At 55.6% G+C, this 115,343-nt stretch carries 100 protein-coding genes, 4 tRNA genes and 1 pseudogene (1 of these 105 only partly in view); 63 read left to right on the top strand and 42 right to left on the bottom strand.

What is annotated here, in order from left to right:
* The 6 genes from KFZ77_RS16990 to KFZ77_RS16965 all read left to right on the top strand — a co-directional run.
* On the top strand, positions 1–1,056 hold the 3' portion of the coding sequence (locus KFZ77_RS16990; RefSeq protein ID WP_264384873.1) for a BglG family transcription antiterminator. 855 nt of this gene lie to the left of the window's left edge; 1,056 of the gene's 1,911 nt are visible here — the last part of the coding sequence; its start codon lies beyond the left edge, outside the window; it ends in the stop codon at positions 1,054–1,056.
* 268 nt (positions 1,057–1,324) lie between these two features.
* Positions 1,325–2,161 (top strand): xanthosine phosphorylase, encoded by an 837-nt coding sequence (xapA, locus tag KFZ77_RS16985; RefSeq protein ID WP_264384872.1) that lies wholly within the window; start codon positions 1,325–1,327, stop codon positions 2,159–2,161.
* A gap of 48 nt (positions 2,162–2,209) precedes the next feature.
* Positions 2,210–3,415, top strand: a complete 1,206-nt coding sequence (gene tsgA / locus KFZ77_RS16980; RefSeq protein ID WP_264384871.1) for an MFS transporter TsgA — start codon at positions 2,210–2,212, stop codon at positions 3,413–3,415.
* Positions 3,416–3,417: 2 nt separating this feature from the next.
* Entirely contained in the window at positions 3,418–4,383 is a 966-nt protein-coding gene (locus KFZ77_RS16975) for a LysR family transcriptional regulator (protein WP_406678791.1), read from the top strand.
* A 211-nt stretch (positions 4,384–4,594) separates the two neighbouring features.
* Entirely contained in the window at positions 4,595–5,026 is a 432-nt protein-coding gene (locus tag KFZ77_RS16970) for a nucleoside deaminase (protein WP_264384870.1), read from the top strand.
* A 188-nt stretch (positions 5,027–5,214) separates the two neighbouring features.
* Positions 5,215–5,883, top strand: a complete 669-nt coding sequence (locus tag KFZ77_RS16965; RefSeq protein WP_264384869.1) for a hypothetical protein — start codon at positions 5,215–5,217, stop codon at positions 5,881–5,883.
* 47 nt (positions 5,884–5,930) lie between these two features.
* Here KFZ77_RS16965 and nrdG read toward each other — a convergent pair whose 3' ends face one another.
* The 3 genes from nrdG to KFZ77_RS16950 all read right to left on the bottom strand — a co-directional run bounded on the left by nrdG (position 5,931) and on the right by KFZ77_RS16950 (position 10,159).
* Entirely contained in the window at positions 5,931–6,395 is a 465-nt protein-coding gene (nrdG, locus tag KFZ77_RS16960) for an anaerobic ribonucleoside-triphosphate reductase-activating protein (RefSeq protein WP_264384868.1), read from the bottom strand.
* A gap of 452 nt (positions 6,396–6,847) precedes the next feature.
* Positions 6,848–8,980, bottom strand: a complete 2,133-nt coding sequence (gene nrdD, locus KFZ77_RS16955) for an anaerobic ribonucleoside-triphosphate reductase (protein ID WP_264384867.1) — start codon at positions 8,978–8,980, stop codon at positions 6,848–6,850.
* Between the two features lie 297 nt (positions 8,981–9,277).
* Positions 9,278–10,159: a LysR family transcriptional regulator gene (locus KFZ77_RS16950; protein ID WP_264384866.1), complete on the bottom strand. Its 882-nt coding sequence runs from the start codon at positions 10,157–10,159 to the stop codon at positions 9,278–9,280.
* A gap of 102 nt (positions 10,160–10,261) precedes the next feature.
* On the opposite strand from KFZ77_RS16950, the gene KFZ77_RS16945 reads away from it, so the two are divergent.
* Entirely contained in the window at positions 10,262–10,795 is a 534-nt protein-coding gene (locus tag KFZ77_RS16945) for an NAD(P)H-dependent oxidoreductase (RefSeq protein WP_264384865.1), read from the top strand.
* Positions 10,796–10,819: 24 nt separating this feature from the next.
* Here KFZ77_RS16945 and treC read toward each other — a convergent pair whose 3' ends face one another.
* Both treC and treR read right to left on the bottom strand, forming a co-directional pair.
* Positions 10,820–12,475, bottom strand: a complete 1,656-nt coding sequence (gene treC / locus KFZ77_RS16940; protein WP_264384864.1) for an alpha,alpha-phosphotrehalase — start codon at positions 12,473–12,475, stop codon at positions 10,820–10,822.
* Positions 12,476–12,749: 274 nt separating this feature from the next.
* Positions 12,750–13,697, bottom strand: a complete 948-nt coding sequence (gene treR, locus KFZ77_RS16935) for a trehalose operon repressor TreR (RefSeq protein WP_264384863.1) — start codon at positions 13,695–13,697, stop codon at positions 12,750–12,752.
* A gap of 374 nt (positions 13,698–14,071) precedes the next feature.
* On the opposite strand from treR, the gene mgtA reads away from it, so the two are divergent.
* Both mgtA and KFZ77_RS16925 read left to right on the top strand, forming a co-directional pair.
* A complete protein-coding gene (mgtA, locus tag KFZ77_RS16930) occupies positions 14,072–16,783 on the top strand; it encodes a magnesium-translocating P-type ATPase (RefSeq protein ID WP_406678790.1) in 2,712 nt (903 codons plus the stop codon).
* Between the two features lie 113 nt (positions 16,784–16,896).
* Positions 16,897–19,293, top strand: a complete 2,397-nt coding sequence (locus KFZ77_RS16925) for a beta-N-acetylhexosaminidase (protein WP_264384862.1) — start codon at positions 16,897–16,899, stop codon at positions 19,291–19,293.
* A gap of 88 nt (positions 19,294–19,381) precedes the next feature.
* On the opposite strand, the gene ridA is transcribed toward KFZ77_RS16925, so the two are convergent.
* From ridA to pyrB, 3 genes are all read right to left on the bottom strand, one after another.
* Entirely contained in the window at positions 19,382–19,768 is a 387-nt protein-coding gene (gene ridA, locus KFZ77_RS16920; RefSeq protein ID WP_031521695.1) for a 2-iminobutanoate/2-iminopropanoate deaminase, read from the bottom strand.
* A gap of 108 nt (positions 19,769–19,876) precedes the next feature.
* Positions 19,877–20,341, bottom strand: coding sequence for an aspartate carbamoyltransferase regulatory subunit (gene pyrI / locus KFZ77_RS16915; RefSeq protein ID WP_031521697.1), 465 nt, complete (start codon positions 20,339–20,341; stop codon positions 19,877–19,879).
* 13 nt (positions 20,342–20,354) lie between these two features.
* Entirely contained in the window at positions 20,355–21,290 is a 936-nt protein-coding gene (gene pyrB / locus KFZ77_RS16910; protein ID WP_031521699.1) for an aspartate carbamoyltransferase, read from the bottom strand.
* 409 nt (positions 21,291–21,699) lie between these two features.
* Between pyrB and KFZ77_RS16905 the strand changes: the two genes are divergently transcribed.
* On the top strand, positions 21,700–22,152 hold the full coding sequence (locus tag KFZ77_RS16905) for a YhcH/YjgK/YiaL family protein (RefSeq protein ID WP_264384861.1): 453 nt from the start codon (positions 21,700–21,702) through the stop codon (positions 22,150–22,152).
* A 173-nt stretch (positions 22,153–22,325) separates the two neighbouring features.
* Here the strand turns inward: KFZ77_RS16905 and argF are convergent, their stop codons facing one another.
* Entirely contained in the window at positions 22,326–23,327 is a 1,002-nt protein-coding gene (gene argF, locus KFZ77_RS16900; protein ID WP_031519472.1) for an ornithine carbamoyltransferase, read from the bottom strand.
* Positions 23,297–23,392: a putative translational regulatory protein ArgL gene (gene argL, locus KFZ77_RS19790; protein ID WP_406678789.1), complete on the bottom strand. Its 96-nt coding sequence runs from the start codon at positions 23,390–23,392 to the stop codon at positions 23,297–23,299. The genes argF and argL overlap by 31 nt, the downstream gene beginning before the upstream one ends.
* A 96-nt stretch (positions 23,393–23,488) precedes the next feature.
* Between argL and rraB the strand changes: the two genes are divergently transcribed.
* The 3 genes from rraB to KFZ77_RS16885 all read left to right on the top strand — a co-directional run bounded on the left by rraB (position 23,489) and on the right by KFZ77_RS16885 (position 25,645).
* A complete protein-coding gene (rraB, locus tag KFZ77_RS16895) occupies positions 23,489–23,917 on the top strand; it encodes a ribonuclease E inhibitor RraB (protein ID WP_031519474.1) in 429 nt (142 codons plus the stop codon).
* Between the two features lie 45 nt (positions 23,918–23,962).
* The gene (gene miaE, locus KFZ77_RS16890; protein ID WP_264384860.1) at positions 23,963–24,721 is read left to right on the top strand and encodes a tRNA isopentenyl-2-thiomethyl-A-37 hydroxylase MiaE; all 759 of its coding nucleotides are present in this window, start codon (positions 23,963–23,965) and stop codon (positions 24,719–24,721) included.
* A gap of 93 nt (positions 24,722–24,814) precedes the next feature.
* Positions 24,815–25,645 (top strand): hypothetical protein, encoded by an 831-nt coding sequence (locus KFZ77_RS16885; RefSeq protein WP_031519478.1) that lies wholly within the window; start codon positions 24,815–24,817, stop codon positions 25,643–25,645.
* Between the two features lie 14 nt (positions 25,646–25,659).
* On the opposite strand, the gene KFZ77_RS16880 is transcribed toward KFZ77_RS16885, so the two are convergent.
* Entirely contained in the window at positions 25,660–26,169 is a 510-nt protein-coding gene (locus KFZ77_RS16880; protein ID WP_031519480.1) for a GNAT family N-acetyltransferase, read from the bottom strand.
* A gap of 205 nt (positions 26,170–26,374) precedes the next feature.
* On the opposite strand from KFZ77_RS16880, the gene KFZ77_RS16875 reads away from it, so the two are divergent.
* Complete coding sequence (locus KFZ77_RS16875) at positions 26,375–27,559, top strand: YjgN family protein (RefSeq protein WP_264384859.1); 1,185 nt, start codon at positions 26,375–26,377, stop codon at positions 27,557–27,559.
* Positions 27,546–28,580: a M48 family metallopeptidase gene (locus tag KFZ77_RS16870; protein ID WP_264384858.1), complete on the top strand. Its 1,035-nt coding sequence runs from the start codon at positions 27,546–27,548 to the stop codon at positions 28,578–28,580. Before KFZ77_RS16875 ends, KFZ77_RS16870 begins: the two co-directional genes overlap by 14 nt.
* Positions 28,581–28,665: 85 nt before the next feature.
* Here the strand turns inward: KFZ77_RS16870 and KFZ77_RS16865 are convergent, their stop codons facing one another.
* The 3 genes from KFZ77_RS16865 to pepA all read right to left on the bottom strand — a co-directional run bounded on the left by KFZ77_RS16865 (position 28,666) and on the right by pepA (position 33,597).
* Entirely contained in the window at positions 28,666–31,521 is a 2,856-nt protein-coding gene (locus KFZ77_RS16865; protein ID WP_031519485.1) for a valine--tRNA ligase, read from the bottom strand.
* Positions 31,522–31,526: 5 nt separating this feature from the next.
* On the bottom strand, positions 31,527–31,985 hold the full coding sequence (locus KFZ77_RS16860; RefSeq protein ID WP_031519487.1) for a DNA polymerase III subunit chi: 459 nt from the start codon (positions 31,983–31,985) through the stop codon (positions 31,527–31,529).
* Between the two features lie 100 nt (positions 31,986–32,085).
* Positions 32,086–33,597, bottom strand: coding sequence for a leucyl aminopeptidase (gene pepA / locus KFZ77_RS16855; protein WP_031519489.1), 1,512 nt, complete (start codon positions 33,595–33,597; stop codon positions 32,086–32,088).
* A gap of 268 nt (positions 33,598–33,865) precedes the next feature.
* Here pepA and lptF point away from each other — a divergent pair, with 268 nt between their 5' ends.
* From lptF to KFZ77_RS16840, 3 genes are all read left to right on the top strand, one after another.
* Entirely contained in the window at positions 33,866–34,966 is a 1,101-nt protein-coding gene (lptF, locus tag KFZ77_RS16850) for an LPS export ABC transporter permease LptF (RefSeq protein WP_264384857.1), read from the top strand.
* On the top strand, positions 34,966–36,048 hold the full coding sequence (gene lptG / locus KFZ77_RS16845) for an LPS export ABC transporter permease LptG (RefSeq protein WP_031519492.1): 1,083 nt from the start codon (positions 34,966–34,968) through the stop codon (positions 36,046–36,048). The genes lptF and lptG overlap by 1 nt, the downstream gene beginning before the upstream one ends.
* A gap of 660 nt (positions 36,049–36,708) precedes the next feature.
* Complete coding sequence (locus KFZ77_RS16840; RefSeq protein WP_264384856.1) at positions 36,709–38,346, top strand: dihydroxyacetone kinase subunit DhaK; 1,638 nt, start codon at positions 36,709–36,711, stop codon at positions 38,344–38,346.
* Between the two features lie 76 nt (positions 38,347–38,422).
* Here the strand turns inward: KFZ77_RS16840 and ahr are convergent, their stop codons facing one another.
* A complete protein-coding gene (gene ahr, locus KFZ77_RS16835) occupies positions 38,423–39,442 on the bottom strand; it encodes an NADPH-dependent aldehyde reductase Ahr (RefSeq protein WP_264384855.1) in 1,020 nt (339 codons plus the stop codon).
* Positions 39,443–39,671: 229 nt separating this feature from the next.
* Here ahr and KFZ77_RS16830 point away from each other — a divergent pair.
* From KFZ77_RS16830 to KFZ77_RS16800, 7 genes are all read left to right on the top strand, one after another.
* Positions 39,672–39,756, top strand: a tRNA-Leu gene (locus KFZ77_RS16830).
* 197 nt (positions 39,757–39,953) lie between these two features.
* Positions 39,954–41,213: a tyrosine-type recombinase/integrase gene (locus KFZ77_RS16825; protein WP_264384854.1), complete on the top strand. Its 1,260-nt coding sequence runs from the start codon at positions 39,954–39,956 to the stop codon at positions 41,211–41,213.
* A 248-nt stretch (positions 41,214–41,461) separates the two neighbouring features.
* On the top strand, positions 41,462–41,689 hold the full coding sequence (locus tag KFZ77_RS16820) for a helix-turn-helix domain-containing protein (RefSeq protein WP_264384853.1): 228 nt from the start codon (positions 41,462–41,464) through the stop codon (positions 41,687–41,689).
* On the top strand, positions 41,689–43,188 hold the full coding sequence (locus tag KFZ77_RS16815; RefSeq protein WP_264384852.1) for a type I restriction-modification system subunit M: 1,500 nt from the start codon (positions 41,689–41,691) through the stop codon (positions 43,186–43,188). The genes KFZ77_RS16820 and KFZ77_RS16815 overlap by 1 nt, the downstream gene beginning before the upstream one ends.
* Positions 43,189–43,193: 5 nt before the next feature.
* Positions 43,194–44,684: a type I restriction-modification system subunit M gene (locus KFZ77_RS16810; RefSeq protein ID WP_264384851.1), complete on the top strand. Its 1,491-nt coding sequence runs from the start codon at positions 43,194–43,196 to the stop codon at positions 44,682–44,684.
* Positions 44,685–45,839 carry a restriction endonuclease subunit S gene (locus KFZ77_RS16805; protein ID WP_264384850.1) on the top strand — a complete coding sequence of 385 codons (1,155 nt, stop codon included), beginning with the start codon at positions 44,685–44,687 and terminating at the stop codon, positions 45,837–45,839.
* A 12-nt stretch (positions 45,840–45,851) separates the two neighbouring features.
* The gene (locus KFZ77_RS16800; protein WP_264384849.1) at positions 45,852–48,914 is read left to right on the top strand and encodes a type I restriction endonuclease subunit R; all 3,063 of its coding nucleotides are present in this window, start codon (positions 45,852–45,854) and stop codon (positions 48,912–48,914) included.
* 289 nt (positions 48,915–49,203) lie between these two features.
* Here KFZ77_RS16800 and KFZ77_RS16795 read toward each other — a convergent pair whose 3' ends face one another.
* The 3 genes from KFZ77_RS16795 to dgt form a co-directional block, all read right to left on the bottom strand.
* Positions 49,204–49,872, bottom strand: coding sequence for a primase 1D-like protein (locus tag KFZ77_RS16795; protein ID WP_050489808.1), 669 nt, complete (start codon positions 49,870–49,872; stop codon positions 49,204–49,206).
* A 1-nt stretch (position 49,873) separates the two neighbouring features.
* Positions 49,874–49,963 carry a hypothetical protein gene (locus KFZ77_RS16790; RefSeq protein ID WP_264386210.1) on the bottom strand — a complete coding sequence of 30 codons (90 nt, stop codon included), beginning with the start codon at positions 49,961–49,963 and terminating at the stop codon, positions 49,874–49,876.
* Positions 49,964–50,076: 113 nt separating this feature from the next.
* Positions 50,077–51,384: a dGTP triphosphohydrolase gene (gene dgt / locus KFZ77_RS16785; RefSeq protein WP_264384848.1), complete on the bottom strand. Its 1,308-nt coding sequence runs from the start codon at positions 51,382–51,384 to the stop codon at positions 50,077–50,079.
* A 544-nt stretch (positions 51,385–51,928) separates the two neighbouring features.
* Here dgt and KFZ77_RS16780 point away from each other — a divergent pair.
* Entirely contained in the window at positions 51,929–55,444 is a 3,516-nt protein-coding gene (locus tag KFZ77_RS16780; protein WP_264384847.1) for an AAA domain-containing protein, read from the top strand.
* A gap of 881 nt (positions 55,445–56,325) precedes the next feature.
* Here the strand turns inward: KFZ77_RS16780 and KFZ77_RS16775 are convergent.
* Positions 56,326–57,204 carry a phosphorothioated DNA-binding restriction endonuclease gene (locus KFZ77_RS16775; protein ID WP_264384846.1) on the bottom strand — a complete coding sequence of 293 codons (879 nt, stop codon included), beginning with the start codon at positions 57,202–57,204 and terminating at the stop codon, positions 56,326–56,328.
* A 300-nt stretch (positions 57,205–57,504) separates the two neighbouring features.
* On the opposite strand from KFZ77_RS16775, the gene KFZ77_RS16770 reads away from it, so the two are divergent.
* On the top strand, positions 57,505–58,233 hold the full coding sequence (locus KFZ77_RS16770) for a hypothetical protein (RefSeq protein WP_264384845.1): 729 nt from the start codon (positions 57,505–57,507) through the stop codon (positions 58,231–58,233).
* Between the two features lie 38 nt (positions 58,234–58,271).
* Here the strand turns inward: KFZ77_RS16770 and KFZ77_RS16765 are convergent, their stop codons facing one another.
* Complete coding sequence (locus tag KFZ77_RS16765; protein ID WP_264384844.1) at positions 58,272–58,946, bottom strand: YecA/YgfB family protein; 675 nt, start codon at positions 58,944–58,946, stop codon at positions 58,272–58,274.
* Between the two features lie 255 nt (positions 58,947–59,201).
* On the opposite strand from KFZ77_RS16765, the gene KFZ77_RS16760 reads away from it, so the two are divergent.
* The 7 genes from KFZ77_RS16760 to KFZ77_RS16730 all read left to right on the top strand — a co-directional run bounded on the left by KFZ77_RS16760 (position 59,202) and on the right by KFZ77_RS16730 (position 64,711).
* A complete protein-coding gene (locus KFZ77_RS16760; protein WP_264384843.1) occupies positions 59,202–60,773 on the top strand; it encodes a hypothetical protein in 1,572 nt (523 codons plus the stop codon).
* 332 nt (positions 60,774–61,105) lie between these two features.
* Positions 61,106–62,284, top strand: coding sequence for a PAAR domain-containing protein (locus KFZ77_RS16755; protein ID WP_264384842.1), 1,179 nt, complete (start codon positions 61,106–61,108; stop codon positions 62,282–62,284).
* Positions 62,271–62,846 (top strand): hypothetical protein, encoded by a 576-nt coding sequence (locus KFZ77_RS16750; RefSeq protein ID WP_264384841.1) that lies wholly within the window; start codon positions 62,271–62,273, stop codon positions 62,844–62,846. Before KFZ77_RS16755 ends, KFZ77_RS16750 begins: the two co-directional genes overlap by 14 nt.
* 11 nt (positions 62,847–62,857) lie before the next feature.
* On the top strand, positions 62,858–63,127 hold the full coding sequence (locus tag KFZ77_RS16745) for a hypothetical protein (RefSeq protein WP_264384840.1): 270 nt from the start codon (positions 62,858–62,860) through the stop codon (positions 63,125–63,127).
* A 31-nt stretch (positions 63,128–63,158) separates the two neighbouring features.
* Complete coding sequence (locus KFZ77_RS16740; RefSeq protein ID WP_264384839.1) at positions 63,159–63,413, top strand: hypothetical protein; 255 nt, start codon at positions 63,159–63,161, stop codon at positions 63,411–63,413.
* Positions 63,414–63,625: 212 nt separating this feature from the next.
* Positions 63,626–64,123 (top strand): DUF943 family protein, encoded by a 498-nt coding sequence (locus tag KFZ77_RS16735; RefSeq protein ID WP_406678787.1) that lies wholly within the window; start codon positions 63,626–63,628, stop codon positions 64,121–64,123.
* A gap of 99 nt (positions 64,124–64,222) precedes the next feature.
* Positions 64,223–64,711 (top strand): DUF943 family protein, encoded by a 489-nt coding sequence (locus KFZ77_RS16730; RefSeq protein WP_264384838.1) that lies wholly within the window; start codon positions 64,223–64,225, stop codon positions 64,709–64,711.
* Between the two features lie 116 nt (positions 64,712–64,827).
* Here KFZ77_RS16730 and KFZ77_RS16725 read toward each other — a convergent pair whose 3' ends face one another.
* Together KFZ77_RS16725 and KFZ77_RS16720 are read right to left on the bottom strand one after the other, a co-directional pair.
* A complete protein-coding gene (locus KFZ77_RS16725; protein ID WP_264384837.1) occupies positions 64,828–66,105 on the bottom strand; it encodes a DUF445 domain-containing protein in 1,278 nt (425 codons plus the stop codon).
* A 108-nt stretch (positions 66,106–66,213) separates the two neighbouring features.
* Complete coding sequence (locus KFZ77_RS16720) at positions 66,214–66,705, bottom strand: hypothetical protein (protein WP_264384836.1); 492 nt, start codon at positions 66,703–66,705, stop codon at positions 66,214–66,216.
* 295 nt (positions 66,706–67,000) lie between these two features.
* Between KFZ77_RS16720 and KFZ77_RS16715 the strand changes: the two genes are divergently transcribed.
* From KFZ77_RS16715 to tsr, 4 genes are all read left to right on the top strand, one after another.
* Positions 67,001–67,468, top strand: coding sequence for a MarR family winged helix-turn-helix transcriptional regulator (locus tag KFZ77_RS16715; protein WP_264384835.1), 468 nt, complete (start codon positions 67,001–67,003; stop codon positions 67,466–67,468).
* Between the two features lie 4 nt (positions 67,469–67,472).
* Positions 67,473–68,540, top strand: coding sequence for an HlyD family secretion protein (locus KFZ77_RS16710; protein ID WP_264384834.1), 1,068 nt, complete (start codon positions 67,473–67,475; stop codon positions 68,538–68,540).
* Positions 68,530–69,618 carry a DUF2955 domain-containing protein gene (locus KFZ77_RS16705; RefSeq protein ID WP_264384833.1) on the top strand — a complete coding sequence of 363 codons (1,089 nt, stop codon included), beginning with the start codon at positions 68,530–68,532 and terminating at the stop codon, positions 69,616–69,618. Before KFZ77_RS16710 ends, KFZ77_RS16705 begins: the two co-directional genes overlap by 11 nt.
* Positions 69,619–70,025: 407 nt before the next feature.
* Positions 70,026–71,690 carry a methyl-accepting chemotaxis protein gene (tsr, locus tag KFZ77_RS16700; RefSeq protein WP_264384832.1) on the top strand — a complete coding sequence of 555 codons (1,665 nt, stop codon included), beginning with the start codon at positions 70,026–70,028 and terminating at the stop codon, positions 71,688–71,690.
* A gap of 224 nt (positions 71,691–71,914) precedes the next feature.
* Here the strand turns inward: tsr and KFZ77_RS16695 are convergent, their stop codons facing one another.
* From KFZ77_RS16695 to KFZ77_RS16655, 9 genes are all read right to left on the bottom strand, one after another.
* Positions 71,915–73,456 (bottom strand): HrpF/NolX family T3SS translocon protein, encoded by a 1,542-nt coding sequence (locus KFZ77_RS16695; RefSeq protein WP_264384831.1) that lies wholly within the window; start codon positions 73,454–73,456, stop codon positions 71,915–71,917.
* A gap of 90 nt (positions 73,457–73,546) precedes the next feature.
* Positions 73,547–75,838, bottom strand: a complete 2,292-nt coding sequence (gene opgB, locus KFZ77_RS16690) for a phosphatidylglycerol--membrane-oligosaccharide glycerophosphotransferase (protein ID WP_264384830.1) — start codon at positions 75,836–75,838, stop codon at positions 73,547–73,549.
* A 600-nt stretch (positions 75,839–76,438) separates the two neighbouring features.
* Entirely contained in the window at positions 76,439–76,921 is a 483-nt protein-coding gene (locus KFZ77_RS16685; RefSeq protein ID WP_051640460.1) for a DUF2501 domain-containing protein, read from the bottom strand.
* A gap of 8 nt (positions 76,922–76,929) precedes the next feature.
* Positions 76,930–77,661 (bottom strand): DNA replication protein DnaC, encoded by a 732-nt coding sequence (gene dnaC / locus KFZ77_RS16680; protein WP_031519541.1) that lies wholly within the window; start codon positions 77,659–77,661, stop codon positions 76,930–76,932.
* 2 nt (positions 77,662–77,663) lie between these two features.
* Positions 77,664–78,203 (bottom strand): primosomal protein DnaT, encoded by a 540-nt coding sequence (gene dnaT / locus KFZ77_RS16675; RefSeq protein WP_031519543.1) that lies wholly within the window; start codon positions 78,201–78,203, stop codon positions 77,664–77,666.
* A gap of 147 nt (positions 78,204–78,350) precedes the next feature.
* Positions 78,351–78,779 carry an organic hydroperoxide resistance protein gene (locus tag KFZ77_RS16670; RefSeq protein WP_031519545.1) on the bottom strand — a complete coding sequence of 143 codons (429 nt, stop codon included), beginning with the start codon at positions 78,777–78,779 and terminating at the stop codon, positions 78,351–78,353.
* An 84-nt stretch (positions 78,780–78,863) separates the two neighbouring features.
* On the bottom strand, positions 78,864–79,319 hold the full coding sequence (locus KFZ77_RS16665) for a MarR family winged helix-turn-helix transcriptional regulator (protein ID WP_031519547.1): 456 nt from the start codon (positions 79,317–79,319) through the stop codon (positions 78,864–78,866).
* Between the two features lie 51 nt (positions 79,320–79,370).
* Positions 79,371–79,844, bottom strand: a complete 474-nt coding sequence (locus tag KFZ77_RS16660) for a threonine/serine exporter (protein WP_031519548.1) — start codon at positions 79,842–79,844, stop codon at positions 79,371–79,373.
* On the bottom strand, positions 79,835–80,608 hold the full coding sequence (locus tag KFZ77_RS16655; RefSeq protein ID WP_031519549.1) for a threonine/serine exporter family protein: 774 nt from the start codon (positions 80,606–80,608) through the stop codon (positions 79,835–79,837). The genes KFZ77_RS16660 and KFZ77_RS16655 overlap by 10 nt, the downstream gene beginning before the upstream one ends.
* Positions 80,609–80,947: 339 nt before the next feature.
* Between KFZ77_RS16655 and KFZ77_RS16650 the strand changes: the two genes are divergently transcribed.
* Complete coding sequence (locus tag KFZ77_RS16650) at positions 80,948–81,643, top strand: helix-turn-helix transcriptional regulator (RefSeq protein ID WP_264384829.1); 696 nt, start codon at positions 80,948–80,950, stop codon at positions 81,641–81,643.
* A 58-nt stretch (positions 81,644–81,701) separates the two neighbouring features.
* Here KFZ77_RS16650 and KFZ77_RS16645 read toward each other — a convergent pair whose 3' ends face one another.
* Positions 81,702–82,160, bottom strand: a complete 459-nt coding sequence (locus KFZ77_RS16645; protein ID WP_264384828.1) for a YbaK/EbsC family protein — start codon at positions 82,158–82,160, stop codon at positions 81,702–81,704.
* A 200-nt stretch (positions 82,161–82,360) separates the two neighbouring features.
* On the opposite strand from KFZ77_RS16645, the gene KFZ77_RS16640 reads away from it, so the two are divergent.
* Together KFZ77_RS16640 and KFZ77_RS16635 are read left to right on the top strand one after the other, a co-directional pair.
* Positions 82,361–82,660 carry a hypothetical protein gene (locus tag KFZ77_RS16640; protein WP_264384827.1) on the top strand — a complete coding sequence of 100 codons (300 nt, stop codon included), beginning with the start codon at positions 82,361–82,363 and terminating at the stop codon, positions 82,658–82,660.
* A 13-nt stretch (positions 82,661–82,673) separates the two neighbouring features.
* Positions 82,674–84,017, top strand: coding sequence for a PTS sugar transporter subunit IIC (locus tag KFZ77_RS16635; protein WP_264384826.1), 1,344 nt, complete (start codon positions 82,674–82,676; stop codon positions 84,015–84,017).
* A gap of 63 nt (positions 84,018–84,080) precedes the next feature.
* On the opposite strand, the gene fhuF is transcribed toward KFZ77_RS16635, so the two are convergent.
* Positions 84,081–84,869 carry a siderophore-iron reductase FhuF gene (fhuF, locus tag KFZ77_RS16630; RefSeq protein ID WP_031519554.1) on the bottom strand — a complete coding sequence of 263 codons (789 nt, stop codon included), beginning with the start codon at positions 84,867–84,869 and terminating at the stop codon, positions 84,081–84,083.
* Between the two features lie 108 nt (positions 84,870–84,977).
* Positions 84,978–86,042 carry a GGDEF domain-containing protein gene (locus KFZ77_RS16625; protein WP_264384825.1) on the bottom strand — a complete coding sequence of 355 codons (1,065 nt, stop codon included), beginning with the start codon at positions 86,040–86,042 and terminating at the stop codon, positions 84,978–84,980.
* 212 nt (positions 86,043–86,254) lie between these two features.
* On the opposite strand from KFZ77_RS16625, the gene KFZ77_RS16620 reads away from it, so the two are divergent.
* Positions 86,255–86,527: a DUF1435 domain-containing protein gene (locus KFZ77_RS16620; RefSeq protein ID WP_264384824.1), complete on the top strand. Its 273-nt coding sequence runs from the start codon at positions 86,255–86,257 to the stop codon at positions 86,525–86,527.
* 96 nt (positions 86,528–86,623) lie between these two features.
* Here the strand turns inward: KFZ77_RS16620 and KFZ77_RS16615 are convergent.
* The 4 genes from KFZ77_RS16615 to rsmC form a co-directional block, all read right to left on the bottom strand.
* Positions 86,624–86,710, bottom strand: a tRNA-Leu gene (locus KFZ77_RS16615).
* Positions 86,711–86,739: 29 nt separating this feature from the next.
* A tRNA-Leu gene (locus KFZ77_RS16610) sits at positions 86,740–86,826 on the bottom strand.
* Between the two features lie 28 nt (positions 86,827–86,854).
* Positions 86,855–86,941 (bottom strand) — tRNA-Leu (locus KFZ77_RS16605).
* A gap of 128 nt (positions 86,942–87,069) precedes the next feature.
* Complete coding sequence (rsmC, locus tag KFZ77_RS16600; RefSeq protein WP_264384823.1) at positions 87,070–88,098, bottom strand: 16S rRNA (guanine(1207)-N(2))-methyltransferase RsmC; 1,029 nt, start codon at positions 88,096–88,098, stop codon at positions 87,070–87,072.
* A 154-nt stretch (positions 88,099–88,252) separates the two neighbouring features.
* On the opposite strand from rsmC, the gene KFZ77_RS16595 reads away from it, so the two are divergent.
* The 17 genes and pseudogenes from KFZ77_RS16595 to yjjJ all read left to right on the top strand — a co-directional run bounded on the left by KFZ77_RS16595 (position 88,253) and on the right by yjjJ (position 105,864).
* Positions 88,253–88,672, top strand: a complete 420-nt coding sequence (locus KFZ77_RS16595; protein WP_264384822.1) for a DNA polymerase III subunit psi — start codon at positions 88,253–88,255, stop codon at positions 88,670–88,672.
* Positions 88,641–89,084, top strand: a complete 444-nt coding sequence (rimI, locus tag KFZ77_RS16590) for a ribosomal protein S18-alanine N-acetyltransferase (protein ID WP_031519564.1) — start codon at positions 88,641–88,643, stop codon at positions 89,082–89,084. Before KFZ77_RS16595 ends, rimI begins: the two co-directional genes overlap by 32 nt.
* A 21-nt stretch (positions 89,085–89,105) precedes the next feature.
* A complete protein-coding gene (yjjG, locus tag KFZ77_RS16585) occupies positions 89,106–89,783 on the top strand; it encodes a pyrimidine 5'-nucleotidase (protein WP_264384821.1) in 678 nt (225 codons plus the stop codon).
* Between the two features lie 93 nt (positions 89,784–89,876).
* On the top strand, positions 89,877–91,466 hold the full coding sequence (gene prfC, locus KFZ77_RS16580) for a peptide chain release factor 3 (protein WP_031519567.1): 1,590 nt from the start codon (positions 89,877–89,879) through the stop codon (positions 91,464–91,466).
* A 374-nt stretch (positions 91,467–91,840) separates the two neighbouring features.
* On the top strand, positions 91,841–92,482 hold the full coding sequence (gene osmY / locus KFZ77_RS16575; RefSeq protein ID WP_319640958.1) for a molecular chaperone OsmY: 642 nt from the start codon (positions 91,841–91,843) through the stop codon (positions 92,480–92,482).
* Positions 92,483–92,611: 129 nt separating this feature from the next.
* Positions 92,612–92,773, top strand: coding sequence for a DUF1328 domain-containing protein (locus tag KFZ77_RS16570; RefSeq protein ID WP_072001955.1), 162 nt, complete (start codon positions 92,612–92,614; stop codon positions 92,771–92,773).
* A 151-nt stretch (positions 92,774–92,924) separates the two neighbouring features.
* Entirely contained in the window at positions 92,925–94,010 is a 1,086-nt protein-coding gene (locus KFZ77_RS16565) for a patatin-like phospholipase family protein (protein WP_264384820.1), read from the top strand.
* Entirely contained in the window at positions 94,007–94,792 is a 786-nt protein-coding gene (locus KFZ77_RS16560; protein ID WP_264384819.1) for a TatD family hydrolase, read from the top strand. Before KFZ77_RS16565 ends, KFZ77_RS16560 begins: the two co-directional genes overlap by 4 nt.
* 402 nt (positions 94,793–95,194) lie before the next feature.
* Positions 95,195–95,974, top strand: a complete 780-nt coding sequence (gene deoC, locus KFZ77_RS16555; RefSeq protein WP_031519574.1) for a deoxyribose-phosphate aldolase — start codon at positions 95,195–95,197, stop codon at positions 95,972–95,974.
* A 54-nt stretch (positions 95,975–96,028) separates the two neighbouring features.
* Positions 96,029–97,351, top strand: a complete 1,323-nt coding sequence (gene deoA / locus KFZ77_RS16550) for a thymidine phosphorylase (RefSeq protein WP_264384818.1) — start codon at positions 96,029–96,031, stop codon at positions 97,349–97,351.
* 120 nt (positions 97,352–97,471) lie between these two features.
* Entirely contained in the window at positions 97,472–98,695 is a 1,224-nt protein-coding gene (deoB, locus tag KFZ77_RS16545; protein ID WP_264384817.1) for a phosphopentomutase, read from the top strand.
* Between the two features lie 70 nt (positions 98,696–98,765).
* Positions 98,766–99,485, top strand: a complete 720-nt coding sequence (gene deoD, locus KFZ77_RS16540) for a purine-nucleoside phosphorylase (protein ID WP_264384816.1) — start codon at positions 98,766–98,768, stop codon at positions 99,483–99,485.
* Between the two features lie 237 nt (positions 99,486–99,722).
* Positions 99,723–102,100: pseudogene (locus tag KFZ77_RS16535) on the top strand (DMSO/selenate family reductase complex A subunit).
* The gene (locus KFZ77_RS16530) at positions 102,087–102,716 is read left to right on the top strand and encodes a DMSO/selenate family reductase complex B subunit (RefSeq protein ID WP_264384815.1); all 630 of its coding nucleotides are present in this window, start codon (positions 102,087–102,089) and stop codon (positions 102,714–102,716) included. The pseudogene KFZ77_RS16535 and the gene KFZ77_RS16530 overlap by 14 nt, the downstream one beginning before the upstream one ends.
* Positions 102,709–103,542 (top strand): dimethyl sulfoxide reductase anchor subunit family protein, encoded by an 834-nt coding sequence (locus KFZ77_RS16525; RefSeq protein ID WP_264384814.1) that lies wholly within the window; start codon positions 102,709–102,711, stop codon positions 103,540–103,542. Before KFZ77_RS16530 ends, KFZ77_RS16525 begins: the two co-directional genes overlap by 8 nt.
* Positions 103,542–104,408, top strand: coding sequence for a 4Fe-4S binding protein (locus KFZ77_RS16520; protein ID WP_264384813.1), 867 nt, complete (start codon positions 103,542–103,544; stop codon positions 104,406–104,408). Before KFZ77_RS16525 ends, KFZ77_RS16520 begins: the two co-directional genes overlap by 1 nt.
* 127 nt (positions 104,409–104,535) lie before the next feature.
* Positions 104,536–105,864, top strand: a complete 1,329-nt coding sequence (gene yjjJ, locus KFZ77_RS16515) for a type II toxin-antitoxin system HipA family toxin YjjJ (RefSeq protein ID WP_264384812.1) — start codon at positions 104,536–104,538, stop codon at positions 105,862–105,864.
* 12 nt (positions 105,865–105,876) lie between these two features.
* On the opposite strand, the gene lplA is transcribed toward yjjJ, so the two are convergent.
* Together lplA and KFZ77_RS16505 are read right to left on the bottom strand one after the other, a co-directional pair.
* Positions 105,877–106,893, bottom strand: coding sequence for a lipoate--protein ligase LplA (lplA, locus tag KFZ77_RS16510; protein ID WP_264384811.1), 1,017 nt, complete (start codon positions 106,891–106,893; stop codon positions 105,877–105,879).
* Positions 106,894–106,951: 58 nt separating this feature from the next.
* Entirely contained in the window at positions 106,952–107,602 is a 651-nt protein-coding gene (locus tag KFZ77_RS16505; protein ID WP_031519593.1) for a YtjB family periplasmic protein, read from the bottom strand.
* A 147-nt stretch (positions 107,603–107,749) separates the two neighbouring features.
* Between KFZ77_RS16505 and serB the strand changes: the two genes are divergently transcribed.
* The 3 genes from serB to nadR all read left to right on the top strand — a co-directional run bounded on the left by serB (position 107,750) and on the right by nadR (position 111,431).
* Positions 107,750–108,721 (top strand): phosphoserine phosphatase, encoded by a 972-nt coding sequence (gene serB, locus KFZ77_RS16500; RefSeq protein ID WP_264384810.1) that lies wholly within the window; start codon positions 107,750–107,752, stop codon positions 108,719–108,721.
* 11 nt (positions 108,722–108,732) lie between these two features.
* Positions 108,733–110,115, top strand: coding sequence for a DNA repair protein RadA (radA, locus tag KFZ77_RS16495; RefSeq protein WP_264384809.1), 1,383 nt, complete (start codon positions 108,733–108,735; stop codon positions 110,113–110,115).
* A gap of 83 nt (positions 110,116–110,198) precedes the next feature.
* Positions 110,199–111,431: a multifunctional transcriptional regulator/nicotinamide-nucleotide adenylyltransferase/ribosylnicotinamide kinase NadR gene (gene nadR, locus KFZ77_RS16490; RefSeq protein ID WP_031519599.1), complete on the top strand. Its 1,233-nt coding sequence runs from the start codon at positions 110,199–110,201 to the stop codon at positions 111,429–111,431.
* A 140-nt stretch (positions 111,432–111,571) separates the two neighbouring features.
* On the opposite strand, the gene KFZ77_RS16485 is transcribed toward nadR, so the two are convergent.
* Entirely contained in the window at positions 111,572–112,573 is a 1,002-nt protein-coding gene (locus KFZ77_RS16485; protein WP_264384808.1) for a zinc-binding alcohol dehydrogenase family protein, read from the bottom strand.
* A gap of 119 nt (positions 112,574–112,692) precedes the next feature.
* Between KFZ77_RS16485 and KFZ77_RS16480 the strand changes: the two genes are divergently transcribed.
* Positions 112,693–113,589, top strand: coding sequence for a LysR family transcriptional regulator (locus tag KFZ77_RS16480; RefSeq protein ID WP_031519605.1), 897 nt, complete (start codon positions 112,693–112,695; stop codon positions 113,587–113,589).
* 38 nt (positions 113,590–113,627) lie between these two features.
* Here KFZ77_RS16480 and ettA read toward each other — a convergent pair whose 3' ends face one another.
* Positions 113,628–115,295, bottom strand: a complete 1,668-nt coding sequence (gene ettA, locus KFZ77_RS16475) for an energy-dependent translational throttle protein EttA (protein ID WP_031519608.1) — start codon at positions 115,293–115,295, stop codon at positions 113,628–113,630.
* Positions 115,296–115,343 lie beyond the last annotated feature (48 nt).

Genomic DNA, 115,343 nt, shown 5'->3' with positions numbered 1-115,343 from the left:
AGCACCATCAGCGCCGACGATGCCGGTGCGCTGGTGAACTACATTCTGCGCTACATCAATACCCACTTTAATTACAATCTGCTGACCGACGCACAGCTCCATGCCGACCTGCTGACCCACATCAAAACCATGATCACCCGGGTGCGCTACCAGATTTCGCTGCCCAATCCGCTGCTGAGCAACATCAAGCAGCACTACCCGCTGGCGTGGGATATGACGCTGGCGGCAGTATCCAGCTGGGGGAAATACACGCCGTACGCCATCAATGAAAACGAAGTCGGTTTTCTGGTGCTGCATATCGGCGTTGGGCTGGAGCGGCACTACAACATTGGCTATCAGCGCCAGCCGCAGGTGCTGCTGGTGTGCGACACCGGCAACTCCACGGTGCGCATGATTCAGGCAATGTTGCTGCGCAAGTACCCGCAGCTTGAGGTTACGCGCATTATCTCCCTGCGCGACTATGAGCAGCTCGCCAGCGTAGAGGAAGATTTTGTCATCTCTACGGCGCGCATCAGTGATAAAAACAAGCCGGTGGTGGTGATGTCGCCGTTCCCCACCGACTACCAGCTGGAGCAGATTGGTAAGCTGGTGCTGGTGGACCGCACCCGGCCCTGGATGCTGGAGAAGTATTTCGACGCCGGGCATTTCTGCATCATCGACGAGCCGATGGATCAGCAGGCGCTGTTCCGCAGGTTGTGCGGAGCTTTAGAGCAGGAAGGCTTTGTTGATAGCGAATTCCTCGCCTCGGTGGTGGAGCGTGAAGCCATCGTCAGCACCATGCTCGGCGACAGCATCGCCCTGCCACACTCGCTGGGCCTGCTGGCCAACAAAACCGCGGTCTACACGGTACTGGCCCCGGAGGGCATTCCCTGGGGCGACGAAACCGCGCACGTCATTTTCCTGCTGGCGATCAGCAAGAGCGAATACGAAGAGGCGATGGCGATCTACGATCTGTTCGTCACCTTCCTGCGCGAGCGCGCCATGCCGCGCCTGAAAGCGTGCCGCAGCTTCGACGAGTTTAAAACCGTGGCGGTGGAGTGCGTCAGCCGGTTTTAAACCGGTACCAGGGCTTATGGTAACTAGTTGATCTTACGATGTTATGTGTTGGTTTGTGGCGTGAAGCGCATCACAAACCCGCCGGATCAATGGGTGCCGTTTTTGACGCGCGTTTTCATGCCTGTTTATTAACCGGCTGATTTTAAGTCATTAAAAATCCCGGTTGCCTGATTAATTCGATAATCGTATCGATCCCCCTGTTTAATGAATTGGTTTCGCCCGCCGCGGCTTCGCAGAATGGTGCAACATTCACTGTTCGGGAGTCGTTATGTCGTTATCACTCAGCAACAATTATCCCTTCTATGCCGCCGACCTGCTGCGCGCCGCGAAGCCAGGCTTCCAGCCGCGCATGGCGTTAATTCTGGGATCGGGCCTCGGGGCGCTCGCCGGGCAGATGGAGAACGTCACCACCCTCGCGTATGAAAAATTGCCGGGTTTCCCGGTCAGCACCGTGCAGGGCCATGCCGGGGAAGTGGTAATGGGTACCCTGCACGGCGTGGATATTATCTGCATGAAGGGCCGCGGGCATTTTTATGAAGGGCAGGGCATGGGCATTATGACCCACGCGGTGCGCACCTTCAGGCTGCTTGGCTGCGACTTCCTGCTTTGCACCAACGCTGCCGGCTCCCTCAATCCGGCCATCCCGGCCGGTAGCCTGGTGGCGCTGACCGACCATATCAATACCATGCCGACCTCACCGCTGGAAGGGCCGAACGACGATCGTTTTGGGCCACGCTTCTTCAGCCTCGCTAACGCTTACGATGCAGAGCTGCGCGCCCGGCTGCACCTGTCCGCGCAGGCGCTTACGCTGCCGCTGCACGACGGGGTCTTTGTCTCCTACACCGGGCCTAATTTCGAAACCCCGGCTGAAATTCGCATGATGCAACGAATGGGCGGCGATGTGGTGGGGATGTCGGTGGTGCCTGAGGTTATCGCCGCTCGCCACTGCGGCCTGAAAGTGCTGGCGGTCTCCGCCATCACCAATATGGCCGAAGGGCTGAGCGACGTGGCGCTGTCGCATGAGCAAACGCTGAAATGCGCCGCGCTGGTCACCGACGATTTTATGCGCCTCATCGGCCATTTCATTAAAACCTACTCTCGCTAATCCGCTACCGGAGCGGGCATGGACAGGCCTGCTCTCAGGAGTTATGACATGACACAACAGCCTTTTTCACGCGGCAACCTGAATGCCATTTCTTATCTGAGCTATTACTTCGTCGGGGCGCTGGTTTCTACCCTCGGCATCGTGCTCTGGCCGTTATGCCAGGCGTTTAATAAAGATCCGAGTTTTATCGGCCAGGTCTTTACCCTGATGAATCTCGGCATGTTCGTGCCGATCATGCTGGGTGGGTTGCTGATGAAAAAATGGGGCCTCAAGATGCCGCTGGTTATCGCGGCTGCGGCCACGGTGGTGATCAGCGCCGTGCTTTTTATCACGCCGACCCTGACCATGTTCAGTATTGCGGTAGCGGGCATTGGTGCCTGCGGCGGGGTCTTTATGACCCTCGGCAGCTATCTGGTGGTGCGCATTAATCCGGATGAAAAGCGCCGCTCCGCCAGCCTCATCTTCACCGACTTCTTCTTCAGTCTGGCGGGTGCCACGCTCTCCTTTTTACTGGCGTGGCTGTTTAAGCTGGGCGCAACCTGGATGGCGATGTACGGCATCATGGGGGCGCTGGGCGCGTTGATGCTGGCGTTAAGCCTGCGCTGCCGTTTTCCCACTACCGAGGATGAGAGCGCACCGTCCACGCCGCAAGCCACCGCGGATGAAGGGTGGGGCGCTGCGGTGTATCTGCTCTGCTTCGCGCTGTTCGCCTTTTTACTGGCAGAACCGATCTTCACGATGTGGACGCCGGGCTATCTGCAGTCGCGTTTCACGCTGCCAGCCGAGGAAGCCGCGCTTTTTACCACGGTCTACTGGGTGACGAAGGCCATTGGCCTGTTCGTGAATCAGTTCACCGTAAAATGGATGCAGCTGCGCACCTTCCTGCTGATCTGTACCGTTGCCGGGCTGCTGGCTATCGCCATCATTGCCAACAGCACGAATACTACGCTGATACTGATCGCCTGCGGCGTGTTTGGCTTCTTCAATTCCGGGCTATTTTCCGGGCTGATGAGCTACGGCTCGCTGCAGATAAGCCAGAGTTCGCCAACCTTGCTGTCTGCGCTGCTGACCTGCGGTACGGTAGGCACGCTGGTGTTTGCCAGCGTCTCATCGCTGGTTAATCAGCAGTTCGGAATACAGGCGGCGGTGAATACTTCCACCGTAGCCTATGGCGTCCTGCTGATAACGCTGATCGCCGCGGTGCTATGCAGCCGGGCAGAGCGGCTACACCGAAACGGGGCAATGGACATTTGACGATGTCTGAGCCGGAAGTGCATGATGACAATCCCTTTTTTCAACACGTCATCGCCATGCCCGAACTGAGTGCTAATAGTCGAATCAGCCTGCGGATGCTGCGCTATTTCCAGGTGCTGGCGGAAGAGCTGCATTTTGGACATGCCGCCGGGCGGCTGAATATTTCTCAGCCACCGCTGAGCATGCAGATAAAAGAGCTGGAAGAGATTATGGGCTGTGCGCTTTTCGAGCGAACCAGCCGTAAGGTTGTGCTTTCGGCCACGGGCATCGCGCTGAAAGCCGAGGTGGACCGGTTGCTCAGCGCCACCGAGCAGTCACTGAACTATGTGCGACAGACCGGGCGTCACGCCCATCAGCGCATCCAGATTGGCATCATCGGCAGCGCGCTGTGGGGGGCGCTGCTGCCGCGGCTGAGTGCGTTTAAGCAGGATTATCCTGACGTAGTGTGGCAGCTTCATGAGCTGTCGCAGTTACAGCAAATCGATGCGTTAAAATCGCGCACCATCGACGTTGGTATTCAGCGCAACCTCACGGCACATACGGAAAGAGGCATTCATTGTCAGCTTATTTCCCATGAGTCGCTGCAGGTCGCCGTGCCGGAACAGAGCGCGCTCAGCCAGCGCAAGCGCGTGACCCTGAAGTCCCTCGCGCATCAGCCGTTCATCTCGCTCTCCTTCAGTCACAGTGATTTTGCCTCTCAGCTCTACGATTACTGTGTCAGCGCGGGCTTTTATCCGCATATCACCCATCAGGTACGTGAACCGCAGACCGCGCTGGCGCTGGTCAGTGCCGGCATGGGTATCGCGTTGCTGCCTGAAAGCTGCGCGTTAATTCAGTGGCCAGGCGTGACCTTTATTTCCCTGCGGGAAGCTATCCCGGCCGATCTCTATGCGCTCTGGTATGGAGAAAAACAGCCTGAAATTGTTAACCATTTTATTAATACGCTGGTTACTTCTGCGCTCTGTTAAATATCCGGAAAGCGTTCCGGAAAGATATTAATAAATATCCAGTCTGCCTCAGGAAAAGTAACCAGGTATTATTTGACCGGAAACTGTGCGTGCGCAGTCAGAATAAGAGAGGGCAGCGGATAAATACTATTCCGGTGCGCATATCGCGCCAGGGAATATTTATCCGCAATCACTTTTGATCTGACACTCATTCACATTAAGGGCAATGAAAATGGAAATTCGCCACTGTTCTCCGCGGGGCGCGACGTTATTATCGCAGACGTATGAATCGCTGGAAGACGCCGTAAACGAGGCTGCAAATCAGGCGGTTCGTGCTTACTGTCAGGGCACGTTCAGCGTCGGCGGCGTTATGCTCGACAAAAGCGGTAATGTGTTAAATGCACTGCATAATAACGTGGTGGAAGACGGGATGACATTCGATCCGACCGCCCATGGCGAGCGGCAGCTTATCGACTGGTATTATGATCAAATCTCTTCTGGCGCACTATTGCCGCCGCCGGAAGAAATTACTATCGTGACCTCGCTCGACCCGTGCTGTATGTGTTCCGGCTCGATCCTCAGCAGCGGTTTTAATGTCGTGTCTGCCGCCTTCGATACCTTTTCCGGCATTGATTACACACCCTTGCCGATTTCCCCTCATTAGATCCTGCGTTACGCCCGGTAGCCCAGGCTACTTTCAGTTATCCAGAAGTGGGCGGCGACTCCTGTTTTGCGCGTCCTGCGACCTCGGCACCGCTACCTGCTTTTTTTAGCCAGACGGTGATTAATCAGAACACCCAGGCGCTGTGTTTATCCCTGTTTGAAGCCACGCTGTCCGGGGTTCAGGATACGGTGAATAACGATCTTCCGCCGGAGCTGTTGATCGATCCGGCGACGCTGGCACCTGACGATCCGCTGGTTATTGCGCTCAGAGATATCTATCCCCAGGCGCTCACCTATAAAGCGCCGTCACTGGGGACGCCGGACGCAGGTCTGGCGCCTTATCTGCTTGAAGCGGCAGCCATCGATGCTGAACGGGGCGGTAAGGGCAGCTCGGTAGCCTTTCTCGATTACTTCGGCAACCTGATGCTGTGCCTGCCCGGCAATCAGGTCCACTCCCCGGTGCAGACGCCGTTTATGCTGACTACCCGAAGCTGGGCGCAGCTGCGTCATCAGCTTTATCAGCAGGAAGGGGATCGCGTATTGCAGTATTTTGGTCATCCCAAATATGGCACGTTCGTGCTGACGCTGGGGCAGGATACCTCAGCATCCAGCCTTATTGATTTAGGAGCTTATGGGTCCACAATGGAAGAGGCGTTACCGGCAGAAAATCCGTGGTCACTGCAGTATGTCGTGCCCTCGATCCCGCAAAGCGCGTTGACGGCGTATTGCCAGGCGCTGCCGCCGCTTTACAGCCAGTCGATTGGCGTTATGCCACGGCAGGTCAGCGATCGGGCGCTGATTGATGCTGTGACGGCAGGTTTACCGCTGACAACGCGACGCGCACCGGTGGAGGCATAGCGTCTCAGGTGCCCGCCTGAAGGCGGATACGCCTGTCCGCCTTCACATTAGCGCAGCCGGTGCACGACCTGGTTGCTGCTGCCGCGCCAGATCAGAGCCGGGTCTTTCAGATCCTGCACAAATTTTCCGTCCACCAGCACGTTGATAAGCTCAACCACCTCACGCTGGGCACTGTTGAGCTCATCCAGCGTATAGCCCGTCCAGACCCAGATATCTTTCCCGCGGCATTCGGCGTGAACGCGCTGCACCAGTTTAAGGATCGACGGCACGTTTTGCGGATGCAGCGGATCGCCGCCGGACAGCGACAGTCCCTGACGCTTGATACGCGTATCGTTGAGATCGGCGATGATGCGATCTTCCATTTCCGCAGTGAACGGTAGCCCGGAGTTGAGCCGCCAGGTGCTTTTGTTGTAGCAGCCTGGGCATTCGTGGATGCACCCTGCGACAAACAGGGTGCAGCGGGTGCCGGGGCCGTTGACGATGTCTACAGGATAGTACTGGTGATAATTCATTTTTTCCTCGTCGCAGTTGGCGCCGTAGCGGCGTTGGCTGCGCTCACTCACCCGGGTCACTTACTGATGTAAGCTCCCCGGGATTCACTCGCTTGCCGCCTTGCTACAACCCCAACTGCTTAGAGGAACCTCGTCGATGTTGGCGCCGTAGCGGCGTTGGCTGCATTTGCTCACCCGGGTCACTTACTTATGTAAGCTCCCCGGGATTCGCGCATTTGCCGCCTTGTCCTGGCGTCAATTGCTTTGCGAAAAGCAGCGCAGCTTTCCAGGGAAAGGTTACCCTCCCTGTAATTTTGCATCCCTGTACGCCGCGCTTTTGTAGGGTGGGTAAGCGCAGCGCACCCACCGTTTATGCGCAGGCTTACTCGCCCTGTAATTTTGCATCCCTGCACACCGCGCTTTTGTAGGGTGGGTAAGCGCAGCGCACCCACCGCGTAACTGAACAAAACGGGTCAACCAATCTGCCCGTTTCCGAGATGCTTAACCCTGCGCTTCACCTCTTCCTGCTTGCCGGCGTTAAAAGGGCGCGCGTCCGGGCTACCGAGATAGCCACAAACGCGGCGGGTGACCGATACGCGTGAGGCGTCGTGATTGCCGCATTTCGGGCAGGTAAAGCCTTTGCTGGTGCACTCGAACTCACCGGTGAAACCGCACTCGTAGCACTCGTCGATAGGCGTGTTGGTGCCGTAATAGGGCACGTGCTGATAGCTGTAATCCCACACGTCTTCCAGCGCCTTCAGGTTGTGCTGAATATTCGGATACTCGCCGTAACAGATGAACCCGCCGCTCGCCAGCGGCGGATAGGGCGCTTCGAAATCAATCTTGTCGTACGGGTTAACCTTTTTCTCTACGTCAAGGTGGAAGCTGTTGGTGTAGTAGCCCTTATCGGTGACGCCCTGTACCACGCCGAACTCGGCGGTGTCGAGGCGGCAGAAGCGGTCGCACAGGTTCTCACTCGGCGTGCTGTAGAGGCTGAACCCGTAGCCGGTCTCATCCTTCCACTGCTCCACCGCCTGACGCAGGCGTTCCACGATAGCCAGTGCTTTGGCGCGCAGCGCCTCGCTGTCATAGACATGCTTGCCATACAGCGCGTTGATGGTTTCATGCACGCCGATATAACCCAGCGAAATGGACGCGCGGCCGTCTTTGAAAATCTGCGAAACGTCGTCATCCGCATTTAACCGCACGCCGCACGCCCCTTCCATGTAGAGAATGGGTGCCACCCGGGCTTTAACGCCCTCCAGCCGGGCGATGCGGGTCATCAGTGCTTTACGCGCCAGCGCCAGGCGGTTATCCAGCAGTGCCCAGAACGCGGCCTCGTCGCCTTTTGCTTCCAGCGCGATACGCGGCAGGTTAAGGCTGATAACCCCGAGGTTGTTGCGTCCGTCGTGGATCTGCTCGCCGTTCTCTTCATACACCCCGAGGAAGCTGCGGCAGCCCATCGGCGTTTTGAACGAGCCGGTGACCTTCACGACCTGGTCATAGTTGAGAATGTCCGGGTACATGCGCTTGCTGGCGCACTCCAGCGCCAGCTGCTTGATGTCGTAGTTGGCATCGCCCGGCTTGTGATTCAGCCCGTCGCGGATGGCGAACACCAGCTTCGGGAATACGGCGGTTTTACGGTTTTTCCCCAGACCGGCGATGCGGTTACGCAGAATCGACTGCTGGATCAGGCGCGACTCCCAACGGGTGCCGAGGCCAAAGCCGAAGGTCACGAACGGCGTCTGGCCGTTGGCGGTATGCAGCGTATTGACTTCGTACTCCAGCGACTGGAACGCGTCGTAGCACTCTTTTTCCGTGCGGGCGTGGGCGTAGCCGTCCACGTCCGGGATATTCCATTCATGGGCAATCTGACGGTGCTTCTCAAAGCTCTCGGTGACAAACGGGGCCAGCACTTCGTCGATGCGGTTAATGGTGGTGCCGCCGTAAATATGGCTCGCGACCTGGGCGATGATCTGCGCGGTGACCGCGGTGGCGGTGGAGATAGACTTCGGCGGCTCGATCTCGGCATTGCCCATCTTGAAGCCGCGCGTCAGCATGCCTTTGAGATCGATGAGCATGCAGTTGAACATCGGGAAGAAGGGCGAGTAGTCGAGATCGTGATAGTGGATCTCGCCGCGTTCGTGGGCGAGCACCACATCGCGGGGCAAAAGGTGCTGGCGCGCATAGTGTTTGGCGACAATCCCGGCCAGCAGATCGCGCTGAGTTGGGATCACTTTGCTGTCTTTATTGGCGTTTTCGTTCAGGAGCGCCGGGTTGGTTTGCTCCACCAGGCCGCGGATCTCTTTGTTAAGGCGGCCCTGTTTCTCGCGGGCGATATCGCGGTCGTGGCGATACTCAATATAGGCGCGCGCCAGCTGCTTGTAATTGCCCGCCATCAGCTGATTCTCCACCGCCGTCTGGATCTCATGAATGTCCACTTCACGACGATGCTGCATCTGACTGCTGACGATTTCCGCGACGGTGGCGCAATAGTCTACGTCATCGACTCCCGCTGCCTGCGCTGCACGAAGAATCGCTTCGTGAATGCGCGCTGAATTGAAAGGTACTTTACACCCGTCTCGTTTCACTACATGCGGTGTCATGATCACTCCATATTAAGCACAGGTTATCCACAGAAACTCCGTCGCGCGGCATGAGGGCTATCTTCCGAATAAATCCTCAGTAACGGCGAAGCCGGCCCGTTTTATCCACAGCCTTGTGTCGATTTCAACAAAGCCTGACTGGTGAAAGGGTAGCCTGAAATAACAAGATATTGGGCCGCGGTGGATTTTAATGTCTATATATAGTGATTTGCATCAAACAAGTTTGCGGTTTTATTGATGCAGGACAAAGCAAAGCGGCGAGCGCGCTCAGCATCTGCGCTGACGGATGCGAAATATTTACGCCATGAATTTTTCGATTAAAAAATCGACGAATGCCCGCACCCGTGGGGCCAGGCGGTGGTTGGGGTACTTCACCCACAGCGGCTGCGGCACGGGCCAGTAGGGCTCCATGAGCGGCACCAGGCGGCCTGCTGCGATGGGCGGCGCCAGATACCAGTCAGCGAGCGAGACGATGCCCATATCCGCCAGCGCCGCGTCGACCAGCACGTCGGGAAACGTGCTGATAAGAAACGCGTGCTGCTCTTCCATCGCCAGTTCGTCAGTAAGCCAGCTTTGCAGCTTGCCGTTGCCGGGGTTGCGGTGAACGAGGCAGCGGTGATGCAGCAGCTCCTGCAGGTGCTGCGGCGTGCCGAAGCGCGCCAGATAAGCGGGCGACGCGGCGAGCATCATGCGCATCGGGCGGATCTCGCGCGTCACTACCCGGCTGTCCTGTACGGTGCGCTGGCCGACCGCCACGTCTATCCGCTCGCCAATGAGGTTGACGCGGCGCGGGTCCATCGCCAGATCCAGCCGTACCTGCGGGTATCGCGCCTGAAACGCGGGCAAGGCTGGCATCAGCAGATAGCGACCAAAACCGGGGATAACGCTGGCGCGCACCAGCCCTTGCGGCTCGTCGGCGGGTTTTTCCAGCGCCTGATTTAACGCGTGCCACAGCGGCGCCACCTGGTCACGCAGCGCCGCTCCTTCTTCCGTCAGGACTACAAAATGGGTGTTGCGCTGGAACAGCACGCGGCCAAGCCGCGCTTCCAGCTGGCGCACGCTTTTGCTCACGGCGGCAGGCGTCACGCCCAGCAGGCGCGCGGCGGCGGAAAAACTCTGGCTCTGCGCCGCGGCCAGAAAAGCCGGTAGCAGGCGATGCACGTCGGAAGTCAGCGTCATGGTTGATACCTTTGGTTGAAACAGATATGCCCGGAACCGCGCTACAGGTTAATCCTGCGTCGTGCCAACATTACCTCAACAATACCGTTGAGGAGAGAAAAAATGAAAAAAGTACTGGTGCTGGCCGGGCACCGTTACCCGGATGAATCACGTGTTAACCACGCCGCCATCGAGGCGCTGAAGGCGCTGCCACAGGTGACCGTGCATGAGCTGATGCGCGAATACCCGGATTTCCGGATCGACGTGAAGCGCGAGCAGGCGCTGCTGCTGGCTCATGACGCGGTGGTAATGCTGTTTCCATTCTGGTGGTACAGCGCGCCCGCGATTTTAAAAGAGTGGCAGGATCACGTGCTGGAGCACGGTTTCGCGTATGGCAGCGGCGGTGAACGCCTGCATGGCAAACCGTTTATGCTGATGGTGTCGACCGGCGGCAACGCTCAGGCGTATTCGCCTCAGGGCTACAACCGGTATCCGATAGAGGAGTTCTGGCTGCCGTTCCACGCGATGGCCAATATGACCGGCATGGTCTGGCAGACGCCCGCGCTGATTCAGGGCACGCATGTGCTGAGCGATGCCGATCTCGACGCGGGCGTGGCGCAGTGGCTGAGCCGCGTGAACGCGCTGGTCAGTAAATGATGCCCGGCGGGTGCCGGGTAACATTTACTGTTGCAGCCAAATCACGGCTTCAAAGGGGCGCAGGTTGAGTTCTGCGGGGGCAGGGGAGGCGTCCGGGTAGTTGCTCATCAGCACCTGCCAGTCACCGCTGAGGGCGTCCGGCATCCACTGCTGGCTGTCCCGGCTCAGGTTGGCGGCCACCAACAGCGTCTGGTCCTGCCACTCGCGACGGTAGCACCAGAGGTGCGGATGGTCGGGCAGCAGATCCTGATAGTTGCCCTGGGTGAAGACAGGCTGGGCTTTGCGCAGGCGGATCAGCGTCTGATAGGCGTGAAACACCGAGTCGGGGTCGCTCATCGCCGCCTCGGCATTAATGGACTGATAGTTATCGCACAGGCCGATCCACGGCGTGCCGGTGGTAAACCCGGCGTTAGCGCCTGCCGACCACTGCATCGGCGTGCGGCCGTTGTCCCGTGACTTATGGGCGAGGATCGCCAGCAGCTCTTCCGCCTGGCGGCCATGCCCACGCAGTTCAGCGAACATGTTGTGGCTCTCCACGTCGCGGTAATCGACAATGCGCGTAAAGTGCGGGTTGGTCATCCCCAGCTCTTCGCCCTGGTAGATAAAGGGCGTGCCCTGCATACCGTGCAGCACCATCGCCAGCATTTTCGCGGCGGGCACCCGCAGTTCACCCTCATCGCCAAAACGCGACACGATGCGCGGCTGGTCGTGATTACACCAGAACAGCGCGTTCCACGCCCGGTTATGCATGCCCTGCTGCCAGTGGCTGAAAATAGCTTTCAGCGCCACGTAATCCGGCGCGGCAAGGGTCCACTTTTGCCCGCCGAGGTAGTCCACCTTCAGATGATGGAAATTGAAGGTCATCGACAGTTCGCTGCCGTCGAGGGCCGCGTAGCGCTGACAGTGCTCCAGCGTGGTCGAAGACATCTCTCCCACGGTCATCAGCCCGCGTGGCCTGAACACCTCGCGGCTGAACTCCTGCAGGTACTCGTGGATACGTGGTCCGTCGGTGTAAAACAGGCGACCATCTCCCGCCATGTCCGACGCAAACGCCTGATCTTTGGAGACCAGGTTGATCACATCCAGCCGCAGCCCGTCCACGCCGCGATCGGCCCAGAACGCACAGACCTTCTTTAATTCAGCGCGCACCTCCGGGTGTTCCCAGTTGAGATCGGCCTGCTCCGGGGCAAACAGGTGCAGATAGTACTCAGCGCTTTCGGCATGCCAGCGCCAGGCGCTGCCACCAAACTTTGAGCGCCAGTTATTGGGCGCCTGCTCTGGCGTGCCCTCGCGCCAGATATAGAACTGACGATACGCACTGGTTTTGTTCACCGCGTCATGAAACCACGCGTGCTGGGTGGAGGTGTGGTTGAACACCATATCGAGGATGATGCGGATCCCGCGATCGTGCGCCTCGGTCACCAGCCGATCAAAATCATCAAGCGTACCGTACGTCGGGTCGATAGCCGTGTAGTTCGCGACGTCATAGCCGTTATCCACCTGCGGAGAGATATAAAACGGGGTCAGCCAGATCGCATCCACGCCGAGGGTCTGCAGGTAGTCGAGGCGCTGGATCACGCCGGCCAGATCGCCGGTGCCGCTGCCCGTCGTGTCCTGAAAGCTCTTAGGATAGATTTGATAAATCACGCCGTGCTGCCACCAGGGCGGAACTGTTTTCATCTCGTTTTCCTGCATTGCTGAAGAGGGCGTTAGCGCTGCCAGGGGCGACACCGGGCAACTGCCTCCGGGTTGTGAAAATCGCTGCGTCAGTAGCAAGCGTAGTCGGGTGCGCAGGGGTGAGCATCTGTTGAAAGGTAAAGAGTGCGTAATCAATGGTGCAGGGGATAAATAAGCAGGGTGATAACGAAGGAGTCAGGCAGAGGTTTGATTGAGAAGTGTTGGTGAGGGGATCGTTCCCGTTAAGGGGCGACAAAAATGAACAGCACGTAAAGGGTTAATTTAACGTGGCGGGGATCACTATCTGTTTCAGCTCAGCCTGACGCGTAATCTGGCCCATAAGCTGAACGGCGGCTTTACGCCCGGCTTCCGCGTACCCCAGCGATACGCCAACCAGATCCGGATGCAAAAACGCAATCAGCGGGGTATAGCCGATGCTGGCCAGCTGAATACGGAGCTCCGGATGCTGATGCAAATATTTACCGGCACCGAGCGCCATGGTATCGGTGCCACACACCACCGCGGTGGTATCCGGCGTCAACGTACGGGTAAAATTTTCATAGCTGTTCACCATCGTCAGACCCGGCTGCACCACGTGCGGCGTGAGCTGATGGCGTGCGCAGAAGTCCAGATACGCCTGATGGCGACGCAGCCCGGTAGTGATGTCGCTGTCCGGGACGCCGAGGAAGCTGATATGGCGGTGCCCCATATCATACAGGCGCTGAAGCAGCAGCTGCATAGCACCCTCGTCGTCATAGCAGACCGACGCAAATCCCGACGCATCACGCGCCACCAGCACCAGCGATGGCTGCCACGGCTGCAGCATCTCCGGCGTTACCCCGCTGAAACCAAAAATCACCACCCCGTCGATATTGCGGCTGCGCAACATCCTGAGATGCTCGGCGATCAGTGCCGGAGAGAACTGGCTCTCCATCATGATCGGGTCATAGCCTTCGGCATAAAAGACCGGCAGCATGGTTTGCACCGCCAGGTTCTCCGACAGCGAATCGAGGCGCGTGACGATTATCGCCACCACCTTATCGCTCTGGCCGCGCATGGCACGTGCCGAGCGTGACGGCGAGAATCCCTGCTCCTGCATTACCGCTTCAACCCGCTCCCGGGTACGTTCATTGACGCCACTTTCGTTATTAAGCACCCGGGAGACGGTGGACTTTCCGACCCCGCTTAGTCGTGCTATGTCTTTGATAGTAAGCCTTTTATTCATCAGTTATTGGATGTCCTCTGTTAGCAATTTGATCACTGAAGGTAAACCTCCTGTTCTGAAACACAAGGGGTAATGTCTGGTTTAGGAAGGGTTTAGAGAGACGTCAGTAATATACCCACACTTTATGGTGTCTTGCTGCCGCTTGCCCGGCCGCAGGATTTCTTATGTTTTTACCGGAGGTGCTATGAATCCTGATCCTGCCCCCGACCCCGCAGGGGTAACGTTCTTCCGGTAATGCAGCCCACGCTGCCTTGCCGGACTCAGCAAGGCAGCGACGTTTTTATTCCGTCCCTGCAACTCTGTTTGTGCTCAGGCACCGGCCTCGCCATGCCTGAAAAATAACGCGCACCGATTCCGGGCGCGGAGGGACAGCTATGTCTGTAAAAAATCTGACCCGGCAGCTGCTGGCGCAGCTCAGCCGCCATCTACCTTATCGTCTGATGCACCGCGATCCGCTGCCGGACGGAAAGATCCTTAAGCGTACCGCGGTTCCCGCGTCGCTTTCCAGTGCCTGTCTGCGCTACGGCAAAGCAAGCCACGCCCAGCTGTGGGCCTTTTTCGGCAGTCATCCGGAAGGGCTTAATGCCCGGGAAGTGGCCGCTGCCCGCGAGCGTCACGGTGAAAACGTCATTCCCGGCGAGCAACCCGCCCCGTGGTGGCGGCATCTGTGGCGCTGTTACCGCAACCCGTTCAACCTGCTGCTGACGGTGCTCGGCATCGTCTCGTATGCCACCGAAGACGGGTTTGCGGCGGGCGTTATTGCGCTGATGGTGGTTATCGCAACGCTGCTGAACTTCATTCAGGAGGCCCGCTCCACCCGCGCCGCAGATGCCCTGAAAGCGATGGTGACCAACACCGCCACGGTACGCCGCGTGCTGAACGATCTCGGCGAATATGACTGGCTTGAGATCCCGATAGATCAACTGGTGCCGGGGGATATCGTGAAACTGGCTGCCGGGGATATGATCCCGGCGGATCTGCGCGTGCTCAGCGCCCGGGATCTGTTTGTGGCCCAGGCGTCGCTGACCGGTGAATCACTGCCGGTGGAGAAAGTTGCCTCGACCCGCCATCCCGACCAGACCCACGCCCTGGAGAGCGATACCCTGTGCTTTATGGGCACTAACGTAGTGAGCGGCACAGCGCAGGCAATGGTCATCGCCACCGGGGCGAATACCTGGTTTGGTCAGCTGGCCGGGCGGGTTAGCGGCCAGGAGAGCGAACCCAACGCTTTCCAGCAGGGCATTGGTCGCGTCAGCATGCTGCTGATCCGCTTTATGCTGGTGATGACCCCCGTGGTGCTGCTGATCAACGGCTTCACCAAAGGTGACTGGTGGGAAGCGGCGCTGTTCGCCCTGTCGGTGGCGGTCGGCCTGACGCCGGAGATGTTACCGATGATCGTCACCTCGACTCTGGCGCGCGGCGCGGTGAAGCTGTCGAAGCAGAAAGTGATCGTCAAGCATCTGGATGCTATCCAGAATTTTGGATCAATGGATATTCTCTGCACTGACAAGACCGGCACGCTGACCCAGGATCGCATCATGCTGGAAACGCACACGGATATCGCCGGGAACCGCTGCGATCGGGTGCTGGAAAACGCCTGGCTGAACAGCCACTACCAGACCGGCCTGAAGAATCTGCTTGATGTGGCGGTCCTGGAGGGGCTGGATGAGGCCCGCGCCCGTGAAGCCGCGGCATGCTGGCAGAAAGTGGATGAGATCCCCTTTGATTTTGAACGCCGGCGCATGTCGGTGGTGGTCTCCCGGGAGGCGCAGACGCACCAGCTGATCTGCAAAGGCGCGCTGGAGGAGATCCTCAGCGTCTGCACCCATGCCCGGCAGGGAGACGACGCCGTGGTGCTGGATGCAGCCCGGCTGGAGAACGTGCGCCGCGTTACCGACGAGCTGAACCGTCAGGGGCTGCGCGTGGTGGCGGTTGCCACCCGTCAACTGCCGGCGCGCGCAGGGGATTACAGCCGTGTGGATGAGTCGGATCTGATCCTCGAAGGCTATATTGCTTTCCTCGATCCGCCGAAAGAGAGCACCGCACCGGCGCTGAAAGCGCTGCACGCCAGCGGGATCGCCGTAAAGATCCTCACCGGTGACAGTGAGCTGGTGGCTGCCAAAGTGTGTCGCGACGTCGGGCTGGTCACCGGCGACGTGGTGACCGGTGCCGGGCTGGATGCCATGAGCGATGAAGCGCTGGCCGCGCTCGCCAGACGCACCACGCTGTTTGCCCGTCTGACGCCGCTGCAAAAAGAGCGCATTGTGCGTCTGCTGCGCGAAGAGGGCCACGTGGTGGGCTTTATGGGTGACGGCATTAACGATGCGCCCGCGCTGCGCGCGGCGGATATCGGGATTTCCGTGGATGGCGCGGTGGATATTGCCCGCGAAGCCGCCGATATCATTCTGCTGGAAAAAAGCCTGATGGTGCTTGAAGAAGGGGTTCTCGAAGGGCGGCGCACCTTTGCCAACATGCTGAAATACATAAAAATGACTGCCAGCTCTAACTTCGGCAATGTGTTCAGCGTACTGGTGGCCAGCGCCTTCCTGCCGTTTCTGCCGATGCTGCCGCTGCATCTGTTGATCCAGAACCTGCTCTACGATGTGTCCCAGGTGGCGATCCCGTTCGATAACGTTGATGAAGAGCAGATCCGCACGCCGCAGCGCTGGAACCCGGCCGATCTCGGACGCTTTATGCTGTGCTTTGGCCCGATCAGCTCGCTGTTCGACATCATCACCTTCTGCGTGATGTGGTGGGTGTTCCAGGCCAACGTGCCGGAGGCGCAGACCCTGTTCCAGTCCGGCTGGTTTGTGGTCGGGCTGCTCTCCCAGACGCTGATTGTGCATATGATCCGTACCCGCCGCGTGCCGTTCCTGCAAAGCCGCGCCGCCTGGCCGCTGATCGTCATGACGCTGCTGGTGATGTCAGTGGGTATCGCGCTGCCGTTTACACCGCTGGCCGGCTGGCTGCATCTGCAGGCGTTGCCGCTCAGCTACTTCCCGTGGCTGGTGGGAATTCTGGCGGGCTATATGGTCATGACGCAGTGGGTGAAAGGGATCTACACCCGCCGATTTGGCTGGCAGTAATCTCATAAATGGCGAGATGTGATAGTGCTCTCGCCATTAGCTTGATGAATAGTTCCTGGCATGGTAACTGATTGTTTTTGCCGCATCTGGCCCGTCAGAAAAAAGGAACTGCTATGGTCTTTCCGCGTCGTTCAGTGCTGTTGCTCTGCTCATTAATGACCGCTTATCCGGCGCTGGCTGCCCCCGCCGGCGATCTGCCGCTGATGCCCTGGCCGCAAAAGGTTGAACGACCGGCAGGCCAGGGGGAGCTGGTCCTGAACAATGCGGTAACCATTGCGGTAGGCGGCGATGATATGGGCGACGCGGTTGAGCGGTGGCGCGAGCGTATCGCACGTCAGACCGGCTGGGTGCTGAAACCGCAGCCAGCCCAGCCTGACGCACCGACGATCAACATCGTTATCAAACAAAAAGTGGCGGCAGTTCCGCAGGCAGACAGCGACGAGCGCTATCAGCTGAGCGTGACGTCCGACGGCGTTACGCTCACCGCGAATACCCGTTTTGGCGCGATGCGCGGCATGGAGACGCTGCTACAGCTTATTCAGAATGGTCCCCGTCATACTGCGATCCCACTGGTGTCGATTGAGGACGTGCCGCGCTTCCCCTGGCGCGGGCTGCTGCTTGATTCGGCGCGCCACTTTATGCCGCTGCCGGATATTCTGCGCCAGCTGGATGGCATGGCCGCGGCGAAGCTCAATGTCTTTCACTGGCATCTGACGGACGATCAGGGCTGGCGTTTCGCCTCGGCCCGCTATCCGAAGCTGCAACAGCACGCCAGCGACGGGCAATTCTACACCGCAGAGCAGATGCGCGAGGTGGTGCGCTACGCTGCGGCGCGCGGTATTCGCGTGGTGCCGGAAATCGATCTGCCGGGGCATGCTTCGGCTATCGCCGTTGCTTATCCCGAGCTCATGAGCGCCCCCGGTCCGTATGAGATGGAGCGCCGCTGGGGCGTGCTCAAGCCGGTGCTCGACCCGACGAAGGAGGCGACCTGGACCTTTATCGATGCGCTGGTCGGGGAACTGGTCGCCATTTTCCCCGATGGCTATCTGCACATTGGCGGCGATGAGGTGGACGATAGCCAGTGGAAAGCGAACCCGGCGATTCAGAACGTCATAAAAGCGAAAGGGCTGGCAGACAGTCACGCGCTTCAGGCGTGGTTCAATCAGCGCGTGGAGAAGATCCTTGAAAAACATCAGCGCCGCATGGTGGGCTGGGATGAGATTTTCCATCCTGACCTGCCAAAAAGCATTCTGATCCAGTCCTGGCAGGGGCAGGACGCCCTCGGCAATATCGCCAGCCAGGGTTACAAGGGCATCCTTTCTACCGGATTCTATCTCGACCAGCCACAGTCGACGGCCTATCACTACCGCAATGAGGTGTTGCCGCAGGGGCTGCATGATGTGGATGTGATTGCTGCTGACGACAGCGCGCAGAGCTGGGCCTTTACCCTGCCGCGTCTCAAGGGCAGCCCGGTTGAGGGCAGCTTTACGCTGATTAATCACCCGCAGCATGGCTGGCGCGGCTTTATTGATTTTAACGGCAAGTCGCGTCGCGCCCTGCACGACATTCAGTGGCTCAGCGATACGCAGCTGACGTTTCGGGTTGATACCTGGATGGGCGATACCCAGGCGGTGTTTACTCTCAACGATCGGCAGCTCAGTGGCTACACGCTGCTCGGTAACGCCCGCTATCCCACTACCGGCAGCAAACTGGATGCGGTGCCAGCCGGACGGGCGCCGGTGGTGCCGTCCGTAGCCCAGAGCAGCAATATTATTGGCGGTGAAGCGGCGCTATGGGCGGAAAATGTGGTTGCGCCGGTGCTGGATATCAAACTCTGGCCGCGTGCTTTTGCCGTCGCTGAACGACTCTGGTCTGCGCAGGACGTTAACGACGTCAGCAATATGTATCAGCGCCTGGAGGCCATCGACAGCTGGAGCACGGTATCGGTAGGGCTGCGCCAGCATACTCAGCAGGTGGAGCAGTTCACCCGTCTGGGCGGCAGCCGCGGCGTGCTGCCGCTGCAAATTCTCGCGCAGGCCATCGAGCCGGCGCAGTATTACACCCGACAGCATCTCAAATTCCAGGCGGGAAATTACCATCAGTTTGAACCGCTCAACCGTTTTGCCGATGCGTTACCCGCCGAGAGCGAGGAGGTGCGCCAGATCAACGGCTGGGTCAGCGCGCTGATTGCCGACCCGGAGAGCAGCGAAAGCGCCGGGGCGCTGCGCCACGTATTCAGCCGCTGGCAACATAACGTGCCGGACGTGCTGGCGCTGACGAGCGAGAATTATCAGCTGGCGGCGCTGAAGCCGGTGGTACAGGACGTTGAGACGCTGGCGGGACTGGGTATTCGGCTGGTGGACGTGGTGGCCCGACAGGGAACGCTGAATCCGGACGAGCGCGCCGTGATCCAGAAACAGCTCGACAGCGCGGCGCTCACCCGCGATGAAGTGGTGATCGCTGCCGTGGCTCCGCTGCAGCGGTTGCTGAATGCGACAATAGAGGAATAAGGCTTTTCCCTCTGCCCGCTGGCGGGGAGGGAAGGCCGTCGCCCGTAAAAAAGGCCACCGCGGTGGCCTTTTTCCTGAGTGCTCGCGCTTAGCGACGCACCGCGATGGCTTCGATTTCAATCTTCACGTCTTTTGGCAGACGGGCCACTTCTACACAGGAGCGCGCCGGGAAGGTGGCGTTGTGCTCGGTGAAGAACGCTTCGTAGGTAGCGTTAACGGTCGCGAAGTCATTAAGATCTTTGACGAACACGGTGGTTTTTACGATATCGCCCACTTTCAGGCCAGCCGCTTCCACAATCGCCTTGACGTTATCCAGCGACTGACGCGCCTGTGCGGCAATGTCGTCCGGCACGGTGCCGGTTTTCGGATCGACCGGGATCTGACCGGAAGTGATGATCATATTGCCCAGATCGACGCCCTGAACATACGGGCCGATAGCTGCGGGTGCATTTTCCGTCGCGAGAGTGCGGGACATAATTTCTCCTGAAGTTAGCTGCAGTGGGTAAGACTCGGGTCATTATACACATCATCATTGCGGCTGCACGGCTGGCAAAAAGCCCTCGCGCCGCCGCAAATGCGGCTGTTAGCCGTTAGCCAGTACCACGTGATGCGAGAATTCTTTCTCGCAGTATTTGCACTTGAGGGCGATATCCCCGGCACGCTGTTTCACGCCGAAGCTGGAGGCCACCGGCTCGTTGCGGCTGATGCAGTTGCCGTTCGGGCACACCAGCACGCCAACAATACGCTCCGGCAGGCTCGGGCGGCTTTTGCCCACCACGTCGTAGTCGTCGATCCGGTTAACCGTCGCCTGCGGGGCATACAGTGACAGCTGGTTTACCTGCTCGTCGGTCAGGAAGGTGTTCTCGATTTTAATCAGATCTTTGCGGCCCATCTCACCGGACGGCAGGTTGAGGCCGATGGTGATGCGCTGGTCGGTTTCGGTGAGTTTAAACAGGGTGAGTAGCTTGAAGCCGACCTGGGCCGGAATATGGTCAATCACCGTGCCGCGTTTGATGGCTTCAACCTGAAGTTTATTGTCGTGTGTCATGTGCATTCTCCCCTTACAGCGCCAGATCGCGATTCAGAACCAGCGCCAGCAGTGCCTGGCGCGCGTAAATACCGTTGCCCGCCTGCTGGAAATACCAGGCGTGCGGCGTTTTATCCACATCGGTGGTGATCTCATCCACGCGCGGCAGCGGATGGAGCACCTTCATGTTGTCGCGCGCGCCCTGCAGATCGGCCGCGCGCAGCACAAACTGCGCTTTCACGTTGGCGTACTCCGACGGGTCGAGACGCTCTTTCTGCACGCGGGTCATATAGAGAATGTCCACTTGCGGCATCACCTCGTCGATAGTGTCATGCAGGCTCCAGGCGATGCCCTTCTCATCAAGCATATCGAGAATGTACTGCGGCATCGCCAGCGCGCCCGGCGCGATAAACCAGAAGCGGTTGCCGCTGAACTTCGCCAGCGCCTGGGTGAGCGAGTGCACGGTGCGGCCATACTTCAGGTCGCCGACCATCGCAATGTTCAGGTTTTCGAGGCGCCCCTGTGTTTCCTGAATGGTGAACAGATCGAGCAGCGTCTGGGTCGGATGCTGGTTTGCGCCATCGCCCGCGTTCAGCACCGGCACGCCGCCGGAAAACTCGGTTGCCAGACGCGCCGCGCCCTCCTGCGGGTGGCGCATCACGATGGCATCCACATAGGTGCCGATAACCGAAATGGTATCAGCGAGGGTTTCGCCCTTTTTGCCCAGCGAGGTGTTGCTGCTGTCCGAGAAACCTACCACCGACGCGCCCAGGCGATGGATCGAGGTTTCAAACGACAAACGGGTGCGGGTCGAGGCCTCAAAGAAGCAGCTGGCGATCACCTTATGCTTCAGCAGCTCCGGCTGCGGGTTCGCTTTCAGCTTTGCAGCGGTCGCCAGCACCAGTTCAAGTTCTTCACGACTGAGATCGTTTATGGAAATGATGTGTTTCTGATAAAGCGGATTCGTCATGGTTATCTCCTGAACGCCGGGCAAAAAAAAGCCCCTCAACGAGGGGCTTCAGTAATGGGGTAATGCAGCGGAAAGAAAAAATGGAGCTGCTGCGCCAGCGCTGTGGCGACGCGACAAGACGGATTGTTCAGTCAACAGAACCATGCTTCCTCCCGGCAAATTGCCCGGCATTATACCCGCCTGGGATCGCATATCAAGGATCGAATGCACATTCCCGGTAAGCTAATCGATTACATTGCATAAAAAATCATTAATAGTGAATAAATCAGGCAGGCGTCGGGCAAGGCTCAGGGCAGCTATCTATGGAAATATGCGCTGGCGCAGGTTTAGCGCATAAAGCACTGGTACGGATACGGCATTCCTCGTATAACGATGAAAATGAAACATCGTTTTAATTAAGGGGTAAATCATGCTGACTGGAAATATTAACGTTCTGCGTCCGTGGCTGCAGGCGGATCTGCGCGAGGCGATTGAGTGGGTGAAGCAGAACATCACCGACGCGACGCCGCTGGGTAAACATGACATCGACGGCAACCGCCTGTTCTGCCTGGTATCCGAAGACAGCACTCAGCCGATCGCTGAGCGCCGTGCCGAGTACCACGCCCGCTATCTGGATATTCAGATTGTCATGCGCGGCACCGAAGGCATGACCTTTAGCACGCTGCCGGCCGGTACGCCGGACACCGACTGGCTGGCGGATAAGGACATCGCGTTTCTGCCGGAAGGCGAGCAGGAGAAGACCTTCGTGATGCAGGAAGGGGATTTCGTGGTGTTCTGGCCGGGCGAAGTTCACAAGCCGCTGTGCGCCGTGGGCACGCCCGCCACCGTGCGTAAAGTCGTGGTGAAAATGCTGGTGGCGTGAGGCTGCTGGCGGGTGCGCTGGCGCTTACCCGCCCTATAAACTATCCCGTAGGGTGGATAAAAATCGTAGGGTGGGTAAGCGTCAGCGCACCCACCATAAAAACCGAGTGCAAAATCGTAGGGTGGGTAAGCGTCAGCGCACCCACCATTAAAACCGCACCCGCCTTACAACCGTTACGCCAGCGTCGCCACCATCACCGCTTTGATGGTATGCATGCGGTTCTCCGCCTGGTCGAACACGATGCTGTGCGCCGACTCAAACACCTCATCCGTTACTTCCATTCCGCCGTGCAGGCCGTACTCCTGCGCCATCTGCTGGCCAAGCGTGGTCTGGTCATCGTGGAACGCCGGCAGGCAGTGCAAAAACTTCACCTGCGGATTACCGGTTAACGCCAGCATCGCGCTGTTAACCTGATACGGCCGCAGCAGCGCGATACGTTCCGCCCACTTCGCCTTCTCCTCACCCATCGACACCCAGACATCGGTATAGATGAAGTCAGCCCCGCTCACGCCGGACGCCACGTCCTCGGTGAGGGTAATACGTCCACCGTTATGCGCTGCCAGCGCCTGGCATTCTGCCACCAGGCTCTCTTCCGGCCAGCAGGCTTTCGGTGCTACCAGCCGCAGGTCGAAGCCCATCAGCGCCGCTGCTTCCAGCAACGAATTGCCCATGTTATTACGCGCATCGCCCGCGTAGGCGAGGGTCATGTCGCGCAACGCTTTACCCGGTGCGTGCTCCTGCATGGTGAGCAGATCCGCCAGCAGCTGGGTGGGGTGGAATTCGTTAGTTAACCCGTTCCACACCGGCACGCCGGCATACTGCGCGAGGGTTTCTACAATCTCCTGGCCGTGACCGCGGTACTGAATGCCGTCATACATGCGGCCCAGCACCCGGGCGGTGTCTTTGATGGACTCTTTATGGCCAATCTGGCTGCCGGACGGCCCCAGGTACGTGACGCGCGCGCCCTGGTCAAAAGCGGCAACTTCGAAAGAGCATCGGGTGCGGGTTGAGTCTTTTTCGAAGATGAGCGCGATGTTTTTGCCCGTCAGCTGCGGGGTTTCGCTACCGTTTTTCTTGTCGCGCTTGAGCGTGGCGGCAAGACCGAGCAGGTGGGTGATTTGCGCAGGGGTAAAATCAAGCAGTTTCAGGAAGTGCTTACCAGAAAAATCAGACATAGTTCCCTCACATGGCTGATGCCACTATTTGAATTAAAATTCAATTTATATGTATGAATATTCATTTGCAACCCTGAGGCAGAAATCTTTACTGTGAAAGGTGGAGGCATTCTCCGGCGTGTGTGAAAATAAGAGTATCTGCCACCTATGAGGAACCCATCATGGCAAACCCGGAACTCCTGGAAGAACAGCGCGAAGAAACGCGTTTGATTATTGAAGAATTACTGGAAGACGGCAGCGATCCGGACGCGCTGTACACCATCGAACATCATCTTTCGGCAGATGATTTCGAAACCCTGGAAAAGGCGGCGGTTGAAGCGTTCAAACTGGGTTATGAAGTGACCGATCCGGAAGAGCTGGAAGTGGAAGAGGGCGATACCGTCATCTGCTGCGACGTGGTGAGCGAAAGCGCGCTGAACGCCGAGCTTATCGATGCGCAGGTTGAGCAGCTACTGAACCTCGCCGAGAAGTTTGGCGTCGAGTATGACGGCTGGGGCACCTACTTCGAAGATCCGAACGGCGAAGAGGGTGACGACGGCGACGATGACGAGCTGGTGGACGACGAGGACGACGACGGCATTCGTCACTAAGTAACCTGTGCGGCAGCCCCCGCTGCCGCACCGCAAGGACCGGACATGAACTACCCGCAATTACTCGCCCCGATACTCGATTTCCTCCACTGCCCGACCCCCGATGCCTGGATTGAAAAAGCCAGACAGCCGGAAAACCTGCCGCTGCTGCTCACCGACCACATGATCTGCGAACTGAAAGCGGCCCAGACCGCGATGCTGCTGATCCGCAAATATGTCGCCGACCAGCGCGGCGGTGAAGCGCTGCTGAGCTGGCTGAAACCCTATGAGTCCTTTACCTACGGCGGTGGCCCGGAGCCAGATTTTGTCGCGCTGCATAAGCGCATCGGCAAAAGCGTGATGCCGCACACCGACGATCCCTGGGGCCAGCAGCTGATCGACAGCATGGTGCTGCTGATCAAAGAGGAGCTTCACCATTTCTGGCAGGTACGTGAAGTGATGATGAAGCGCGATATCCCCTACGTGAAGATCACCGCCAGTCGCTATGCGCGCGGGCTGATCCGCGATCTCCGCACCTGGGAGCCGCAGCGGCTTATCGATAAGCTGATCTGCGGGGCGTATATCGAAGCGCGCTCCTGCGAACGCTTCGCCGCGCTGGCACCGCACGTTGATGAGGAGCTGCAGGCGTTCTACCTGTCGCTGTTGCGCTCGGAAGCGCGTCACTATCAGGACTACCTGACGCTGGCGCAGTCGATTTCCGATGACGACATCACCCCGCGCGTGCGCCACTTCGGCGACGTGGAAGCCGCGCTGATTACCACACCCGACAGCGAATTCCGTTTTCACAGCGGCGTTCCTGCCTGACTCTCCTAATATTGGTAGTTGTCAGCCTGAGGAGGTGCAATATTTCCTCAGGCTGGTAAAACGTATCGGCTGCATCGACCAACAAGGATCTCTATGAACTGGACGCACATTATTGTTGCAGGCTACGCGGGCGCGGTTATTGCGCTGCTGGTAACCCTGCTGCGTAAAAAAGGCTGGGTAAGCAAGGCGGGCGCGGTGGTGCTGGCGCTGGCGGCAATTGCCCTCTGGAACGTGCTGGACGCGCGCTATTTCATGCCGCAGCGCCAGAGCGTGCAGACACAAAGCGAGGCGGAGCGATTCGATGCGGCCTTTGCGAAGCTGCCGATCTACGGCGTGCTGAAAGAGCAGGAGCCGCAGTTTATGGCGCAGCTGCGCGATCGCTCGCTGGCGATGCAGAAAGAGGGCAAGTCGGAGCAGCAGATTATCGACGCCATCCAGCCCGAGATCATGACGTTGCAGATCAAGCGTCTGCAATCCGCGCCGGATGCCAACGTGGTGGCATTTATGCAGGCCAATATGCAGCAAACCGCGCTGGTGCAAAAAGAGAGCGACGATGCCTGCTTCCGCTTTCTGTTTCCGGGGGTGAAGGGCGGAATTAACGCTGCCCGGTTGCTGCCGCAGGACGTAACGCTGCACCGCATGGAAGTGGATGCGGAGATGATGCGTGCCGCCTGGGGTGAAACGAAGCATACGGTGACCGAGGCCGAGCGCCAGCGGGCGCAGCGTGACGTACAGCCGATCCTGCAAAAGCTTACCGACCGCTACGGCAGCGATTTCTCGCTGATGGCCACGCCGCAGCAGGCGATCGGCAAAGAGCAGCGGGTATGCAATATCGTGCAGGATCTGTGGCGGGAAGTGTTACAGCTGCCGGCGGATCGCGCGGCGGGCATTATTCGCCTGTCGATGGAAATGACGGGCCAGTAAACCGGCCCGCAGTGCTACAGGTTTTTCAGCATCCGCACTTCGCAGTCCACGTGGCCGGTACAGCCCAGCGGGGCGGAGATGTGGTCGAAGCCCAGGCTTTCATAGAGGGCGATGGCCTGCCGGAGAAACGCGGTCGTTTCCAGATAGCAGCGGGTGAAACCCTGTTCGCGAGCGAAGTCCAGCGCCTGTAGCGCCAGCTGGCGGGCCAGCCCCTTACCGCGCGCCGCAGGCAGAAAATACATTTTTTGCAGTTCGCAGATACCCGGTTCGCTGCAGGCGAGTGGCGCAAGCCCGCCGCCGCCGACCACCTCGCCGTTATATTCCACCACCCAATAGGCGTGGCGCGGCTGACTGTAGAGCTGATACAGGGCGTCAAGATTGGGATCGGCAACGGTATAGCCTTTATCTGCCGTTAAGCCAAATTCCGCGGATACGGCGCGAATAACGCGCGCAATGGCAGGATTATCATGTGCGGTGAGCGGACGAAGTCGTAATTCACTGCTTGCTGAGGGACTGCTCTGCATGGTCTGACCTGGTTATTAACTGGAAAACACGCGAGCGATCAATATAAAACAAACGTATCGCAGATGAAAAATAAAAACCCGCTGCGTTATCGAATTAACCTTGCTGCCATTTTTTACTGGCAGCCTATAACCGCGCAGGCGCAACCTGCGTTTTAATAACTCCCCCTGATTTCAGGGTTTTTTATTTCTTTCAGGATGAAAGCGTATGAATTCACTGTCGAGTGAGACCAACACACAGCGCCACAAACTCAAATTTCATGGTACTGCCGATACCTGGTACGGTATCTGGCTGGTTAATTTACTTTTATCGTTTATTACCTTCGGTATTTATTCCGCCTGGGCGAAAGTACGCACGTACCGTTATTTCTACGGTAATACCGAACTGGCTGGCGACCACTTTGATTATCATGCAAAGCCGATGCAGATCCTGCTGGGACGCATGTTAACTATCGCCGGCATTATTGTGTTTTATATCTGTACCCTGCTGGCTCCGACGCTGGCGGGCGTAATGCTGCTCGCTTTCCTGGCGTTGCTGCCGTGGATCATCGTGCGCAGCTGGCGCTTTGAAGCCATCATGTCGAGCTACCGCGGCGTGCGTTTCAACTACCGCTGTCATGTTGGCCGCGCCTGGATGACGTTCCTGGTCTGGCCGGTGCTGGCATATCTGACGCTGTTTATCCTGCTGAGCATGGCGTACGGGCTGGTGGCGGTCACCGGTATGCAGTTCCTTGCTGTGGCGCTGGTGGCATTGTTCATCATCCCCGGTTTTGTCGCGGTAAATGGCGTCCTGAGCGCCGTGCAGCATGACCTGTACGTCAATAACATGTTCTTCGGCAATTCCGCCTTCAAAGGCGTGATGAAAAAAGCGGCCTTCGTGAAGTTCTCGCTGATCTCGCTGCTGCTGGCGGTGCCGTTTATCGTGCTGATCGGTATGCTGATGGGGGCGCTCATCATGACGATGGTGACGATGAGCGAGTACGGTGTCAGCGATGAAGCGATGGGTGAGATGGTAGGGGCAAATGTCAGCAGCTTCCTTCTCACCTACCTGATGATGCTGGTATGGGGCATGATGACGCGCGCATACCTGACCGTCGCCCATCGCAACTACATGTTCAACCAGACCACGCTCAACGACGGGAAAATCTCCCTGCACTCCAGCATGAAGCTGCTGCCGTACCTCTGGCTGCTGTTTGTTAATGCCCTGATTATCTTCTTCTCGGCGGGCCTCGCCACGCCGTTCGCGCAGCTGCGTCATGCTCGTTACATGGTCGAGACGCTGGAAGTGGAAGGCGACATCGACACCCTGGCGGTGCAGGCGCACACCGACACCGCGCAGAGCGCGCTGGCGGAAGAGCTGGTGCAGGAACTGGATCTCAATGTCGGCATCTGAACTTGAGTGTGACGGCTACTACCAGTATCCGGGGCAGGCTGCCAGGGAGGCGGCCCGCATCACCTTTCGCGACGCCTCCCTGACGCTGCGGCTGGATGCCGGGGAGCGGCTGTTTACGCTCTCCCAGCTGGAGATCCGCCCGGCACCGGAAGGCGTCCCGCAGGCCATCACCTTCCCGGACGGCGGGCGCTTTATGCCCGCCAACCCTGCCGCTTTTCGTCACTGGTATGAGAACCGCCACCGCAAACCGCCCCTGATTAATGCCCTGGAGCGCCGCAAAAGCGGCATTGCGGCGGCGCTGATCGGCACGCTGCTTACCGCGGTGTTCTATGTGGCGGTGCTGCTGCCCTGGCTGAGCGAGACGATTGCGTACCATCTGCCGGTGGCGGTGGAGCAGCAGCTGGGTGAAGTCAGCGAGCAACTGCTGGTCGAGCAGGGGTTCAGCAACAGCAGCCTGAGCGCGGCGCGTCAGGCGCAGCTGCAAGCGCTGTTTAGCGCGGTTACCCCGGCTGAGATGCGCGATAAAGGCGGGCTGCGCCTGCTTATCATGCACTTCCCGGAAGGGGCCAACGCGCTGATGTTGCCGAATGGCACCATGATCCTCAGCGATGAGCTGGTGGCGCAGGCGAAAAGCGACGATGCACTGGCCGCAGTGATGCTGCATGAGATGGGTCACTACCGCTACCGGCACTCGCTGCAGATGCTGGTGCGCTCGTCGCTGATGACGCTGTCGATGATGCTGGTGGTGGGGGACGTGGACGGCATTGGTGATACGCTGCTGCAGTCGGCGGTATTCGTCAACGAGATGCGCTTCTCGCGCGGGATGGAGAATGAGGCCGACGAATTCGCTATTGCCGAAATGAAGCAGCAGGGCCGTTCGCTGCAGGGGATGGTGCAGATCTTTGCCGCGCTTAAGGATGAGCATCCCGACGATGACGGGCTGACGATGCCCGACTGGCTCAGCACCCATCCGAACATGGAAGCCCGCCTTGAGCGCATCAGGGAGGCATCAGGAGGGTAAACCCAGGGTGGGTAAGCGCAGCGCACCCACCGCATAACACCCATAAAAAAACCGGGCCTGGCCCGGTTTTTTGTTATCGCTTCTCTTACAGCGCGCTGATAACCGCCTGCTGCTCAATCAGCTTCGCTTTCGCGTCCTGATAGCCTTCGATCTTCTCGCGCTCTTTAGCAACTACCGCTTCCGGCGCGCGCGCCACAAAGCCTTCGTTGCTCAGTTTGCTTTCGATACGGGCGATCTCCTGCTCGACCTTCGCCACTTCTTTGGCGAGACGGTCCAGTTCGGCCGCTTTATCGATCAGGCCCGCCATCGGGATCAGCAGCTCGGCGCCGTCGATGATTTTGGTCACGGAGACCGGACCTTTATCGTCGGCAGACAGCACGGTGATGCTTTCCAGACGCGCCAGCGTTTTCAGGAAGTTCAGGTTTTCGTTAACGCGACGCGCGGCGTCAGCGCTGCACCCGCGCAGCAACAGCTCCAGCGGTTTACCCGGCGCGATGTTCATCTCGGCGCGGATGTTACGCACGGCGATAATCGCCTGCTTCAGCCATTCGGTATCGGCCAGCGCGGCTGCGTCAACCTGAGCAGCATCATACGCCGGGAACGGCTGCAGCATGATGGTATCCGCATCAATGCCTTTCAGCACTTTCACGCGCTGCCAGATGGTTTCGGTGATGAACGGAATGATCGGGTGCGCGAGACGCAGCAGACCTTCCAGCACGTTCACCAGCGTATTGCGGGTGCCGCGCAGCTCGGCCTCAGAGCCGCCGTTCATGACCGGCTTGGTCAGCTCCAGATACCAGTCGCAGAACTGGTTCCAGGTGAATTCGTACAGAATGCCGGCCGCGATGTCGAAGCGGAAGTTGTCCAGCGCTTCGCGGTAGGCTTTCACCGTCTGGTTGAACTCCGCGAGGATCCAGCGATCCGCCAGCGACAGCGCGATCTCGCCGCCGTTGAAGCCGCAATCCTGGTCTTCGGTGTTCATCAGCACGAAGCGGCTGGCGTTCCACAGCTTGTTACAGAAGTTGCGGTAGCCTTCCAGGCGCTTCATATCCCAGTTGATGTCGCGACCGGTCGAGGCCAGCGCCGCCAGGGTGAAGCGCAGGGCGTCGGTGCCGTGCGGCTCGATGCCGTCCGGGAACTGCTTCTCGGTGCGCTTGCGGATTTTCTCTGCCAGCTGCGGCTGCATCATGTTGCCGGTACGCTTCTCCAGCAGGTCCGGCAGCGAAATGCCGTCTACCATGTCCAGCGGGTCAATCACGTTGCCCTTGGACTTGGACATCTTCTGGCCTTCGTCGTCGCGGATAAGGCCGGTCATGTAGACGGTCTTAAACGGTACCTGCGGCTTGCCGTCTTCATCTTTGATGAAGTGCATGGTCATCATGATCATGCGCGCAATCCAGAAGAAGATGATGTCGAAGCCGGAAACCATCACGCTGGTCGGGTGGAACTGACGCAGCGCGTCGGTGTTTTCCGGCCAGCCGAGGGTAGAGAAGGTCCAGAGCGCGGAGGAGAACCAGGTGTCGAGCACGTCTTCGTCCTGGCGCAGCTGCACGTCGGCGCTCAGGTTGTTTTCCTGACGCACTTCCTCTTCGCTGCGGCCCACGTAGACGTTGCCTTCCGCGTCGTACCACGCCGGGATACGGTGACCCCACCACAGCTGACGGGAGATGCACCAGTCCTGAATATCGCGCATCCAGGAGAAATACATGTTTTCGTACTGCTTCGGCACAAACTGGATGTCGCCGTTTTCTACGGCTTCCACCGCCGGCTTCGCCAGCACGTCGGCACGCACGTACCACTGGTCGGTCAGCATCGGCTCGATAACCACGCCGCCGCGATCGCCGTACGGTACGGTCAGGTCGTGAGGTTTGATCTCTTCCAGCAGGCCGAGGGCGTCTACCGCCGCAACGATGGCTTTACGCGCCGCGAAACGTTCCATCTTCTGGAACTCTGCCGGGATGTCGCTGGAGTAGACGTCAGACTCGTTGCCTTTGGTGTCGTACACTTCTGCGCTTTCACGGATATCGCCGTCAAAGGTCAGAATGTTGATCATCGGCAGGGCGTGGCGACGGCCAACTTCGTAGTCGTTGAAGTCGTGCGCCGGGGTAATCTTCACGCAGCCGGTGCCTTTTTCCATGTCGGCGTGCTCATCGCCCACCACCGGAATACGGCGGTTGACCAGCGGCAGCATCACAAACTTGCCGATCAGATCTTTGTAGCGCGGATCTTCCGGGTTCACCGCCACGCCGGTATCGCCCAGCAGGGTTTCCGGACGGGTAGTAGCCACCACCAGATAATCTTTACCGTCGGCGGTTTTCGCGCCGTCGGCCAGCGGATAGCGGATGTGCCACATCGAGCCTTTCGACTCGCGGTTTTCCACTTCCAGATCGGAGATTGCGGTGCGCAGTTTCGGGTCCCAGTTCACCAGGCGTTTGCCGCGGTAGATGAGATCTTCTTTATACAGGCGCACGAACACTTCTTTCACCGCGTTGGAGAGGCCTTCGTCCATGGTGAAACGCTCGCGCGTCCAGTCCACGGAGTTGCCGAGACGGCGCATCTGGCGGGTAATGGTGCCGCCGGATTCCGCCTTCCACTGCCAGATTTTATCGATGAACGCGTCGCGGCCGTAATCGTGGCGGGTCTTACCCTCTTCAGCCGCGATTTTGCGCTCTACCACCATCTGGGTGGCGATACCCGCGTGGTCCGTCCCCGCCTGCCACAGGGTGTTTTTGCCCTGCATACGCTGGTAGCGGATCATGGTGTCCATGATGGTCTGCTGGAAGGCGTGACCCATATGCAAACTGCCGGTGACGTTCGGCGGCGGGATCATGATGCAGAAGCTTTCCTGGCTCTCATCGCCATTCGGCTTGAAGTAGCCCTGCTCTTCCCAGTGCTCGTAAAGCGGCTGTTCGATATCTTGTGGGTTATATGTCTTTTCCATGTCTGCTATGTCGTTCCGGGCACCGGCGGGGTGGCCGTAGTCAAGTGGAAACCGGCGACGCGATAGGCTTTATAGCGTTCGCGCGCCAGTTGTTTCTGAGAATCTTCGTGAGGTACGAAGTCTATCACTTCAGGGAAAGCGGTGGCAAAAGCTGCAAACTCGGGCAGCAGGCTTATCAGCACATCGCGCGCCGCGCTGCCGCGCTTCTGCGGCCAGGCCAGCTCAACCGGCGCACCGGCACGCGGACCTTCGCCCGCGAGGTTGTGCGGCACAAAGCTGTTGGCATCCCGCTGCCAGAGCGCCTCATCCAGACGCACCGCCTGGGCTTCGTCGATACAGGCTACCAGCACGCGTTTCCCGCTGCGCCAACGTTCTGCGGCAAGGTCACACACCAGCTGTTCGACGGCGTTAAGGCCATCCTGATGGGTGTCGTTTTCCAGCAGATAAAACGTTGCGTTTTTCATGATATGGGGCTTCTTGTGATGGATGTAAATCATGCACCCTCAGCCCGGCGCTCTCCCTCGTGGTGAAGGAGAGCGCCGTCAGGGCGAGGGGGATTTTATCTTACTCTTCGCCGTTATACCCGGCACGGTTGAGCAGGAACTGGGACAGCATCGCCACCGGACGACCGGTTGCGCCTTTCGCTTTTCCTGAACGCCATGCGGTACCGGCGATGTCGAGGTGCGCCCAGTTGTACTTACGGGTGAAGCGCGACAGGAAGCAGCCGGCGGTGATAGCCCCGCCCGGGCGACCGCCGATGTTCGCCATATCCGCGAAGTTAGAGTCGAGCTGCTCGTAGTACTCGTCGCCCAGCGGCAGACGCCACGCGCGATCACCCGCCTGCTCGGACGCGCCGATAAGCTCGTGCGCCAGCGGATTGTGGTTCGACATCAGGCCGGTGATGTGGTGGCCCAGCGCGATCACACAGGCACCGGTGAGGGTGGCGACGTCAATCACCACTTCCGGCTCGAAGCGCTCGACGTAGGTCAGCACGTCGCACAGCACCAGACGGCCTTCGGCGTCGGTGTTCAGCACTTCAACGGTCTGGCCGGACATAGTGGTCAGCACGTCGCCCGGACGATAGGCGCGCCCGCCAGGCATGTTTTCACAGCCCGCCAGCACCGCGGTGACGTTCAGCGGCAGCTGCAGCTCAGCCACCATGCGCATCACGCCGTAGACCGCTGCCGCGCCGCACATGTCGTACTTCATCTCGTCCATGCCTTCGCCAGGCTTGAGGGAGATGCCGCCGGAGTCGAAGGTCAGCCCTTTGCCCACCAGCACGATCGGACGCGCCTCGGCGGTTGGATCGCCTTTGTATTCGATAACCGACATCAGGGATTCATTCTGCGAGCCGGCACCCACCGCGAGGTAGGAGTGCATGCCCAGCTCTTTCATCTGCTGCTCGCCGATCACGCGGGTAACGATATTTTTGCTCCAGGAGTCCGCCAGCTGGCGCGCCTGGGAAGCCAGATAGGCCGGATTACAGATGTTCGGCGGCATGTTGCCGAGATCTTTCGCCGCTTTAATACCGGCGGCAATCGCCAGACCGTGCTGAATGGCGCGCTCGCCGCTGGTCAGTTCGCGACGGGTCGGCACGTTGAACACCATCTTACGCAGCGGACGGCGCGGCTCGCTCTTGTTGGTTTTCAGCTGATCGAAGCTGTAGAGCGACTCTTTCGCGGTTTCCACCGCCTGGCGCACTTTCCAGTAGGTGTTGCGGCCCTTGACGTGCAGCTCGGTCAGGAAGCAGACGGCTTCCATCGACCCGGTGTCATTCAGGGTGTTGATGGTTTTCTGGATCACCTGCTTGTACTGACGCTCGTCCAGCTCGCGCTCTTTGCCGCAGCCAATCAGCAGAATACGCTCTGACAGCACGTTAGGAACGTGATGAAGCAACAACGTCTGCCCCGGTTTTCCCTCAAGCTCACCGCGACGAAGCAGGGCGCTGATGTAGCCGTCGCTGATCTTATCGAGTTGTTCGGCGATGGGGGAGAGGCGTCGCGGTTCAAACACGCCCACAACGATGCAGGCACTCCGCTGTTTCTCCGGGCTACCGCTTTTTACACTGAACTCCATGCACTACGCTCCTGAATCTTAAAGACAACGGCGGTGGCGACGGTTAGAATTGCAACCTTTCGTAACGCGCACTCCGCTGTTGCGATGACTTCGTGTTAATCTTAACGTGTTTACGTTTCGGGCACGTCAGAACAAGTTCTGGGTCGCGAATTCGCTGGATGAGCCAATCTTTGCGACGTTTTCAACGACTCAAGAGAATAAATGACGTTTAAGCCTTGAAACAAGCGATTTTCCTGCAAAAAGACTCGTTTTCACAGGCGTAATTAATGTGATAATCATAAGATATCTGGTCCGGGAGACGCTCAAGAGCCAACTGGCAATCCTTTTTATCCTGCTGCTGATCTTCTTCTGTCAGAAGCTGGTAAGGATTCTTGGGGCCGCTGTTGACGGCGATATCCCGACAAATCTGGTGCTTTCCCTGCTCGGTCTGGGTGTGCCTGAGATGGCGCAGCTGATCCTGCCATTAAGCCTGTTCCTCGGCCTGCTCATGACCCTCGGCAAACTTTATACCGAGAGTGAGATCACCGTCATGCATGCCTGCGGGTTGAGCAAAGCGGTGCTGGTTAAAGCGGCGATGATCCTCGCGCTGTTCACCAGTATTGTTGCGGCGGTAAATGTGATGTGGGCTGGCCCCTGGTCGTCTCGTCATCAGGATGAAGTGCTGGCCGAAGCGAAAGCTAACCCCGGCATGGCGGCGCTGGCCCAGGGCCAGTTCCAGCAGGCCACCGACGGCAACGCGGTGCTGTTCATCGAAAGCGTTAACGGCAGCCAGTTCAACGACGTGTTCCTCGCGCAGCTGCGCCCGAAAGGCAGCGCCCGTCCTTCCGTGGTGGTGGCCGACTCCGGCGCGCTGAGCCTGCGCGCTGACGGTTCGCAGGTGGTGACCCTCAACAAGGGCACGCGTTTCGAAGGCACCGCGATGCTGCGCGACTTCCGTATTACCGATTTCCAGGATTACCAGGCGATTGTCGGCCACCAGACCGTGGCGCTCGACCCTGACGACAGCGCGCAGATGAACATGCGCACCCTGCTGAGCAATGACTCTCCTGGCGCGCGCGCCGAGCTGCACTGGCGTCTGACGCTGGTGTTCGCCGTAATCGTGATGGCGCTGATGGTAGTGCCGCTGTCGGTGGTCAACCCGCGTCAGGGCCGCGTACTCTCAATGCTGCCGGCGATGCTGCTTTATCTGGTGTTCTTCCTGCTGCAGACCTCGCTGCGCTCCAATGGCGCGAAGGGCAAGCTGGACCCGCTGATCTGGATGTGGCTGGTGAACCTGCTTTATCTGGCGCTGGCGGTGGGCCTCAACCTGTGGGATACCGTGCCCATGCGTAAACTGCGTGCCCGATTCGCACGTCAAGGAGCGGTGTGATGCCTGGTTTTGGTGTACTTGACCGCTATATCGGTAAAACGATTTTCAACACCATCATGATGACGCTGTTCATGCTGGTGTCGCTCTCCGGGATCATTAAGTTTGTTGATCAGCTGAAGAAGGCCGGGCAGGGTGACTACAGCGCACTTGGCGCGGGTATGTATACCCTGCTGAGTGCGCCGAAAGACATCCAGATCTTCTTCCCGATGGCGGCGCTGCTGGGTGCGCTGCTCGGGCTGGGGATGCTGGCCCAGCGCAGCGAGCTGGTGGTGATGCAGGCTTCCGGCTTCACCCGCCTGCAGGTAGCGCTGGCAGTGATGAAAACCGCTATTCCGCTGGTGCTGCTGACAATGGCCATCGGCGAGTGGGTCGCCCCTCAGGGCGAACAGATGGCGCGTAACTACCGGGCGCAGATGATGTACGGCGGCTCGCTGCTCTCCACTCAGCAAGGGCTGTGGGCGAAAGACGGTAACAACTTCGTCTATATCGAGCGCGTGAAGGGTGATAACGAGCTGGGCGGTATCAGTATCTATAGCTTCAACGACGAGCGTCGCCTGCAGTCGGTGCGCTACGCGGCCTCCGCGAAGTTTGATGCCGGGCAGAAAGCCTGGCGTCTGTCGCAGGTGGATGAATCCAACCTGCAAAATCCGCAGCAGATCACCGGCACCCAGACCGTGACCGGTACCTGGAAAACCAACCTCACGCCGGACAAGCTCGGCGTAGTGGCGCTGGACCCGGATGCGCTGTCGATTACCGGCCTGCGTGATTACGTGACCTACCTGAAGTCCAGCGGCCAGGACCCAGGGCGCTACCAGCTCAACATGTGGAGCAAAATCTTCCAGCCGCTCTCCGTGGCGGTGATGATGCTGATGGCGCTGTCGTTCATCTTCGGCCCGCTGCGCAGCGTACCGATGGGCGTGCGCGTGGTCACCGGCATCAGCTGCGGCTTCGTGTTCTACGTGCTGGACCAGATTTTTGGCCCGCTGAGCCTGGTGTATAACATCCCGCCCATCATCGGCGCGCTGCTGCCAAGTGCCACCTTCTTCCTCATCAGTCTGTGGCTGATGATGCGACGAAATTGATAGTGCAGTGATGGACGTAAAAGAGAGGCGATGGCCTCTCTTTTTTTGCCTGAAGGGTGAGGGGGGGCTGGGTTTGTAGGGTGGGTAAACGAAGTGCACCCACCGTTTGTGGCGTGGGGGCTATGTGATTGCGGCAAAGGTTCCGTTCACCAGAGCACCGCACTTACATGGGAACGCTGCTGCACGTGAACGGGTGAAGGGGGCTCGCCGCCACCCCCTTCACTATCCCGGCTCCCGGCCAACAAAACCGGCCCGTTGGGCTGCCCTTGCCTCCGGCGTTTCGCTTCCGGTCGGGCGCGATACCCCATCCCGGGGCTCGCGCCTTCTGGCGGTTCCCGACCGCCAGCCCGGACTCAACGCCTGCGGCGCGGCGGTTTTGATGCCGGATGGGGCCACGCCTCGGCTTATGGGTTCATGGTGGGTGCGCGTTGCTTACCCACCCTACCGGTTTCAGGACGGGCGTTGTACCCACCGTTTACCGTGCAGCCATTTCCAGTAGTTGTAGGGTGGGTAAGCGCAGCGCACCCACCGTTTACCGCAGACTCACCGTTTACCACCTACCATTTACCACTCACCCATTTTCAGCAAAATCTGCCTTTTCTCCGCGGGACGACACAGGGACTATGCTGTGTACTACGTTTCAAAAAATAGTGGGAAGCTATGTCCAGATTTTTCTATAACGAGCGCACCCGCCTCGTCGACGATGCCCTTGAAGGCATCATTCTTAGCAGCCGTTTCGGCAACCTGACAAAACTCGATATCGACCCGGCCATTCGCGTCGTGGCGCGCAGCGACTGGGATAAAAGCAAAGTCGCGGTGATCTCCGGCGGTGGCTCGGGCCACGAACCGGCGCACGCTGGTTTTGTCGGGAAAGGGATGCTCACCGCTGCGGTATGCGGTGACCTGTTCGCCTCGCCGAGCGTGGACGCGGTACTGAACGCCATTGTCGCCGTCACCGGCGATCGCGGCTGCCTGCTGGTGGTGAAAAACTACACCGGCGACCGCCTTAACTTCGGCCTCGCAGCGGAGAAAGCCAAGCGCTACGGCCTGAAGGTTGAGATGGTCATCGTCGGCGACGACATCGCCCTGTCGGACAACAAACAGCCGCGCGGCATCGCCGGGACAGCGCTGGTGCACAAGATTGCCGGCTACGCCGCCGAACAGGGGAAATCCCTCAGCGAAGTGCGCGATATGGCGCAGAAGGCGTGCGATAACCTCTGGAGCCTTGGCCTCGCGATGCAGACCTGCAACCTGCCGGGCAGCGACGAAGAGAGCCGCATCAAACCGGGCCAGGTGGAACTGGGCCTCGGCATCCACGGCGAACCGGGCGCTAGCGTGGTCGCCAGCCACAACAGCCGCGAGCTGGTCGCCACCCTGGTGGAACAGCTCCAGCAGCAGGCAGGCCCGGACGCGCGCCTGGCGGTGCTGATCAACAACCTCGGCGGCACTTCGGCGCTGGAGATGGCCCTGCTCACCAGAGAGCTGGCGCACTCGGCGCTGCGCGAGCAGATCGACTACCTCGTCGGCCCGGCCCCGCTGGTCAGCGCCCTTGATATGAAAGGCTTCTCGCTCAGCGCCCTGCGCCTGAACGACGAGTTTATCGCCGCGCTCACCGCCCCGGTGGAGACCAGCGGCTGGCAGCCTGCAGTAGCGTTCGCGCCGATGAAAACCCAGAAGCAGAACATGGTGCACGACAGCGTCGAGTATCACGCCTCGGAGAATGCGCAGGTGCAGACCACCCTCGCTATCGCCACCACCACGCTTATCGAGCTGGAGAACCGCCTCAACGCGCTGGATGCTAAAGTGGGCGACGGTGATACCGGCTCGACCTTCGCCAAAGGCGCGCAGGACATCGCCCTGCTGCTGGTGAACAAGGAGCTGCCGCTCAACAACACCGGGCAGCTGTTACAGCTGATTGGCGAGCGGCTGGCAACGGTGATGGGCGGCTCCAGCGGCGTGCTGATGTCGATCTTCTTCACCGCTGCGGGCCAGCGCGTCGCCGAGGGCGATGCCCTGCCGCAGGCGCTGCAGGTCGGCCTGCAACAGATGAAGCGTTACGGCGGGGCCGATCTCGGCGATCGTACCCTGATCGACGCCCTGCAACCGGCGCTGGAAGCCCTGGCGCAGGGCGGGATTCAGGCTGCTGCTACGGCCGCACAGAAGGGGGCCGACAGCACCGCGCAGATGCAGAAGGCCGGTGCAGGACGTTCGTCCTACATCAACAGCCAGAACCTCGACGGCGTAACCGATCCGGGCGCGATGGCGGTGGCGGAAGTGCTGACCGCGCTGGCGAAGTGACAGCGCGCATCCTTCCGGGCGAGTAAGCGCCCACAAAAAAGGCTCCTCACGGAGCCTTTATTATTTCAGCGCGGGATTAAAAATCCGCTTTCAGCACCACGCGGTAGCGGGCTTTGCCGTCACGCACGTGCTGGATCGCCTCGTTGATGCGCGACATCGGGAACTCCTCGGTCTGCGGCGCCACTTTGGCACGACCAGCCAGCTTCATCAGCGTGCGCAGCTCGTGCGGTGACCCGGTAGAGGAGCCAGCGATGCTGCGGTCCCCGGCAATCAGCGAGAACGCCGGCACTTCGAACGGCTTCATTACTGCGCCAACGGTGTGGAAGTTACCGCCATACGCCAGCGCCTGGAAGTACGGCATCCAGTCCAGCGACACGTTCACGGTGTTGATGATGAGATCGAACTGGCCCGCCAGCGCTTTCAGAGCTTCCGGATCGCGGCTGTTCACCACGCGATCGGCACCCATGTCGAGGATTTCCTGCTCTTTGGACGGGTTAGAGCTGAACGCTGTTACTTCGCAACCCATCGCGCGCAGCAGTTTGATGGCGATATGCCCCAGACCGCCGATACCGATTACGCCCACCCTGCTGGTGGCGGTGACATGGTGCATCAGCAGCGGTTTGAACACCGTAATGCCGCCGCACAGCAGCGGACCGGCGGACGCCGCGTCGATGGATTCCGGCAGCGGGATGGCCCACTGCCAGTTAGCGCGGATCTTATCCGCAAAGCCGCCGCGGTTGATGATGGTCGGCACGCTGCCTTCCACGCAATTCACCTGGCTGCCGCTGATACAGGCATCGCAGTGCCCGCAGCTGTCTGCGGTCCAGCCGATACCGACGCGCTGACCTACTTTCAGGCCTTTATCCTGCGCGCTGCTGCCGAGCGCATGTACGCGGCCAATCACCTCGTGACCCGCAACCAGCGGATACTGCGAGAAGCCCCATTCGTTGTCGATCATCGACAGGTCCGAGTGGCAGATACCGCAGTACTCTACCTGGATTTCAACGTCTTCCGGCTTCAGTTCGCCCGCGTCGTATTCATACAGCTCAAGCTCGGCACCGGCCTGCGGCGCGGCGTAACTTTTGATTTTCGACATCACAGTTTCCTTTTTGGTGGCTCTGACATGCAGTGTAGAACATGCCACACCTGAAAGCGGGTTGCGATTGGTGCGGTGGGGGAAGGGGTGAAGACGTTTGCAGGCCAGCAGAGCAAGGGAATCAGCGCAGCGCTGAAATTTTCAGCATTCAACGGGACTTAGCCACCGCGCAGCTTGCAAGGTGGCCGCTGACAGGTATAATCCACAACGTTTCCGCATCCCCTTCAGTGCCGAAGTGGCGAAATCGGTAGACGCAGTTGATTCAAAATCAACCGTAGAAATACGTGCCGGTTCGAGTCCGGCCTTCGGCACCATCGGAACATCAATAGACGTCAACGGACGTCTTTTTTGTGCCTGAAATCCAGTATCCGCAAGGCTTTCCTCGCTTTTTCACTCAACCTAAGTCAACCTGATTCAATCTACATCAACTTACTGATGCGGGTACAACTGCGGGTATATCCCGGTTCGATAATGTTTGTACCCACACAGAACCCTTGAAAGGATACTCATCATGGCTCTGAGTGATGTGAAGGTTCGTTCGGCTAAACCTGAAGCAAAAGCCTATAAGCTTACTGACGGTGAAGGCATGGTGTTGCTGGTTCACCCTAACGGTTCCAAATACTGGCGGCTGCGTTATCGTTTTGGCGGTAAAGAGAAGATGCTGGCGCTTGGGAAATACCCTGAAGTGTCGCTGGCGGATGCCCGAGCACGCCGGGATGAAGCCCGTAAGCTGTTAGCTAATGGCGTCGATCCCAGTGAAAACAAGAAAGCCGTTAAGGTAGAGCAGGAGCAAGAGGCGATAACGTTTGAAGTGGTTGCCAGAGACTGGCATGCCAGCAATCAAAAGTGGTCTGCATCGCATAGCGCTCGTGTATTGAAAAGTCTGGAGGATAATCTCTTTGCTGCCATCGGTAAGCGGAACATTGCAGAACTGAAAACGCGAGACCTACTTGTTCCCATCAAAGCCGTAGAGTCATCAGGGCGTCTCGAAGTCGCCGCCCGTTTACAGCAGCGGACTACCGCTATTATGCGCTTTGCTGTGCAGAGTGGCTTAATCGACTATAACCCCGCGCAAGAGATTGTCGGTGCGGTTGCTACGGCGAAAAGAAAGCACCGTGCGGCTCTGGAGCTTAACCGTATACCTGAATTACTTCACCGCATTGATCACTACTCTGGCAGAACGTTAACCCGACTTGCTGTCGAACTTACCTTGTTAGTCTTTATCCGCTCGAGCGAACTGCGATTTGCCCGTTGGTCAGAAGTAGATTTTGAAACGGCCATGTGGACGATCCCCGGTGAGCGTGAAGCGCTGGACGGTGTTAAACATTCACAGCGTGGTTCTAAGATGCGGACGCCCCATCTTGTTCCCTTATCGCGGCAGGCTCTAGCCATTCTGGAAAAGATCAAAAGCATGAATGGGAATCGAGAGCTGATTTTCGTAGGCGATCACGATCCGCGTAAGCCGATGAGTGAGAACACAGTGAATAAGGCGCTGAGAGTGATGGGTTATGACACGAAAACGGAGGTCTGTGGGCATGGATTCAGGACGATGGCTTGTAGCTCATTGATTGAATCGGGTTTGTGGTCGAGAGATGCGGTGGAAAGGCAGATGAGCCATCAAGAGCGTAGCTCTGTGCGTGCGGCTTACATTCATAAGGCGGAGCATCTGGGGGAGCGAAGGCTGATGGTGCAGTGGTGGGCGGATTATCTTGATGCGAATCGTGATAAGGGGGTGAGTCCGTTTGATTACTCTAAAGACAAAAAACGATAGCAATGATTTGTTATAAGTTCCTGCAGTCCAAAATATCACTAATTGGCATATGACCTCACTGGAACCTATGTCGGGTATCTATGCCCGACATGTATCCTGAATTTAAACATGTTGAATATGCATGTCTTCCTGTCCATACGTTCAATGTTTTCCCAACTAAAGTAATTTAATTTCATCTTGAATTTTTTTTATTTTTTTCGCATTTTGGGATACGATTTGCATCGTTAAGCACAACGATAAGGACCATTATGATCCGTTGCCATCTTGCTCGGCTCATGGGCGAACATAAGATGCGAATAGCCGATGTTGTCAGGGAAACTGGCCTGAGTCGCAACACTATCACTTTGCTTTACAAAGAGACTGCTCAGAAGGTTGACCTGGATACCTTAGAAAGGCTTTGCGTGCTTTTTGACTGTGGAATACACGATTTACTGCAAAAGGTTCCTGCTTCGCAGAATCGTACAGAGAAAAATTAATGACACTGATTAACCTAAAGGATCTCGAGGCCCATCTTTGGCATGCAGCCCATATTATCACTGGGCCTATTGATGCGTCAGATTACAAAACGTACATATTCCCAATCCTATTCTTCAAACGCATTTGTGATGTATATGACGAAGAATTTGCCGATGCGATTGAGAAGGTTGGGGATGCAGAACTTGCCAAGGGGAAGATGTTTCACCGCATTCAGATACCGGAGAATTGCCACTGGCGCGATGTTTTCGCTGAGACCAAAGACATTGGCCAGGCCTTAAAAGACTCCTTCCGTGGTATAGAACTGGCAAACCCTAAACTGCATGGCATTTTTGGCGATGCCAGTTGGACCAATAAAGAACGCCTTTCAGATGAGTTACTGGCTACGCTACTTAATCACTTCAATAAGGTGAATCTGGGTGTTGCAAGTGTCCGTGATGATGTCATGGGCCGTGCATATGAGTATCTAATCAAACGTTTTGCAGACAAAGCTAACAAAAAAGCTGGTGAGTTCTACACCCCACGTACAATAGTTCGTTTGATGGTTAACATTCTCGATCCCAAAGCGGGTGAGAGTGTCTACGATCCCGCCTGTGGTACTGGTGGTATGTTGCTCGAGACTATTCACCATGTAAAAGAAAACGGTGGCGATCCGCGCTTGCTAAAAATTAAAGGTCAGGAAAAAAACCTGACTACCGAAGCCATCGCGCGAATGAACCTGTTCCTGCACGGTCAGGAGGATTTCGATATTGTTCGCGGGGATACGCTCCGTGAACCTAAGTTTTTACAAAGCGATCGTTTAGAAACCTTCGACTGCGTTGTTGCCAACCCACCATTTAGCTTGAAGGAATGGGGATACGATCTGTGGTCGAACGATCCCTATGGTCGTAAGCAATATGGTCTGGCGCCTAAAACAAATGGTGATTTTGCCTGGGTGCAGCATATGTTTGCCTCACTTAACGACAATGGACGTATGGCAGTCGTGTTACCTCATGGTGTGCTGTTTCGTGGTGGAGCTGAGGGGGGAATACGAACCAAATTGCTGCAAGAAAATCGCATCGTAGCGATTATTGGTGTCGCTTCCAACCTGTTCTATGGGACTGGGATTCCTGCGTGTATCTTGGTGCTGCGCAAATCACGCCCGGCAACGCATGAAGATCATGTATTGATCATTAATGCTGAAGAAATCTATACCAAGGGGCGCGCGCAGAATACGCTGTCCAACAAGCAGGCCGATGACATTTACCAAATCTATCATGACCAGGCGCAACAGGGGCCAGATGCAAAAGAAATCGAAGGCGTTGCACGCTGGGTACCTCTGAAGGAGATTGAAGAAAATGACTTCAATCTAAATATTGCTCGTTATGTGCAAAAGCCACTCGAAGAAGAAACCATCACTGTGGAAGAGGCGCTCAAGGATTTTCAACGGAAGCTGGCTGAACTGGAAAAAGCAGAAGAGGAGCTGGAAACCCTGCTTATCAAAGAAGGGTTCGAGGTATGAGTACCATGAGTAATAAAAAACTGGAAGAGCTGCTCTGGGGAGCTGCTGAGTTTCTTCGCGGCCAAATCGACGCATCAGACTACAAGCAGTATGTCTTCCCATTGCTGTTTTACAAACGCCTGTCAGATGTCTATCTGGAAGAATATAACGAAGCGCTGGAACTCCATGAAGGCGATGCTGAATACGCAGCCATGCCGATGTTTCATCGTTTCAACATCCCCTCTGAGGCAGCTTGGGAAAAGGTCCGCAATACTAGTAAAAACATTGGTGAAGCGATTCAGAATGCGCTTCGACTGATTGAAGCCAATAACCCGCGTTTACATGGCGTCTTCGGTGATGCGCAGTGGACCAATAAAGAGCGCCTGCCCGATCATCTGCTGGCTGATCTGATTGAGCATTTCAGTAAAATTCCGCTCGGTATTAAATCTGTCGCCCAAGATGATCTTGGTGAAGCTTACGAATACCTGATTAAAAAGTTCGCTGATGATTCCGGCCATACGGCAGCAGAGTTTTATACCAATCGAACAGTCGTGCATTTAATGACGCGCATTATGGGCTTAAAACCGGGTGAAACTGCCTATGATCCGACGTGCGGCACTGGAGGGATGTTGCTAAATGCAGTGATGGATCTTCGTGCAAGAGGGGAAGAATGGCGCTCTGTGCACCTTTATGGCCAGGAAGTGAACCTGCTGACTTCAGCTATTGCTCGTATGAATATGTTCCTGCACGATATTGAAGAATTTGATGTGCTACGTGGTGACACTCTGGCTGAGCCTAAGTTTATTGAAAACGATCGGCTCAAGCAGTTTGATGTAATTTTTGCCAACCCGCCATATTCCATCAAAAAATGGAATCGTGACAAGTTTGCAGTCGATCCTTATGGACGTAATTTCTATGGCGTACCGCCCCAAGGATGCGCTGATTATGCTTTTTACACCCATATCATCAAAAGTTTGAAACCCGATACCGGTCGCGCTGCCATGCTCTGGCCACACGGTGTTCTGTTCCGCGATTCTGAGCAAGCCATTCGTAAACAGGTGATAAAATCCGACATCATAGAAGCGGTGATTGGTTTGGGACCAAATCTGTTTTACAACTCGCCGATGGAGTCTTGCGTGGTGGTGCTTAACAGGAATAAGCCAGCTGAACGCAAAAACAAAGTTTTGTTTATCAACGGGGTTGAGTATGTCACTCGTGAACGTGCCCATAGCCGTTTATCCTATGAGAATTTAACGGTGCTATGTGAGGCTTACTTTACACCTGAAAAGCAAAGCAATATCACCGCGTTGATTGATATCGACGTTATAAAAGAGAATCTCTATAACATGTCAATTCCACTATATGTGCAAGCACAAAGTAACGCAGAAGCACATAACATTGAACATGTAATTGAGGCGTGGAAAGTAAGTCGCACTCAGCTAAAAAAACAAACTAATAAATTATTCCAAAGCCTTGCAGCGCTTGGATATAACCTTGAAAGCAAGGTGGAGCAGTAAATGGTTGAACAAAAATTACCTGAAGGCTGGCAGATGGTGAAGTTTGGTGATATCGCGAAACATATCTCCAAACGTATAGAACCGAGCGAGACAGACCTTGATATTTATGTTGGTTTGGAGCACTTAGACCCTGATAGCCTGAAGATCAAACGTCATGGCACACCCAGCGACGTTGAAGGGCAAAAGCTTTTAGTGAAAAAAGGCCAGATTATTTTTGGTAAGCGTCGTGCTTATCAACGTAAGGTTGCTGTAGCTGATTGGGATTGTATTTGTTCGGCTCATGCCATGGTGCTGGAAGCCAATTCAGCAAAGGTTATTCCTGAGTTTTTGCCATTTTTTATGCAGTCTGATGTATTTATGAATCGTGCAGTGGCGATTTCTGAAGGTTCATTATCTCCAACAATTAAGTGGAAAATTCTTGCACAGCAAGAGTTTCTTATCCCACCTACTGATAAGCAAGAAACTTACGTATCTATTCTAAAGAAGATATCTTCAGTGGTGGCGAGCTCAGAACGTGCTTTGGCACAGGCAAATTTGCTACATGATGTGTTAGGTATAAAGAGTTATAGCACTACGAAAAAACTAACTACCCTGGATAGCTTGTGTATAAAAATTCAGGATGGAACACATTTTTCACCCCAAAACATCGGTTCATCAGGTGACTATCAGTATGTAACATCCAAAAACATTCGTATGGGTAAAATGGAGTTTTTAGAAAAGGAGTACATTTCACAAGAAGAACACAAAAAAATATATACCAGATGTGATGTTAGAAAAGGAGATATTTTACTTACAAAAGATGGAGCTAATACAGGTAATGTATGCCTAAATGAACTCGATAGTGAAATTAGCTTACTCTCTAGTGTCGCCTTTTTAAGGGTGGATCCTAATAAAGCAGATTGTAACTATGTTTATCACTGGCTAATGTTGAGAACTACACAAAGAGATATCTCATCACAAATGGCTGGGAATGCGATTACTAGACTTACATTGAAAAAAATAAAATCAATGATGATTCCAGACCTTTGCCTAAACGAGCAAAAGCGAATAGGTGATCTTCTATCTAGAAGTCACGCATTAATCCAAATATTTAACAACAAAATTGAACATCTAAAGAGATTGAATAGAGCAATCTTGGCAGCTGAAGAAAATTAATGAGATGAGAAAATGTTTAACGAACAAACCGTTACAGAAAATGGAATTATCGACCGTTTAAAAGGTTTAAGCGGAGTCAAGTGGACTTACTGCCACGGTGAAAACCTGCCTAAACAAGCGCAGGATATCTTCGTTGATGAGTGGCTAAAAGACGCGCTTTGTTCGTTAAACCCTGATATCGGTAGACAGTCTGACTATGCCGATGAGGTCATTTACAAACTGCGAGGAGTGGTTTTAGAAGCCCGCCATACCGGCTTGGTAAAGGCCAACGAAAACTTCCAGGAATGGTTGATGGCCGACAAAACCTTGCCTTTTGGCGAGAATGGAGACCATATCACCATCAATCTGATTGATTTTGACAATATAGAAAATAACCACTTTGTGGTGGCACAGCAGGTCCACTATATCGCGGCCACTGAAGTCTATTTTGATATTGTCCTTTATGTGAACGGTATACCACTGGTGGTGGGCGAAGTTAAAACCGCAACACGCCCTAGCGTAACCTGGCAAGACGGTGCCGCCGACTTTATGGGCGGCAAAAAGTACTACTGGAAAAATGTTGAATCTTTCTTTGTACCTAACTTGCTGTGTTTTGCCAGCGAAGGAAAAACCTTTGCTTATGGTGCCATTAATGCCCGAGTTAAAGACTGGGGGCCCTGGCATAATACTGAGCTTCGTGATGAGATTCTGCCGGGATTGGCATCGGTACTCAACAGCTGCGAGAGTTTGTTAAATCCACAGACCTTAATGCAATTACTGGAATCTTTTGCATTATTTTCAACCGTCAAAACGGGCAAAAATACTCCACCTAAACGCGTTAAAATCCTGCCGCGTTATCCGCAATTTGAAGCAGCAAAACAAATCGTTGAGCGTGTTCGTAGAGGCTATCCAAAGAAAGGTCTGATTTGGCATTTCCAGGGATCGGGCAAATCCTTGCTGATGCTTTACGCTGCTAAAATGCTGCGTGCCGACAATGCGTTAAAAAACCCAACGGTACTCATCGTAGTGGACCGGCGAGATCTGGACAGCCAAATTAACGAAACCTTTGGTGGAGCCGACGTTAAGAATCTGATTAAAGTGCAAAGCTGCAAAAAGTTGGGCGAATACATTGAGCAAGACAGCCGTGGCATTTTGATCACCACCATATTTAAATTTAAAGATATCGAAATTGACGATAGCAACCCCAATGGCCTGAACAACCGTGACAACATTATAGTGTTGGTTGACGAAGCTCACCGTACCCAGGAAGGTGGGTTAGGCGAGAAAATGCGCTGGGCGTTGCCCAATGCCCACTTCTATGGCCTGACTGGCACACCGATTTCTGGTATTGATCGTAATACATTCAAGTTGTTCGGTGCCGAAGAAGATCCGGGTCGCTATATGAGCCGCTATAGCTATAAGCAGTCGATCCGGGATGGCGCGACTAACCCGGTGAAGTTCGAACCTAGGTTGGCTGAACTCCGAGTGGATCGTGATGCTATCAACGAAGAATTCGAGCAACTGGCTACCGAAAACAACCTGGATGAAGAAGAAAAAGCAGCATTGTCCAGACGCGCCGGCAAGCTGGCCATCATGCTGAAATCTCCGAGACGCATGGCTGCGGTGAGTAATGACATTGTTGAGCATTTTACCAGCCATGTTATGCCGAAAAAGATGAAAGGCATGGTTGTGGTATACGATCGCGAAGCCTGTGTGCAGATGTATTATTTGCTCGGTGAAAAGCTCGGTTTTGATGCAGTTGAAGTGGTTATGAACGTTGACCAGGCTCCGGTTAAAGCTGAAGAGGGTGGTAAAAAAGATAAGCTCAACAAGGACTGGCTCAAATGGCATGACGAACTGGAGCTACCTGTTAAACAAGCTGATTTCGAACGCTGGCAGCACATTGATGCAGAAGAGCAGGCACAAAAGGATCTGATTGAATGCTTTAAAGATCCTGTGCATCCGTTACAGCTTATCATCGTTACCGCCAAGCTGCTTACGGGCTTTGATGCACCAATTTGCTACTGCATGTACCTTGATAAGCCTCTACGCGATCATACTCTTCTTCAGGCCATGTGCCGAACCAACCGGTTGTATGAAACCGATGATGCACGAAAAGACATGGGATTAATTATCGACTACCTCGGCGTTTTCGAAAATCTGCGTACCGCTCTGGCCTACAACCCTGATGAAATTGAAGGGGTTGTAAAGGGAATCGAGGCATTTAAAGAGCTATTGCCGTTACAACTGAATAAATGTCTGGCCTTCTTCCCTGGTGTGGATCGTTCCATAGAAGGTTTTGAAGGTATTATGGCTGCGCAAGAATGTTTGCCAACTAACGAGAAGCGTGATGAATTCGCTGCCAGCTTTGGAGTGTTATCTAAGTTATGGTCAGCTATCAATCCAGATCCTTTTTTAACCCCTTATCGTCAGGACTACAAATGGCTGGCGCAAATTTATGAATCGGTGCGTCCGGTGGGGCAGACAGGTGCGCTTGTTTGGGCTGCGCTTGGTCCTGAAACCATCAAAATGATCCATGAGCATACTGATATCAATCGTATTCGCGATGATATTGACGAGTTGATCATGGATGAGCACGCAATTTTTACCCTGACCGCTAAAGAACAGGAACAACGCGCCAAGCGCCTAGAGATTGATCTTATGGGGCGTTTGCGCGGCAGTCATGACCCTAAATTTGTGGCATTGGGCGAGCGTTTGGAAAAACTGCGTCAGGACTATGAAGCTGGTGTTATCAAGGCCATCGACTGGTTGAAAGGCCTGTTGGATGCTGCGAAAGATACCGTACAAGCCGAGCGCGAAACGGGCGAGCGCCCAGTAACTGAAGCTGATAATAAACAGGCGTTGACCAAGCTTTTCTTGGAAACACGCCCAGAAACTACCCCTAAGTTAATCGGTGATGTTGTAGAGCAAATTGATAAAATCGTCAAAGCCACACGCTTTGATGGCTGGCAAAACTCCAACAGTGGCCCGCGTGAAATCCAAAAGGCGCTTTTGTTGACCTTGGCCCAGTTTGGACTAGGGAAAGATAAAGAGTTATTCCGGAAAGCGTATGGGTATATAGAAGAGCATTACTGAAATTTTCTTAATAAATTTATTTTTTAATTTATATGGAAGAGCTATTGGTTGCTCTTCCACTCTTTTTCCTGTTTATAGAAAGAATAAAGATACTGTATCTCTATAATGATGTTGGTTTATGTTTTTTTATGGTTAATTTAATAGGATTTTTATTTTTGTTTTATATTACAATTTTCCTTTTATTAAAAAAGTCGAACTTTTTGAGGGGTAAAATGATTCTATTATTAATATAAAAGAATCATTTTACTCAATCATAAACCTGAGGATGGAGTTTTTGTTACCATCAGATTCAATATTGTGGTAACAAAGAAGATATTTTATCTGGTTGCATCCATTCTAATCCGGAAGAACTTAAGTAACCGACAAATGTTGGGTTCTTTTTATAGTGTGAACTATTATTAGTCCATCTAAGTGCCCCATAACCGGCCATCAAACGATGTCCTATCCACCTTTCATCAATTAATTTGAAACCGCTTGGCTTATTCAACAGAAGCAGACTCCCCATAAATGCAATCCAATCTGAAGATTTTATTAATCTATTACCATATGCATGGAAAGATCTTCCGCTATTGTAGACGAAAAATGACATTTGCCAGTGCTCTGATAATTCTCGTAAAGGATTTGCATCAATAACTCCTCTGTCAACTTTACCAAAATCAATTAATGGAAAATGATAAGAGCTACCGAAACTATTGACTAATGAATGAAATGCCAATTCTTCATTTCCATTCATATCTTCAATTATGTCATATAGTGTTTTTTCATTAAATTGTTTGAATGGTAGCGTTAAGCCTGAACGATCGTCTATAAAAGACTGCGGTGTATATCTATACTTACTTAATTGCAGCGAAATATCTTGTGGTAGCTCATTTTTTTTGATGCTTAAACCAATAAGATGTTTTACCAAACTAAATGGATGTTTTTGTATATGGGTATAAAACTGCTGGAATTTATCCATATTACTTCACCTTGATACCTTTGAGAAGTTGATACATTTCCATCGAGAACTGATCAGTCATACCTGAAACAAAGTCAACAATTAAATGCATTCTTAACGATAGTTCTTTTTCGCGAGAAATACTCTCAAATTTTTCAACAAACAAATCATCGCTATAATCATTGTGATTATACGGTATACCAACTATTGCGGTAGAGTATGATTTTAAATGTTTTCCTGGCAGTCGATTAAATAATCTTCTTTCAATGTGCAAATGATTATTGCGAATTTTTTATTATTCTTTAAAATTAAAGATAAAAATTTATCTTTTGGTAGTTTTATTAAAGATGTATACTCGTCAAGTATTCCTTTTATTATAGCAAAGCCGGACAATTCCATACACTCTGCTTCTGCTGATGTAAAAAGGTAGTTTGACGTATAGTCTTTTAAAATATCTAAAAGATCATATTCAAAACTTCCTTTTGATATTATCTCTTCTTCTCGTTCTTGCTTTATAAGTTGGTGGTAATCTTTAACAAAAATTTCTGCAACTCTTTTCACTAAAAAATTAGATAAAGAAGTTTTAAAGAAAAGAAAATTACTGACAGGTACAGGGTTATTATTTGTTAAGCATGATATTAATTCATCACATTCGATTTCGAAATCTTTGTGGTTTATTTTTAGTTGTTCAATTCGGCTGCATGTGAAGTCACTAAAGTGTTTTACAGTGATTATTCCTTTTTCAATACCATCCTCTATATCACTGATGCAATATGAGATATCGTCAGATGCCTCCATTAAAAAGCCAAGAGGATGACGAGAATTTTTCTTCATCTTCAAGGTGTTCCATGCACTTTCCATTACGTCTTTTTCAGTTGAGAAATAACCTATTTTTTTACTAAATGGTTTTTTTGAATCTAATTCATCTGGGCAAAAAGTATATTTTATAAATGCTGTAAGTTGGGTGTAGGTTAAATTAAGTCCGAAATATCCATCATCACCTTGTAATTTTGTTATTATTCTTAAACCCTGTGGGTTGCCATCAAAATGTATAAAATCAGAAAGTAAATTTTGACATATTTTTTTTGAAAAAGTTTCAGCAAGTGCAGTTTTCAATGCGTTTTCAACTGAGTCTGATTTACTCCACTCAACAATTGCTGCCTCCCCAAAATGACCAAAAGGTGGGTTTCCAATATCATGCATTAGACATGCAGTCTCAACTATATTTGATACAGACAAGCTATTCTTTTGCCAAAACTCTTTAATTTCATTATCTATATCAGAACTTTCAGCTATTTTCTCAATAATTGCTGCAACAATATAGCGACCAATGTGCGAAACCTCTATAGAGTGAGTCAGTCTAGATCGTACTGCTGAATTACTTTCTAAGGAAAAAACCTGTGCTTTTTGTTGCAATCTTCTGAACGCAGCAGAGTAGATCAATCTTGCACGATCACTTTGTGTAGATGCCAAGATGGTGTCATGCTTTGCACTAGATTTTCGGTGGCGAGAAGTTGAAATTAAGGTTTCCATTTTTGTCCTCTTAGCAAAAGAATATTTATTCTACGATAACCGTTTTCACTCATTTGTTAAAACGCCAACACGCCGCAGGTTTATCTAGCCGTACTGAAGGTTCATCCTCGAATCATATGCAGGATGCTGTACTCTTAGCTCGTTGATACCACTCGGCTGCTTTAACTGCATGTGGGGCTCACCACATGACAATTGCATTTTAACGCTCCCTGCCAGTAGCTGGGTATCAAACATTGCCTAATATTACTCATAATCAATATGTTAATCACGACTGGTTCAGATTCTACACTAGGCTTTAACGATATTGGTACAGTGCGTTCGTTTATTGTGAGGAAACGCTTAAAGGTAAGCGGTCATGCTATCTAGGATATCATTCTGACTTGCAAATGGCTGATGCCAATCGCCATCAACAGTTTCCATAATGCACTAAAATTTCCCAACACAAACAAATCCTTGCGATCGTACTCGCATCGTGGACAATGTTTAACCATGAGGATTTTATATCAACGAAATCAATAGTTTTATTTAAGTCACGGGATGGGGAATGGACAGCAATACTCAAGGATTCACTTCATACTGGCGTAATACCTTAGCTGATGCCGAGTCTGGAAAAGGGGCATTTGAGCGTAAAGATGAAGATTCATTCACACGATGGATGGAAGTCGATCGGGGAAGACTGGGTGAAGAGATCGTGCAATCGTTCTTCGAGGGCGAAGACGAGCAGGTTAAAACCGTCGAGGTGTTGTTACGGCCGCAGGTGTGGATCCGCCTGTTAAAGCATGGCAAGGAACGTACGGCAGGCGCACCAAGTATAGTTACGCCTCTGGTGACTTCTGCACTGTTGAACCGCGAAGGCTTTTTATTCCCTACATCGCCAGCCACCATTCCCCGTGACCTGCTCGAACCTCTCCCTAAGGGTACCTTTTCTATTGGTGAAATGCCGGAATATGACAAGTACAAAACCACGCATGATTCAATTACTTTTGGTCCCAGTAATGAGGATGAGCTGCTTGTTGAGACTGATGATCAACGAGTGGAACGATATGCTCGTTATCAGCAGTTGTGGCAAAAGTACCTTAAAGACACTGATGAACTTTTAAAAAATGTTGCTGGCAGATGGCTCGCATCACCTGAGCAATATGAACCAGCTGGATATGGCTACATTATTAAAGCCAACCAGCCTGGAGGGGCCAGCCTCCATATCCTGCCTATGTACGATCATCTGCTGTCGTGCAAAAAAGAGGTGCCATTGCTGGCGCGCTTTGCCTCGAAAGATAAGTTTCCTGTTGAGCCGCTCCTTGCCAGTAATGCCATGTTCAGTGAGCGTCTGGGGCATTCTGGTGATAAATTTCCGCTGGCTGTGGCGCAGCGCGATGCCCTTAGCCATTACCTCACTCAACAGCCGGGCGATATTCTTGCCGTGAACGGTCCCCCGGGAACCGGGAAAACTACTCTGGTTCTTTCAATCATTGCTACTGAGTGGGCGAGGGCAGCTTTAAACAAAACTGAACCGCCGGTGGTGATTGCGACATCAACCAACAATCAGGCCGTCACCAACATTATCGAGGCCTTCGGTAAAGATTTTGCTACCGGCACTGGGCCTATGGCCGGGCGTTGGTTACCTGAAGTAAAAAGCTTTGGCGCTTACTTCCCGTCTTCGGGACGGAGAGCCGAGGCGGTAAAAAAATACCAGACGGAAGACTTTTTTAACCGTGTTGAATCCCTTGAATATGTTGAAGATGCCCGGTGCTTCTTCCTTGAAAAGGCAAGGGCAGCTTTTCCTAGTAAGGAATGTCATTCACCTGAACAGGTTGTGGATCTCTTGCATCAGCGTTTGGTTGAAATCTCTGCAGAGCTTGAGCAAATCGAGCCTGCGTGGGATGACCTCAACGCAATTCGTCAGGAGCGGCATGCCATCAGTGACGATCTCGAACAGTATATTCAGGATAAGAGAACGTTACTGCTCAATAGCACAAATGAAATCTCGCTATTAACGCAAGGCAAAAAACAGTGGGAGCAATATCGAGCCGGTGAGTCGATCAGGTACACTCTCTTCTCCTGGCTTCCTGCCGTGCGTACTAAGCGTCACTATCAAATGAAGCTGTTTTTGGAGGCTACGTTTGGCGAAAGAATGACAGCATTCCAGGGATCTCAGCCTGATGGAATTGATGCCTTTATCGATGGATTGATTGAACAAGCTCATAAAGAGCAGGCTGGGTATCAACAGCAAATTGATCTTGCTGAGGACATTTCCCGACGTGAAAGCGAAGCAGCTATACGCTGGCACGATATTACTCACTCACTGGGAAATCCGGGCGAAACAGAGTTGAGTCTGCATGAAGCCGATGAGCTTGCAGATACACAGCTCCGTTTCCCGGCGTTTCTGCTGGCGACGCATTACTGGGAAGGCCGGTGGCTGATGGATATGGCTGCTATCGATAACCTTCAAAAAGAAAAAGGTCTTAAAGGGGCGAAGGCCATTAAAGCCCGCTGGCTGCGTAGAATGAAACTAACCCCTTGTGTCGTGATGACCTGCTTTATGCTTCCTCACCATATGCTCATCAGGGAGCATGTTGGCGGCAAGAAGTTTGATGATGGCTATTTATATAACTTTGCCGATTTGCTGATTGTCGATGAAGCGGGGCAGGTGTTGCCTGAGGTTGCGGCAGCTTCTTTTGCACTGGCGAAGAAAGCCCTGGTGATTGGTGACACAGAACAGATTGCGCCTATCTGGAATAGCTTGCCCGGTATTGATATCGGCAATATGGTTGAGGAGAACATTCTTCCGGGAGGTACGCAGGAAGAACTTACTGAAGCTTATGCCCTGGTGTGTGACTCTGGAAAAAGTGCTGCATCTGGTAGCGTTATGAAGGTTGCACAGTTTAATTCCCGCTACCAGTACGATCCGGATCTGGCGAGAGGGATGTACCTTTATGAACACCGTCGTTGCTTCGATAACATCATTGGCTACTGTAACACCCTCTGCTATCACGGTAAGTTGCAGCCCAAACGAGGGGAAGAAAAAGAGACAATATTTCCAGCAATGGGATATTTGCATATCGATGGTAAAGGTATGCAGGCCAATGGTGGAAGTCGCTATAACGACTTTGAAGCGAAGACGATAGCGACATGGCTTGCAGTGCACAAAGAGGAAATCGAGCGTCATTATGGCGAACCTCTACATAAAGTAGTGGGGGTTGTTACCCCATTTTCGGCACAAGTCAGTACGATTAAATCGTCATTACGTAAGCTGGATATCAATTGCAATGGTGACGAAAACTTGCTGACAGTAGGTACGGTTCACTCATTACAGGGAGCAGAACGGGCAATTGTGCTTTTTTCTCCCGTGTATTCGAAACATGAAGATGGCGGATTTATCGACAGCGACAGCAGCATGCTGAACGTTGCCGTTTCACGAGCTAAAGACAGCTTCCTGGTCTTTGGTGATATGGATCTGTTTGAGATCCAACCCGGATCGTCACCTCGGGGATTGCTGGCGAAATACCTGTTTGCTTCCACTGATAATGCATTGCAGTTTGAGTTTCAGGAGCGCCAGGATTTAAGTACCTCACAAACGCAGATTTCAACCCTACACGGGGTGGAGCAACATGATGCGTTTCTGAATCAGACTTTTGATGCCACTAATCAGAGCATTACTATCGTTTCCCCGTGGCTCACCTGGCAAAAACTGGAACAGACAGGTTTTCTGGCATCGATGTCTCAGGCGCGCACCCGTGGTATTGATATCACTGTAGTAACGGATAAAACGTTTAATACAGAGCATGCAGATTTTGAAAAGCGCAAAGAAAAACATCAGCGCCTAAATGAAGCATTGGAAAGGTTGAATGAAATGGGCGTCACGACAAAGCTGGTTAATCGTGTTCACAGTAAGATTGTGATTGGTGATGAGGGGCTTCTCTGCGTCGGTTCCTTTAACTGGTTTAGCGCTACGCGCGATGAGAGATATCAACGATACGATACGTCGATGGTATACCGTGGCGAAAGTTTAAAAAGCGAAATTAAAACGATATATTCTAGCCTGGAACAACGTCAGTTGTAATTCTCAAGTATCGTTTTCCTAGTTAACGTTCGAGACACCACCAGGTAGCATTGCTTTAGGGTGTTACCTAGTGGTTACATACGGCATTGTTTTGTAGTTGCAGGACCGCAATTTCCTTATACTTCAGATGGCTAAATGGTGACAGTAGTGCGTTATTTTATGCGCTCTATAAAATTTTACGCATTAGCTTGATAAAGAAAAATATGTCACTAATGCTGCTAATACCTTGTAATAAATTGATAAGGGATATATTCGTGTTGAAACTGGTTTTAACGTTGGAATTATCCCAAACCTTTTTTCGGTAAAGCCCCAAAAAGTGTCGAGCCTCCACCAGCGCATGCCGGTACAAAAGTACCTTTATTTTTTTGTTTTGTTCCGCTAGCCGAGTTGTACGAAAGCTATTTTGACCAGTTACTTGTTGTTTCTTTTAGCTGGGCATTGATTGCTATGGTGCTTATTCTCATTATTTATAAAAAAGTCAGGTGATTCACCTCTTTTTTAAAGAAAGTTTGATAAAGATGGTGAGATATTACTTCGTGTTGGGCCGGGGCAAATGGTTAATCTATTTTTGACAGGCTCCTTTTTGAAGGTGAAGAAGTGATTTTTGATTTCTGGCTAATCCGCAAGCTTAATTCTCTTGGTGTACATAAAATAATCAAGTGTGGGCCAGATAGACAGTGATTCAAAAAGCATTATGTTGACGTTATAGAGCCTATCGGTCAGGAACTCTGTCGCTGGGTCTGACCCTATATAAATTCATATCATCAGGTCAGGGGATAATCGCTGAAAGTTATTCCGAGGTCACACAATGGAATATCTGCTAACTTTCTGATTTTATTTTTTGATTATATTATGCCGAAATTCGGCTCAGCCCTTTGCACTCACCCCCTAAACACCTCCCGCCGATGCCACTCCACAAACGCCTCTCTCGGGTAGTTCTCTACTGCTTTCGGTAACTGAATTTCCTCCCCGGCAAAATCCCAGAACAGTTTCTGCACCATCCCGTTGCCGTTTACGCCTTCCGACACCACCACGCACATGTCGCAGTCCAGGCCAATCGCGCCGCGGTCGAAGGCGTTGTGGTGGATCGAGCACAGCGCCAGCCCGTTCGGTACCTCGCAGGGGCCGTTAAACTGTTTCCAGCGGATGTGCGCTGCTTCAAGTGCAATCGGGGCGTTGTCGTGGCGCATGTCGAAGCCGCAGATGGCGCAGCGGTAGTTGTAGGCGCGCAGCACGTTGAGGCGAAACGCCGGGTCGCGCTGTTTGAGGGATAACACGATGTCGAAGCCCAGCTCATCGGCGAGGGTTTGCTGGATGCCGACCGGGAAATGCTTTTCAAGGATCTGCGTTGCCAGCACGTCGATAACGGTGCTGTTCTCGTCGATCAACGCGAAATGTTCTGCGTCGAAGCCGCCAGCAACCCTGTACTCAAACAGTTCGCGTCTGGGTGGCTCTTTGCTGCCGGTGGTGGAGCAGCGCTCGGCGTTCTCCAGTTCCCAGAACCCGTCGCCGCGCAGGCGCCAGAACGGCATCGTCGGTTCATGCTGGCGGCGCGTCGGCCCATATCGTTCCAACAGGCTCAATAGCGCGTCGTGGATTTCGGTGCCGTAATCGAACAGTCTGCCGTGGCCCCGTTTATAGTGCGACAGCACGTAGAGCAGCAGCAAAGGCTTGTGCGGTGCGCGCTGGTCGCCCTTGCGCCAGATTTTCGGTTCAGACAGTTTTTTGCCAAAGGCGTCGAGCGTATCGGAGGTTGCCATGAAGTCAGCATTCATCAGCTAAATAAGTAAACTGCGATGATGCTCGCAAAGGCAGGCAGGATCAAGGCGTTAGCGTGCGGAGCGGGCAGGGACTGTGCGCTTCGTAGCACTGCTTCTGTCCAGGTTATTATTCACTGCCTCCGTCGTCCGTCTCATTCCGCGAAATATATATTTGCTTCTGGCACTGAACTTCCTTTATATAACGGCTGTGTCTGTCAGGAATATAGAATTGAAAAGAATTTTACCTTCAGGTAATTATTAATAATAAACTAGTGTAGCAAGTAAATTTACGAGGCAGGGATGTTAAAGGCGACGGTGTTATTTTCACAGGTGGTTGTCGGGATTTATCTGGCGGGGGACATAGCCAGGCAAAACCCTAAGTTCGACGCGTTTTTATCACTGGTCGAAGATGGCTATCACAATTTAAATAACAGGATCAAAGAAGCGCAGATACAGGAGGGTATGGGCCTGCTCAGAAAGCTGGCTGGAGTCTGCGCCTTTATCTTCTTTCTGCTGCTGATAACCGTACCGCGTCTGAGCTCAGACCCCGAGTGGTATAGCACAGTGTTTATTTACTGCTTTTTCGGTGCTATTGCGGTCTGGGGCGGGCTGTCGTGGTGTATGCAGCATACGAAAACGCTGGGCAACGCTGGCGGGGTGATTTGTCTGACTCTCGTCTCGCCGTTTGCGCTGGCGCTACTGGAAAAGCAAACGGGCATACCGGTTCTGGCGCAATTCCTGGGGCCGCTATTTTACCTGTTCGCAAAGCTGGGTTTTCCCATTGACCCGCTTCCAGGTACATGGGCGATGGCTTTTATTCTCTGCGGCTTTCTGATATTCGCGCTGGTTGTTCAGTATATTCTGACCTGGGCGATCGCAATTCCCATAATGGCGCTCTCTGTCCTTGCGGTGGTTGGTATCATTCAGTTTGCTAAGATAGTGAACGTTATCGCTCCAAAAAAAGCCTTTTCCGGGCTGATGATCGTCATCTTTATTTTATTAGGCGTAGTGCAATACGTGTGGCTATAAAAAATAACGGCGTGTTCTCCACGCCGTTACGCTAATTATTAATGCAGGCAGCAGTTCTTATATTTCTTCCCGCTGCCGCACGGGCACGGGTCGTTGCGGCCTGCTTTCGCTTCCACGGTGACGGGTTTCTGGCGCAGCGCGTCGGGTTCGTTTTCCAACAGTTCCTGCCAGTAACGCCAGAGCTGCAGCGCGGCCGGGCCGATGGCGGCCTGGCTCTCGGCGTACGCTTCCGGCGTCATCTGCTCCAGCTGCGCCACATTGTCTTCGCGGCCGTGCAGGGCGATGGCGTCCAGCTCCGGCTTCAGGCTTTCCGGCAGGGATGACCAGTCATCCAGCGCCACGCCGCGCATATAGCCGTAGCACCAGTCCTCGACCACCATGTACTCTTCGCCCTCTTCCTCGCGATAGCCGAACAGCGGCTCGAACTGCTCCGGCGCATCGTTCAGGCGGTCGGCGATGTCGTTCATGTGCTGGAAGGTGAGGTTCATGAAGCGCGTCATCTCGCGCTCGTTGGTCCAGCGCGGAATGTGCTTCTCGCCACCCCACAGCGCCATCAGCCATACGGCGGGTTCAATCTCGCGCGGGCCGGAAAGGATCGCCGTCAGCATGCCGTCCAGCTCAGAGACATCCAGCACGGATGCATCGTGGCCATATTTCGCGAGCAGCTCATCGAGCCATTCGAGTTCTTTTTCGTTCAGGGGTCCCTGGTTCATCTAGTCGCCTTCTTAGTTTGTTAACCCTTACCCGAGGTGTCAGGTAAACAACGCCATGTTGCAGGGCAGACTGTCATTATCGGTCCTCAGGCAGGGCGTGGCGACCTTTTCTTGTCGGTTCGTCAGGTTAAGCGCCGTAATAGTCGCCTCTGAGTATATGTTTTCAAGCGTTAGTCCCTTATGTCACCTGGTAGAATAGTCACCAGATATTGCGCCTGAGCGCATTCCAGGGCGACAGTCATAAAGGAATATAAAATGAAAAAATATGCGGGAGCGCTGTTACTGACGGCTATGCTGGCAGGCTGTAAGGAAGAGAGTAGTACAGCAACCGGGGAATATCTGATTGAGGATGTCAGCTTCGTCTGTGAGTTTGATAAAGATATTTACGATGACGCACAACTAGCACAGGAAAAGCGTTATCAGAGCAGTAAAAATAATATCCTTGTTGCGTTTGCCGAAGACAGCGTGTCGTGGGCGTCATTTGATGAGGTATATAGCCAGCCAATAAAAAATGGTTTAATCGTCATTGGCGATGTTACTTATCGTATTGGTGTGGCCAGTCAGGGCGAACAGATAACACTGACATCAGCTCAACCTGATGCGTGCGGCTGGTTTTCATGTGAAATTACCTTCCGGTTAAAACGTGCGGAAGAGGGATCTCCCGAACTGAAAGCAATCAAAAATGAGATCGCCAGTCATGAAAAAGCCCGGCATCAGCAGTTACTGATCGACCAGACGTATATAAAAAGCCAACTGGATGCTCCCTTTTATGGCGTAATGTTGTCTCTTGATGACGCTATCGCGCTTAAAGTTCCGCTTAAATTCTATAACGCAATAGCAAGCGCATATGTTGCAGAGTTTCCGGAGGATCTTGATTATCTGTTTACAAACGAGAAATTGCAGGCAGGGAGTGTGGGTTATCAAAACTTGAAGGATGAACCCGTTGAAGGTATGCAGGCTTATTTATATTCGACAACAGCAAGCTTCCAGGATATCGATCTTCAGTTATTATTAAAGCATCAGCGCACAGTAGTGTATCAGGATAATAATGGTGCGATATATTATGATCATAGTGGCAAGCTAAAGGCGGTCTCTGTATCTTATCACCCTGAGGCTCATAAATATTTCTTTGGGGTAATAATTGCGCCGGATATCGAAACCGTAACGAAAGGCTTTAATATTCTGCGCACCGCTAATCCAGCGTCACAGGTTGAGGGAAATACCTCGGCAAATGATTTAACCTTATCACAAGCTGAATCAGAGGAAAGATACAATACCAGCGTCAGAGACTATTTTGATACTAACGCTGTAAACACGGCCATTCTGGACCGCGTTACAGCCCTCATGGCTATCCCTCAAATATTTGTTTATCCGGTAGAGGGTTGTATGGAACCCGTTGAAATTGATGAGATGAAACCTTCGTTAGTAAAAAACGAGATTGGCATCGATATTTTCAATAAACCAGTTAAACAGTTAATTGCGGCAGACAAGCGTACTTCCGCTGGCACAGTGTTGCAGGATATTGTTTATAACACTGACCGCTTTAACAGGCTCACCTATCGCTATTATGTTGCTATCGGGCAGGGGCTTACGCTCAGGGTCAACGTGCCTTTAAATGGGGGAGCGCTACATGAAAAAGTAATGTTCTTGCATGCCTTGCGCACGCTGGATTTTACTGGCTTGCCGTCCCTGCCAGAAGGTGCTCATGAGAACATTCACCGTTATCACAGCGCGGAGTGTCTGGATGCCAGGCCATACGACCATTATTTTCATGTCGATGAAGGGATCATCGACCGGCAAGGTCATCTCACTAACATGGCCCCCTGATACCCTTAGACTACAGCTAACCTCTTCATATCCATGCCCCGTTAAGGGGCATTTCTATAGATGGCGGTATTGATGCTGAGAATAGAAAAATCACTATATTGGTAGTTGATGATTACTTATTTACGCTCTCGTGAAGTTGTGTCGTTATCCGTTAAGAAAACCAGTTAAATAACGCATAACGCGATCTCATCACGCTCAAATCTGATTATACAGAAACGATATTGCGGTTATGAAATACGCCGCCCTATGATGGCGCTCTCCACTCTGGCAGGCGCAACGCGGGATATTATTTCCCGTGAATGATGACGCCTGCGTAAAACCGGGGCGTTATCATGAGGCTATTGCGCGGCGAGTATGCTCTGCGGCATATCGACGATATTTATCTGGACGATCTGGCTTATATTCTGGACCCGAATGTCGCGGCCCGGGAGTTCTCCCGCTATATCAAGGATCAGCGCCAGCGGGAAGCCTGGCCCCATGCCTCCTTTAATATGCCGATGCTGCGCTGGCCCGGTATCAACGGTGGCTCATCCTGGGAATTTCTTAATTCCATCAGGAATGGCCGGCAGGTGCTGGTCAGAAACGCGTTCTCAGGGCAGGAGTTGCAGGGCGTGTTTGCGGGTAAGGATAAGCTCAAAGCGGACTTGCCGCTGGCGCTGCGCCATCGTCTCGGCACCGTCATTGCCAGCCAGCTTAAAAGACCGCTGATGTCGGTTCATCCCGTCGCGGATGCGCCCGTGGCTACTTATAACGATAACCTGTGCCGCCCGGCGGATAACCCGCTCGCTAACGGCGTATTCGTCTGGACGGAAGTGATGGGGGCAGGGCATGTCTTTGTCTCGGTTCATCAGAATAACGTAGCGCACGTATATACCTATGGGCGCTACGGGCAGACCGCCTGCATGGGCTTAACCGGAGACGGGGTGCTGAATTATCTGGTGGGGGAAAGCGCGCGCGATAATTACCGGGATGAGCTTTACCGTAAGCAGGCCAGAGTATTTTTAATCGCCGATGCGGATATCGTAAAAACCCGGTTTTTTTTCGAGACGGCATGGGCGGCAGGTAAAAAGGTAGGGCCGCTTCCCGAGGATAAAAAAGTTACCCAGGAAAGGGGGCGCATTATTGATGGGTATGACGTTACCGGCAGCAACTGCGCAACCCACTCCCAGCAGGGTATGAGCGCGGCGGGCTCAACGGTATTTACTACCGAGGTTATGCTGCGCGAGATTGATCCTGCGGGCCTGGCCGAACAGGATTTTACTATTCCCACCTCTGTTCAGCGCTGGCTGCTGCATAAAGCCCGGAGCGTTAAGTTTATGAACGTGGTTGACGTAACGGATGACTTTAAAAGGGCATATCCGAACATTGAAAGCCTGACGGTGAATAAATATAAACCTCGCGCTATCGTCGAAAAAGCGATGTCGGAAAGCCTCTCTGCCATCGGTGCGCCGGTGGGGTATTCAGGTAAAACCGTGGATGGCGTTCTCGGAGATATCTGTGACGCTGAATAGCTCATACCGCCGCTGGGGATGCGCTATTAGTATCAGTACCCTCTATTATGCTGCGCTGGTCATTGCGTGGCAGGAATACAGCGCAGCCGAAAACGAAATAAAGCGTTCGCTCAGCGCAGGCCTGGTGAATATTGAAGCGGGAACGGGAGCGCTTGATACGCTTTTTTATGTTCACGACAACGTATTTATGGTGAGTTTCTTTGGTTACATCACTGCGTTTTCACTGATTGCCGTTATCTATAAGCTGTTCCCGACGTCGAAACAAAAACGAGAATGCCTGGAAAGCCAGTGCGTTATTTTTGCGCGGCGTTTTCTTATAGTGCTTATCGCCACGGCATATTTACTCTGTGTTCTCTTTTTAGAGATGGGATTCGCTCTGACTGCCGATGTGGATAAAGGTGTGGCTTTTACGAGTGAGATCGATCGTGTGGTTATTATGAGAGCCTTCAATGGTATGGCAGAAATAATGGTTGTAATGATTCAGGTCGCCGCATATGGTTATCTTGTTTCCTTTCTCTTATTTGTGCTGCTGATAAAAAAGTTGCGCGCCGCGGATAGATAATCTGGAGGTACGTGTTGCAAAATAAATCCACTCTGCGCTGGCGCTACGCGCTTGGCATTTCAGCTGTATATTACGCAGCGCTTGCCGTTGCCTGGGCAGGATATACCCGTGCTCACCAGCATTACGTGGAGCATATCTCCACGCCACTAGGCGGTATCGAAAGTTGTGCGAGTGCCATTGACGAATTGGGGATCTGGTATACGTACTTCCTGATGCTGGGTATATTCGGCTACCCGCTGGCTTTAATACTGACGGGCATCGTCTATAAAGTGATTCGCTAGCCCTCCTGGCCTGAAGAAATAAGGAAGCGATATGCTTATGCGCATATTATTGAGTGGCATCATTATCCTGCTCTATTATCTCAGTATTGGCATTGCTGTGCTTTCTTCTGGCACTACGGATAAATACCTTAACTGGTGGTATGACATCGACGGCGCTATTACACCGTCCTGCCTGCGTGCAATCGAAGAGATCGCGTATGTAGACGGTGCGACTTTTCTCGTTATCAGCGTCGGTTATCTTATTTCTTTTTTTCTTTTCGTACTGGCGTTCAAATTTACCGCTTAGTGTGTTGATGAAAACGTTCGTTTGTATTCATTAAATCAATAATAAATAAGCGGTTGCGATAAATAAAAAGCGGCGTAGTATTTTGGCTCCAGTTCTCATTTCACAAGATCGTGAGCGATGGCAGAAATAACACTCCCCTGTACGTTATTTGAAACGCAGAGATGGATGGTAATGAGGTTGCGCCGTTGAAGCTTAAACTTAAGGTCGCAATAGTGTTTATGATTATTACGTTATCCACGCTACTCGTAAATCGGCTTGTTCTGCTAATGAAACCTGTGAATGTTGCTTACGTCAGGAGTCAGCATAGCACAAGCGATATCGTGGTGGATAATTTCCCGTTTACTGAATCCGGACGCCTGGCCTGGTGGAAGGAAAATAAAAGGATGCTGGAAGAGAAACTCGCCATTCCTGCCATAGACAAAACGGAAGAAGCATGGTCAATCACATTCTGGAATTATGGTGAAGGCTTCAAACAATATACGGATGACGGTGGTTATTTTTTGAATCCTTTTTATAAAGAGCTTTACTGCTTTGATGACATAGCAGATGCCAAAAAATGTATTGATAAAGATGTTGCTATGATAGTTTCACGAACGTCAACAGGAAAGATTTTATTTACATTAGAAACGGGATATTACTGCCTCAATAGTAAAGACGAAATCATCAAGGCTCAGGGGTATTCATGCCCCGCAGGTAGAAATTATCGATAGTGTATATAGGTCTGGCAAGTTTACTAGTCGCTGCACACCGTTAATTGTATGATTTTATATGGCTTGTATCTGTGCTGCGTTAACATAAAAGGAGTTATTATGCGTGGTTCATTTAAATTTGCCGCTATTTTTGTGTCATTATTGGTTGTGATTGTAGCGCTCTGTTTTTATTTCAGGAAAACAGCCATCATAGACATATTCACTCATCGGGATGCCAGCGATATTGTCGTGTCCGGTTTTCCGTTAACAGCGCAAGGTAAAATAAACTGGTGGTCCGGGCATCAACAAGAATTAAAAGCACGCTATAAAGTCCCTCATGCGGATCGAACTTATGGAACATGGACGATACGTTTCTGGGATATCGGAAGTGGCTATCAGGCTATACAAGCGCGTAACGATAATTTTTTCAGTTTCTCTGAGAATGAGCAATACTGCTTTTCAGAAATTAAATACGAAAAGCGCTGCGTGAATAAACCTGTCTTATTCGAAGTAAGTCGTTCAATGGACGGTATCGTCACGCTCACAGCCGGAGATAATTATTACCGCCAGCAGACTAATGGCGAAATTATCGCATCCAGCGCTCCGTAGTTTCTGAAGACTCAGGTATGGCTTGCAGGTCGTCAGCATAATCTCTCCGGGAATGGGGTCATGCATGCCCGCCGCCATCCAGTTAAGAAACACGGCGCGACGACGGGTCTGCCCCATCACATACCTGCTTCTATCCATCCCGGCAGCTGCGACAGCAGATAGAGCACCAGCCCGATGGTGCCGCCGACCAGCGTACCGTTGATGCGGATAAACTGCAGATCTTTGCCGATATTAAGCTCGATCTGCTGCGACATCTCTTTGGCATCCCAGCTTTTAACCGTATCGCTGATGTGGCGCGTCAGGAACGCCGCGAATTCCGGCGCGACGTTGCGTGCAGCCTGCTCCAGATGTTCATTAAACGACGCACGCAGCGCAGCGTCGGCCACCAGGGTTTCACCAAACCACTGGCCGGCTTCGGCGATGCGCAGCCGGATGCGGGAATCCTCCGACTGCATATCGGCCTTCAGCCAGCGGCGCAGGTCGCCCCACAGCTCGCTGAGATAGCGGTTGAACGCCTCGTCCTCTTTCAGGTACGACTTAATGTCATCGGCTTTCTGCGCCATCTCCGGGTCGGTTTTCAGGCGCTCGATAAACGTCAGCGTGGCGCTGTCAAACGCCTGACGCAGCTGGTGGCGCTGGTCGTGAGTAATATCTTCCAGCAGGGAATTCACCGCGTTCGACACCATCTCCGCGCTGTGTTCGCCCAGCCATTCGGTTGGCAGCACCATCGACTTGCGCGGATGTTCGGTATGCAGCCAGTGAACAATCTGACGGGCGATGAAATCCCGGGTGCTTTCGCGTTGCAGCAGGCCGGTCAGCTTCGCGATTAGCGCGTCCAGTAACGCCTGATGACGGTTGTTTTTGGTCATACTTTCCAGCATCAGCGCGCTGGTGCCGGTAAGGTCCACTTTGTCGATTGCCTTATGGACGGCGCGTTTGAGCAGCAGCTGAATGCGGCTGTCGTCGGTGAGGTCGAGAAAGCCGCCGATGACCTGCAGCAGGTGCTGCCCCACGCGCTGAGCGTTCTCCGGTTTGCTGAACCAGACGCCGATCATCTGCGCCGGCTCGTGGCGACGAATCAGCGCAATCAGCGACGGGGTATCGAGAAACTTCTCCTGCACGAAGCGCCCGAGGTTATCGCCGATGCGATCTTTGTTGCGCGGAATAATCGCAGTATGACGGGCGATAAGCGGGAGCGGCACCCGGCGAAACAGCGCCACGACCGCAAACCAGTCGGCCAGCGCCCCGACCATCGCCGCTTCGGCAATCGCCTTTACGCCGCCCACCCAGACGTTCGGCGGCAGAAACAGGGTGGTGACAAAGGTCGCCGCGGCCAACAGCAGGAGCGACAGCGCGATACGCTTCGCGCGTTTGAGTTCGTTTATTTTTTCCATGAGGTAAGGATATAACCCATACCGGGAAGGCGGTAGGGTAAAAGTCCTGCTGTGAAAAATACGCTGGCGAAAAACCCCTGACAGCGAGGCTTTTCGCCGCGTAAGACGCTAATCAATTTTTATAAAAGGGCAGGCGGTCTGTACCAGCTGGATCTGTTCATTTGAGATATCGAAGCGTCGGAACCCGGAGAATTGCGTCTGGGAAATGGGGTTACCGGTGTCGATTTCATAGCCGAATTTGACGCCCTGCTTATACAGCGTTTTCTTGTCGGGATTAATGATGTAGACACAAAACCAGGTGTGCAGGATGCCTCTGTTCGCATGACTGAGTTCAGTCGGAATATCATTGATCGTGCCGTGCTCTGAACCCGGAAAATAAAGCGATGAGAGCGATCCTGGTGCGGCGTGATTATCGATATTCCATCTGCCGGGATAATTAGTACCCACCTGCGTGGCGGGGTAGATTAACTGGCACATCGGCAATCCCAAATCATTGCTCAGACGATAAGTCATCCCAAACTGAATATCGTGCGACTCGTTATCGTGGCGGGTGCGTAGCGAATACTCGATGGTAAAGCGGTCAACGGTTACGGTTGGCATAAGCGATCCTCTTGTTAAATAACCTCAGCATGAATGACGAAGCCCGAATACGGCCGGGCTGCGTCAGTCAATGAAGAATAAGGTTCAGGTGCCCGTTAACCAGGGGGATCGCTTCCCCTGAATGAACGCAGGGTGATGCTTCACCCTGCGCAAAAGCGCATTACCTCTCCGTCATCAGCCCAGGTCTTTTCACCTGAAGATGCCGCCTTTTCGCATTCCTTGCGCTTTACGCCCCTCGTTTCTTGATACTTACCCTGATAAGTATTAGTTTAGCCGCCCTGATCAAGGGGGACGTATGACCGAAGACGAATTGTTTGCCCGCCGCCCGCTGGGGATGCGCATGGCGATGGTAGTGCGGCAGTGGCGCGCGGTGATTGACCACGCCATTACCGATACCGGCCTGACGCAGTCGAGCTGGACGGTGCTGATGCAGCTTCATCAGCTGGGAGACAACGTGTCGGTCAGCGAGCTGGCGGAGGTGCAGGGTATTGAGCTGCCGCCGCTGATGCGCACCCTGAACTGCCTTGAAGCGCGCGGCTATCTGGTGCGCAGCGTGTCGCCCTATGACAAGCGCATTCGCCTGCTGGCGCTCACGACGGACGGACAAGCCGTGCTTGAGACGCTGAATCAGGTGATCCAGACCTGGCAGCAGCGCCTGACAGAAAACATTCCTGCCGAACAACTGGACGTGTTCAGCGCCACCCTGAACCAACTCGCCTGCAATTTGCGGAGCTTCCGCGCAGAAGATAATAAGACTGAATAAAAAAATGATGACCCCTGAACAAAAGTTTGCCCGCTGGGTAAGGGTGAGCATTGGCAGTTTTCTGCTGATGTTCGTCTACTTTATCGTTGCGGATATCTGGATCCCGCTGACCCCGGACGCCACGGTGCTGCGCGTGGTAACGCCGGTGTCCGCCCGCGTCTCCGGCTATGTGGCACGCGTGCACGTGCACAACAACAGCCAGGTGAAGCAGGGCGATCTGCTGTTTGAGCTGGACGACACGCCGTTCGTCAATAAAGTCGAGGCGGCGCGCATTGCGTTGCATCAGGCACAGCTTTCCAACGACCAGCTGGATGCCCAGCTTGCCGCCGCGCGCGCTAACCTGAAAACGGCGCATCTTACCGCCCGTAACGATAAGGTGACCTTCGACCGCTACCAGCGGCTGAGCGCCATGCAGAACGTGTCGCAGCAGGATCTGGACAAGGTGCGCACCACCTGGCAGACCAGCGAGCAGGCCGTGCACAACATTGAGGCCAGCATCAGCGAACTGACGATTGCCCGCGGCGAACGCGACGACAGCCGCAACGTGACGCTGCAAAAGTACCGTAACGCGCTGGAAGAGGCGCAGCTCAATCTCGGCTGGACCAAAATCCGCGCCGAAGCCGACGGCACGGTGAGTAATGTCCAGCTCAGTCCCGGCTGGTATGCGTCGGCAGGCTCCGCCGCGCTGGCGCTGGTGAATGACAAAACCGATATCGTGGCCGATTTTCGTGAGAAAAGCCTGCGTCATACCGTAGCCGGAACCGACGCCGCGGTGGTGTTCGATGCCCTGCCGGGACAGGTGTTCCACGCTCATGTGACCAGCAGCGATGCCGGTATCCTCGCCGGACAGGAAGCGGTGGATGGTCAGCTCTCGCAGCCGGAAGAGTCCAACCGCTGGGTGCGCGACGCTCAGCGGATGCGTATTCACGTGGCGCTCGACCAGCCGCTGCCGAAAACCCTGCCGACCGGGGCGCGGGCCACGGTGCAGCTCTATAACAGCGAAGGGCCGTTCGCGAGCTTCTTCTCCGGGCTGCAAATTCATCTGGTCAGCCTGCTGCACTATGTTTATTAAGCGCGCCTCAGACCGCACCATCACCACGCTGGCGCAGGTGTTTACGCCGCACGACAACGTGGTGTTCACCGCCAACGACTTCCGCCAGACGCTGCGCATCGTGTTTGGCGGCATGATTGCGCTTAGCATCTCCAGCTTCTACAACACCCAGTATGGGGTGTTTTACGTGGTCTATCCGCTGATGCTGCTGTCGCTGGTGCCGGTGTTTAACCGCCACGTGGCGAAGCAGTTCATCTTCAGCGCGGCGATCAACTGCGTGGAGATGGTGTTTATCATCGGCTTCCTTTCGCAGTGGCCGGTGATCATGACGCTGGTGGTGTTCGCCCTCTACGTGATGCGCTTTCGCTTTATGAGCCAGGGGCCGCTGTTCCTGTTCGGCTCAATGGGCGTGGTGTGCCAGACCACCATGCTCAACTTTATGAGCTATCCGACCAACGACTGGCACGTGCTGCTGTTTTCCAATATCGAAGGCAGCATCATGGCGGTGTGCCTCAGCGCGCTGATGAACTACCTGCTGCCCGACGTCGAGCCGCGGGTGCGCCCGCCGGTGATTGAGAAAGACGCCGCCCGGGTGCGTCACGAGTCGCTGCTCTCCGGCAGCGTGGCGACGATGGTGTTTGTGGTGTTCCAGGTGTGCAACCTCAGCGATTCGCTGTCGGCGCTGATGGCCGCGGTGCTGACGCTGTTCCCGATGCACTACCGCGGCGCGGTGCTCAGTTCGCTGTGGCGCGTGGTGGGCGTGACGCTCGGCTGCCTGTACATTCTGGTGGTGCAGCTGCTGCTCTATAACCACAGCAGCCATATGCTGCTGATGATGCCGCTGATTGGTCTGGGGCTGGGGTTTGGCGCGCGCCTGCACGTGATGGAGAAGGTCGGGGCGGGAGTCGGGTTTGCCAGCGTGACCACCATCGGCATTATGTTCGGCCAGAACCTGCACCCGGAGCAGGACCTGGTGTTCAGCGATCTCTACCGTATTGTCTCGGTCTCCACCTCGCTGCTGCTGACGTTGACCATGGTGTTTCTGGTGCATCTGATCCTGAATCGCTTTGCGGCGACGCGCTATATCGTCAACGGGTAATCCTCTCCGCCGGTTCGCCGACCGGCGGAGAATATATTCTTCCAGTACCAGGTATTAATGATTAATTTCCCTGCGCGATAACTCGCGGCGGTAATTATCAACTGCGAAGCATTAATGTTCTGTTATTTAATTTATTCAAACTTGTATATAAAAAATAACGCTAAGGTTATGGCTAAAAGTTTAGCGCGGCGTAATAACTGTCTTTTTTATCAGCAATTTTCCCCGCCGCGTAGGGTGCGAGGACAGCCCGCAGGCCGCGCCAGCACTGGCGTGGCAGCAATAACCCCGCGATAGCGCGAACACTTTTTCAGCGCTCACTTTCCCCGCAGAAAATAACCCTTCCCATATAAAGTTTTCTTATGGCAGGCCGACAACCTTGGTATCTGTCGTATAGAGAATGAGAAACCATGTTAAATCGTATAAAAATTGTCACCAGCTTACTTATTGTGCTGGCCGTATTTGGCATTTTACAAATGGCGTCCGGAGGCTTGTTCTTCAACGCTATTAAGAATGACAAAGAAAACTTCACCGTTTTACAAACCATCCGTGAGCAGCAGTCCACGCTCAACGGCAGCTGGGTTGGCCTGTTGCAAACCCGTAACACCCTGAACCGCGCCGGGATCCGCTACATGATGGATCAGACCGGTATTGGCAGCGGGGCCACCGTTCAGGATCTGATGCAGACTGCCAGCGGCATGCTGAAACAGGCTGAAACCCAGTGGGCGGCCTATGAAGCCCTGCCGCGCGACCCGCGTCAGAGTGAAGAAGCGGCGCGCGAAATTAAGCGCAACTACGACATCTACCACGGCGCGCTGGCCGAGCTGATCCAACTGCTGGGTGCGGGCAAAATCAACGAGTTCTTCGACCAGCCGACCCAGAGCTATCAGGATGGTTTTGAGAAAGCCTACACCAGCTACCTCTCTCAGAACGACAGCCTGTATCAGGTGGCGGTAGACGGCAGCAACAGCTCCTACAACCTCGCCATCTGGATCCTGATCGGCGTGCTGGCAGTGGTGCTGGCGGTGATCGTGGCGGTGTGGTTCGGTATTCAGAGCGCGCTGATCTCCCCGCTTAACCGTCTGCTCGACAGCATTCGCCACATCGCCAGCGGCGACCTGGTGCGTGGCATCGACGTGCACGGCACCAACGAGATGGGCAAACTGGCCGACGGCCTGCGCCACATGCAGGGCGAGCTGGTCAGCACCGTCAGCGACGTACGCAGCGGCGCTGATGCTATCTACAGCGGCGCGAGCGAAATCTCTGCCGGTAACAACGATCTCTCCTCCCGCACCGAGCAGCAGGCGGCCTCGCTGGAAGAGACCGCAGCCAGCATGGAAGAGCTGACCGCGACCGTGAAGCAGAACGCCGAAAACGCCCGTCAGGCGAGCCAGCTGGCGCTGAGCGCCTCTGAGACCGCGCAGAAGGGCGGTAAAGTGGTGGATAACGTGGTGCAGACCATGCGCGACATCGCCGGCAGTTCGCAGAAAATCGCCGACATCACCAGCGTAATCGACGGCATTGCCTTCCAGACCAACATCCTGGCGCTGAACGCCGCGGTAGAAGCCGCCCGTGCTGGTGAACAGGGCCGTGGTTTTGCGGTGGTGGCAGGTGAAGTACGTAACCTGGCCCAGCGCAGCGCCCAGGCAGCCAAAGAGATCAAAGGCCTGATCGACGACTCTGTCAGCAAGGTAGACGTGGGGTCGACCCTGGTAGAAAGCGCCGGTGAAACCATGGGCGAAATCGTTAATGCGGTAACCCGCGTGACCGACATCATGGGCGAGATCGCCTCGGCGTCCGATGAGCAGAGCCGCGGTATCGACCAGGTGGGTCTGGCAGTGTCCGAGATGGACCGTGTCACCCAGCAGAACGCCTCGCTGGTGGAAGAGTCCGCCGCAGCGGCAGCGGCGCTGGAAGAGCAGGCGAGCCGCCTGACCCAGTCCGTGGCGGTATTCCGCATTAAGCAGGATGCCCGTCAGGATGTACGCACCTTCAGCGCACCGAAAGCTCCATCGGCACCGGCCACCCGTAAACCGGTGATTGCCGACAGCGGTGAGAACTGGGAAACCTTCTGAGGTTTGCCTCGATGACCAAAGGGTGGCGCGAGCCGCCCTTTTTTTATGCGTGGGTGTGTGGCAGGTGGGTGCTGAGAAGGCCAGTTATCGTAGGGCGGGTAAGCCCGCGCACCCGCCGCTGCGGCTTTCCGAAGGTGGGTGCGCTACGCTTACCCACCCTGGGTGCTGACCGGCGTTCGTTGAGTATCGTAGGGCGGGTAAGCGCAGCGCACCCGCCATCATGACTACCCCTGTGCCCAGACGCGCGGGCCGGTGATCTCCTGGTTACCGGTCTTCGCCGTCAGGGCCGCGCTGACAGCCTGGCCTGCGCCCTCCTGAACTCCCTCCTTCACGCCCTGTTTCAGCCCTTCGCGCACGCCAGCGGTGATCGCCGCACGTCCTGCCGTAGCGGCCACGCCGGCTGCGCCAACGCCGGGGATAAGGATGCTGAGGCCGGTTGCCACATAGCCGAGAATATCCAGCAGCTTAAAGATGCCGCCGCCTTTCTCTTTTTTCTGGTCCGGCTGGGTTTCCTGTCCTGCTGCCATATCCTCCTGAGCGCTCATCTCAAGCGGCGTGGTCGGGGCATTTGCCAGCTGCGGTGGCGGGGCGACCTGGCCTGAGCCTTTGCGGATAAAGGCATCAAGATCGCCCTTGCCGATATTGCGATCGTTGGCCTTGTTAAAGAAGTTGCCGCCCGCGCCGTGCTTGCCGTTATCCAGCATCGAGAACAGCATTGAGTTCGGCTGGCTGAGCAGGTTGGCGGCATCGCGCACCTCCTGGCTGTTCTTCGGATCGTTGGCGATGTCTGCGAGCTTGCCGGGCTTGATGCCGCCGCCCTTGAAGAAGATGTCCTTGTTGTTCTGAATGGTTTCCAGCGCCTTATTCTCCTGCGGCGACAGCTGCACGTTCTGTGCCGCCAGGTCACACAGGCGGTCGCGGGACACGGAGGCATTGGGATCGTTTTTCCCGGTGAATTTTTGCCATTCACCGGGGTTATTCGTGAAATACTTTGCCGCGGCGGCGACCTGCGGCGGGCACTTGCCCATATCCTGGGAGCCATCGGCAATCTTCTGCAGGGTTTCCAGATTGACCTTTTTCGGCAGGCTTTCCGAGTAGAGATAGAGCTCGCGCATGGCGTCATTGCCGGACATCTCGCGGGCCGGAGAGCCGGGTCTGGCATCCGACGGCACGTAGTCATGGGTATAGGTTTCGGCTTTCGCATCGGCGTACTGCCGCATCGCCGGGAGTTCCTGCCAGGCGCGAATGTCTTTGGAGCTGATCTTGCCGTCGGTTTTGCCGTTTTTCGCCGGGTCGATGGCAGCGAACATCTCCGGATTTTTCACCAGCGCATCCAGGGCTTTTCGGGCGTCGCTGGGCGTGGCAGGGTCATCGCGTAGCTTCTCAATGCCTTCGCGGTCCAGCGGCTTCTTCAGCAGGTTTTCGTTGCGGCCGAGCGTAGAGACCACCTCTTCAAACGGCATCTCGCCTGGCGCGGCCTGCGGCGTAGTGGCCTGGGGCTGCGGCTGGGCTGATTCAGACGGGCCGTTCAGGCCACTCAGCAGGCTGGTAATCAGGCCGACAAACAGCTGATCGAGCGGCGGCGTGTTGTTGCCCGGCATGGTTGGGGTCTGCATCTGCCCCGGTGCCAGCGGCATCATGGCTGACAGCGGATTGCTCCCCGTGCTTTTGGCATCGGGCAGGCGTGCTGCCGGGTCCCCTTTGCCGGGCAGACCGGCATCGCGAGGGGCAGTAAAGGTGGATGGTGAAAAACCAGAAAGGCGCATCGGTGACCCTCCTCGTGGATGAAGATCCTTGTGTGGACGAGGAGGGGAAAAAGTTCCATCGCCCCTCTCCCGCTAAGAGAGGGAAGGGCGTTATCCGTTGCGGGCCACCACCTTGATATCCACCATGCCGATACCCAGCTGGCGCGGGGCGTGCCCGAGAATGTTGCCCTCGTTGGTCACCTGCGGGTCCGGCGGCGTGATGGTCAGAGTGTTGCTGCGCGTCGGATTATCGAAGTGCAGGATGGTGGTCGTGACCTCATCCGAGAGCGTCAGCGTCTGCTCGCTTTTACCGACCCGCACCGGGACAGGTTTACCGGCATTCGGGCCATAGGCTTTGGCGGTGATCACCAGATCGAACTTCTCCGGCAGCGACGTGCGGTATTCAATTTTCACCTCGTCGCCAAGCTGGGCGTTGGACCAGCGGCCCCAGGATTCCGGACGCGAAATACCGCTGAACTGCTTCACCTCTTCCGGCGCGCCGGCCACGTTGAATACGAAGCTGTCGGCTTTATAGCGGATGTCGTTATCCACCACTTTCAGGGCATCGACGTTGTGCTGATAGCGGGCGGTATCGATAACGCTCTGGGTAAACGCGGCGTTGCCACGCCAGCGGGCGCTATCCACGCGCTGCACCTGCTGCTTACCGCCGAGCTGACCCTGGGCGACGCACCAGTCGGTAGAGAGCGACAGCTCGGGCTGCCACAGGCGCGCCATTTTGTAGCAGGCGTCGATCCAGATAAAGCGGTCGCGCGGGGTGAAATCCGCCAGCTGGAAACGCAGCGGTGCGGAGTATTCGCTCTCCGGCAGCGGCTCGACGCGGGTTTCAGATACCCGCAACAGCAGCGGCAGGCGGAAACGGGTGTCGGAGAAGGCGATCATTTTCTTGTCAGTATCAACGGTGAACGCGTCGATATGGGTCGGGAATTTCCACAGGCGGATAATGTCCGGTTTCCAGGCCAGCACCTTCTCTTTCATGTTGAGAAACACCTCAGAGAGCGACTGCCCGGAGAGGCTGCTGCGACCGAGGCCGATGAAGTTATCGCCGCCGAGCATATCCAGCACCGTCGCGCCGTTGTCCATGGTGTTGCGTTTCACCGCCACCAGATCCTGCTGCGGCTGGTCACCGCGCAGCACGAAGAACAGGTTGTTGCGATCCTGCTTCGTCAGGTATTTCCACGCGGTGTTGTTCATCGCCAGATGATCCGAAGAGACCACGATCACCGTGTCTTTAAACCACGGCGAGGCTTTGATTTTCTCGATCAGCGCCGCGATGTGCTCCTGGCTACAGGTCACCGCGCTGAATGACTGGTTCGGCTTATCGTCGATGCTGTAGCTTTTGCGTTTACAGGTGCGGGAGATAAAACCGTCCGGGTGGTGGGTGTCTACCGTCAGGGTAAACAGCGAGAAGCGTTTCCCTTCTGAAGAGAGTTTCTGGTAGGTCTTCCACACTTCGTCCAGCACCGTGTCATCGTAGAAACCCCAGTCGTTGCGGTAAGCCGGGTCGGCGACCACGCTTTTCAGCTCCTCGGCACCGTACAGGTGGTCGAAGCCGTGAGATTTCAGGAACACGTCTTTCCCGGCGAAGCGCAGGTTCGCTCCCTGCATAAAGTAGTTTTCGTAGCCGGAGTTCTTGAGGATATCGCCCAGGCAGACGTTCTGCGGGAAGAAGCTGGAGACCGAGGCCGAGGCGTTGCCTTCGAACGGGGCGAACAGCGGAATGCCGCACTGGGAGGCCACCATGCCGGCGATGGTGTAATCGGTGCCGGGCAGCTGGGCGGTATGGCTGAAATCGATGCCGCTGTTTTTCAGCGCCCCCAGTTCCGGGGCCAGCTGCGGGAAGGCGGCATCGTCAAAATACGTACGCTCCAGGCTTTCGGCGTAGATGTAGACCAGGTTGAGCTTCGGGTTCTCAATGGTTGCGCGCGGCTCTTTATACCAGGCGCTGAAATCGGGATCGCCGTCCCGGGTCTGGGATTTCACCAGGTCGGTAATCTGCTGAAACGCCGGGCTGGCATCCACAGAGGCCAGCGCCAGTACCAGGGCCAGCACGCTGTAGCCATAGTGGCCGGGGTGATGCCGACGGCGGCGCAGTATCCACGCCAGAGCGCCAAATACGGCGACCAGCGCCACGGCAATGCCGGCGCCGGGAAGCAGGTATTTACTGATGCCAGCGCCGGTCAGGCTACTGGTCAGGGTATAGAGTACGGCATCGGTGATGCCTTCACCGGTAAAATAGTTACTGGCATAGAGGGTGATATTTAAAATGACGCACAGGCCCAGCACCAGCAGCGTGGCGATGAACCAGAAAGTATTACGGCCTGCTTTAAAGGCATATATCGCCACCGAGGCGATAAACAGCGTAAACGAAAGCAACTCTGACAACGCCTGATCCTCTCAGTAAACAGGCTGCGCCTGCCGGGATGCGTTTTATGTGCGCGTACTGTAATGGCACTGCCACAACCCTGCAATTCTAGTGTCATCAAAGTGTGTTTTCGTTCAGAATTAGTTTATTAATGTGATTATTTGACCCTGGTCGCATCATCTCTGCTTTAATTCCGCACCATAAACCTTACAAAAATGCTTACTTCAATCCGCTTATGGTGGTTAATGCTGCTTTTTTACAGGGCGCAATGTAAATATTGCTGAATTTAAACAAAAATATTTTTACCTTTCATGATTTAACTTATGTGCCTTAACGCGATAATATATCCTGGTAACTCGCTTACACAGCGCGGGATTACCGAACTATCGATGCGTTAACCCCCCACCATCCATTAAAAGAAAAGATCATGATCGTATATGTATTTGGTTTTATCGTGCTCTTTGCGTTCGCTATTTTTTGTTTCGTTATGCACAGAAAAGAGAGCAATAAGCGACGTCTGCACAGTAATCGCCAGCGTTATCGTCTGGGTAAAAAATCTGCCTGAATGGGATGAAGGGTAGAGGTAGCAGAAGCGTGGCGGCCTCAGGGCCGCCATTTTACTAAGAGATGAAGCTAAGGCTCTGATTCAGAATGACATCGCAGGCTTTGAGCTTAATTTTTTTGCCGATGCCCGAGTTGCTCAGGGTATTCAGATTAATTTGTTGGCCGTTGCGGGTGTTCAGCAATCCGGTTAACCCTTCCAGATAACCCGGTTTTTCACTCTGCTCCTGCGGAGTGCTCAGGCCAAGCTTGTCCAGCAGCTGATTTCTGACGTTCTCCGGGTCGGTCGCGATCAGCAGCTTCTGCTTCACGCAGTACTCAAACACGCCCGCCACGTTAGGCATTGAGCCTGCGGCCAGCGCCTGGGTGCCGCCCGTCAGCAGACTGGTCAGCGATCCGGCGTCCTGCTGGGTTCCATTACCTTGACTCAGCTGCGTTGCCGCCGCGGAGAGTTGATCCTGCCAGCTGGCAGCCTGCGCGCCCGGAGCGATAATCGCAGCGGCCAGCGCCACAGCGGTAAGGTGTCGTGCTATCGCCGTCATGGTGATCCTCAGTAAATTTTGTCGCGGTAGCTGTCCCAGTCGAAGATCAGATTCAGGCTCTTGCCGAGCTTCATCCGATCCATCACCCGTTCCCCCAGCTGACGATACATCCCGGCTTCGTCGAGGTTGGTCAGCATACCGGTAGGACGACGGGATGAGGTGCGACGATCAACGATCTGGTTGATCACCACTTTTTCGTAGCGCGATTCGTTCTGCACGCCGATCTCGTCGATCACCAGCAGATCGACGCGGCTGAGATCGTCCAGCAGGCGCTCTTCGGTCTTTACCGTATCGCTGTTATTAAAGGTTTCACGCATCGCCGACATGATGTCCGCCACCGAAATAATCAGCACCGTTTTGTTGCGGCGCAGCAGCTCGTTGCAGATGGCGGCGGCAAGATGGTTTTTGCCGGTACCCGGCTTGCCGGAGAAAATAAAACCGGCCATCGTCTTACCAAAGTCCACGGCGTAGAGGCGCGCTTTCTCACGCACGATTTTCTGCTGCGTGGTGGTGGCGACATAGTTTTCGAACGAGCAGTCGCGATGCAGCTCGCGGATGCCGGAGCGGCCAAACTGGCGCTCCATTTTTCTGGCTATGTTTTCCCGCTCGAGCGACAGGGCATGTTTGCGACCCTCTTCCTGCTGCCAGGCCATCCACTCTTCGCTCGATTTAAACGCCGGCTCTATGCCTTCCGGCACCAGGCGTTTAAGACGGGACATGATATCTGCGGGCTGTTTCATCGCTACCCCCTGAAACCTTTGAATACTTTGTAATCCGGCTGGCCGAGCGCGTTGATGTCGTGGGTCTGTGCGCCCGGTTTTGCGCGCCCGATCTGCAGGCTGCGCGCCAGTTTCTGCTGCCACTGCACGTGGTGGAACACTTTGCCTTCCGCCTGCCAGTAAGTCACGAAGGAGGACAGCTCCTCCGGCGTTACCGGCGCGCTGAGGGTGATACCCCACAGCGCTGCCATGCGCTGGAACTCCGGATCGGGCTGCCAGCCCTGGTACATGGCGAATTTACCCATCGGTGCCGGGATCGGGGCCGCCGGAGCCGCATCGTCAAAGAACGGCGCTTCCAGCGCAACGTCAGAGGCGGGTTTTGCCAGCTGCGCTTCCAGCGTCAGCAGATGCGCCAGTCGCTCAGCGCTGATGGCATAGAAAGCGGGCGCGTTCTGATCGAACACCGCCAGCGTGCCTTGTCCGGCGCGGGCGAGAGCTTCTCGCGGTTCGCGGCAAAACGCTTCCAGGCTGATGATATCCGGGGTGAGAATTTTGGAAGACATAAAAACTATCTCTGAAAACAATACGTTAGCCTGGCCACTGAGGGTGTCAGCGGTGCCGGGCGTTATTGCCTTCATAGTAGCACAGTGGAGCAGGGGAATTGAGCAGAAGCTGAAGGCCCCTCGCAGAATGCGAGAGGCCGGGAAGCATCAGTTAATGATGTTCAGGGTAACGTCGATGTTGCCGCGGGTGGCGTTGGAGTACGGGCAAACGATGTGCGCCGCATCAACCAGTTTCTTCGCTTCTGCTGCATCCATACCCGGCAGGTGGATGTTCAGCTGTGCTTCAATACCAAAGCCGGTTGGCAGCGGGCCGATACCCACTTCGCCTTCAATAAAGGCGTCTTTCGGCATGTCGATTTTGTCGCGACCGGAGACAAATTTCATCGCGCCGAGGAAGCAGGCAGAGTAGCCAGCCGCAAACAGCTGCTCCGGGTTAGTCACTTCACCACCCATGCCGCCCATCTCTTTCGGGACGCCCAGTTTTACATCCAGCACACCGTCAGAGGAGGTGGCGCGGCCGTCACGGCCTCCGGTCGCTTTGGCTTTGGCGCGATAGATCACTTTTTCTAAAGACATGGCAGGTTCCTCATTGTTTATCAAGCGCTATGCAATAGCGCGCTATTTATATGCGGTTTTTTTGTCACCCCGTAGGGTGACGTTTTACGACTTATTCAGGTTATCGCGAAACGCTTCCAGCTGCGTTTTCATGGTCATCAGGCTGTCCATATCGCAGGAAGCCGCACAGCGAATCGATTCCGGGATGCCCACGGCTTTTGCTTTCAGCGCCTGGCCGGCCTCAGTGAGCGTGACTGCAACCTGACGCTCATCCTGACGAGAACGCAGGCGGCGCAGCAGCCCGGCAGCTTCAAGACGTTTCAGCAGCGGCGTCAGCGTGGCGGAGTCCAGGAACAACCGTTCGCCGATTTCCGATACCGTAATGTCATCTTTCTCCCACAGCACCAGCATCACCAGATACTGCGGATAGGTGAGTTCCAGCGGTGCCAGCAGCTGGCGATAGAGCTTATTCAGCGCCAGGCTGGTGGAGTACAGCGCAAAACAGAGCTGATCATCGACCGGAAGCGTCTGCGCGGTGTCTTGTTTCGGTGTCGTCTTCATGATGATGAATATAGGTAGTGCGCAATTTAATTGCAAGAAATATTTTTAGCTTCACACGCGCGGGCGTTTGCGGTAGAGCCATAGACCCGGCAATGACAGGCCAATCGACAGGGCGGCCACGATAAACGCCGCTTTCAAAAAGTTGATTACCAGCGACGCCATCAGCACTTCACTGTAGCCGAAGTGCGCCAGTTTCACCGCTGCAATCATCGCACTGTAGGCGGAGATACCGGGAAACATCGGGATCACCGCTGCCACGGTAAAGACCTTCGGATGGGCCAGATACCAGCGTGACCACTGAATACCGAGGCTGCCGACCAGCATCGCGGCGATAAACGAGCTGTATTCGATATTCACCCCCATGCTCAGCAGCACGGTGCGGCTACCGTGACCAATGGCACCGAGCAGGGCGCACCAGGCCAGCGCCCGGGACGGAACGTTAAATACCATGGCAAATCCCAGCGCCGGGATCGCCGACAGCAGCATGTCCTGCGCCAGGCTGAACAGCGCGTTGATTACGCCCATCCGCGAAGCCCCCACAGCGACAGCGCCATCACCACGCCGATACAGGTGGCAAGCGTCAGCAGGCTCGCCATCGCCCAGCGTGCCAGGCCGGTGTTAATGTGGCCTTTGAACATATCCGCCACGGCATTAATCAGCGGAAACCCCGGCACCAGCAGCAGGACGCTGGCGGCCATCGCGATGGTCGAGGTGTTATGCAACACCGGTAGCGTCAGCAGCAGGCCGGACACCGATGTAGCGACAAACGCGGTCAGGCAAAAATTAATCTGCGGATGCATCTGGCGGTGCGTCAGGAGCTGGCGCACATACATGGCGATACTGCTGGCGAGAAACGCCACCGCCGCGCCGTCCCAGCCGCCGTTGTTCAGCTTGCAGAAGCAGGCGCAGGAAAGGCCGACCATGCCCACTACCTGCCAGCGCGGATAGCGAAAAGGCCGGATATGCGCGAGCCGTTTCTGCACCTCGTGGGGGCCCAGTAGGGCGTGCTCCGTCATAATGACAATATGCTGGACCTGGGTCACCACGTGCATATTGATGCCGCGGTCGTGATTCTTGCGCGTTGACGTCAGGCAGCGGCCGTGCCGGATGGTGGTAAGGACAATGGCGTTAGCTGAAATTGAACTCTCCACGCTCTCCATTCCCAGCGCTTTACCCAGCCGGGTGGAAAGCTCTTCCACCAGCGCGCTCTCCGCACCGTGCTGCAGCAGTAAGATGGCGCACTGAATACATAAGCGGGTGACATCCCGCTGCAAGGCGTGGTCCGGCATAACGTCTTCCACAGACAACTCAAAAGGCCTTCAGTTTTAACACAGGGCGACATCGCGCCAGACCGGGGTCAGATCAAGTTTTATGCAGTTATTATCCCGGAACGGCGCTTGTTAACCAGGGTCAGGCAGGAAAATATATGCGTCAACGCAGTGCGATATTTATTGCCGTAATTTTTTCAGATATTTCGCTGGGTAAATTACGGTCAGGATGAATATAAAATAGCGACCATTCACCGACTGTCCCACCGTTATTATTCACGGGATTTTTACCGGTAGCAGTAATAACGGATTAACGCTGACGTTAGCCAGCGTTAGCTGACAAATACAGGGAAGGACGCTATGCCCAAAGGACGAAAAAGCACCGCGGTAATCATCAGTCAGATCCCATTAGTACAAAGTGGATTGCAAAATATCATTCACGATTATTTCCCGGAAACGGCTATTAATTTCCTGCATTACAGCCATGAATTAAATCCGCTGCAGTTTCGTCAGGCGGATTATATCATCGCCGATCTGTGTGCAGAATCCGGCAATGCCCGTCAGGCCTGCCGTCACTACTATTCACTGCTGACTGCCCATGCCACACGCTGCATCTTTTTTGTTCCCCCTGAATGCTATCCCATTGCCGTTGAGTTACTGATGCGCCCGGGCTGTACGCTGCTGTCGCGCGTGGAGCCAATTGAGAACATCATCAAAGCCATACGCAACGGCGATGAAGCGCCGGAGCTGATCAGTAAAACCCTCGCTTCACCGCTCTGGCAGGCCAGCATGAACGCCACCCATCGTCAGGTGAAGCTGACAATTTCAGAACGGCAGGTGCTGCGCCTGCTAGGTAAAGGCTGGTGTATCAACCAGATAGCGGTAATGCTGAAGAAAAGCAATAAGACCATCAGCGCGCAGAAAAATAGCGCGATGCGCAGGCTGGCGCTGCGCAGCAATGCGGAAATGTTTGCCTGGATTAACAGCGCCGAAGGCATGAAGATGCTCAGCCTGATGCCGGTGCCAAAGGATACGGCACCCGGGGTGGGGGCGTAATCAACGGCACAGGCGCGGTAATGTGCCGTAATCATATCGTCAGGCGGGGCGGCAGCGGTTACTGGCAGACGTCAATCCAGCTGGCCTGGGTTAGCGAGGCCATACGCTCCGGGGAGATACGTACCGCGCTGTGGATGGCACCTGCAGCCGGTAGCACTTCCTGATACTGTTTTAGCGACACGTCACAGTAAACCTTCAACGGATTTTCCAGTCCGAACGGGCAGACGCCGCCGACCGGGTGCCCGGTCCAGGTGACCACCTCATCGCAGCTCAACATGCGCGCTTTGGCACCAAATACCGTTTTAAGCTTCTTGTTATCAAGGCGGGCGTCGCCTTTAGCAACCACCAGAACAATGTCGTTCTTCACCTTCAGCGACAGCGTTTTCGCAATCTGCCCCGGCTCTACGTTGTGCGCGCTAGCGGCAAGCGCAACCGTAGCCGTACTCTGGTTCAACTCGATAATGTCGATATCGGGGGCGTGCTCGGCAAAAAACTGGCGTACAGATTCCAGACTCATTTCTTTCTCCAGGCTGATTCTGTGCTAAATCTGGCACAGCGTGACGCGCGCTGTAAACTTCTTCATGCATTCCTGGCCCGACGGGCTTTTTCTGGATCTCCTTCACAATCACAGAAACCGGTTACTGTAACCGGTTGCAGTGTCTCAGGCGCAGCATAATACTGAACCCGTAACCTCCTACCCAATAATAAGAGTCGTCTATGAAGCGTATCCTGTTGTGCTGTGCCGCTGGCAGGTTTGCCAGCGTGGGCGTGAACACACTAAGGCCGAAGGTGAAAACGTATGCGCGTCACGTTAATACGTCTGAACGCCGTCCGGTTATCACGTCAGCTTTTCTCTCTCACGGCTGTATATCAGCGCGACGACATATTTCCAGTCCAGCAGATACCGATATTACGCCGGCAAAAACGGCGATCGCCTTTGCGGCGTTGCCAGCTGGTAATAATAAAATGACGCACAGCGAAAATAATGTCGCCGGCGTCCCGCAATTCGTCGCCTGACAGGAGAGTCATTATGTCTGCCAATCATGCTGCATTTAATGTTATTTTCCGTTTCGTTGAAAATTACGTCAGTCCGGTTGCAGGGCGTATTTCCGCTCAGCGTCACGTGATGGCGATCCGCGACGGGTTTATTTCCGCGATGCCATTTATGATCGTTGGCTCCTTTTTACTGGTATTTGCCTACCCGCCGTTTTCACCCACCACCACCTGGGGATTTGCCCGCGCCTGGCTCGATCTGGCGAAACAGTTTGAAGGACAGATACTCACGCCGTTTGATATGACGATGGGGATCATGTCGATCTATATCTGTGCGGCTATCGCGTATAACCTCGGCAAGCATTATGTGAAATCCCACGCGCTCGATCCCTTTATGTGCGCCATGCTGTCGTTGATGGCCTTTATGCTGGTGGCGGCACCGAAAACCAACGGCGCGCTGCCGGTGGACAGTCTTGGCGGCACCGGAATCTTCACGGCGATCCTGGTGGCTATCTACTGCGTTGAGATGATGCGTTTCCTGAAGGCGCATAACATCGGGATCCGCTTGCCGGATGAAGTCCCGCCGATGATCAAGAACTCCTTCGATCTATTGATCCCGGTGCTGGTGGTGGTTCTGACGCTCTATCCGCTCAGCCTGCTGATCCAGTCTCAGTTCGATATGCTGATCCCGCAGGCCATTATGGCGATCTTCAAACCACTGGTCTCTGCGGCTGATTCGCTGCCGGCCATTCTGCTGGCGGTGCTGATCGGTCACCTGCTGTGGTTCGCCGGCATTCACGGCGCGGCGATTGTCTCAGGCATGCTGCAGATGTTCTGGTTGACCAACCTCGGGGCAAACCAGAGCGCGCTGGCGCAGGGCGCACCGCTGCCGCATATCTTTATGGAAGCGTTCTGGACCTTCTTTATTGTGGTAGGCGGCTCGGGGGCGACGATGGGGCTGGTGCTCTGCTATTTGCGCAGCCGCTCGGCACATCTGCGCTCAATTGGGCGGTTGAGCGTGGTGCCCAGCATTTTCAATATCAACGAGCCGGTGATTTTCGGGACGCCTATCGTGATGAACCCGGTGTTCTTTATTCCGTTCCTGTTAGCACCGATGGTCAATGCGGTGCTCGCCTGGGGGGTAATGAAGCTGGATCTGATAGGCCGGGTCATTTCCGTGGTGCCCTGGACCGCCCCGGCGCCGGTTGGTGCGGCATGGGCGCTGGGCTGGGATTTCCGCGCTGCACTGCTGGTGGTAGTGCTGGCGGTGGTCTCGGCGGTGATCTACTTCCCGTTCTTTAAAGTGTATGAGAAGCAGCTGCTGGCGCAGGAGGCGGCGGAAGCGGAAAAAGCCGCAGCAGAGGAACAGCAGGTGGCGTAACGCTCCGGCGTTTCAGGCATAAAAAACCACCCTGCGGGGTGGTTTTTTACGGGGGGTGACACGCTATTTCAGCGTGCAGTCGCCGCACTGGACGACGTCCGGCAGGCGATAGCGCTGACAACAGGTACGACGCACCAGTAGCCCATCGCGCAGCACTACCGTGCGGTAGAGCGGGTTATCATCGCCATTCAGCAGCTGTTTTTCAAAGAAGCAGGTATGGCGCAGCGCGTCAGCGGTTTCGTCGCCGATTACCGCTTTCATCTCGCCGAGGAACCAGTTGATCAGATAGCCGGTGTTGCTCCAGATAAGCTTACCGTTGATATCGCCGGAGGCCTCCAGCGCAGCGATAACAGGCGCAATGCCGTCGGTCACCAGTTTCTCAACCCGCTCGCGGGGCGTCAGCGGCGTGGCATCGCGATCTTCATGCACATCAATCCAGAAGCAGGCTGCGCGGCCGGTTTCATGAAATTCGACGTGAAAGTGTTCCGGGGCCACATCCAGTGCCTGGCTCTGCGTTAACAGCGCCAGCAGCACCGGCGGCACCATCAGACCGATATACCACTGCGCCCAGAGCGATTTCAGCGGCTTGTTCTCCCGCGAGAGGGTCGGCTGATTACGGTAGATATGGTCGGAGTAGCTGGCCATCAGGCTGGTCAGCGTGGCCGGGCGCGACCACTGGGACAGCGTCAGCGCATCACGCGGCGACGGTTCATCCAGCTTGATGATGTCGTTGAAGTAGGGACGCTGCGCGGTAAACAGCTCGCGTAAGATCGTGGATAGCCCGGGCTGCGGGGCGACAATACCCGGCTGCCAGACGAGGTTATCAACGATCTGAGTTATGCGATAAGCCATAGCGCAACGTTAGCGGTAATCTAAATGATAATGATTGCCAATCCTAACTATAGAGGTTATCGATAGCAAGTAAATTCCGTGCGCATGTGAGTTAACCGCCGGAAAACGTCAGGCGGCTTTGACGTCGTCGCTGGTGAGGATGTGGTTGCGGCCCCGATGTTTTGCGCTGTAGAGCGCGCGGTCTGCTTTTTCCAGCGCGGCCTCAATGCCTTCTTCGGTCAGCGGGGCGAGACCAATACTCACCGTGACATGCGTCGCCACGCTGTGATTAAACATATGCGGAATGCGCAAATCGTACACCCGCTGGCGGATACGCTCGGCGGCGTCCCGGGCCAGCTCTGGCGTGGTGCTGGTAATAATGACCAGAAACTCTTCTCCACCGTAGCGGACGACAATATCCCGGGATCGCACCGCATCGCGAATGGCGGCGGAGACGCGGATCAACGCCTGATCGCCCATCATATGGCCGTAATGGTCGTTATAGGCTTTGAAGTGATCGATATCCAGCAGCAGCAGATGATGGCCTTTGCTGCCGGAGGCGAGCAGGGTGTCGAATCGGGCATCGAAGCCGCGGCGGTTATACAGGCCGGTCAGCGGGTCAAGCATGCTCAGATCGTTCAGCCTGGCTTTCTCCTGGATGAGCTGCGCCATTAAGCCCTGAGCAAAGCTGTCGTTGCGGGTCTGAATGCGATGCTGAATAGCGATACCCGCCACAGGAACAATGAGCGAATAGAGCACTTGCAACCAGTGCTCGCCGCGGTCAATCCACATCACCGTGCAGAACACCGGCAGGCTATGTAACGCAAAGGCGCTGAGATGATGAGTAAAAGCAATGGCGCCAATAAACAGCACGCTTAACAGGGCGATCATTATATAGCTGGAGTGAAAATCCGGAACCACACCGCTTTTATTCGCAATATGCCAGGCCCACAGCGAACCAAACAGAAAGGCAATAATGCGAATATCGATTTTTGCTTTTTTATTTAATCCGTTAACAACCAGCAGGGCGCTACTCAGCAAGCCAATCAGCAGAATGGGTGGGGCGACATAATGCACGTGATACAGCGGACTGATCATACTGAAAGTGGCAGAGAGCGCGTTGAGGATCAGAAACAGACGCAGCGACAGACGGTATTTCTCGTGCGTCAGGGAATGCCAGGAACTCAGGGTCATAAATATCGTTACTTACCAGCAGGATAATATTGTGTGAGTGATACCAATAAGAAAATAACGCCAATAATAGTGCGCGTATTACGCACCAAAAAATTCAGAAGAATATATTTTGGCGCTCAATCTAACACCGCCTGAAATCCCTGTCATCCGCTATGCGCAAACTTTAGCCAATAGTCTGATAACAATAACTTGATAATGAGAAAATTTATCATATGATATTGGTTATCATTATCGTTGTGAAAGGGCGTGCCATGTTGCAGAGAACGCTTGAAAGTGGATGGGGAGTGTTGTTGCCGGCATCGCTGGTGGCCGCGCTGGCGCTGGGCGATCTGACGTTTGCGCAGTGGCGCGTGGTAGTGGTGCTGGGTTTGCTGGCGACGGCGGGGATGCTGTATCACAAGCGGCTGCGCCACTATGTGTTGTTGCCGTCATGCATCGCGTTTGCCAGCGCCATGATGCTGGCGATCATGAAGATAGCGCCATGATGACGATAAAAATCACTGGGATAAACGTTTGAAAGCTCAACAGGGATAAAACAGAGGAACTACCGGAAGGTTACTTTAAGAAAACCACTTTAGAAGTGGTGCGAGGGGAGGGACTTGAACCCTCACGTCCGTTAGGACACTAACACCTGAAGCTAGCGCGTCTACCAATTCCGCCACCGTCGCATTTCTTTTTTCTGATATCGTCATCGCATTGGTGCGAGGGGAGGGACTTGAACCCTCACGTCCGTTAAGACACTAACACCTGAAGCTAGCGCGTCTACCAATTCCGCCACCGTCGCCCGGTGCGAGAGATATCTTGTGGTCTTTTGGTGCGAGGGGAGGGACTTGAACCCTCACGTCCGTTAGGACACTAACACCTGAAGCTAGCGCGTCTACCAATTCCGCCACCGTCGCATACCAGCAATACATAAGAAGTATTGCAACCACGGAGGCGCATTCTAGATGTTTTCTGATGCACGTCAACAGTTAATTTAACGCCGCTTTTCTGACTGCTTTAAAAAGCGGCGTTTCGGTTCACGCGCTTAGCGTTTTGCCTTACGGCCCATTACTGCACGGTACACTTTGAAGCGGCCGGTTTGCGCCATCACTTCGTGATTGCCGAAGGCCTCGTCGAGCACCTGCGGATAAGGCAGGAAGGCGTTGGCCACGATGCGCAGCTCGCCGCCGATATTCAGATGACGCACCGCACCGCGGATTAGGGTTTGCGCAGCGTCAAGGCTGGTCTGCATCCCGTCGTGGAACGGCGGGTTAGAGATGATCATATCGAAGCGCCCGGTGATATCCGAGAACACATCGCTGGCAAGCACCTCGCCTTCGATACCGTTCGCGGCAAGCGTGGCGCGGCTCGCTTCCACCGCTGCGGCGCTGACGTCGCACAGGGTGAGACGCACTTTCGGCGAGTGGCTGGCAAGGGTCACGGAGAGCACGCCGGCACCGCAGCCGACGTCCAGCACTTTGCCTTTGGTGTGCGGCGTTAAGGTGGAGAGCAGCAGTTGGCTACCGACATCCAGCCCGTCGCGGCTGAACACGCCCGGCAGGGTTTTGATGGTCAGACCGTCGTGCTGGTACTCGCCCCAGGCGCCATCCGCATTGAATGCTGGCTTCGTCTCAAGACGTCCATGATAGAGGCCACAGCGGCGCGCGCTGTCGATCTTATTCATCGGCGCGTACTGTTCCAGCATCTGCTCGGCGCTGCGCACGCCGCTGCGGTTCTCGCCAACCACGAAAATATCGCAGCCGATCGGCAGCAGGGAGAGCAGGTTGGTCAGCTGGAACAGCGCTTCCGGCTTGTTTTTCGGCCAGTAATAAATGAGCGTGTCGCTGTCACCCACTGCGGCGGCATCCGCGACCAGGCTATAACTGGCGCGCTCGCCCATCTGGCGGCTGAGAACCTGCCAGTGATGGTACTGCTGCGTATGAACGCGGCTGGCGGCGGTATCCAGTCGGGCGGGCAGGTCGTCCTGCAGATCGCCGGCAAACAGAATGCGGCTCGCTTCGAAATCATCACTGTGGCGCAGCAGAACTTCACTCGCCGGGGTAAAAGCAGACATGAAAACACTCCTTCTCAATCAGGCCGCGGATTATAACCTGTTCAGCACGTCCCTGCAGCGCTCTTCGCACCGCAATCGCCGCCGGGAGGCATTGATGGCGCGTAAAGCGCGGATTTGCTATATTTGCGCCCCTGTTAAATGAGAGGGTTTCGCGATGACATCCCGACGCGACTGGCAGCTTCAACAGCTGGGTATCACGCAGTGGGCGCTGCGCCGTCCTGCCGTGTTGCAGGGGGAAATCGCCATCACGTTGCCGGCCCATATTCGTCTGGTGATGGTGGCAGATGCACCGCCGCCGCTGACCGAGCCGCTGTTGCAGGATATTCTGCGCGCGATGACCTTAAGCCCGGATCAGGTGTTGCAGCTCACGCCCGAACGCGCGGCGATGCTGCCCGAGGATGACGACCGCCGCTGTGCCACCTGGTGTCTTGGGGTCGACGACGCCCCGGTACTGCACGGTGCGCAGCTTCTGTCACCCACCTTTACTGACCTTCAGCACAGCGCGCCGGCCCGGGCTGCGCTATGGCGACAAATTTGCGAACATGAACACGATTTCCTTACTCACCCCGAGTGACCTGGCTGCGGCCTTCGCCATTGAACAACGCAGCCATGCGTTTCCGTGGAGTGAAAAGACCTTCGCCAGCAACCAGGGCGATCGCTATCTCAATCTGGGGCTGAACGTAGATGGCACGCTGGCGGCGTTTGCTATCACGCAGGTGGTGCTGGATGAGGCGACGCTGTTTAACATCGCGGTTGACCCGGCTTACCAGCGCCGCGGTTTCGGGCGGGAACTGCTTGAGCACCTGATTCAGACGCTGGAGCAGCGTGATGTGTTCACGCTCTGGCTGGAAGTGCGAGCCTCCAACGCACCCGCCATCGCGCTGTATGAAAGCCTGGGCTTTAACGAGGCGACGATTCGCCGCAATTACTATCCCACTGCCAGCGGACGTGAAGACGCCATCGTGATGGCGCTGCCGCTGGGGTGAAATCATAAAAAAGGTGATGTAATGAACTGGGACTGGATTCTGTTTGATGCTGACGAAACGCTGTTTACCTTTGACGCTTTTGGCGGCTTACAGCGGATGTTTCTGGACTACAGCGTGACCTTCACCGCTGAGGATTATCAGGATTACCAGGCGGTGAATAAGCCGCTGTGGGTTGATTACCAGAACGGCACCATCAACGCGCTCCAGCTTCAGCATCAGCGTTTTCAGGGCTGGGCCGACAGGCTCAACGTCGGTGCCAGCGACCTCAACAGCGCCTTTTTAAATGCGATGGCGGAGATCTGCGCCCCGCTGCCCGGCGCCCGCTCGCTGCTCGACATGCTGCACGGCAAGGTAAAGCTCGGCATCATCACCAACGGCTTTACCGCGCTGCAACAAATCCGCCTGGAGCGCACCGGTTTTCGCGACTACTTCGACCTGCTGGTCATTTCTGAAGAGGTAGGGGCCGCCAAGCCGGATCGCAGAGTGTTTGATTACGCGCTGGAAAAAATGGGCAATCCATCGCGCGACCGCGTGCTGATGGTGGGCGACACCGCAGAGTCTGATATTCTGGGCGGCATGAATGCCGGGTTTGCTACCTGCTGGCTTAACCCGCATGGTCGCGAACTGCCGCCGGGCATTGCCCCGACCTGGCAAGTCACCTCGTTAAGCGAACTGGAGCAGCGCCTGTGTAAACATTGATTGTCTGCCAATAGCTCTTGAGTACAATAGCCGCAAATTTCGAATCACCCGTCGCGCGGGGCTGCCCGCGCGCAGACACAGAAGATCAAAATCATGACGTTGTCTCCTTATGTACAAGAGGTGGCCAAACGCCGCACGTTTGCCATTATCTCGCACCCCGATGCCGGTAAAACCACCATCACTGAAAAAGTGTTGCTGTTCGGACAGGCTATTCAGACTGCCGGTACGGTAAAAGGCCGCGGCTCCAGCCAGCATGCGAAATCCGACTGGATGGAGATGGAAAAGCAGCGTGGTATCTCGATTACCACCTCGGTGATGCAGTTCCCGTATAAAGAAAGCCTGGTGAACCTGCTTGATACCCCGGGGCACGAAGACTTCTCGGAAGATACCTACCGTACCCTGACCGCGGTCGACTGCTGCCTGATGGTCATCGACGCCGCGAAAGGGGTTGAGGATCGTACCCGCAAGCTGATGGAAGTTACCCGTCTGCGCGATACGCCGATCCTGACCTTCATGAACAAACTTGACCGCGATATCCGCGACCCGATGGAGCTGCTGGATGAAGTGGAGAGCGAGCTGAAAATCGCCTGCGCCCCCATCACCTGGCCGATTGGCTGCGGCAAGCTGTTTAAAGGTGTTTACCACCTGTATAAAGACGAAACCTACCTCTACCAGACCGGTAAAGGTCACACCATTCAGGAAGTGCGTATCGTCAAAGGGCTGAATAACCCGGAGCTGGATGCCGCCGTGGGCGAAGAGCTGGCAGCCCAGCTGCGCGACGAGCTGGAGCTGGTGCAGGGTGCCTCACACGAGTTCGACAAGGAACTGTTCCTGAGCGGCGAAATCACCCCGGTGTTCTTCGGAACCGCGCTGGGCAACTTCGGCGTTGACCACATGCTGGACGGTCTCGTGGAGTGGGCGCCTGCGCCGATGCCGCGTAAAACCGATACCCGTGAAGTGAAAGCCGAGGAAGATAAGTTCAGCGGCTTCGTGTTTAAAATCCAGGCCAACATGGATCCGAAACACCGCGACCGCGTTGCGTTCATGCGCGTGGTGTCCGGGCGCTACGAGAAAGGCATGAAGCTGCGTCAGGTGCGCACCGGTAAAGATGTCGTCATCTCTGACGCCCTGACCTTTATGGCGGGCGACCGCGCCCACGTTGAAGAAGCGTATCCGGGCGACATCATCGGCCTGCACAATCACGGCACCATTCAGATCGGCGACACCTTTACCCAGGGTGAAACCATGAAGTTCACCGGTATTCCGAACTTCGCGCCAGAGCTGTTCCGCCGCATCCGCCTGCGCGATCCGCTGAAGCAAAAACAGCTGCTTAAAGGGCTGGTACAGCTTTCAGAAGAGGGCGCGGTGCAGGTGTTCCGCCCGATCGCTAATAACGATCTGATTGTTGGTGCGGTCGGTGTGCTGCAATTTGACGTGGTAGTGGCGCGTCTGAAGAGCGAATACAACGTGGAAGCGATTTACGAATCGGTTAACGTCTCGACCGCGCGCTGGGTTGAGTGCAACGACGTGAAGAAGTTTGAAGAGTTCAAACGTAAGAACGAAGTGCAGCTGGCGCTGGATGGTGGAGATAACCTGGCTTACATCGCGCCGACGATGGTCAACCTGAACCTCACCCAGGAACGTTATCCTGACGTGCAGTTCCGCAAAACCCGCGAGCATTAATCCTTAAACAGGGCGCGCCAGCAGGCGCGTCCTGCCTCATTTTCCCTGATTTCCCTGTCATATTAGTCCCTTGCGGATTCCTCTTAATTTCCCGCTTTTTGCGCGTTGTTGGTGTTTTTTCCACCAGCTTTCCAGGCGTTTTTATCATTGTGATCTATATTTAACACTGTGATGACATGTTGAGTGGTCATAAACACCAGCAATGAACTCAATCGCGGATGTAAATCCAAAAGTTTAGCGTCATTGCAAAATTTAACACTGACTTAATTCGACACACCGGTGGGAAGCGGTAACCCGGTCTTCATCAGAAGACAACGGTAAAGGCCACGTTAGCGTGACTGACAGCCGCCTTGGTGTGACGAAAAGCTCAAATTATGAGCAAACCAAAAAGGAATAAATCGATGAATAAGACTAAGATTTCTAAAACTCTGCTGGCGGTAATGTTGGGCTCTGTAATGGCTGGTTCTTCAGCGTTTGCTGAAAGCACGACTACAGATAAAGCGCACGCTACGGCAGACAGCGCAGGGCAAAAAATCGATAACTCTGTAGATAAAGTCGGTAACTTCATGGATGACAGCGGTATTACCGCAAAAGTTAAAGCCGCGCTGGTAGATGACGAAACCGTTAAAAGCACCGATATCTCGGTTAAAACCGACGATAAAGTCGTTACGCTGAGTGGTTTTGTTGAGAGCCAGGCGCAGGCAGAAAAAGCCGTTTCCATCGCGAAGAACGTTGAGGGTGTCTCCTCCGTGAGCGATAAGCTGCATGTCCGCGACAGCAAAGAGCAGTCGGTAAAAGGCTATGCAGGTGACGCGGCTACCACCAGCGAAATCAAAGCCAAGCTGCTGGCTGATGACATCGTGCCGTCCCGTATGATCAAAGTTGAAACAACCGACAACGTTGTTCAGCTCTCCGGTACCGTAGAAAACCAGGCGCAGTCTGAGCGGGCCGAATCCATCGCGAAAGCCATTGATGGCGTGAAAAGCGTGAAAAACGATCTGAAAGTTAAGAAGTAACTATCGAACCCCTCAGCCCGGGCGTTGCCCGGGCGAGACGGTAAGCATTACCACCAATAAATCGCCAGTGAGCTACCTGAGCGCTCACTACAGAGCAATTTGCTTAACACTATGGTAAAGGAGAGTCATATGTTTCGTTGGGGCATTATTTTTCTCGTCGTTGCACTGATCGCAGCCGCACTGGGCTTTGGTGGCCTTGCAGGTACCGCAGCCGGCGCTGCTAAAATTGTCTTCGTGGTCGGGATTATCCTGTTCCTGGTCAGCCTGTTCATGGGCCGTCGTCGCCCCTGACATGTCGGAATAAGCAATTATCCGCCCGGAAAGCCAGTCTCGTGACTGGCTTTTTGGGTTTCTGCGTCCGGGAAATTGTTGTACCTTTGAATAAAATCCGATGAAGTGCGTTACGGCTTCATCTTATAACAACAAAAAACAGGAATTCAGGGTGGGACAGCGCATACCCGTTACGCTCGGCAACATCGCGCCGCTGGCGTTAAAACCGTTCCGTCCCGGTACTCTCGCGCTGGTTTGTGAAGGCGGAGGGCAGCGAGGCATCTTTACCGCCGGCGTACTGGACGAGTTCATGCGCGCCGAATTCAACCCGTTCGATCTCTTCTACGGCACCTCCGCCGGAGCGCAGAATCTCTCGGCCTACGTCTGTAACCAGCCGGGTTACGCCCGTCGGGTCATCACGCGCTATACCACATCAAAAGAGTTCTTTAACCCGGTGCGCTTTGTGCGCGGCGGCAACCTTATCGATCTCGACTGGCTTACCGAGGCAACCGCTGCGGCCATGCCGCTGGCGATGGATAACGCCGCGCGCCTGTTCGATAAGGGAAAAAACTTCTACATGTGCGCCTGTCGCAGCGACGACTACTCGCCGGGCTACTTCGCGCCGCAGAGCACCGACTGGCTCGACATCATTCGCGCCTCCAGCGCGATACCGGGTTTCTACCGCAGCGGCGTTTCACTTAACGGCATCAACTACCTCGACGGCGGCGTCAGCGATGCGATCCCGGTCCAGGAAGCGGCGCGGCAGGGTGCCACCACGCTGGTAGTGATCCGCACCGTGCCGTCGCAGATGTACTACACGCCGCAGTGGTTCAAACGCATGGAGCGCTGGATGACCGACAGCAGCCTGCAGCCGCTGTTAAATCTGGTGCAGCATCATGAAACCAGCTACCACGCCATTCAGCAGTTCATTGAGAAACCGCCGGGCAAGCTGCGCATCTTCGAGATCTACCCGCCGAAGCCGCTGGCCAGCATGGCGCTTGGCAGCCGTATTCCCACGCTGCTGGAGGACTACAAAACCGGGCGGCTGTGCGGGCGTTACTTCCTTGCAACAGTAGGTAAGCTGCTGACGGCGACACCGCCGGTTACCCGGCACATTACGCCGGTGGCAACTCCCATCGCACCGGCACCTACGCTGGTGGTACCGCCGGCGACCGTGGCGAATGACGCGACGGTCACGCCGCTTGTTGAGGCGCCCGAAGCCAATGATGCGGCATTTACCGATGAGGACAGCGCGTGACATATCGCTTTATCGACACCCACTGCCACTTCGACTTTCCGCCGTTTACCGGAGATGAAGCCGCAAGCATTGCACGGGCGGCGGAAGCGGGGATCGCGCAGATCATCGTCCCGGCGATCGAAGCGGATCGCTTTGCTACCGTGCTGGATCTGGTGCGGCGCTTCAGCGCACTGCGCGGCGCATTGGGCCTGCATCCGATCGTGATCCATCGCCATAACGACGCCTCGCTGGCACGGCTGGAACAGTTTCTCCAGCAGCGGCATCCGCAGATCGTCGCCATCGGCGAAATCGGCCTCGATCTCTATATGGACAACCCGATGTTTGAGCATCAGGAAGCGATGCTCGACGCACAGCTCAGGCTGGCAAAGCAGTATCAGTTGCCGGTGATCCTGCACTCGCGCCGCACCCATGACAAACTGGCGATGCACCTCAAGCGCCACGCGCTGCCGCGGACCGGGGTCGTACACGGCTTTGCCGGTAGCCTGCAGCAGGCGCAGCGGTTTATCGATCTGGGGTATTACATCGGCGTTGGCGGCACCATTACCTATCCGCGCGCCAGCAAAACCCGGGATGTGATGGCGCAGCTCCCGCTCGATGCGCTGCTGCTGGAAACCGACGCACCGGACATGCCGCTCAACGGCTATCAGGGTCAGCCCAACCGCCCCGAACGCGCCGCCCTGGTTTTCGACGTACTTTGTGAGCTGCGCCCGGAGCCGCCAGAGGTCATTGCCGACGCGCTGTTTGCCAACACGCAGCGCCTGTTTGCGCTCGCGCCGCGTTAATTTTCCCGCCTGTTAAACGTCGTACATCTTTCGTCGCTATGCTTGCCGCTCCGACGAGCCGTTTTGCGCTGTGCCAGAATGTTATTTTTATAACATGCGCGGGCAGGCAGCCACATTACCCGAGCCGGGCAGGCAGGCATGACGCGCACGGTAAATAGCGTTGTTTTGTTATTTTAATCACATATACTGGCTTCATTGTTGCACTGTTGCTTCAAAATTATGTGAAACGACACGCAAAATAAGCCGGGTAATGCGTGTTATAATTTTAACATTGCCTGCGATGACTGGCGGTGAGATGGATCTCAGCGTGCTGGCAGCGATGCCACTCTTCTTCATGGAACCACGACCGCCTCACCGTGTTGCGTTTCTCGCCGCAAGCCACTTTATTTCCTGGAGAAGACGATGACCGATTTAACCAAAAGCAGCCTGCGTGCCCTGCAGCTGATGGACCTCACCACCCTGAACGACGATGACACCAACGAAAAAGTCATCGCCCTGTGCCACCAGGCGAAAACGGCTGTGGGTAACACTGCTGCCATCTGCATCTATCCACGCTTTATTCCCATTGCGCGTAAGACACTGAACGAACAGGGCACGCCGGATATCCGCATCGCTACCGTTACTAACTTCCCGCACGGTAACGACGATATCGCCATCGCGCTGGCAGAAACCCGCGCCGCCATTGCCTACGGTGCAGACGAAGTTGACGTAGTGTTCCCGTACCGTGCGCTGATCGCCGGCAATGAGCAGGTCGGTTTCGATCTGGTGAAAGTGTGTAAAGACGCCTGTGCCGATGCCGGCGTGCTGCTGAAAGTGATTATCGAAACCGGCGAGCTGAAAGAAGAAGCGCTGATTCGCAAAGCCTCTGCTATCGCTATCAAAGCTGGCGCTGATTTTATCAAAACCTCCACCGGGAAAGTGCCGGTCAACGCCACGCCGGAAAGCGCACGCATCATGCTGGAAGTGATCCGCGATATGGGCGTGGAGAAAAACGTTGGCTTCAAACCGGCCGGTGGCGTGCGCACTGCGGAAGACGCGGCGCAGTACCTGGCGATAGCCGACGATCTGTTTGGCGCTGACTGGGCCGATGCCCGTCACTACCGCTTCGGCGCGTCCAGCCTGCTCGCAAGCCTGCTGAAAGCGCTCGGTCACGGCGACGGCAAAAGCGCCAGCAGCTACTGATCTCTTTGCGGCGGGCAACCGCCGCCTCTTACCTGATCTCTCCCGGGGGTTACTGTGTTCCTCGCTCAAGAAATTATTCGTAAAAAACGTGATGGTCATGCGCTCAGTGAAGAAGAGATCCGCTTCTTCATCAACGGCATTCGCGACAACACCGTCTCTGAAGGGCAGATCGCCGCGCTGGCGATGACCATTTTCTTCCACGACATGATCATGCCAGAGCGCGTGGCGCTCACCATGGCGATGCGCGATTCCGGCACCGTGCTGGACTGGAAAAGTCTCAACCTGAACGGCCCGATCGTGGATAAACACTCCACCGGCGGCGTGGGTGATGTGACCTCGCTGATGCTTGGCCCGATGGTCGCGGCGTGCGGCGGTTATATCCCGATGATCTCCGGGCGCGGCCTCGGTCATACCGGCGGTACGCTCGATAAGCTGGAAGCCATTCCGGGCTTCGATATCTTCCCGGATGACAATCGATTCCGCGAAATTATTAAAGACGTGGGCGTGGCGATCATCGGCCAGACCAGCTCGCTGGCCCCGGCAGACAAACGCTTCTACGCCACCCGCGATATCACCGCGACCGTCGATTCCATTCCGCTGATCACCGCCTCTATTCTGGCTAAAAAGCTGGCCGAAGGGCTGGATGCGCTGGTGATGGACGTCAAAGTGGGCAGCGGTGCGTTTATGCCGACGTTTGAGCTGTCTCAGGAGCTGGCCCAGGCCATCGTCGGCGTCGCCAACGGTGCGGGCGTGCGTACCACCGCGCTGCTGACGGACATGAACCAGGTGCTGGCCTCCAGTGCCGGGAATGCCGTGGAAGTGCGTGAAGCGGTGCAATTCCTCACCGGGGAATACCGCAATCCACGCCTGCTTGAAGTGACGATGGCGCTGTGCGTGGAGATGCTGATCTCCGGCAAACTGGCTCGTGACGAGGCCGATGCGCGCAGGCAGCTGCAAGCGGTGCTGGATAACGGCAAGGCCGCAGAGGTGTTTGGCCGCATGGTTGCCGCGCAGAAAGGCCCGGTCGATTTCATTGAAAATTACGACCGCTACCTGCCAACGGCGACGCTCACCAAAGCGGTATACGCCGATCGTGCCGGGTATGTGAGCGAAATGGATACCCGCGCGCTGGGCATGGCGGTGGTATCAATGGGTGGTGGTCGCCGTCAGGCATCCGACACCATCGATTACAGCGTTGGTTTCACCGAAATGGCCCGTCTGGGCGAAAAAGTGGACAGTGAACGTCCGCTGGCGGTGATCCACGCGAAAAGCGAAGCCAGCTGGCAGGACGCGGCGCTGGCCGTGAAGGCCGCGATTCAGGTGGCAGAAAATGCGCCCGAAGAGACACCGGTTGTCTATCGCAGAATCAGCCAATAAATGGCATACTGATCTGATCACTCTTTTATGTTAACTCCGACCAGAACACGTTGCCGTTAGCGGTAAATCACGCAACGTGCGCCGGGACGAGTTTCACAGCGCAATACGTACGGAGAAACTATGAAACGTGCATTTATTATGGTGCTGGACTCTTTCGGAATCGGGGCGTCTGAAGACGCCGAGCGCTTTGGCGATGCCGGTTCTGACACCCTGGGTCACATTGCGGAAGCCTGTGCTAAAGGCGAAGCCGATAAAGGCCGCAGCGGCCCGCTCAACCTGCCGAACCTGACGAAACTCGGTCTGGCGAAGGCGCACGAAGGCGCAACCGGGTCTATCCCGGCCGGTATGGACGCGAACGCGGAAATTACCGGGGCATACGCCTGGGCGCATGAGCTCTCTTCCGGGAAAGACACCCCGTCAGGTCACTGGGAAATCGCCGGCGTACCGGTTCTGTTCGACTGGGGTTACTTCACCGACACCGAGAACAGCTTCCCGCAAGAACTGCTGGATAAACTGGTCGAGCGCGCCGGGCTGCCGGGTTACCTCGGTAACTGCCACTCTTCCGGCACCGTGATCCTCGACCAGCTCGGCGAAGAGCACATGAAAACCGGCAAGCCGATTTTCTATACCTCTGCCGACTCGGTGTTCCAGATTGCCTGTCATGAAGAGACCTTTGGCCTCGACCGCCTTTACGAGCTGTGCGAAATCGCCCGTGAAGAGCTGACCGAAGGCGGCTACAACATTGGCCGCGTAATTGCGCGTCCGTTTGTTGGCGACAAAGCGGGCAGCTTCGAGCGTACCGGTAACCGTCACGACCTCGCGGTTGAGCCGCCGTCACCGACCATCCTGAAAAAGCTGGTGGATGAGAAGGACGGTCAGGTGGTGTCCGTGGGTAAAATTGCCGATATCTATGCCAACGTCGGCATCACTAAAAAAGTGAAAGCCACCGGGCTGGATGCGCTGTTTGACGCCACCATCAAAGAGATGAAAGCGGCGGGCGATAAAACCATCGTCTTCACCAACTTCGTTGATTTTGACTCCGCCTGGGGTCACCGTCGCGACGTTGCCGGTTATGCGGGCGGCCTTGAGCTGTTCGACCGCCGTATGCCGGAACTGCTGGAGCTGGTGGGCGAAGATGACATCATCATTTTCACCGCCGACCACGGCTGCGACCCGACCTGGAAAGGCACCGACCATACCCGCGAGCATATTCCGGTACTGGTGTACGGCCCGAAAGTGAAGCCTGGCTCGCTGGGCCACCGCGACACCTTTGCCGACATCGGCCAGACCATTGCGAAATACTTTGGTCTGAGTGAGATGGACTACGGCAAACCGCTGTTCTGATTTTAAAATAACTACCGCTCAGGCCAGCAGTTACGCTGGCCTGACCTTGCTTTAAGGAATAATAAATACAATGGCTACTCCTCACATTAATGCAGAAATGGGTGATTTCGCTGACGTCGTGCTGATGCCGGGCGACCCGCTGCGCGCGAAACACATCGCAGAAACCTTCCTCGAAGACGTGCGCGAAGTGAACAACGTGCGCGGTATGCTGGGCTATACCGGTACCTATAAAGGCCGCAAAATCTCGGTAATGGGTCACGGTATGGGCATCCCGTCCTGCTCCATCTATACCAAAGAGCTGATCACCGATTTCGGCGTGAAGAAAATCATCCGTGTTGGCTCCTGCGGCGCGGTACGCGCTGACGTGGAACTGCGTGACGTGGTGATTGGTATGGGTGCCTGCACCGATTCCAAAGTTAACCGTCTGCGCTTCAAGGATCATGACTTTGCCGCCATCGCCGATTTCGACATGGTGCGCAACGCGGTTGATGCCGCGAAAGCGCTGGGCGTTGACGCGCGCGTGGGCAACATCTTCTCTGCCGACCTGTTCTACACCCCGGACCCGTCCATGTTCGACGTGATGGAAAAATACGGCATCCTGGGTGTGGAAATGGAAGCCGCGGGTATCTACGGCGTGGCCGCAGAATTCGGTGCTAAGGCGCTGACCATTTGCACCGTGTCCGACCATATCCGTACCCACGAGCAGACCACTGCTGCTGAGCGTCAGACCACGTTCAACGACATGATCAAAATCGCACTGGAATCCGTTCTGCTGGGCGATAAAGAGTAATAGCTGTTACGCCGCGCTTACGCCATCCGGAGTAAGCGCGGCGGTATTTCACGCCTTCCTTCGCTGCTGATATTCTCCTCGTAAACTTCTCCATCTCATTAAATTCACTAAATAAATAATCAATAACCCACGCCCTATTCCTGGTTTTTCGCGACCCTTATCCGGCTTGATAAAAATCAATCGCGACGCCGGGGCGATGGCCGAAACTCGCTCCTTTTTCACGGAAGAAGTGTGAGCATGAGTAAAGAAACGACTACGCCACTGGCGATAACCCGTCGGCGCTTCCTGCAAAGCAGCTCCGCGTTAGGGGTGCTTCCCTTTGTGTCGCTCAGGCCGCCGGGGCGGATACCCCATCCTCCGGCACTGTAGCCCCGGTCGCAGAAGAACAGGTGGTCGCCACCTGCAGCACCTTCGACTGCGGCGGTAAATGCGATATTCGCGCCCACGTCAGTGAGGGTGTAGTAACGCGTATCAGCACCCGTCCTGATGAGGCGCTTGATCCGGAGATGCCGGTGATGCGCGCCTGCGTCCGAGGCCGCGGCTACCGCCAGTTTGTCTATCATCCGGATCGCCTTAAGTACCCGATGAAGCGCGTCGGTAAACGCGGCGAGGGAAAATTCGAGCGCATCAGCTGGGATGAAGCCACAACGCTTATTGCGGACAACCTGAAACGGATCACCGCGACCTATGGCCCGGCATCGCGCTACGTCCACGTCGGCACCGCGGTGTCCGGCGGCGCGTTCTCTGGCGATAAGATGGTACGCCGCCTGTTGAATCTCAACGGCGGCTATCTGGAGAGCTATCACTCCGTCAGCATGGGCAATACCGCCGCCGCCACGCCCTATACCTACGGCGTCGCCGCCAGTGGCAGCTCGCTGGATACGCTGGCCGAGACGCGCCTGGTGATCCTCTGGGGGCATAACCCGAACGAAACTATCTTCGGGCATACCAACCACTACTTTCAGCAGATGAAGCGCAACGGCACACGCTTTGTGGTGGTTGATCCACGCTATTCGGATACCGCCGCGTCGCTGGCCGACCAGTGGATACCGCTGCTGCCCACCACCGATAATGCCCTGATGGACGCGATGATGTACGTCATCATCACAGAGAACCTGCACGATAAAGACTTTATCGCGCGCTATACCCTCGGCTTTGATGAGCAGAGCATGCCAGCGGGCGTGCCGGAAAATGAGTCGCTCGTTGCCTGGCTTACCGGCAAAAAAGATGGCGTGGCGAAGACCCCGGAGTGGGCGGAAAAGATCACCCACGTACCGGCGCAAACCATTCGCCAGCTGGCCCGCGACTATGCCACCACCAAACCCGCCGCGCTGATTCAGGGCTGGGGGCCGCAACGCCATGACTGCGGTGAGCGCACTGCCCGTGGTTCGACGCTGCTGGCGACCATTACCGGCAACGTTGGCGTGAAGGGCGGCTGGGCCGCTGGCTACGGCGGTATCGGCAACCGTAAATTCACCACCGGCCCGGAGATGCCAGACAATCCGGTGAAAGAAAAGATTTCGGTGATGAACTGGGTGCAGGCGGCGGATGACGCTGCGCAGGTTACACCGGAACAGGGGCTGACCGGTGGCGACAAACTCAACAGTAATATCCGGCTGCTGTTTTCGCTGGCGGGGAACTATCTCGCTAACCAGAACCCGGATCTGCATCAGGCGGTGAAGGTGCTGGAGGACACGTCAAAAATCGAGTTTATCGTAGTGAGCGATCTCTACCTGACCCCGAGCGCGAAGTATGCCGACCTGCTGCTGCCGGAAACCAGTTTTCTGGAGCGCTGGAATATCGGCGAAACCTGGGGCACCGGTAACTACCTGATGCTTTCAGAAAAACTGATCGAGCCTGAGTTTGAGCGGCGCTCTGACTACGACTGGTTGTGCGAGGTTGCGCACAAGCTTGGTCTCGGTGAAGCGTTCAGCCAGGGGCGCAGCGAACAGCAGTGGATCGAACACATCTGGGAACAAACCCGTCAGGCGCTACCGGAGGAGAAGCTGCCGGACTTCGCCACCCTGCGCCAGCAGCGGCATCATGTCTTCAAAAGCGCGCCTTACGTGGCGTTCGAAGAGAACATTCGCGATCCGCAAAACCATCCGTTCCCGACGCCATCCGGCAAGATCGAGATCTTTTCGCAGCGCCTGTATGACATGCAGCACCCCGAGATCCCGGCGCTGTCGCACTACGTTCCCGCTCATGAAGGCCCGGAGGATGCGCTGCGCCAGAAATACCCGCTGCAGCTCATCACCTGGAAAGGGAAGAATCGCGCCAACTCCACGCAGTACGCCAATCCGTGGCTGCAGGAGGTCCAGCAGCAAAAACTGTGGATCAATCCGCTTGATGCCGATCGCCGTGGGGTGGTGCAGGGCGATACGGTGCGCATCCATAACGACCGCGGCGTGTGTCAGGTTGTGGTCGAGGTGACGCCGCGCATTATTCCGGGCGTGGTGGCGATGCAGGCGGGAGCCTGGTGGCAGCCGGACGCGCAGGGTGTCGACCGCGGCGGCTGCGCCAACGTGCTGAGTTCGGCGCGCATCACCGCGCTGGCGAAAGGGAATTCACATCAAACCATGCTGGTGGAGGTAACAAAGCATGAGTCAGTTTAAGGAGTACGCCCCCGTCAGCCCGGTGCAGCTGGGGTTTTATATCGACAGCGCGCGTTGTTCGGGCTGCAAAGCCTGTCAGGTGGCCTGCAAAGATAAAAATAATCTCGAACCGGGCCGCCGCTTTCGTCGCGTGTATGAAGTGAATGGTGGAGGATTTATTCCCACCGGGCAGGGCGGCATGCTCAACGACGTGTACGCCTACACGCTCTCCATCTCCTGCAACCACTGCGACGATCCGGCCTGTACGAAAAACTGCCCGACCACCGCGATGCATAAGCGGCCGGGCGACGGCATCGTGCGGGTTAACACCGACCGGTGCGTGGGCTGCGGCTACTGCGCCTGGTCCTGTCCCTACGGCGCGCCGCAGTTCAATCCGCAGACCGGGCAGATGTCGAAGTGTGATTTCTGTATCGACTTACAGGCGCGGGGTGAAAAACCGGTTTGCGTGGCGACCTGTCCGCTGGGTGCCATTCACTTCGGCCCGATCGATGAGCTACGTAAGGTTTTTGGTACACAAAGTGAGGTGAAGGGCTTACCGGATGCCGCCATTACCCGGCCAAACCTGATTGTAAAACCACACCAGGGTGCCCAGCGCGAGGAGAAGCATCATGCATGAGATACCGCTTCTGATGTTTACCCTGCTGATGCAGATGTCGGTGGGGTTAACGCTGTTTATCTCCCTCGCCCTGCTGTTGCTCAGTGGTGAAGAGACGGCGAAAACAACCCGGCTTATGATTGTCCCGCTGCTGGTGGGATGCGTCAGCGCCGGGGTGGGGCTGATCTGCTCCATGCTGCATCTTGGCTATCCGCTTAACGCTCTGAATGCGCTTCGCCACTTCGCCAGCTCCTGGCTGAGCCGCGAGATCATTTTTGCCGGTGCTTATCTGGCGATGCTCGGTGCAGCCACGCTGCTGGCACTGCTTAAACATGTGCTGTGGCGCTGGCTGATGCCGTTCGCGCTTGCGCTGGGGCTTATCGATATCTTCTGTATGAGCGCCATCTACGCCCACTCCGGGGTAATGACCTGGACGCACTACACCACCTGGCTGCTGTTTTTTGGTTCGGTCGGGGTGACGGGCGCGGTAGCGCAAAGCTGGCTGGTTGCTCATCCGCAGGAGCAGGCGGTACGAAGCACGCTCCTGTGGAGCGGAGCAATAACGGCGCTGGTGGCGCTGGCAGTGCGCGCTCTGTTCCAGCCGTTTTATCTGGAGTATCTGGCGCAGATGAGCCTCAGCGATGTCGTGACCTTTCCACATCAGCCGCTGCGGGCCTGGTGTGCACTGGCGGCGGTTCGTACTCTCGCCTGGCTGTTGGCTTTCGTCGGCGCGGCGCTGCTGGTGATTAACGCCCGCTACCAAAAACGGGTGACGCTCATCTGTGCCGCCGTGGCGTTAGTGCTGAGCGAAGTGCTGTTCCGCTACGTCTTCTTCAGCATCGGCTGATGAAGCTGTTCCCCCTCGCACGCCTCTCCGTGTCACCCGGCACAGGGGAGGCGTGCCTGCGTAAACACCTGCCGTCCCATCCCTGCGATGCATGCGCCAGCGTATGCCCGGTTGAGGCTATAACGCTGATGCCGGGCGCTATCCAGCTTGACGCGACGCGCTGCCTGCACTGTGGGCGCTGCCTGTTTAGCTGCCCGGTCGATGCGCTGGAAGGTCTCCCCGCGCCAGAACGTTATCTCAGGGACGGCGCGCTGGTTGCACCGCTTGCCGCGCTAGCACCTGCGGTGGATGAGCTGCTGATGTGGCACCGGGAAAAGGGTGTGCGGGTCGTGGAAATGGTAATAGATGAACACCCCGGTTGGGTGCTGGCAGTGGCGGCGCTAAACCTGAAGCTGGCGGACCTTGGCGAACCGGGCTGGTCCATTGTGCCGCCCGCGACGCAGCACAATGTCAGACGTCGCTGGCTGCGATTGCCGGAGCGCGTCTCGCTACCGACAAGCGTTTCACCCGGGAGGCGGGCGAGACGGCGCATCTTTGCCGAACATGCCGAATTTCAACCCGTCATCGCTCAGGCAGCCTGTACGCTTTGTGGTGCCTGCGCTCGCATCTGCACCGAATCCGCGCTGCGCTTTACGGCAGACCGGCTCGAAATACGGCCCGAGCGCTGCACCGGTTGTCAGAGTTGCAGGGTGGTTTGCGTACCGGGTGCCATCTCGCTTGAACCTGGGCAAGCCGTCGCGCCCCGTTACGCTGCTTTTTATCATGCTCACTGCCGGATCTGTCAGCAGCCCTTTCGCGCCTGGCAGGCGGACGCTACCACATGCCCGCTGTGCCAGCGGCATCGCTACGGTATGCGGGAAGCGTAGATCATAACGCGCGAATTTAGTGTCAAGTATCTATTCATAATTAGCGCCATTTTTATATTTCTTGTTTTATATATCAGAGAAATAGCGCTATAAATCTATTCAGGTATCTATTCACGAATCTATTCATATGAGCGCATTGACTGACCTTCTGCTTGCCGGGCCACGTTCCGGTCCCGATATACGCGGCTTGCTTGGGATTAGCCAGGCGACTTTTTCACGCCTGGTGAACGACGAACCGCAGATCGTCTCATTCGGTAAAGCCCGCGCTACGCGCTATGCGCTGCTGCGCCCGGTCCGCGGAACAGCGGCGTTCCCTCTGTGGCAGATAGATGAACGCGGGACCGTCTGGCCGTTTGGTACGCTCTGGCCGTGTTGGCCGCAGGGAAGTTGTCTGGTTGCCCTGAAAAACGGGCTGTGGCAATGGTTCGATGGTTTACCCTGGTATTTAACCGACCTGCGTCCACAAGGTTTCCTGGGGCGGGCATGGGGCAAAAAACTGGCTGCTCGCGCTGCGCTGCCGGACGATATCCGGCTATGGCAGGAAGAAGAGGTGCTGCTGGCGCTAAGCATGACCGACGGCGAACATCCGGGCGGCTGGTTAATCGGCGATAAAGCGTATCAGCGCTGGCTTCATGCAGAACGAAACCAGCCGATCCCGCAGCAGGATAAACCCGCACGCTACGCCCTGTTGGCTCAGGAAGCGCTGGCGGGAGAAATTGTTGGCTCATCAGCGGGCGGAGAGCAGCCCAAATTTTCCTGCTATGCCATGACCGATTCTGGTCCAGCGCAAGTGCTGGTGAAATTTACTGCCCCGCAGCGGAATGCGGTAAGCCAGCGCTGGGCCGATCTGCTCTGCGCCGAAGCTATTGCGCTGGATGTGCTGCGGAACGACGGGATCGCAGCGAGTGAGGCGCGCTGGTTCACTCATCCTGACGGGCAGGCGTTTCTGGAGGTCCGGCGTTTTGACTGTGAAGGGGAAGAGGGAAGACGCTCTATCGTCTCGCTGGAATCACTGCAGAGCGAATTTGTTGCCGGCGCTGGTCACTGGCCGGTAGTGGTGAAACAGCTGGCTGCGCAAAAACGGGTAGAGGCGCAGACGGTCGAATGTGTTGATGTTTGCTGGGCATTCGGACGACTCATTGGCAATACCGATATGCATGCCGGGAATCTCTCCTTTTTCCTGTCTGATTTCCCGGTCCAGGTTACGCCGGTATATGACATGCTGCCAATGGCGTGGGCGCCCAACAGGGCGGGCGGCATGCGTGAGAACGCGATTGATGTAGTACCGGAGACGGTAGTCGCCCGTATGCACTGGTCGCGCGCGCTGATGCTGGCGGAACGATTCTGGCAGCGCGTCGAAGGCGAGCCGCGCATCAGCGAGGCATTTCGTATCATTGCGCGGGAGATGCAGGGCAAGCTGCATCAGGCTGCTGGCCTTATCGCACGAATGGCGTAAGGCCAGACTGCATTAGCGCACCGCTGTTGCGATCCAGGCCGCCACTTCGCGCAGCTCTGCTTCCTGCTGCGGAAAATCAACGATCAGCGCTTCACAGGCCTGCTGCAGCCTATCAGCGCGATAGAGCGTGCCCGGCAGCCGGTTTGCCAGTGCTTCTAGCGGGGCCGGATTCAGGCTATCGGTAAACACCTGGGTGCGGGTGATGTGCCCTTTCTCAATGTCGAAGTGTAGCTCGACGCCGCCCCAGGTAAAGCGCTCGTCCAGCAGATGGCTGAAGGCGGGGGCCTGACCAAAGTTCCACTCCCAGCTGCTCTGGCGCGCAAAGGTCTCCGCGAAGCCTGGCAGATCCGGGAACGCGTCCGGTGAAATCACTTCCGCTTCGACGCGCTCGCCGTAGTATGCGAAAAACGCCTCCGTGACCGCTTCACAAATACGTTCGTGCGTAATGCCCGGCAACAGATCGTTGAGATTGGCGACGCGGCCGCGCACCGAGGTAATTCCCTTGGCCTGTAACTTTTTCTTGTCCGGATTCAGATAGTTGGCCAGACGGCTGAGGTCGGCATTAAGCAGCAGCGTGCCGTGATGAAAGCCGCGATCCGGCGTTTCGCGATAGGCGGAGCCGGACACTTTCCGATCCCCGTCCGGGGTTTTCACCACCAGATCGTTGCGTCCTGACGCTTCTGCCGTCGCACCAAGCGCCGTCAGGGCGTTGAGCACGATGGCGGTGGAGACGCTTTTATCGTATTCGGGTTTGCCGGCCATAAAGGTAAAGCAGGTGTTGCCGAGATCGTGGAACACCGCGCCACCGCCGCTGCTGCGCCGGGCGAGACGCACGTTATCCTCTTCCATGCGCCGGGTATTGCACTCTTTCCACGGGTTCTGTGCCCGGCCAATCACCACGGTGTCGGCATTACGCCAGAGAAACAGCACGCGCTGGGTGGCAGGCATCTGACGGAATATGGTCTCTTCTACCGCCAGATTAAACCAGGGATCAAAGGAGTCGGAGAGCAGCAGGCGAAGCGTTGGCATAGCGGATTTCCTTTACCGGAGCGGGGGGGCATGTTAACACGAACCCGCCGCCCGACGATCACGGGGCTTTTTTCTCCTCGTGCTCTTCCTCTTCCGGCACCGCTTTGCTGGCGGTCAGCAGGAACGGCGACTGCTGCCAGCGGCTGCGTTTTCCCTGCAGCAGGGTACGGGCCAGCACTACGCCGATAGCCAGCGCCAGCAGGATCATCAGGCGCAGGATGTTGGTGGTGTTATCAACCTGCTTCGCCTCGGTGGGCAGCGTGTGCGTATCCAGCGTCAGACGCAGGAAGCCAACCGGGCCGCTTTTCCCCTCGATGGGCTGAACAATTTGCTGATTGAAATAGCTACCCGCTTTTTTGCCGTCCAGCGCCAGCCGGTCGCGCAGAGAGACCTTTTCGCCAGCGCGGGCAATCATATCGCCCTGCAGGTCATACACCCCGGCATCGAGAATGCGGCTGCTGTCGGTGAGGTTGTTGAGCAGGGCGGTGATGCGCTTTTCGTCAGGGTTGTCGGTCGCCACCAGCGGCGCGAGAGAGTAGCTCACCTGCCGGGCCAGGGTCTGCGCCAGCTCCTCCAGCTGTAAATTACGGGTTTGCTGGTGGCTCTGGCTGAACCAGGATGCACCCTGCATCAGAGCCACTAATAATGCGAGACAGAGCAGCACAATGACTGCACGATGAAGCCGGAATTTCAGTTTTGCGCGAGCCATATTCCACCTGCTGAAAATTTGAAGCTTAATGTTGCCAGAAGCGCTGCGGACAGGGTAGCCTCAGGCGTTGTTTTTAGCCGAGACATTCCCTCCGGGCGCGCAATGTCAGGCTCTTTTTCAGCCCGACGATTTTATACAGGAGCAGTAATGCCAAACAGTCTGACCTGGTGCGATCTGCCAGACGATGTTTCTCACTGGCCAGGGTTGCCGCTTTCATTGAGTGGTGATGAGGTAATGCCGCTGGATTATCACGCAGGCCGCAGCGGCTGGCTTCTGTACGGTCGGGGGTTGGATAAAGCACAACTGACCCAATATCAGCACAAGCTTGGCGCCGCGATGGTGATCGTTGCCGCCTGGTGCGTCGAAGACTATCAGGTAATTCGTCTCGCAGGCTCGCTCACGCCACGCGCTACGCGTCTGGCACATGACGCCGGGCTGGACGTGGCACCGCTCGGCAAGATCCCGCATCTGCGCACCCCGGGTCTGCTGGTCATGGATATGGACTCCACGGTGATCCAGATTGAGTGCATTGACGAGCTGGCAAAGCTTGCTGGTACCGGCGAGCAGGTATCGGAAGTCACCGAGCGCGCGATGCGCGGCGAACTCGACTTTACCGCCAGCCTGCGCGAACGCGTGGGTACGCTGAAGGGCGCGGATGCCGCTATCATGCGCCAGGTGCGCGACGCACTGCCGCTGATGCCCGGCCTGATTCAGCTGGTGCTGAAACTACAGTCCCTGGGCTGGAAAGTAGCGCTGGCCTCCGGCGGTTTTACCTTCTTCGCTGAATACCTGCGCGATAAACTCCATCTTGATGCGGTAGTCGCTAACGAACTCGAGATCATGGACGGGAAGCTGACCGGCAACGTGACCGGTGACATCGTCGATGCGCAGTACAAAGCAAAAACCCTGAAGCGGCTGGCCGAGCAGTATGATATCCCGATGGATCAAACCGTTGCCGTGGGCGATGGTGCCAACGATCTGCCAATGATCCAGACGGCGGGGCTGGGTATTGCCTACCACGCCAAGCCGAAAGTAAATGAAAAAACCGAAGTGACGATCCGTCACGCTGATCTGATGGGCGTGTTCTGCATTCTCTCAGGCAGTCTGAACAAGAAATAACGAGGTACAAGGTGGCGAAAGCTCCAAAACGCGCATTTGTCTGTAATGAATGTGGTGCGGATTATCCGCGCTGGCAGGGGCAGTGCAGCGCCTGTCATGCCTGGAATACCATCACCGAAGTGCGTATCGCCGCCTCGCCGACGGTAGCGCGCAACGAACGCCTCGGCGGCTATGCCGGCAGTGCGGGCGGGGCGAAAGTGCAGAAGCTTTCCGACATCAGCCTGGAAGAGCTGCCGCGCTTTTCCACCGGCTTTAAAGAGTTTGACCGCGTGCTGGGCGGCGGCGTCGTGCCGGGCAGCGCGATTCTGATTGGTGGTAACCCTGGCGCCGGCAAATCCACGCTGCTGCTGCAAACCCTGTGCAAACTCGGGGAGCAGATGAAAACGCTCTATGTCACCGGTGAGGAGTCGCTCCAGCAGGTGGCGATGCGCGCCCATCGTCTGGGGCTGCCGACCAACAATCTCAATATGCTCTCCGAAACCAGCATCGAGCAGATCTGCATGATTGCCGAGGAGGAGCAGCCAAAACTGATGGTCATCGACTCCATTCAGGTGATGCACATGGCGGATATCCAGTCATCGCCGGGCAGCGTCGCGCAGGTGCGTGAAACCGCCGCCTATCTGACGCGCTTCGCCAAAACCCACGGCGTGGCGATTGTCATGGTTGGCCATGTGACAAAAGACGGCTCGCTGGCCGGGCCAAAAGTACTGGAGCACTGCATCGACTGCTCGGTGCTGCTTGACGGCGACGCCGATTCCCGCTTCCGCACCCTGCGCAGCCACAAGAACCGCTTCGGCGCAGTCAATGAACTGGGCGTATTCGCCATGACCGAACAGGGGCTGCGTGAAGTCAGCAACCCGTCCGCCATCTTCCTGAGCCGCGGCGATGAAGTCACCTCCGGCAGTTCGGTGATGGTGGTCTGGGAAGGCACGCGTCCGCTGCTGGTAGAGATCCAGGCGCTGGTGGATCAGTCGATGATGGGCAACCCGAGACGCGTTGCGGTCGGCCTGGAGCAGAACCGTCTGGCGATCCTGCTGGCGGTGCTGCACCGTCACGGCGGCCTGCAGATGGCCGATCAGGACGTCTTCGTTAACGTGGTGGGGGGGGTGAAGGTCACCGAAACCAGTGCCGACCTGGCGCTGCTGCTGGCAATGGTCTCCAGCCTGCGCGATCGTCCGCTGCCGCAGGACCTTGTTGTGTTCGGCGAAGTCGGGCTGGCCGGTGAGATCCGTCCGGTGCCGAGCGGGCAGGAGCGTATCTCCGAAGCGGCGAAGCACGGTTTCCGCCGCGCGATTGTGCCGGCTGCCAACGTGCCGAAAAAAATCCCCGAGGGAATGCAAATCTTTGGCGTGAAAAAGCTTTCTGATGCGCTAAACGTTTTTGACGATTTATAATTAGCAATTCAATCGGTTAATTACCCGGTTGTTCGCGTCCGGCAGCGTCCGGAGGCGAGCAACAGCGGGAGGCAGGAGGCACCTTGTCATCATTCGAGTATCTGAAAACCGCGATCCGTCAGAAGGGGTGTACCCTTCAGCAGGTCGCGGCAGCCTGCGGCATGACAAAGGGCTATCTCAGCCAGTTGCTGAACGCCAAAATCAAAAGTCCCAGCGCGCAAAAGCTTGAGGCGCTGCACCGTTTCCTCGGCCTTGAGTTTCCGCGCACGCAAAAGAATATCGGCGTGGTATTCGGCAAGTTTTATCCGCTGCATACCGGGCATATCTATCTGATCCAGCGCGCCTGTAGCCAGGTGGATGAGCTGCATATCATCATGGGCTACGACGAGAAGCGCGACCGCGCGCTGTTTGAAGCCAGCGCCATGTCCCAGCAGCCTACGGTGCCTGACCGTCTGCGCTGGCTGCTCCAGACATTTAAATACCAGAAAAATATCCGTATTCATGCGTTTAACGAAGAGGATATGGAGCCGTATCCGCACGGCTGGGACGTCTGGAGCAACGGCATCAAAACCTTCATGCAAGAGAAGGGCATTGCGCCTGACTGGATTTACACCTCGGAAGAGGCCGATGCCCCGCAGTATCTGGAGCATCTCGGCATTGAAACGGTGCTTATTGATCCGAAACGCACCTTTATGAACATCAGCGGGGCACAGATCCGCGAAAACCCGTTCCGCTACTGGGAATACATCCCTACGGAAGTGAAGCCGTTCTTCGTGCGCACTGTGGCGGTGCTGGGCGGCGAATCGAGCGGTAAATCGACGCTGGTGAACAAGCTCGCCAATATCTTCAACACCACCAGCGCCTGGGAGTACGGGCGCGACTATGTCTTTTCCCACCTTGGTGGTGACGAGATGGCGCTGCAGTACTCCGATTACGACAAGATCGCGCTTGGTCACGCCCAGTACATCGACTTCGCGGTGAAGTACGCCAACAAAGTGGCCTTCATTGACACCGATTTTGTCACCACACAGGCGTTCTGTAAGAAGTACGAGGGGCGCGAGCATCCGTTCGTTCAGGCGCTCATCGACGAGTACCGCTTCGACCTGGTGATCCTGCTGGAGAACAACACGCCCTGGGTTGCCGACGGATTGCGCAGCCTTGGCAGCTCTGTGGATCGCACGGAATTTCAGAGCATGCTGGTGGAGATGCTCGAGGCCAACAACGTCGAGTATGTGCACGTCGAGGAGTCCGACTACGACAGCCGCTTCCTGCGCTGCGTCGAACTGGTCAAAAAAATGATGGGTGAGCAGGGATAGCCTGGAGCTGAAGGTGGGTGTGCTGCGCTTACCCACCCTACAAATGCCGCTGTGCTGAAGGTGGGGGCGCTACGCTTACCCACCCTACAAAAACGTTACCTCATCGTAGGGCGGGTAAGCGGCGCGCACCCGCGACATGCTTAGTAGGCGATAACCACTTTCCCGCGCATATGGCCGTCGAGCACGGCATCGTGTGCCTGCTGCAGGGTTTCAACGCTCAGGCCGTGCAGCGTTTTGCTGAGTGAGCTTTCCACCACGCCGTCGTCAACCAGCTTCGCCACCGCATTGAGGATCTCACCCTGACGCGCCATGTCGGCGGTCTGGTACATGCTGCGGGTGTACATAAACTCCCAGTGCAGCGCGGCGGATTTCAGCTTCAGCTCGTTCTGATCCAGCGGATGCTCGTTCTCTACGATGGTGCAGATATGGCCCTGCGGGGCGATCAGCTTGCTGACGTTAGCCCAGTGGCCATCGGTATCATTGAGAATAAAGATGTAATCCACGTACGTGATGTCGTGCTTCGCCAGTTCACCCGGCAGATCCTTATAGTTCACCACCAGATCCGCACCGCGATCGCGGCACCACTGTGCAGAGTCTTCCCGGGAAGCGGTCGCGATAATCCTGATGTTGCTGTGGTGCTTCGCAAACGGGATGGCGAGAGAACCTACGCCGCCCGCGCCACCGATGATCAGCAGGGTTTTGTCCGCTCCGGCATCCTGAATGTTCAGACGTTCGAACAAACCTTCCCAGGCCGTCAGGGCGGTAAGCGGCAGGGCGGCGGCGGCGGCCCAGTCGAGGGTGCGCGGCTTGTGGCCGACAATGCGGGCATCAATCAGCTGATGGGTGGTGTTACTGCCCGGACGCGTGATGTCCCCGGCGTACCAGACTTCATCTCCGGCTTTAAAGCCGGTCACCTTGCTGCCCATCGCTTTGACGATGCCGCTGGCATCCCAACCCAGCACGCGTGGCTCCTGCAGGCCGTTTTTCACCAGCCCTTTGTGGACCTTGGTGTCCACCGGGTTCACGGAGGCGGCTTTCACCTCCACTAATAAATCGTAGTCACCCGGCGTCGGTTCCTGCTGGGAAATCTCAATAAAGTGCTTAGGATCCTGCGGGTTAACGGCAATCGCTTTCACAGACATATTTTTTTCCTCAATGGGTGAGACGTTCAGGCTGTTGTATTCAATGTAGTCTATGCCTGGGTTGTTAAGCTGATAAGATGGACAATCAAGAATGGCGTGTTCGTCTCAGGTGAACAATCATGTTTAAGTCGCTTCAGGATATGGCACTGTTCGCGCTGGTGGCCGAGTGCGGGAGCTTCACGGCTGCCGCCCGGCGGGCAGGCTTGCCCAAGTCCAGCGTCAGTCAGCGCATCAGCCAGCTGGAAAACAGCCTCGGCATCCGCCTGCTCAACCGCACCACCCGCACGCTTAACCTGACCTTTGCCGGCGAGCATTATCTGGTGCACTGCCGTGAAATGCTCACTGCCAGCGAGCGCGCGGACCACGCTATCCAGCGGCTGCGGCAAAACCCCAGCGGACGGCTGCGCATCACCAGCCCGGCGGGGATCGGCGCAACGCTGCTGGCGCGCATGAACGCCCGTTTCCAGGAGGCGTATCCCGACGTCATGCTGGAGGTTTCGGTGTCGGATGATATCCGGGATCTGGTGCTGGAGGGGTTTGACGTCGCGCTGCGCACCGGTAAGCCGCAGGACTCGTCGCTGATAGGCCGTCTGATTGGCCACTGCCCGCGTCATCTGCTGGCCGCGCCTGGCTATCTGGCGCAGCATCCTGCGCTGACGCATCCGGGCCAGCTGGCGTCGCACCGCTGTATCACGCACCGGGCGTGGGCGGAATGGGTGCTGCATCGCGAGCAGGAGTATTACCGCTGCATCCTGCCCAGGCAGCATCTTACTGATAACCTGCTGTATGCCCGCGAGTGCGCCGTGGCCGGAGCGGGGGTGACCCTGCTGCCGTCATTTTTGCTGGAGGATACCCTTGAGCGGGGCGTGCTGGTGCCGGTGCTGGAGCAGTGGCAGGCGGAGGGGAACGATCTTTATCTGGTCTATCCGAGCCGCAAACTGAACTCACCGGCGCTGGCCAGCTACATCGACTTTGCGATGGCATTCCGCGACATTAAGGATTTCTATCTGGGATAAAAAAGAGAAGGGCGAGTGCCCTTCTCTGAGTGGTGCGATTACTTGGTAATACGCTTGTACTTGATACGCTTCGGCTCCAGCGCTTCCGCGCCCAGGGTACGTTTCTTGTACTCTTCGTACTCGGTAAAGTTACCTTCGAAGAATTCGACTTTACCTTCATCCTGATAATCGATGATGTGGGTCGCGATACGGTCCAGGAACCAGCGGTCGTGCGAGATAACCAGCGCACAGCCCGGGAACTCCAGCAGGGCGTTTTCCAGCGCGCGCAGGGTTTCGATATCCAGGTCGTTGGTCGGTTCATCAAGCAGCAGCATGTTGCCGCCAACCTGCAGCAGCTTCGCCAGGTGCAGACGACCGCGCTCACCGCCGGACAGCTCGCCCACGCGTTTGCCCTGATCGACACCTTTGAAGTTGAAGCGGCCTACGTAAGCGCGGCTTGGCATTTCGGTGTTGCCGATCTTCATGATGTCCAGCCCGCCGGACACTTCTTCCCACACGGTTTTGCTGTTGTCCATCGCGTCACGGAACTGATCCACCGACGCCAGCTTCACGGTTTCACCGAGATCGATGGTGCCCGCATCCGGCTGTTCCTGACCGGACAGCATACGGAACAGGGTGGATTTACCCGCGCCGTTCGGACCGATGATACCGACGATCGCCCCTTTCGGGATAGAGAAAGTCAGATCGTCGATCAGTACGCGATCGCCGTAGGATTTGCGCAGGTTCGACACTTCCAGCACTTTATCGCCCAGACGCGGTCCCGGCGGAATAAAGAGTTCGTTAGTCTCGTTACGCTTCTGGTATTCAGTGCTGTTAAGCTCTTCGAAGCGAGCCAGACGCGCTTTGCCTTTGGACTGACGGCCTTTAGCACCCTGACGCACCCACTCCAGCTCTTTCTCGATAGATTTACGACGCGCCGCTTCCTGAGACGCTTCCTGAGCCAGACGCTGATCTTTCTGCTCAAGCCAGGAGGAGTAGTTGCCTTCCCACGGAATACCTTCCCCGCGGTCAAGTTCGAGGATCCAGCCCGCCACGTTGTCGAGGAAGTAACGGTCGTGGGTAATCGCCACTACGGTTCCTTCGAAGTCGTGCAGGAAGCGTTCCAGCCAGGCCACGGATTCCGCATCCAGATGGTTGGTCGGTTCGTCGAGCAGCAGCATGTCTGGTTTTTCCAGCAGCAGGCGGCACAGTGCAACGCGGCGGCGTTCACCCCCGGAGAGGTTAGCGATTTTCGCATCCCAGTCCGGCAGGCGCAGAGCGTCAGCGGCGCGCTCCAGCTGCACGTTCAGGTTGTGACCGTCGTGCGCCTGGATGATCTCTTCCAGCTTGCCCTGTTCGGCGGCCAGTTTGTCGAAATCGGCATCCGGGTCGGCATACAGCGCATAGACTTCGTCCAGACGCTTCAGCGCGGTGACCACTTCAGACAGCGCTTCCTCAACGGATTCGCGTACCGTGTGCTCAAGGTTGAGCTGCGGCTCCTGCGGCAGGTAGCCGATTTTAATGCCGGGTTGCGGGCGGGCTTCGCCTTCGATTTCGGTATCGATGCCAGCCATGATGCGCAGCAGGGTAGATTTACCGGCACCGTTGAGACCCAGCACACCGATTTTCGCGCCCGGGAAAAAGCTCAGCGAGATATTCTTCAAAATATGACGTTTCGGCGGTACGACTTTGCCGACACGATGCATGGTATAAACGAATTGAGCCACGTTGCGACTTCGCCTCTTTTATAGTGAGTAAACTGGTTCGTATCAGAT

Origin of the sequence: Siccibacter colletis (genome assembly GCF_025914095.1) — a bacterium.
Lineage (GTDB): Bacteria > Pseudomonadota > Gammaproteobacteria > Enterobacterales > Enterobacteriaceae > Siccibacter > Siccibacter colletis.
The sequence above is the reverse complement of the archived record's forward strand: the minus strand, read 5'-3'. Positions and strand labels throughout refer to the sequence as shown.

Bases quoted from the DNA above. Each gene is read 5' to 3' on its own strand.
- xapA (WP_264384872.1), top strand. From the start codon at position 1,325: ATGTCGTTATCACTCAGCAACAATTATCCCTTCTATGCCGCCGACCTG.
- tsgA (WP_264384871.1), top strand. From the start codon at position 2,210: ATGACACAACAGCCTTTTTCACGCGGCAACCTGAATGCCATTTCTTAT.
- KFZ77_RS16975 (WP_406678791.1), top strand. From the start codon at position 3,418: ATGTCTGAGCCGGAAGTGCATGATGACAATCCCTTTTTTCAACACGTC.
- KFZ77_RS16970 (WP_264384870.1), top strand. From the start codon at position 4,595: ATGGAAATTCGCCACTGTTCTCCGCGGGGCGCGACGTTATTATCGCAG.
- nrdG (WP_264384868.1), bottom strand. From the start codon at position 6,395: ATGAATTATCACCAGTACTATCCTGTAGACATCGTCAACGGCCCCGGC.
- nrdD (WP_264384867.1), bottom strand. From the start codon at position 8,980: ATGACACCGCATGTAGTGAAACGAGACGGGTGTAAAGTACCTTTCAAT.
- KFZ77_RS16950 (WP_264384866.1), bottom strand. From the start codon at position 10,159: ATGACGCTGACTTCCGACGTGCATCGCCTGCTACCGGCTTTTCTGGCC.
- KFZ77_RS16945 (WP_264384865.1), top strand. From the start codon at position 10,262: ATGAAAAAAGTACTGGTGCTGGCCGGGCACCGTTACCCGGATGAATCA.
- treC (WP_264384864.1), bottom strand. From the start codon at position 12,475: ATGAAAACAGTTCCGCCCTGGTGGCAGCACGGCGTGATTTATCAAATC.
- treR (WP_264384863.1), bottom strand. From the start codon at position 13,697: ATGAATAAAAGGCTTACTATCAAAGACATAGCACGACTAAGCGGGGTC.
- mgtA (WP_406678790.1), top strand. From the start codon at position 14,072: ATGTCTGTAAAAAATCTGACCCGGCAGCTGCTGGCGCAGCTCAGCCGC.
- KFZ77_RS16925 (WP_264384862.1), top strand. From the start codon at position 16,897: ATGGTCTTTCCGCGTCGTTCAGTGCTGTTGCTCTGCTCATTAATGACC.
- ridA (WP_031521695.1), bottom strand. From the start codon at position 19,768: ATGTCCCGCACTCTCGCGACGGAAAATGCACCCGCAGCTATCGGCCCG.
- pyrI (WP_031521697.1), bottom strand. From the start codon at position 20,341: ATGACACACGACAATAAACTTCAGGTTGAAGCCATCAAACGCGGCACG.
- pyrB (WP_031521699.1), bottom strand. From the start codon at position 21,290: ATGACGAATCCGCTTTATCAGAAACACATCATTTCCATAAACGATCTC.
- KFZ77_RS16905 (WP_264384861.1), top strand. From the start codon at position 21,700: ATGCTGACTGGAAATATTAACGTTCTGCGTCCGTGGCTGCAGGCGGAT.
- argF (WP_031519472.1), bottom strand. From the start codon at position 23,327: ATGTCTGATTTTTCTGGTAAGCACTTCCTGAAACTGCTTGATTTTACC.
- argL (WP_406678789.1), bottom strand. From the start codon at position 23,392: ATGAATATTCATACATATAAATTGAATTTTAATTCAAATAGTGGCATC.
- rraB (WP_031519474.1), top strand. From the start codon at position 23,489: ATGGCAAACCCGGAACTCCTGGAAGAACAGCGCGAAGAAACGCGTTTG.
- miaE (WP_264384860.1), top strand. From the start codon at position 23,963: ATGAACTACCCGCAATTACTCGCCCCGATACTCGATTTCCTCCACTGC.
- KFZ77_RS16885 (WP_031519478.1), top strand. From the start codon at position 24,815: ATGAACTGGACGCACATTATTGTTGCAGGCTACGCGGGCGCGGTTATT.
- KFZ77_RS16880 (WP_031519480.1), bottom strand. From the start codon at position 26,169: ATGCAGAGCAGTCCCTCAGCAAGCAGTGAATTACGACTTCGTCCGCTC.
- KFZ77_RS16875 (WP_264384859.1), top strand. From the start codon at position 26,375: ATGAATTCACTGTCGAGTGAGACCAACACACAGCGCCACAAACTCAAA.
- KFZ77_RS16870 (WP_264384858.1), top strand. From the start codon at position 27,546: ATGTCGGCATCTGAACTTGAGTGTGACGGCTACTACCAGTATCCGGGG.
- KFZ77_RS16865 (WP_031519485.1), bottom strand. From the start codon at position 31,521: ATGGAAAAGACATATAACCCACAAGATATCGAACAGCCGCTTTACGAG.
- KFZ77_RS16860 (WP_031519487.1), bottom strand. From the start codon at position 31,985: ATGAAAAACGCAACGTTTTATCTGCTGGAAAACGACACCCATCAGGAT.
- pepA (WP_031519489.1), bottom strand. From the start codon at position 33,597: ATGGAGTTCAGTGTAAAAAGCGGTAGCCCGGAGAAACAGCGGAGTGCC.
- lptG (WP_031519492.1), top strand. From the start codon at position 34,966: ATGCCTGGTTTTGGTGTACTTGACCGCTATATCGGTAAAACGATTTTC.
- KFZ77_RS16840 (WP_264384856.1), top strand. From the start codon at position 36,709: ATGTCCAGATTTTTCTATAACGAGCGCACCCGCCTCGTCGACGATGCC.
- ahr (WP_264384855.1), bottom strand. From the start codon at position 39,442: ATGTCGAAAATCAAAAGTTACGCCGCGCCGCAGGCCGGTGCCGAGCTT.
- KFZ77_RS16825 (WP_264384854.1), top strand. From the start codon at position 39,954: ATGGCTCTGAGTGATGTGAAGGTTCGTTCGGCTAAACCTGAAGCAAAA.
- KFZ77_RS16820 (WP_264384853.1), top strand. From the start codon at position 41,462: ATGATCCGTTGCCATCTTGCTCGGCTCATGGGCGAACATAAGATGCGA.
- KFZ77_RS16815 (WP_264384852.1), top strand. From the start codon at position 41,689: ATGACACTGATTAACCTAAAGGATCTCGAGGCCCATCTTTGGCATGCA.
- KFZ77_RS16810 (WP_264384851.1), top strand. From the start codon at position 43,194: ATGAGTAATAAAAAACTGGAAGAGCTGCTCTGGGGAGCTGCTGAGTTT.
- KFZ77_RS16805 (WP_264384850.1), top strand. From the start codon at position 44,685: ATGGTTGAACAAAAATTACCTGAAGGCTGGCAGATGGTGAAGTTTGGT.
- KFZ77_RS16800 (WP_264384849.1), top strand. From the start codon at position 45,852: ATGTTTAACGAACAAACCGTTACAGAAAATGGAATTATCGACCGTTTA.
- KFZ77_RS16795 (WP_050489808.1), bottom strand. From the start codon at position 49,872: ATGGATAAATTCCAGCAGTTTTATACCCATATACAAAAACATCCATTT.
- KFZ77_RS16790 (WP_264386210.1), bottom strand. From the start codon at position 49,963: ATGCATTTAATTGTTGACTTTGTTTCAGGTATGACTGATCAGTTCTCG.
- dgt (WP_264384848.1), bottom strand. From the start codon at position 51,384: ATGGAAACCTTAATTTCAACTTCTCGCCACCGAAAATCTAGTGCAAAG.
- KFZ77_RS16780 (WP_264384847.1), top strand. From the start codon at position 51,929: ATGGACAGCAATACTCAAGGATTCACTTCATACTGGCGTAATACCTTA.
- KFZ77_RS16775 (WP_264384846.1), bottom strand. From the start codon at position 57,204: ATGGCAACCTCCGATACGCTCGACGCCTTTGGCAAAAAACTGTCTGAA.
- KFZ77_RS16770 (WP_264384845.1), top strand. From the start codon at position 57,505: ATGTTAAAGGCGACGGTGTTATTTTCACAGGTGGTTGTCGGGATTTAT.
- KFZ77_RS16765 (WP_264384844.1), bottom strand. From the start codon at position 58,946: ATGAACCAGGGACCCCTGAACGAAAAAGAACTCGAATGGCTCGATGAG.
- KFZ77_RS16760 (WP_264384843.1), top strand. From the start codon at position 59,202: ATGAAAAAATATGCGGGAGCGCTGTTACTGACGGCTATGCTGGCAGGC.
- KFZ77_RS16755 (WP_264384842.1), top strand. From the start codon at position 61,106: ATGAGGCTATTGCGCGGCGAGTATGCTCTGCGGCATATCGACGATATT.
- KFZ77_RS16740 (WP_264384839.1), top strand. From the start codon at position 63,159: ATGCTTATGCGCATATTATTGAGTGGCATCATTATCCTGCTCTATTAT.
- KFZ77_RS16730 (WP_264384838.1), top strand. From the start codon at position 64,223: ATGCGTGGTTCATTTAAATTTGCCGCTATTTTTGTGTCATTATTGGTT.
- KFZ77_RS16725 (WP_264384837.1), bottom strand. From the start codon at position 66,105: ATGGAAAAAATAAACGAACTCAAACGCGCGAAGCGTATCGCGCTGTCG.
- KFZ77_RS16720 (WP_264384836.1), bottom strand. From the start codon at position 66,705: ATGCCAACCGTAACCGTTGACCGCTTTACCATCGAGTATTCGCTACGC.
- KFZ77_RS16715 (WP_264384835.1), top strand. From the start codon at position 67,001: ATGACCGAAGACGAATTGTTTGCCCGCCGCCCGCTGGGGATGCGCATG.
- KFZ77_RS16710 (WP_264384834.1), top strand. From the start codon at position 67,473: ATGATGACCCCTGAACAAAAGTTTGCCCGCTGGGTAAGGGTGAGCATT.
- KFZ77_RS16705 (WP_264384833.1), top strand. From the start codon at position 68,530: ATGTTTATTAAGCGCGCCTCAGACCGCACCATCACCACGCTGGCGCAG.
- tsr (WP_264384832.1), top strand. From the start codon at position 70,026: ATGTTAAATCGTATAAAAATTGTCACCAGCTTACTTATTGTGCTGGCC.
- KFZ77_RS16695 (WP_264384831.1), bottom strand. From the start codon at position 73,456: ATGCGCCTTTCTGGTTTTTCACCATCCACCTTTACTGCCCCTCGCGAT.
- KFZ77_RS16685 (WP_051640460.1), bottom strand. From the start codon at position 76,921: ATGACGGCGATAGCACGACACCTTACCGCTGTGGCGCTGGCCGCTGCG.
- dnaC (WP_031519541.1), bottom strand. From the start codon at position 77,661: ATGAAACAGCCCGCAGATATCATGTCCCGTCTTAAACGCCTGGTGCCG.
- dnaT (WP_031519543.1), bottom strand. From the start codon at position 78,203: ATGTCTTCCAAAATTCTCACCCCGGATATCATCAGCCTGGAAGCGTTT.
- KFZ77_RS16670 (WP_031519545.1), bottom strand. From the start codon at position 78,779: ATGTCTTTAGAAAAAGTGATCTATCGCGCCAAAGCCAAAGCGACCGGA.
- KFZ77_RS16665 (WP_031519547.1), bottom strand. From the start codon at position 79,319: ATGAAGACGACACCGAAACAAGACACCGCGCAGACGCTTCCGGTCGAT.
- KFZ77_RS16660 (WP_031519548.1), bottom strand. From the start codon at position 79,844: ATGGGCGTAATCAACGCGCTGTTCAGCCTGGCGCAGGACATGCTGCTG.
- KFZ77_RS16655 (WP_031519549.1), bottom strand. From the start codon at position 80,608: ATGCCGGACCACGCCTTGCAGCGGGATGTCACCCGCTTATGTATTCAG.
- KFZ77_RS16650 (WP_264384829.1), top strand. From the start codon at position 80,948: ATGCCCAAAGGACGAAAAAGCACCGCGGTAATCATCAGTCAGATCCCA.
- KFZ77_RS16645 (WP_264384828.1), bottom strand. From the start codon at position 82,160: ATGAGTCTGGAATCTGTACGCCAGTTTTTTGCCGAGCACGCCCCCGAT.
- KFZ77_RS16640 (WP_264384827.1), top strand. From the start codon at position 82,361: ATGAAGCGTATCCTGTTGTGCTGTGCCGCTGGCAGGTTTGCCAGCGTG.
- KFZ77_RS16635 (WP_264384826.1), top strand. From the start codon at position 82,674: ATGTCTGCCAATCATGCTGCATTTAATGTTATTTTCCGTTTCGTTGAA.
- fhuF (WP_031519554.1), bottom strand. From the start codon at position 84,869: ATGGCTTATCGCATAACTCAGATCGTTGATAACCTCGTCTGGCAGCCG.
- KFZ77_RS16625 (WP_264384825.1), bottom strand. From the start codon at position 86,042: ATGACCCTGAGTTCCTGGCATTCCCTGACGCACGAGAAATACCGTCTG.
- KFZ77_RS16620 (WP_264384824.1), top strand. From the start codon at position 86,255: ATGATATTGGTTATCATTATCGTTGTGAAAGGGCGTGCCATGTTGCAG.
- rsmC (WP_264384823.1), bottom strand. From the start codon at position 88,098: ATGTCTGCTTTTACCCCGGCGAGTGAAGTTCTGCTGCGCCACAGTGAT.
- KFZ77_RS16595 (WP_264384822.1), top strand. From the start codon at position 88,253: ATGACATCCCGACGCGACTGGCAGCTTCAACAGCTGGGTATCACGCAG.
- rimI (WP_031519564.1), top strand. From the start codon at position 88,641: ATGAACACGATTTCCTTACTCACCCCGAGTGACCTGGCTGCGGCCTTC.
- yjjG (WP_264384821.1), top strand. From the start codon at position 89,106: ATGAACTGGGACTGGATTCTGTTTGATGCTGACGAAACGCTGTTTACC.
- prfC (WP_031519567.1), top strand. From the start codon at position 89,877: ATGACGTTGTCTCCTTATGTACAAGAGGTGGCCAAACGCCGCACGTTT.
- osmY (WP_319640958.1), top strand. From the start codon at position 91,841: ATGAGCAAACCAAAAAGGAATAAATCGATGAATAAGACTAAGATTTCT.
- KFZ77_RS16570 (WP_072001955.1), top strand. From the start codon at position 92,612: ATGTTTCGTTGGGGCATTATTTTTCTCGTCGTTGCACTGATCGCAGCC.
- deoC (WP_031519574.1), top strand. From the start codon at position 95,195: ATGACCGATTTAACCAAAAGCAGCCTGCGTGCCCTGCAGCTGATGGAC.
- deoB (WP_264384817.1), top strand. From the start codon at position 97,472: ATGAAACGTGCATTTATTATGGTGCTGGACTCTTTCGGAATCGGGGCG.
- deoD (WP_264384816.1), top strand. From the start codon at position 98,766: ATGGCTACTCCTCACATTAATGCAGAAATGGGTGATTTCGCTGACGTC.
- KFZ77_RS16530 (WP_264384815.1), top strand. From the start codon at position 102,087: ATGAGTCAGTTTAAGGAGTACGCCCCCGTCAGCCCGGTGCAGCTGGGG.
- KFZ77_RS16525 (WP_264384814.1), top strand. From the start codon at position 102,709: ATGCATGAGATACCGCTTCTGATGTTTACCCTGCTGATGCAGATGTCG.
- KFZ77_RS16520 (WP_264384813.1), top strand. From the start codon at position 103,542: ATGAAGCTGTTCCCCCTCGCACGCCTCTCCGTGTCACCCGGCACAGGG.
- yjjJ (WP_264384812.1), top strand. From the start codon at position 104,536: ATGAGCGCATTGACTGACCTTCTGCTTGCCGGGCCACGTTCCGGTCCC.
- lplA (WP_264384811.1), bottom strand. From the start codon at position 106,893: ATGCCAACGCTTCGCCTGCTGCTCTCCGACTCCTTTGATCCCTGGTTT.
- KFZ77_RS16505 (WP_031519593.1), bottom strand. From the start codon at position 107,602: ATGGCTCGCGCAAAACTGAAATTCCGGCTTCATCGTGCAGTCATTGTG.
- serB (WP_264384810.1), top strand. From the start codon at position 107,750: ATGCCAAACAGTCTGACCTGGTGCGATCTGCCAGACGATGTTTCTCAC.
- KFZ77_RS16485 (WP_264384808.1), bottom strand. From the start codon at position 112,573: ATGTCTGTGAAAGCGATTGCCGTTAACCCGCAGGATCCTAAGCACTTT.
- KFZ77_RS16480 (WP_031519605.1), top strand. From the start codon at position 112,693: ATGTTTAAGTCGCTTCAGGATATGGCACTGTTCGCGCTGGTGGCCGAG.